Origin of the sequence: Kitasatospora sp. NPDC048365 (genome assembly GCF_043200835.1) — a bacterium.
GTDB lineage: Bacteria > Actinomycetota > Actinomycetes > Streptomycetales > Streptomycetaceae > Kitasatospora > Kitasatospora terrestris.
The window spans coordinates 1-80741 of the sequence record NZ_JBICYJ010000040.1; the positions used below are offsets into that span (position 1 = coordinate 1).

Annotated in this window: 59 protein-coding genes and 1 pseudogene; 27 read left to right on the forward strand and 33 right to left on the reverse strand. The window is 74.2% G+C overall.

Annotated elements, in window-relative coordinates; translation table 11 throughout:
• Positions 1-88: 88 nt before the first annotated feature.
• Positions 89-2020: pseudogene (locus ACGFX4_RS31570) on the forward strand (SpoIIE family protein phosphatase); the annotation flags it as partial.
• Here ACGFX4_RS31570 and ACGFX4_RS31575 read toward each other — a convergent pair.
• Complete coding sequence (locus tag ACGFX4_RS31575; protein ID WP_393081643.1) at positions 1951-3483, reverse strand: hypothetical protein; 1533 nt, start codon at positions 3481-3483, stop codon at positions 1951-1953. The pseudogene ACGFX4_RS31570 and the gene ACGFX4_RS31575 sit on opposite strands and share 70 nt — an antisense overlap.
• Positions 3484-3612: 129 nt before the next feature.
• Between ACGFX4_RS31575 and ACGFX4_RS31580 the strand changes: the two genes are divergently transcribed.
• The gene (locus ACGFX4_RS31580; RefSeq protein ID WP_393081646.1) at positions 3613-4218 is read left to right on the forward strand and encodes a hypothetical protein; all 606 of its coding nucleotides are present in this window, start codon (positions 3613-3615) and stop codon (positions 4216-4218) included.
• A gap of 95 nt (positions 4219-4313) precedes the next feature.
• Here the strand turns inward: ACGFX4_RS31580 and ACGFX4_RS31585 are convergent, their stop codons facing one another.
• Positions 4314-4484 carry an RICIN domain-containing protein gene (locus ACGFX4_RS31585; RefSeq protein WP_393081649.1) on the reverse strand — a complete coding sequence of 57 codons (171 nt, stop codon included), beginning with the start codon at positions 4482-4484 and terminating at the stop codon, positions 4314-4316.
• Positions 4485-4633: 149 nt separating this feature from the next.
• Positions 4634-5212, reverse strand: a complete 579-nt coding sequence (locus tag ACGFX4_RS31590; RefSeq protein WP_393081652.1) for a TetR/AcrR family transcriptional regulator — start codon at positions 5210-5212, stop codon at positions 4634-4636.
• Between the two features lie 120 nt (positions 5213-5332).
• On the opposite strand from ACGFX4_RS31590, the gene ACGFX4_RS31595 reads away from it, so the two are divergent.
• The gene (locus tag ACGFX4_RS31595; RefSeq protein ID WP_393081654.1) at positions 5333-6265 is read left to right on the forward strand and encodes a TIGR03620 family F420-dependent LLM class oxidoreductase; all 933 of its coding nucleotides are present in this window, start codon (positions 5333-5335) and stop codon (positions 6263-6265) included.
• A 70-nt stretch (positions 6266-6335) separates the two neighbouring features.
• Here the strand turns inward: ACGFX4_RS31595 and ACGFX4_RS31600 are convergent, their stop codons facing one another.
• Positions 6336-7289: an SMP-30/gluconolactonase/LRE family protein gene (locus ACGFX4_RS31600; protein ID WP_393081657.1), complete on the reverse strand. Its 954-nt coding sequence runs from the start codon at positions 7287-7289 to the stop codon at positions 6336-6338.
• A 203-nt stretch (positions 7290-7492) separates the two neighbouring features.
• Positions 7493-7972 carry a hypothetical protein gene (locus tag ACGFX4_RS31605; protein WP_393081659.1) on the reverse strand — a complete coding sequence of 160 codons (480 nt, stop codon included), beginning with the start codon at positions 7970-7972 and terminating at the stop codon, positions 7493-7495.
• Positions 7973-8144: 172 nt separating this feature from the next.
• Here ACGFX4_RS31605 and ACGFX4_RS31610 point away from each other — a divergent pair, with 172 nt between their 5' ends.
• Positions 8145-8741, forward strand: coding sequence for a hypothetical protein (locus ACGFX4_RS31610; protein WP_393081662.1), 597 nt, complete (start codon positions 8145-8147; stop codon positions 8739-8741).
• A gap of 131 nt (positions 8742-8872) precedes the next feature.
• Here ACGFX4_RS31610 and icmF read toward each other — a convergent pair whose 3' ends face one another.
• Together icmF and ACGFX4_RS31620 are read right to left on the reverse strand one after the other, a co-directional pair.
• Positions 8873-12103 (reverse strand): fused isobutyryl-CoA mutase/GTPase IcmF, encoded by a 3231-nt coding sequence (icmF, locus tag ACGFX4_RS31615; protein ID WP_393081665.1) that lies wholly within the window; start codon positions 12101-12103, stop codon positions 8873-8875.
• A 128-nt stretch (positions 12104-12231) separates the two neighbouring features.
• Positions 12232-13146, reverse strand: coding sequence for a LysR family transcriptional regulator (locus ACGFX4_RS31620; protein WP_393081668.1), 915 nt, complete (start codon positions 13144-13146; stop codon positions 12232-12234).
• An 80-nt stretch (positions 13147-13226) separates the two neighbouring features.
• Here ACGFX4_RS31620 and ACGFX4_RS31625 point away from each other — a divergent pair, with 80 nt between their 5' ends.
• Positions 13227-14156: a DMT family transporter gene (locus ACGFX4_RS31625; RefSeq protein ID WP_393081671.1), complete on the forward strand. Its 930-nt coding sequence runs from the start codon at positions 13227-13229 to the stop codon at positions 14154-14156.
• A gap of 59 nt (positions 14157-14215) precedes the next feature.
• Here the strand turns inward: ACGFX4_RS31625 and ACGFX4_RS31630 are convergent, their stop codons facing one another.
• Entirely contained in the window at positions 14216-15511 is a 1296-nt protein-coding gene (locus ACGFX4_RS31630) for a VanZ family protein (protein ID WP_393081673.1), read from the reverse strand.
• A 133-nt stretch (positions 15512-15644) separates the two neighbouring features.
• On the opposite strand from ACGFX4_RS31630, the gene ACGFX4_RS31635 reads away from it, so the two are divergent.
• A complete protein-coding gene (locus tag ACGFX4_RS31635) occupies positions 15645-16202 on the forward strand; it encodes an NIPSNAP family protein (RefSeq protein WP_393081675.1) in 558 nt (185 codons plus the stop codon).
• Positions 16203-16221: 19 nt separating this feature from the next.
• Here ACGFX4_RS31635 and ACGFX4_RS31640 read toward each other — a convergent pair whose 3' ends face one another.
• Positions 16222-16545 (reverse strand): hypothetical protein, encoded by a 324-nt coding sequence (locus ACGFX4_RS31640; protein ID WP_393081678.1) that lies wholly within the window; start codon positions 16543-16545, stop codon positions 16222-16224.
• An 11-nt stretch (positions 16546-16556) separates the two neighbouring features.
• The gene (locus tag ACGFX4_RS31645; RefSeq protein WP_393081681.1) at positions 16557-17756 is read right to left on the reverse strand and encodes an FAD-dependent monooxygenase; all 1200 of its coding nucleotides are present in this window, start codon (positions 17754-17756) and stop codon (positions 16557-16559) included.
• Between the two features lie 72 nt (positions 17757-17828).
• Here ACGFX4_RS31645 and ACGFX4_RS31650 point away from each other — a divergent pair, with 72 nt between their 5' ends.
• The 3 genes from ACGFX4_RS31650 to ACGFX4_RS31660 all read left to right on the forward strand — a co-directional run bounded on the left by ACGFX4_RS31650 (position 17829) and on the right by ACGFX4_RS31660 (position 19351).
• Positions 17829-18386: a TetR/AcrR family transcriptional regulator gene (locus tag ACGFX4_RS31650; RefSeq protein WP_393081683.1), complete on the forward strand. Its 558-nt coding sequence runs from the start codon at positions 17829-17831 to the stop codon at positions 18384-18386.
• 195 nt (positions 18387-18581) lie between these two features.
• A complete protein-coding gene (locus tag ACGFX4_RS31655) occupies positions 18582-18875 on the forward strand; it encodes a WhiB family transcriptional regulator (protein ID WP_393081686.1) in 294 nt (97 codons plus the stop codon).
• 257 nt (positions 18876-19132) lie between these two features.
• Positions 19133-19351, forward strand: coding sequence for a hypothetical protein (locus tag ACGFX4_RS31660; protein WP_393081688.1), 219 nt, complete (start codon positions 19133-19135; stop codon positions 19349-19351).
• Between the two features lie 69 nt (positions 19352-19420).
• Here the strand turns inward: ACGFX4_RS31660 and ACGFX4_RS31665 are convergent, their stop codons facing one another.
• The 7 genes from ACGFX4_RS31665 to ACGFX4_RS31695 form a co-directional block, all read right to left on the reverse strand.
• The gene (locus ACGFX4_RS31665) at positions 19421-35731 is read right to left on the reverse strand and encodes a hypothetical protein (protein ID WP_393081690.1); all 16311 of its coding nucleotides are present in this window, start codon (positions 35729-35731) and stop codon (positions 19421-19423) included.
• Positions 35732-35735: 4 nt separating this feature from the next.
• Positions 35736-36740, reverse strand: a complete 1005-nt coding sequence (locus tag ACGFX4_RS31670; RefSeq protein WP_393081692.1) for a hypothetical protein — start codon at positions 36738-36740, stop codon at positions 35736-35738.
• A gap of 59 nt (positions 36741-36799) precedes the next feature.
• The gene (locus ACGFX4_RS31675) at positions 36800-39046 is read right to left on the reverse strand and encodes a hypothetical protein (protein ID WP_393081695.1); all 2247 of its coding nucleotides are present in this window, start codon (positions 39044-39046) and stop codon (positions 36800-36802) included.
• A gap of 209 nt (positions 39047-39255) precedes the next feature.
• A complete protein-coding gene (locus ACGFX4_RS31680; protein ID WP_393081698.1) occupies positions 39256-39903 on the reverse strand; it encodes a hypothetical protein in 648 nt (215 codons plus the stop codon).
• A gap of 255 nt (positions 39904-40158) precedes the next feature.
• On the reverse strand, positions 40159-42951 hold the full coding sequence (locus ACGFX4_RS31685) for a BTAD domain-containing putative transcriptional regulator (protein WP_393081700.1): 2793 nt from the start codon (positions 42949-42951) through the stop codon (positions 40159-40161).
• 60 nt (positions 42952-43011) lie between these two features.
• Complete coding sequence (locus ACGFX4_RS31690) at positions 43012-45156, reverse strand: WD40 repeat domain-containing protein (protein WP_393081703.1); 2145 nt, start codon at positions 45154-45156, stop codon at positions 43012-43014.
• 156 nt (positions 45157-45312) lie between these two features.
• The gene (locus ACGFX4_RS31695) at positions 45313-45876 is read right to left on the reverse strand and encodes a GNAT family N-acetyltransferase (protein ID WP_393081705.1); all 564 of its coding nucleotides are present in this window, start codon (positions 45874-45876) and stop codon (positions 45313-45315) included.
• Positions 45877-46326: 450 nt separating this feature from the next.
• On the opposite strand from ACGFX4_RS31695, the gene ACGFX4_RS31700 reads away from it, so the two are divergent.
• The 4 genes from ACGFX4_RS31700 to ACGFX4_RS31715 all read left to right on the forward strand — a co-directional run bounded on the left by ACGFX4_RS31700 (position 46327) and on the right by ACGFX4_RS31715 (position 53367).
• Positions 46327-46695 (forward strand): hypothetical protein, encoded by a 369-nt coding sequence (locus ACGFX4_RS31700; protein ID WP_393081708.1) that lies wholly within the window; start codon positions 46327-46329, stop codon positions 46693-46695.
• Positions 46689-47627: a hypothetical protein gene (locus ACGFX4_RS31705; protein WP_393081710.1), complete on the forward strand. Its 939-nt coding sequence runs from the start codon at positions 46689-46691 to the stop codon at positions 47625-47627. The genes ACGFX4_RS31700 and ACGFX4_RS31705 overlap by 7 nt, the downstream gene beginning before the upstream one ends.
• A gap of 2 nt (positions 47628-47629) precedes the next feature.
• Entirely contained in the window at positions 47630-52288 is a 4659-nt protein-coding gene (locus ACGFX4_RS31710) for a CHAT domain-containing protein (protein ID WP_393081712.1), read from the forward strand.
• Between the two features lie 62 nt (positions 52289-52350).
• Positions 52351-53367 (forward strand): hypothetical protein, encoded by a 1017-nt coding sequence (locus ACGFX4_RS31715; RefSeq protein WP_393081714.1) that lies wholly within the window; start codon positions 52351-52353, stop codon positions 53365-53367.
• A 75-nt stretch (positions 53368-53442) separates the two neighbouring features.
• On the opposite strand, the gene ACGFX4_RS31720 is transcribed toward ACGFX4_RS31715, so the two are convergent.
• The 4 genes from ACGFX4_RS31720 to ACGFX4_RS31735 form a co-directional block, all read right to left on the reverse strand.
• Complete coding sequence (locus ACGFX4_RS31720) at positions 53443-54087, reverse strand: DUF3558 family protein (RefSeq protein ID WP_393081717.1); 645 nt, start codon at positions 54085-54087, stop codon at positions 53443-53445.
• A gap of 123 nt (positions 54088-54210) precedes the next feature.
• Positions 54211-54945 (reverse strand): ASCH domain-containing protein, encoded by a 735-nt coding sequence (locus ACGFX4_RS31725; protein WP_393081720.1) that lies wholly within the window; start codon positions 54943-54945, stop codon positions 54211-54213.
• A gap of 23 nt (positions 54946-54968) precedes the next feature.
• Entirely contained in the window at positions 54969-55367 is a 399-nt protein-coding gene (locus ACGFX4_RS31730) for a RidA family protein (protein ID WP_393081722.1), read from the reverse strand.
• An 8-nt stretch (positions 55368-55375) separates the two neighbouring features.
• Positions 55376-56629, reverse strand: coding sequence for an MFS transporter (locus ACGFX4_RS31735; protein WP_393081725.1), 1254 nt, complete (start codon positions 56627-56629; stop codon positions 55376-55378).
• Between the two features lie 47 nt (positions 56630-56676).
• Between ACGFX4_RS31735 and ACGFX4_RS31740 the strand changes: the two genes are divergently transcribed.
• The gene (locus tag ACGFX4_RS31740; RefSeq protein WP_393081727.1) at positions 56677-58083 is read left to right on the forward strand and encodes a PLP-dependent aminotransferase family protein; all 1407 of its coding nucleotides are present in this window, start codon (positions 56677-56679) and stop codon (positions 58081-58083) included.
• A gap of 15 nt (positions 58084-58098) precedes the next feature.
• On the opposite strand, the gene ACGFX4_RS31745 is transcribed toward ACGFX4_RS31740, so the two are convergent.
• The 6 genes from ACGFX4_RS31745 to ACGFX4_RS31770 all read right to left on the reverse strand — a co-directional run bounded on the left by ACGFX4_RS31745 (position 58099) and on the right by ACGFX4_RS31770 (position 62622).
• Complete coding sequence (locus tag ACGFX4_RS31745) at positions 58099-58872, reverse strand: cytochrome c biogenesis CcdA family protein (RefSeq protein WP_393081729.1); 774 nt, start codon at positions 58870-58872, stop codon at positions 58099-58101.
• On the reverse strand, positions 58869-59471 hold the full coding sequence (locus tag ACGFX4_RS31750) for a TlpA family protein disulfide reductase (protein ID WP_393081732.1): 603 nt from the start codon (positions 59469-59471) through the stop codon (positions 58869-58871). The genes ACGFX4_RS31745 and ACGFX4_RS31750 overlap by 4 nt, the downstream gene beginning before the upstream one ends.
• Before the next feature lie 6 nt (positions 59472-59477).
• Positions 59478-60071, reverse strand: coding sequence for a hypothetical protein (locus tag ACGFX4_RS31755; protein WP_393081734.1), 594 nt, complete (start codon positions 60069-60071; stop codon positions 59478-59480).
• Positions 60068-60760: a thioredoxin family protein gene (locus ACGFX4_RS31760; RefSeq protein WP_393081736.1), complete on the reverse strand. Its 693-nt coding sequence runs from the start codon at positions 60758-60760 to the stop codon at positions 60068-60070. The genes ACGFX4_RS31755 and ACGFX4_RS31760 overlap by 4 nt, the downstream gene beginning before the upstream one ends.
• Before the next feature lie 65 nt (positions 60761-60825).
• Positions 60826-61659 carry a CAP domain-containing protein gene (locus ACGFX4_RS31765; protein WP_393081739.1) on the reverse strand — a complete coding sequence of 278 codons (834 nt, stop codon included), beginning with the start codon at positions 61657-61659 and terminating at the stop codon, positions 60826-60828.
• 363 nt (positions 61660-62022) lie between these two features.
• On the reverse strand, positions 62023-62622 hold the full coding sequence (locus ACGFX4_RS31770; protein WP_393081742.1) for a hypothetical protein: 600 nt from the start codon (positions 62620-62622) through the stop codon (positions 62023-62025).
• Between the two features lie 36 nt (positions 62623-62658).
• Here ACGFX4_RS31770 and ACGFX4_RS31775 point away from each other — a divergent pair, with 36 nt between their 5' ends.
• The 3 genes from ACGFX4_RS31775 (at position 62659) to ACGFX4_RS31785 (ending at position 65527) form a co-directional block, all read left to right on the forward strand.
• Positions 62659-63372 (forward strand): response regulator transcription factor, encoded by a 714-nt coding sequence (locus ACGFX4_RS31775; protein ID WP_393081745.1) that lies wholly within the window; start codon positions 62659-62661, stop codon positions 63370-63372.
• Entirely contained in the window at positions 63369-64778 is a 1410-nt protein-coding gene (locus tag ACGFX4_RS31780) for an ATP-binding protein (protein WP_393081748.1), read from the forward strand. The genes ACGFX4_RS31775 and ACGFX4_RS31780 overlap by 4 nt, the downstream gene beginning before the upstream one ends.
• Before the next feature lie 80 nt (positions 64779-64858).
• Positions 64859-65527, forward strand: a complete 669-nt coding sequence (locus ACGFX4_RS31785; RefSeq protein ID WP_393081751.1) for a hypothetical protein — start codon at positions 64859-64861, stop codon at positions 65525-65527.
• A 22-nt stretch (positions 65528-65549) separates the two neighbouring features.
• Here ACGFX4_RS31785 and ACGFX4_RS31790 read toward each other — a convergent pair whose 3' ends face one another.
• Positions 65550-66044 carry an HIT family protein gene (locus tag ACGFX4_RS31790; protein ID WP_393081753.1) on the reverse strand — a complete coding sequence of 165 codons (495 nt, stop codon included), beginning with the start codon at positions 66042-66044 and terminating at the stop codon, positions 65550-65552.
• Between the two features lie 169 nt (positions 66045-66213).
• Here ACGFX4_RS31790 and ACGFX4_RS31795 point away from each other — a divergent pair, with 169 nt between their 5' ends.
• Together ACGFX4_RS31795 and ACGFX4_RS31800 are read left to right on the forward strand one after the other, a co-directional pair.
• Positions 66214-67446, forward strand: coding sequence for a serine hydrolase domain-containing protein (locus ACGFX4_RS31795; RefSeq protein ID WP_393081755.1), 1233 nt, complete (start codon positions 66214-66216; stop codon positions 67444-67446).
• A gap of 111 nt (positions 67447-67557) precedes the next feature.
• Positions 67558-68931, forward strand: coding sequence for an FAD-dependent oxidoreductase (locus ACGFX4_RS31800; RefSeq protein WP_393081758.1), 1374 nt, complete (start codon positions 67558-67560; stop codon positions 68929-68931).
• Positions 68932-68955: 24 nt separating this feature from the next.
• On the opposite strand, the gene ACGFX4_RS31805 is transcribed toward ACGFX4_RS31800, so the two are convergent.
• The gene (locus ACGFX4_RS31805) at positions 68956-69498 is read right to left on the reverse strand and encodes a DinB family protein (protein WP_393081761.1); all 543 of its coding nucleotides are present in this window, start codon (positions 69496-69498) and stop codon (positions 68956-68958) included.
• Between the two features lie 149 nt (positions 69499-69647).
• Between ACGFX4_RS31805 and ACGFX4_RS31810 the strand changes: the two genes are divergently transcribed.
• Both ACGFX4_RS31810 and ACGFX4_RS31815 read left to right on the forward strand, forming a co-directional pair.
• Entirely contained in the window at positions 69648-70571 is a 924-nt protein-coding gene (locus tag ACGFX4_RS31810; RefSeq protein WP_393081763.1) for a hypothetical protein, read from the forward strand.
• 64 nt (positions 70572-70635) lie between these two features.
• Positions 70636-71529 carry a S41 family peptidase gene (locus tag ACGFX4_RS31815; protein WP_393081766.1) on the forward strand — a complete coding sequence of 298 codons (894 nt, stop codon included), beginning with the start codon at positions 70636-70638 and terminating at the stop codon, positions 71527-71529.
• A 22-nt stretch (positions 71530-71551) separates the two neighbouring features.
• On the opposite strand, the gene ACGFX4_RS31820 is transcribed toward ACGFX4_RS31815, so the two are convergent.
• Complete coding sequence (locus tag ACGFX4_RS31820) at positions 71552-72697, reverse strand: alpha/beta hydrolase (RefSeq protein ID WP_393081769.1); 1146 nt, start codon at positions 72695-72697, stop codon at positions 71552-71554.
• Between the two features lie 88 nt (positions 72698-72785).
• Between ACGFX4_RS31820 and ACGFX4_RS31825 the strand changes: the two genes are divergently transcribed.
• From ACGFX4_RS31825 to ACGFX4_RS31835, 3 genes are all read left to right on the forward strand, one after another.
• On the forward strand, positions 72786-73376 hold the full coding sequence (locus tag ACGFX4_RS31825) for a TetR/AcrR family transcriptional regulator (protein WP_393081772.1): 591 nt from the start codon (positions 72786-72788) through the stop codon (positions 73374-73376).
• A gap of 101 nt (positions 73377-73477) precedes the next feature.
• Positions 73478-73900, forward strand: a complete 423-nt coding sequence (locus ACGFX4_RS31830; protein WP_393081774.1) for a hypothetical protein — start codon at positions 73478-73480, stop codon at positions 73898-73900.
• Positions 73901-73969: 69 nt separating this feature from the next.
• Positions 73970-74623 (forward strand): VanZ family protein, encoded by a 654-nt coding sequence (locus ACGFX4_RS31835; protein ID WP_393081777.1) that lies wholly within the window; start codon positions 73970-73972, stop codon positions 74621-74623.
• A gap of 12 nt (positions 74624-74635) precedes the next feature.
• On the opposite strand, the gene ACGFX4_RS31840 is transcribed toward ACGFX4_RS31835, so the two are convergent.
• Together ACGFX4_RS31840 and ACGFX4_RS31845 are read right to left on the reverse strand one after the other, a co-directional pair.
• The gene (locus ACGFX4_RS31840) at positions 74636-75559 is read right to left on the reverse strand and encodes a CapA family protein (RefSeq protein WP_393081780.1); all 924 of its coding nucleotides are present in this window, start codon (positions 75557-75559) and stop codon (positions 74636-74638) included.
• Positions 75560-75887: 328 nt separating this feature from the next.
• Positions 75888-76754 carry a polysaccharide deacetylase family protein gene (locus tag ACGFX4_RS31845; protein WP_393081782.1) on the reverse strand — a complete coding sequence of 289 codons (867 nt, stop codon included), beginning with the start codon at positions 76752-76754 and terminating at the stop codon, positions 75888-75890.
• Positions 76755-76971: 217 nt separating this feature from the next.
• On the opposite strand from ACGFX4_RS31845, the gene ACGFX4_RS31850 reads away from it, so the two are divergent.
• Both ACGFX4_RS31850 and ACGFX4_RS31855 read left to right on the forward strand, forming a co-directional pair.
• Positions 76972-77454 (forward strand): hypothetical protein, encoded by a 483-nt coding sequence (locus ACGFX4_RS31850; protein WP_393081785.1) that lies wholly within the window; start codon positions 76972-76974, stop codon positions 77452-77454.
• A 183-nt stretch (positions 77455-77637) separates the two neighbouring features.
• Positions 77638-78150, forward strand: coding sequence for a hypothetical protein (locus ACGFX4_RS31855; protein ID WP_393081788.1), 513 nt, complete (start codon positions 77638-77640; stop codon positions 78148-78150).
• A 59-nt stretch (positions 78151-78209) separates the two neighbouring features.
• Here ACGFX4_RS31855 and ACGFX4_RS31860 read toward each other — a convergent pair whose 3' ends face one another.
• Positions 78210-78842: a class I SAM-dependent methyltransferase gene (locus tag ACGFX4_RS31860; RefSeq protein WP_393081791.1), complete on the reverse strand. Its 633-nt coding sequence runs from the start codon at positions 78840-78842 to the stop codon at positions 78210-78212.
• Between the two features lie 463 nt (positions 78843-79305).
• Here ACGFX4_RS31860 and ACGFX4_RS31865 point away from each other — a divergent pair, with 463 nt between their 5' ends.
• Entirely contained in the window at positions 79306-80613 is a 1308-nt protein-coding gene (locus tag ACGFX4_RS31865; RefSeq protein ID WP_393081793.1) for a ThuA domain-containing protein, read from the forward strand.
• Positions 80614-80741 lie beyond the last annotated feature (128 nt).

An 80741-nucleotide genomic window follows, 5' to 3' on the forward strand; every position in this document is an offset into this window, starting at 1 on the left:
GCCGGGGGGCGGCGCGCCCGCCCGCGCCCCCCCCCCCCCCGGCGCCCCCCCCCCCCCCCCCCCCCCGCCGGCCCCCCCCCCCCCCCCCCCCCCCCCCCCCCCCCCCCCCCGGCTGGCCGACGTGATGCACCCGCAGGACGCCGCGGAGAGCGAGGCCGTCCTGCGCGGCGTGCTGGAGACCGGCGTACCGGTGGCCGCCCGTGAACAGCGGGTCCGCGCGCTCGGCGACCCGGCCGAGGAGTACTCCTTCTCCGTGTCCGCCCTCCGGCTGGAGGACGGACAGGGCCTGCCCGGAGGCGTCGCCGTCCTGCTCACCGACGCCACCGCGCACTTCCGGGCGGCCCGCCGGCTCGAACTGCGCCACCGGATCTCCAGCACCGTCGGCCGCTCACTGGACGTCTCCCGCACCGCCCAGGACCTCGCGGACGCCCTCGCCCCCGCCTTCGGTGACCTGGCCTGGGTCGACCTGGCCGACGCCGTCCTGCGCGGCGACGAACCGCCCAGGACCTTCGGCGGAGGCGACATGCACCTGCGCCGGGCAGCCGTGCACGCGGCCCACGGCGACTGGCCCGCCGAGCTCATCCGGAAGGGCGAGGCCATCCCGCCGTTCCCGGACCGCCGCATGGTCCGCGTCCTCCAGGAGGGACGGGCCGTGGTCGTCGACCGGGCGACCCTCGAACGCGGCCTCGCGGATCCGGACTTCGTCCGCGCCACCGCCCCCGAGAAGGGGCACTCGCTCGCCGTCGCCCCGCTCTTCGCCCGCGGCCTCGTCCTCGGCGTGGCCGCCGTGTGGCGCGCCGAACGCCCGGAGCCCTTCGACCGCCAGGACGCCGACCTGCTGACCGAGATCGCCGCGCACGCCGCCCTCGCCGTCGACAACGCCCGCCGCTACAGCCGCGAGCACCGGGCCGCCGTCGCCCTCCAGCAGCGCCTGCTGCCGCGCGCCACCACCCGCACCAGCACGCTGGAGACCACGGGCCACTACCTGCCCGCCACCGGCGGCGCCGGAATCGGCGGCGACTGGTTCGACGCGATCGCCCTGCCCTCGCTGCGCACGGCCCTGGTCGTCGGGGACGTCACCGGCCACGGGCTCCACGCGACCGCCACCATGGGCAGGCTGCGCACCGCCGTCCAGACCCTCGCGGACCTCGAACTCGCCCCCGACGAACTGCTCACCCACCTCGACGGCCTGGTGACGCGCTCGGCGGCCGAGGCCGACCCCGGGCAGCGCGACACCGTCGGGGCGACCTGCCTGGTGGTGCTCCACGACCCGGTGACCGGGCGGTGCGTGCTGGCCTCCGCGGGCCACCCTCCGCCGCTCCTCGCCACCCCGGACGGCACCGTCGGACCGGTGGCGGTGCGCCCGGGTCCACCGCTCGGGGTGGGCGGCCTGCCTTTCGAGACGGCCACCGTGGACCTCCCTCCCGGCAGCCTCCTCGCGCTCTACACGGACGGCCTGGTCCACCGCTTCGGCGGCGACCTCGACCGCCTGGCCGACCGGCTGGCCGACCTGCGGAGGTCCGGACCCGGCCTGACCGCACTCGGCCGGGCCCTCGTCTCCGAAGGCGCCGACCTGCCGTCGCGCGACGACACCGCCCTCCTGCTCGCCCGCGCCCGGCCGCTGCCCGCGGGCGCCGTCGCGTCCTGGGAGTTCCCGTCCGACCCCTCCGCGGTCGCCACCGCGCGTGCCGTGGTCACCGGGAAGCTCGCCGAGTGGGCGCTCGACGAGCTCGCCTTCACCACCGAACTGATCGTCAGCGAGCTGGTCACCAACGCCATCCGCTACGCGGGCGGGCCCGTCGGCCTGCGCCTGATCCACGACACCACGCTCATCTGCGAAGTCAGCGACCCCAGCAACACCCAGCCGCGGCTGCGCCGCGCCCGCACCACCGACGAGGGCGGCCGCGGCCTGTTCCTGATCGCCCAACTCTCCCGACGGTGGGGCAGCCGCTACGGGCAGCACGGCAAGACCATCTGGTCCGAGCAGGCGCTCCCGCCCGGCGCGCCGGCGCCCGCCTGACGGCAGTGGTCGAGGAGGGCGTGCATGCGGGCGACGGGGAGGGACGGGTTGGCCGCGGCGCCCTCCGCGGTGCGGGGGTCGGCGAGGAGCGCCTCCAGGGCCTCCGGTGTCAGGCTCGGGTTGGCGGCGGCGGCCCGGCACACCGACGGGTCGAGGTCGTCCACCGGGGGTTCGGGCAGGGCGGGATCGGCCGCAGCCAGGGCGCGCACCTCGGGGTCCGGGTGGCCGACGAGGTGGCTGAGGCCGGTGCGGGGGAACGCGGGCAGGGTCAGCAGGTGCGGACGGTGGGCCGGGCGGGTGACGAAGACGTCCAGGAGGAGGTGGGGCGGAGCCAGCGGGTGGTGGCAGGCCAGCCGGATCCGTACTTCCTCGTCGTCGTCCTGTGCGAGTGTGCAGGCGAGTTCCGCGGGCAGGAGCGGCGAGCTCGCCGCGACCCGGCGCAGCTCAGCCTCCTCGGACAGCGCGCAAGCGGCGTACCAGTCGGAGGTCGGCTCGGAGCCCGGCTCGACGATCGGGCAGGTGCAGTCCGGGCCGTGCCCGATGACCTTCTCGATCGCCCAGTACTCGGCCCAGGTGCGGGGCCCGGGGTGGAGGCGTGCGCGCCTGCGTACGGCCTCGTCCGGGTCCTCCCGCAGCTCCGCGACCAGGTCGGGTGCCAGGTCGGGCCGGGCGGCGACCAGTGCGCGGACCTGCGCCTCGGGGTGACGGGCGAGCCGGGCCAGGGCGTCGGCCGGGGTATGGGGGTTCCAGGTCAGGGGGCGCACCTCGCCGTCCGCGAAGCACTGCTCGACGAGCGCGGGGGACAGTGCGCACGAGCCGAACACGGACAGCTTGCCGCGCGCGAATGACGGCAGCGTGGCCTCCACCCGTTCCGGGTCCAGCACCCAGTTCCCGTCCTGCGCGGCTTCCCGTACGGCGGGATCGGGGTCGTCGAGCAGGGCCTCGCGCTGCGCCGGAGCGAGCGACTGCCATCTCAGGGTGGCCCGGAGCCGGAGTGCGGGGTGCTCGTGGTCGGCCATGGAGCGGTAGAACGACAGCGGGATCTGCTGGGACGAGTCGAGCTCCGCGATGATCTCGTTCGCGGCGAGCATGCCGTCGCCGTCCCCTCCCTGGGCGGTCAGGAGGGCGACGAGGATGTCGTCCGGAAGCGGTCGGACCCACCGGGGACGGGGGTGGGGGCCGCCGGAGGCGAGCCACCCGCGCACGAGCGTCGACGGGTCCGTTGCCAAGGGGGCGAGTCGGGCCGGGTCGACGTGCCGGTTGCGGGCGAGCGCGCGGCGAATCTTCCTGTCCGGGTGGCGCAGGGCCGCGTCGATGACGGCGTCGGGCAGGTTCCGGCCTTGGCACATCAGCGGGCCGGCCTCGCCGGCCGCCCGGTCCATCAGGCGTATCAGGACGTCGGAGGGCGCCGCCGGGTTGAGGGCGATGCCGCGCAGCCACGGTTCGTGCAGGGAGTCGGACACCGCGTCATCCTCCCACCTCTCCCGCTCCCGACGGACGGGCCGGCCCAGCGACCGTTCGAGCGTCGGAGGCGGCGGATAGCCTGATGGCCCGTCAGTGGCAGCGACCGACGCTGCCCGCCAGGAGGTCCCATGCCTGCTCGTGTCCGTGTCCTGGCGCCGGTGTTCGCCGTCGCCGCCGCACTCCTGCTCGCCGCCTGTTCCGGCTCCGCCACCACGCCGTCGGCCGAGGGCACCCAGCCGGCCGGTGCCGCGTCGAGCGCCTCCGCCGCGTCCGCCTCCGCCACGCCGTCCACGGCCTCGCCGTCGCCGTCGCCGGCCGCCACGCCGATGGACACCCTGGTGATCCTCTGGTACGGCAACGGAGGGGCGGACAAGCTCGACGATCTGATCAGCTCCGTCGCGAGGGTCGAGGCGCAGCATGCCGAGGGCCGCGCGGTCATCGAGCTGAACAAGGCGTTCGCGGCCGTGCGTGCCGCCCGCTCGTACACCCCCATACCCGACCCGGAGACCCAGGCCGCCTGGGCGGCCGCCATCGAGCACCTCGGTTCCGGGATGAAAACCGTCCTGAGCACCTCGGCCCTCGATCCGGGGCCCAGCATGGCTCCGGAGCAGGCCAAGGAGACGGAGGCCAAGGGCTGGGAGGAGTTCGCGACGGGCATGGCCGGCCTGAGGGACGTCGACAAGCGGCTGCAGGCCTTCGGCTGCCTGCCCCACGGGGATCCCTGGAAGGCGTAGCCGCGACGGGGAGTCCGGCCCTGGGCGGCCCGACTCCCCGTCGTGGTGGATGCTCCGGTCGGCCGCCGGGTCCGGCCGGGGTGTCTGCTCCGGTGTCAGCCGGGCAGGGTCCACTTCTGCCAGGCGTTGGTGTTGCAGTCCCAGATCTGGAGCTGGGTGCCGTCCGCGGTGCTGCCGCCGGGGATGTCGAGGCAGCGGCCGGACTCCGGTGAAACCGATGTCGCGGGCGATGTCGAGGATCCGCCGACGCGTCTCCTCCGAGACACCGGGACGGCCCGTTCAATGCGTAGGAGACGGCCACCCGAGTGACCCCGGCCTGCCGGGCGATGTCGGCCATGGTGGGCTGCCGCGGCACGATCCTCCTCCCGACGGGCGCGCCGCCAGCATACTCGCGCGCCCCGCCGGGCCGCGGGGGTCAGCGCGCGCGGACGCCGTCCATCGCGATCGCGAGCAGGACGTCGGCCTCGGCCGGGCCGTCGGCGTCCTGCTCGGTGGCCAGCGCGATGGCACCGACGAGCTTCAGCACCTGGGCGATCGCGATCCCGGGACGCACCGCGCCGGCCGCTCGGGCCCGCACGAGCAGGGCGTCCCCGGCACTGGTGATCATCTCGTGGCAGCTCTCGCCCAGGGCCGGGTCGGCGTCGCGCATCAGGGAGGCGCCCAGTCCGCGGTTGGCCACGGCGTGCGTGGCGACGGCGCGGAGCCAGCCGGCGAGGGCGTCGCCCGGGTCGGGGTCGGCGAGCAGCTCGCCGGCCTTCGCGCACAGGGCCTGCACCCGCTCCTTGAAGACCGCCTCCAGGAGCGCCTGCCGGGACGGGAAGTGACGGTGCAGGGTGGCCGAGCCGACACCGGCGCGGCGGGCGACCTCCTCCAGGGAGGCGTCCGCGCCGTGCTCGGCGACCAAGGCCCCGGCAGCGACCACGATCCGCTCGACGTTGCGGCGGGCGTCGGCGCGCAGCGGTCGGCGCGGCGGGGTGGCGGCGTCCTCGGGCACGGGCACTCCTGACGGCTTGATAAGTGGGGCGGCCCTCCATATCGTAGCGGAGACGAAACGGAGGGCAACCCCACTTGCGGGCGGTCCCTCTTCCGCACGCAGCCGCGATGGAGGACGGACATGACACCGACGCCGAGCACCGGCGCGACGGTGGGAACGACCGGCCCGGAGGGCGGGGCCGCGTCCCACCGCCTCGGACGGGTCGGGATCTGGGCAGGGGGCTTCGACCACCTCCCCGCCCCCGAGATCCGGAAGGCCGCGGCCGCGGTCGAGAACCTCGGCTACGGCACCCTGTGGTTCCCCGAGACCACCGGGCGGGAGGCCGTGGCGCAGGCCGCGATCCTGCTGTCGGCCACCCGGCAGATCACCGTGGCCGCCGGCATGACCGACATCTACGCCCGCGACCCGGTCACGGCCGCCGCCGCGCAGCGCACCCTGGACGAGGCGTACCCCGGGCGGTTCCTGCTCGGCCTGTGGGACAGCCACCCGAGCATCGCCGAGGACGTCCGCGGCCATCGCTTCGGGCCGCCGGCCGCCACCGTGCGCGCCTACCTCGACGCCCTGGACACCGCCCCGTTCGGGCCGCCCGGCCCGCCCGCACCACCGCAGCGCGTGCTCGCCGCCCTCGGTCCCGACCTGCTCGCCCTCGCCGCCGCACGCACCCGGGGCGCCACGGTGCTGGGCATGCCCAGCGCGTACACCCGCACCGCCAGAACCGTCCTTGGGGACGACGCCCTGCTCGCCGTCACCCAGCTGTGCGTGCTCGGCCACCACCCGGCGGACACCGCCGACCTGGCCCGCAGCACGGCCGCGGCCGCCCTGCCGAACCGTCGCGAACTGCTCCGGGGTCTCGGCCACCGCGATCCGGACGCGCTCGACGAACGGCTGGTCGACGCCCTGGTGGCGCACGGCAGCGCCGAGGACATCGCCCACCGCGTCCAGGACCACTTCGACGCCGGGGCCGACCACGTCAGCCTCCACGTCATGACCCCCGCACCCCACTCCCCGTCCGTACCGCAGTGGGAACAACTCGCCCGCCACCTCCTGGTCTGACCGGGCACGAGCAGGTGGCCCGCGCGGCTGGGCAAGGACGCGCGGGCCACCGTCTCCGAGCCGCCTCCGCCTACTGGTCGAGGCGCGCCAGCAGCAGGTTCGGGTCCTGCGGGGTGGCGAAGAACGAGGCGCTGGTGACGTAGACCCGGTGCTCGTCCACGGCCACGGAGGTGGGGTTGGAGAGCCCGTCCGCCGCGGTCAGCACGATGGACGCGACCCCGTCGGCGGTCACGTACGCGACCCTGCTGGAGGTGTTCAGGGCGGCGAGCAGCGCGTCGTCCTTGAAGCTGGTGAAGCCGAAGTCGTCGATGCCGTCCAGTCCGGTGATCCGGGTCTCGACCGGGCCCGAGGTTCCGTCGGGGCAGATCGGGATGCGCAGGACGGTGCCCTTGTCGGAGTTGGAGACCCAGATCGCGCCGTGGTGCTTCCTGACGCCGTTGGCGCCGACGAAGCCGGCCGGCTCCAGGTCCGCGCCGGAGGCCCAGACGCTCGCCTCGCCGGTGGCGGTGGAGACCCGCCAGACGACGCCGCGCCCCGAGTCGGCGGCGTAGACGGTGCCCTTGTGCTCGTCCAGGGTGAGGCCGTTGATCAGACTGTTCGGGATGCCGGCGAGCTGGGTGAGATCACCGCCCGGGGTCAGCCGCCAGACGCCCGCGAGCTCGTCGCCGGTGGCGTAGCCGATGTACAGGGTGCCGTCCTCGGCGCGGGCCAGACCGGTGGCGGCCGGGAAGTGGACCACGGGGGTGTCGGGATCGGTCGGCGGGGGCAGCGTCGCCCGGACGGTCACGGAGCCGTCCAGGCCGACGCGGGCGACCTGGCGGGCACCGATGAAGGTGACGTCGGCGGAGCCGTCGGGTTCGAGGGCGATGTTCTCGGCGAGCTGCCCGAGGGCCGGGTCGAAGTGGACGAGCACGTGCGGATCGGAGAGCGGCGGCGCGACCGCGGTGGCGGGCGAGGCGGCGAGCAGGGCCAGGGCCAGGGCGGCGCAGCCGGTGGCGACGCCGAGCGGGCGGAGACGGGACACGGGGAATCTTCCTCCGAGGTGCGTGAACGGAGTCTTCAGCTCAGCACGCGGGGAGCCGCTCCACCCGGCGACGGCCGCCGCCCGCGGGCCGGGCCCGGTGCCCCGGCAGGGACACCCGGCCCGGGTTCGCCCGGGCGGGCGGCACCGGATGGGAGCAACGCGGCGCCGCCGCCGGCCCGGGCACGGCCTGGGCCGAGCGGAGGTCAGTGGGCCGTGTACGTCTGCCAGACCACGTATCCCCGCCACCAGATGACGACGTTGCCGTTCTCCAGGACGTTGAGGTTGGCGTCGGTGTAGCCGGCGGTGCCGGACGACCAGACCGCGTAGTTCGACGGGCTGTAGACGACGAGGTTGCCGTCCCTCTGGAAGTAGGCGTGGTCGCCCACGCCCTGGGTGCCCGCCGACCAGCGGATGGTGCCGTACTCGTCGTAGACGACGAGGTTGCCGTCGGAGAGCAGGGTGAGCGTGGCCTTCGCCGTGCTGATCCTGTCCCCCTTGGTGAAGACGGTGCCTCCTCCCATCGAGACGTCCATCGGGGCGGGCGCGCCCTGGGAGCCGGCGTCGCCGGTCACGGCTGCCCGCGCGGGCGCGGCGCCGGCGGCACCGGCACCCAGCGCCCCGACGAAGGTGAGGGCCGCGGCGGCCGTGGCAAGGCCGGCGCGGCGTCGGTACGTGGCAAACATGGTGGCTCCAGGGGACTCGGGATCGGTGGAACACGTCCCAGCGTGGAGTTCCCGACGTCCCGGTCTCCTGAGCCGCCCGTCCCGGCCCGGCCCCGTCCGGCCTGTGTCACGGGTGCGTAGCAGGGCTGCCACGGGACCGACTCCTGTCACCCCCGGCGCCTACCGTGGAGGGATGGCAGCTGAGGGTGGGGGCACCGCGCGGCGGATCGGTCTGTGGTACGTCGCGCTGAACGTGGTGGCGGTCGGGCTCTGGGTGCTCGTGCACTTCGGGTCGCAGACCCTGGCGGGCGCCGGGTTGGTGGGCGATCGCGGCATGCTGAAGGTGACGGAGTGTCAGGATCACTCGTCCTCCACCGAGCACGGTGGCACCGTCTGGACGCACCACTGCTACGGCGACTTCCGGCCCGACGACGGCGGGCCGGTGATCGAGGGCGTGGAGCTGAGGGGCGGTTCGGGTGATGCGTACCTGACGTCGCGCTCGTGCAGGGGCGACCAGGCGGACCAGCCCTGGTGGTGCAAGGGCGAGCACTCGGACTCGGTGCGTGCCCGGTATGTCGACGACGACGTCTGGATCTGGGGCAGCGGAGTGCTCCTCCCGACCGGGGTCGCCGTGATGGGGCTCGCTCTGGTCGGCGGGGGCCTGCTGATCGGCTCCCGCACTCTCAAGGAGCCCCGGCCGCGCTGGCTGGCGAAGGCCCCCGTGGCGCTCTGCGTGTTGGGGTCCGTCGGGTTCGTGGTGACCATGCTGGGCCTGATGACGGAGAGTTAGGAGCCGTCGGCGGGACGGGCCGCAGCGCCCGGTCGGCCCCGGACAGCGCTCTGCCCCGGCGGGCCCGAAGGCCTGCCGGGGCAGAGGGCGCTGCCGGGGCAGAGGGTGCTGCCGAGGGGTGCGGCGCCGCGTCAGACGTTGCGGCGGTACTGGCCGCCGACCTCGAAGAAGGCCTCGGTGACCTGCTGCAGGGAGCAGACCCGGGCGGCGTCCATGAGGACCTCGAAGACGTTCTCGCCGCCGATGGCGGCCGCCTTCAGGCGGGCGATCGCCTGCTCGGCCTCCGCGCCGTGCCCCGCCTGGAAGGCGCGGACGCGCTCCAGCTGGGACTCCTTCTCGGCGCTGGTGGCGCGGGCGAGCTCCACCTGCTGGGGCTCGCCGTCGCCGGCGCCGGGCGCCCGGAAGGTGTTGACGCCGATGATGGGCAGGGTGCCGTCGTGCTTGCGCTGCTCGTACAGCATCGACTCGTCCTGGATGCGGCCGCGCTGGTAGCCGGTCTCCATCGCGCCGAGGACGCCGCCGCGCTCGTTGATGCGGTCGAACTCGGCGAGCACGGCCTGCTCGACCAGGTCGGTGAGCTGGTCGATGACGAACGAGCCCTGCAGGGGGTTCTCGTTCATGGCGAGGCCCCACTCGCGGTTGATGATGAGCTGGATGGCCAGCGCCCGGCGCACCGACTCCTCGGACGGGGTGGTGACGGCCTCGTCGTACGCGTTGGTGTGCAGCGAGTTCGCGTTGTCGTAGATCGCGATGAGCGCCTGCAGGGTGGTGCGGATGTCGTTGAAGTCCATCTCCTGGGCGTGCAGCGAGCGGCCCGAGGTCTGCACGTGGTACTTCAGCTTCTGGGAGCGCTCGTTGCCGCCGTACTTCTGCTTCATCGCGACGGCCCAGATCCGGCGGGCGACCCGGCCGAGCACCGAGTACTCGGGGTCCATGCCGTTGGAGAAGAAGAACGACAGGTTGGGCGCGAAGTCGTCGATGTGCATGCCGCGGGCCAGGTAGGCCTCGACGTAGGTGAAGCCGTTGGCGAGGGTGAAGGCGAGCTGGCTGATCGGGTTCGCGCCGGCTTCGGCGATGTGGTAGCCGGAGATGGAGACGGAGTAGAAGTTGCGGACCTTGTTGGCGATGAACCACTCCTGGATGTCGGCCATCATCCGCAGCGAGAACTCGGTGGAGAACAGGCAGGTGTTCTGGCCCTGGTCCTCCTTGAGGATGTCGGCCTGCACCGTGCCGCGGACGCTCGCCAGCGCGCGGGCGCGCAGTCCGGCGGCCTCCTCCGGCGACGGGTCGCGGCCCTCGGCGGCGCGGAAGGCCTCGGTCTGCTGGTCGATCACCGTGTTCAGGAAGAACGCCAGCACGGTGGGCGCCGGACCGTTGATGGTCATGGACACCGAGGTGCTGGGCGCGACGAGGTCGAAGCCGTCGTAGAGCGCCTTCATGTCCTCCAGCGTCGCGACCGAGACGCCGGAGGTGCCGACCTTGCCGTAGATGTCGGGGCGCTCGCCGGGGTCGCGGCCGTAGAGGGTGACCGAGTCGAAGGCGGTGGAGAGCCGGGTGGCGGGCTGGCCCTCGGAGAGCAGCTTGAACCGGCGGTTGGTGCGGAAGGGGTCGCCCTCGCCCGCGAACATGCGGGCCGGGTCCTCGCCGTCCCGCTTGAAGGGGAACACGCCGGCGGTGAACGGGAAGAGGCCGGGCAGGTTCTCGCGGCGCCAGAAGCCCACCAGTTCGCCGTGGTCGGCGTAGCGGGGCAGCGCGACGCGCGGGATCAGGTTGCCGGAGAGCGACTCGCGGGTCAGCTTGGTGCGGATCTCCTTGTCCCGGACGACCACGACCTGCTCGTCACCGGAGTAGGAGGCGACCACGGCGGGCCAGTTCTCGATCTGCTCGGTGACCTCGTGCGGGAGCTGCTTGCGGGCGGTCGACAGCAGCGACTCGACGTTCGCCGCGTCGCTGCCGGCGTCGGCGAGCTGGCCCCGGACGACGTCCAGACGCTGGACCGACCGGGCCGCCTCGACCAGGCGCTCGGTCTCGGCGTGGTAGCCGCGGACGGTCTCGGTGATCTCGGCGAGGTAGCGGACCCGCTCGGCGGGGACGACCTGGCGGATGCCGGAGGAGTGGCGGACGGACACCGCCGGCAGGGCGCCCTCGGTCACCGGCAGCCCGTGCCCGGCGAGGGCGGTCCGCAGGGTCTGGTAGAGCGCGGTGACGCCGTCGTCGTTGAAGGTGGCCGCGGAGGTGCCGAACACCGGCATGTCCTCGGGCCGGCTGCCGAACGCCTCGCGGTTGCGCACCAGCTGGCGTCCGACGTCGCGCAGCGCGTCCTTGGCGCCGCGGCGCTCGAACTTGTTGATCGCGACGACGTCGGCGAAGTCGAGCATGTCGATCTTCTCGAGCTGGGAGGCGGCGCCGAACTCGGGCGTCATCACGTACAGCGAGGTGTCGACGAAGGGCACGATGGCCGCGTCGCCCTGGCCGATGCCGGGCGTCTCGACGATCACCAGGTCGAAGCCGGCGGCCTTGACGACGTCGATCACGTCGGTGAGGTGCTCGGGCAGTTCGTGGCTGCCGCGGGTGGCGAGGCTGCGGAAGAAGACCTGCCGGCCGTCGAGGGAGTTCATCCGGATCCGGTCACCCAGCAGCGCGCCGCCGCCGCGGCGCCGGGTCGGGTCGACCGCGATGACCGCGATCCGCAGCTTGTCCTGCTGGTCGACGCGGAAGCGGCGGACCAGCTCGTCGGTGAGCGAGGACTTGCCGGAGCCGCCGGTGCCGGTGATGCCGAGGACCGGGGTCACCCGCGCCGCGGCGGCGGCCCGCACCTGGGCCAGGAACTCCTCGGGCAGCTTGCCGAGCTCGGCGCCGGTGATGCTGCGGGCGATCGTGAACCGGTCGCCGGCGAGCAGCGCGTCCACCTCGGCGGCGCGGCCGTCCCACAGGTCGAAGTCGCAGTCCTTGACGACCGAGTTGACCATGCCGGCCAGGCCCATCCGCTGGCCGTCCTCGGGCGAGAAGATGGTCACCCCGCTGTTGCGCAGCCGGACGATCTCCTCGGGCACGATCACGCCGCCCCCGCCGCCGACCACCCGGATGTGCCCGGCGCCCTGCTCACGCAGCCGGTCGACCAGGTACTCGAAGTACTCGACGTGGCCGCCCTGGTACGACGAGACGGCGACGCCGTGCGCGTCCTCCTCCAGCGCCGCGTCGACGACCTCCTGGACCGACCGGTTGTGCCCGAGGTGGATCACCTCGGCCCCCTGCGACTGGAAGATCCGCCGCATGATGTTGATCGACGCGTCGTGCCCGTCGAACAGCGCCGACGCGGTGACCAGCCGGACGGGGTGCACAGGGCGGTGCAGGTCGCTCATGGAAGCCCTCATTCTCGATGCCGGGAGATGACTCCAGGATACTAGGACGTCCTAGTATTTTCACGCGCCAATGTGACGAGGTCCACACGTGTCGCGCCGACGGTCCTGGCCGCCGACGACCGTCCGGCCTAGCGCACGGCGGTGTCCCGGCCCTGGATCTCCGCGGCGGCGCGGCGCAGCTCGGCGAGGACGGTCCGGACGGCGCGGCGGGCGGTGCGTTCGGGCCGGTGGAGGACGTCGATGTGGCGCAGGGCGTGGACGTCGCCGAGCGGCCGCAGGACGAGGTCGGGGTGCGCCCGGGCGGTCCAGCGCGGCATCAGCGCCAGGCCGCCGCCGGCGGCCACGACCTCGGCGGCCACGGTGAACTCGTTGATCCGGTGGACGATGTCGAGGCGGCGGCCCGCGACGCTGGCGACGGCCTCGATGCTGGACAGCAGCGGGAAGCCGTCGTGGACGGTGATCCAGGGCTGGTCGGCCACGTCGCGGGGGAAGAGCACGGCCCGGGAGGCCAGCGGGTGGTCGGCCGGCAGGGCGACGTCGAGCGGCTCCCGCAGCAGCGTCTCCGCGGTGATGGTGCGGGGCCAGGGCAGCGCGTGGTCGAGGCGGTGGGCGAGCACCAGGTCGTGGTCGCGGGTGAGGGCGGGGAAGCGGTCCTGGGCGACGTCCTGGTCGGCGAACGACAGGCGCGGGTTGCCGGGCCCGGCGAGGCCGCGGAGCAGCAGGGGGAAGAAGGTGGAGCCCGCGCTGTGGAAGGCGGCCAGCGAGACGTCTCCGTCGGGCTGCTCGGCGAAGTCGGTGACGGTGTGCCGCGCCCGGGCCAGCGCCGTCTCCACCTCGATGGCCGCGCGGGCCAGGGCCTGCCCGGCCTCGGTCAGCACCACCCGGCGCCCGGCGCGCTCGGTGAGCGGGACGGGGATCGAGCGCTGCAGCAGGCGCAGTTGCTGGGAGATCGCGGACGGCGTCACGTGCAGGGCCTCGGCGACCGCGCTGACGCTGCCCAGTTCTCCCAGTTCCCGCAGGATCCGGAGTTGCCGCTCGTCCATGCGGACATTGTAGGCCTGCTACAGCTTTGCTTTAGAGGTTGGTGATTGTCTTCAACCTGCAGGTGGTCCAGCGTGGGGGCATGCCCGTTGCACGCCGTACCGATGCCGTCCTGTTCCTGATCGCCCTGGTCTGGGGTTCCAGCTACCTGGCGGCCAAGACCGCCACCGTCGCGCTGCCCGTCGCCGCCGTGCTGTTCGCCCGGTACGCGATCTCCGCGCTGGCGTGCGGCGGCCTGGTCGCCTTCCGGCGCAGGGCGTGGACCCGCGCGGAGGTCCGCGCCGGATCGGTGCTGGGCGTCACGCAGGCGGCCGTCCTGGCCCTGGAGACGTACGGAATCGCGCACACCAGCGCGGCCAACGCCGGGCTGATCATCAGTCTGACCATCGTGCTGACGCCGCTGGTGGACCGGACCGCGGGAAGCCGCCGACTGCCCTGGGCGTTCTTCGCGGCCGCCGGCCTGTGCGTGCTGGCCGTCGGCCTGCTCACCTCCAGCACCGGACTGCACGCGCTCCGGCTCGGCGACGCCCTGATGCTGGTCGCCGCGGTCGTCCGGGCCGGGCACGTCGCCCTGGTCGGCCGGCTCACCGCCCGCCACCCCATGGACGCGCTCCACCTGACGACCGTCCAGACCGTCGTCGGCTCGGTGCTCTTCCTCGTACCGGTCCTGACCCACCTGCCCGAGCTGGCCGGCAGCAGCGCCGCCACCTGGTCGCAGCTGCTCTACCTCGCCCTGTTCTGCAGCGTCTTCGCCTTCCTCGCCCAGACCTGGGCCGTCCAGCGCACCTCCGCCAGCCGGGCCAGCCTGCTGCTCGGCACCGAGCCGATCTGGGCCGTCGCGATCGGCATCGGCCTCGGCGGCGAACACCTCACCGTGTGGGCCTCCCTCGGCGCCGTCCTCATGGTCACCGGCACGTACTGGGGCCAGGCCGTCGAACGCGCCCACCGCACCGCCACCGACCCCGCGGACGAGGGCAGGACGCGTCCCGTCCCGACACCCGTGGGCGCCTGACCCAGGGGCGACGGGACGCACGGCCCGCGGACCGGTCCTACGGCCTGTCGGACAGGGCCTCAGCGTCCGGGAACGGGGACGACGGCACCGGTGGCGGCGTCGACGACGACCAGCAGGAGCCGGGACCTCCCCTGGGCCTGCTGAGCCGTCAGCCTGATCACCCAGTGCGGCTGCCAGGCACCGTTGCGGTCGGGCTCGGCGACGAGATCGGCGCTGGTGACGACGGCCCCGGGGTAGGTCGCGACCGCGGTGCTCCGCGCGGTCGCCTCGGCGACGGTCACCCCGGGAAGGACGGGCGTGTCGATGTGCCGGGCGGAGAACGAGCTGACCTGGCCGCTCCCGGTGACGATCACGTCGAGGCCCATCGGCATGAGGACGCCGTCGACCCGGGACCGCCACACGACCTTCCGGGCGCCGGCGGAGTCCGGTCGGACCTCCACGGGGGTCCGACTGTCCGTCAGGGCCCACGGGAAGTAGGCCCGGGCGAACCGGGTGGCGGCGGCGACGGCCGCGTCGTCGGTGAGCTCGCCCGGGGCGTTCTCCGGAAGGGGTCCGACGAGCCCCGTGGCCGGTTCGCCGCCGGGCCAGCCGAGGGTGAGACTCCCGTGTGCGCCCGTGGTGCTGATGGTGCCGGGCTGACCGTTGAAGCCTTGGACGAACTGGACGGACACGGCCTCGGCGGCGGGTCCGAAGAAGTCCCGGTAGGCCTTGGCGGCGGCGGCCCGTTGGGCCGGCCCGGCCTGGGTGTTCTCCGTGGCGTCGGCGGGGAGGACGGTGACGAACGGAACGAGCGCGGTCGCGACCACCGCGACTCCGCCGGCGAGCGCGAGGGCCCCGCGCACGGCCTCGCGCCGGCCGGCGACCAGCGGCCGGAGGCCCACCCGGCGGCTCCACAGGAACGCCAGGCCGCAGCCGAGCGCGGCCCCGAGGGAGTTGTCCCACAGATCGCCGGTGTCGCAGCTGCGCCCGACGCCCGGGGTCACGGCCTGGACCGCCTCGACGGCCGCGGAGAGCAGGGCCAGGGCGACGCCCGTACTGACCGGACGCCGGGTGAGCAGGGCGCCGAAGAAGGCGGCCGGGACGAACAGGGCGATGTTCATCAGGCCCTGCGTGCTCGACATCGCGGCGATCAGGTCGCGCTGGACGGTGCACAGCAGCGGGGCCGGTGCGCCCGGGTGGATCGGGTAGAGGGTGGCGGCGAGGACGAGCGCGGTGGAGGCCGCGGCGCAGGCCGGTAGGAGGACCGGGGCCGAGCGCCTCCTGGCCACGACCGCCGCGAGGACGGCGGAACCGATCAGCGCGGCCACGACGGCCCACAGCAGCCCGGCCTCGTTGGTGAAGATTGCCCGAATCACTTTCCCCCCACAGGTCTTCGTCTGCCCACTAGGGAGGCGGTGGGCGTACGGACGGTTCCACCCCGGGGAAAGAAAAGCGCGGACCCGGTCCACTGACAGGAGGTGTCAGCGGATCGGACCTACCCTGCGGCGCATGGAAGACATGAAGATCGTCGAACTCCGGCAGTACACCCTGCGTCCCGGTGCCCGGGAGACGCTGGTCGAGCTGTTCGAGCGCGAGTTCGTGGTGGGTCAGCAGGACGTCGGCATCACCGTCGGCGGCCGGTTCCGCGACCTGGACGACCCGGACCGGTTCGTCTGGCTGCGGGCGTTCTCCGACATGGCGCACCGCCGGCGCGCCCTGGAGGCGTTCTACACCGGCCCGGTCTGGCAGGAGCACCGGGACGCGGCCAACGCCACCATGATCGACAGTGACGACGTCCTGCTGCTGCGCGGACCGGGCTTCACACCCGCGCCGGGCACGCGGGAGGTGCTCGCCACCGTCTGCCACCCCACCGACGCCGCCGACTTCGCCGGGTACGCGGCCCGCCACCTGGGCCCGGGCCACGCCCTGCACCGCACCGAGCACGCCGAGAACGACTTCCCCCGCCTGCCCGTCCGGACCGGCGAGGACGTCCGCGTCTGGTTCGGCCCGGCCGAGCCGGCGCCCTGGCCGACCCGGCACCTGCGGCTGGAACCCGTGAATCCCTGAAAGCTCCTCAGGGAGTGCGCTACAGCCCGTTGACGATCAGGGCGAGCGTGGGCGCCAGGGTCAGCACGACGCTCCCCGGCCAGTACGCCCGCGCGGCCAGCGCCGTCCGGCGCCACAGGCGGACGTTGACCAGCGACCACACCAGGGCGAACACCGTGACCACCGGCCCCGCGAAGAGCACCCACGGCAGCACGCCGTCGTTCTCCGTGGGCTCCCGCTCGGTCCAACCCATCGCGGCCAGCGGCCAGTTCGAGGCGAAGTACCACAGCAGGAAGAGCGGCACGATCGCGGGAACGCCGAGCAGCAGGTTCACGGCCGCGGCCGTCAGTGATCGTTTCCGCACGGGCCCATTGTTCACGCCGCCCGGCCGGGGTGCGTCGGCGGGGCGGCGTCGGCCCGGCGCAACGGCGGCGGGGTCCAGGCGTGGTGGCGGAGGATCATCCGGGTCGCGACGCGCGAGGGGGTGACCCGCATGACGGTGTTGCGCAGCGCGACGGCCAGCGGGTTCGCGAGCTGGTGTCCCATCCGGCCGGCCTGGCGGGCGGCCCGCGACACGGCCTGGCTGCGAGGACGGCGCTCGGCGTCGTAGTGGGCGAGCGCCGCGTCGACGCCCGGGCGGTCGGCGAGCGCGGCGGCCAGGGTGACCGCGTCCTCCAGGGCCTGGCAGGCGCCCTGCCCGAGGTTGGGGGTCATGGCGTGGGCCGCGTCGCCGAGCAGCGCGATCCGGCCGACCGCGTACGTGGGGAGCGGCGTCCGCAGTTCGCGGACGTCGTGGTGCAGCACGGCGTCCGGCCGGGTCGCGGCGAGCAAGGCGGGGATCGGCTCGTGCCAGCCGGCGAACCGTCGGCGCAGTTCACCCAGCGGGTCGGGAAACCGCGTCCCGGCGGGGAGGGTGAGGACGGCGTGCCACTCGGCCCGCCCGTCGAGGAAGGCGATGTGCCCGAACTCGGCGCCGCGCCCCCAGGTCAGTTCGAAGTCGGCGCGCAGGTCGACCGGCCGGTCGGTGATGCCACGGAGCACGGTCGAGCCGCTGTACGCCGGACCGGGGTGGTCCGGGAAGAGCCGGCCGCGCAGGCGACTGCCGGCGCCGTCGGCCGCCACCACCAGGTCGGCGCCCAGGACCGTGTCCCCGCAGTCGACCCGCACCGCGTCCGGGCCGGCCTGCTCGGCCGAGCGCGCCCGCACGCCGATCCGGACGGCCCCGGCGGGCAGCGCCTCGCGCAGCAGCCGGTGCAGGGTGGCACGCGGCACACCCATGATCGGGGTGCCCACCGCCCGCTCCAGCGCCGCACCGTCCATCCGGGCCAGCCGGCCGCCGCCGGGCGTGCGGGTGCCGCCGCTGTACTGGCCGCGCGAGGCTGCCCGGACGGCCTCGCCGACGCCGAGTTCGTCGAGGGCCCGCAGTCCGTTGGCGGCGAGCGAGATGCCAGCGCCCGCGTCGTCCGGCTCGGTGGCGCGTTCGAGCACGTCCACCGTCCAGCCGGCACGGTGCAGGCCGATCGCGGCGGCCAGCCCGCCGATGCCGCCCCCGACGACCACTGCCCTGGTACCCATGTCGCCCACCTCATCCTTCTACACCTGTAGAAGGATGAGGCTACCGCAGGCACTACAGGTGTAGAAAGGAGCATGGTCTCGGATCGCCGCACCCTGCTCGCCGACGCAGCTCTCGACGTACTCGCCGACGAAGGCGCCCGCGGCCTCACCCACCGCGCGGTCGACCGCCGCGCCCAGCTGCCCCCCGGCACCACCTCCGCGTACTTCCGCACCCGGGCCGCGCTGCTCACCGGACTCGTCGCCCGCCTCGTCCAGCTCGACCAGGCGGAGCTCCAGGCGACGGCCGAACACCTCCCACCGCTGCTCACCGTCGACGAACTGGTCGACGGCATGGTGCTGCTGACCCGGCAGCGCCTTACCGGCGAGGGCCGCCGCCGCTCACTCGCCCGCTACGCCTGCACCGTCGAGAGCGTCCGCGACCCCGAACTGCGCGAGATCCTCGTACCCCGCGAGAACGCCGGCCGCGAGGCCGCCCGCCGGTTCCTCGCCGCCCACGGCGTCCAGGACCTGGAGACCCGCACCCACACCCTGCTGACCTGCATCGACGGCCTGGTCTTCGACCGGCTCGTGAACGGCGGCGAGGTCGCCCGCGAGGCCCTGGAAGGCCTGGTCGTGGCAGCACTCCGCTAGGCCTTCGGCGCCCGACGGCGAACGGCAGGGACACGGGTTCGGACAGCGGCGAATACCCCGCCCGGTCCGGGGCAGGCGGCCGAACGACCGTCCTTCCGCACGGAGGGGCCGCACGCCGCCCGCCACGGGCAGGACGCGGCGGCGCCCCGTGCCGATCGGCCCGACGGAGGCCGACCCTGTCGAAAGGAGCTGTTCGTGACGGTGATATCGCGACTCCCGGATGCCGTCCACCAGGAATGGGACTGGCAACTGCGGGCGGCATGCCGAAGCGAGGACGCACAGCTGTTCTTCCACCCGTCCGGGGAACGCGGGCAGGCGCACGACGACCGCGAGGCGGCGGCCAAACGGATCTGCGCGACCTGCCCGGTGCGCACCCGCTGCCTGGAGCACGCGCTCACGGTGCGCGAGCCCTACGGCGTCTGGGGCGGCCTCACCGAGGACGAGCGCCGCGCCCTCCGCGGCCGCCGGGTCGGACCCCGCCTCCGTTAGACCCCACACGTCGACAGAGCAGGGCCGCCGAACCGTCGCACTGATCGAGGAAGCCGGCTACACCCCCGACCACGACCTCTGGACGCGTCCCGCCCGCGCCCTGGTGGCCGTCGCTGCCAATTGCTCGCACACTCCGGTCCCCGGCAGTTGCGGGACGATCCGCCCCGGGAACTGCGCCACGCACGGCGGCGGAGGCGGGGGCGGGGGTGGCAAGTCCAGCTGGCCTGGCCCCACTGAACGCGGAGAGGGTGGGATGCATGGACGAGAACGAAGCCGAGCGGGTAGCCAGTGAACTCGACCGTCTGGGCCTTCGCGGGGTCGCCTCCCCGGCGGACGCCGAGAACCCGGACGGGGAATGGCGGGTGTTCGACAGCGCTGACCCCGCGACCCGCCGGGACATCACCGAGGAAGCGGAGGCGGCCGTCGCCCGGGCGGTACGACCGACGCGAGGCTTCGTGCTCCCCGCATCCCCTTGATCAGCACTGCGCTGCGGGCCGCGAGTGGACGGGGTGTCGGTCTCGCGGCCCGGCAGGCGGTACGGAGGGTCAGGCGGACTCCCCCGGTGTCGCTGTCCGGCCGGCGGCGAAGGCCGTTGCCGCCGTGACGCTCGCGGCGGCGGCGGTGCGGGTGGGGTCGTCGGGCTGCTGGTCGTCGGCGGGCTTCTGGTGGCGGACCGTCAGTTCGCGGTGGCCTTCGGCGCGGGCGGTGACCCGGAAGTCCCAGGCGTGGCCGGATTCGGGGGCGCCGGCCAGGCGGACGGTGACCTCGCTGGGGCGGGTGCCGGGCTTGAGGTAGGTGGCCTCCTCGATGGTGCGGAGTTGCTCCTCGGGGTCACCGTCGAGCTCGAATTCCCGGCGCAGTGGGAGCTCCGCGCCTTCGCCGGACACGGTGAGGTGGAGCCGCCGGAGTTCCGGCAGCCCGTCCTGGAGCAGCGGGCGGGTGGCGGAGGTGGCTGCGGCCATCGCGCCGGTGACCAGCTCGTTGGCGGGGCCGGGCTCGATCCAGGTCTCGCGGTGGATGTCGTACAACTCCTGGGTGGGCCAGCCGTCGTGGGCGCCGGCGACGAGGTCGTCGAGGGTGACGGGCCCTTCGGCGCTCTTGCGTTCGACGTAGTCGATGACCTTGCGCACCTCCTCGGCCTTCAGCGGAGTGCCGTTCGGCGTGCCGAGGAGGTCCCCGAGCAGGGTGGAGGTGGCGGTCGAGGACCCGCCGGCCAGTTCGACCAGCCGGTGGGTCGCCTGGATGTGGGCGGGGTCGGCGGTGAACTGCCCGCCGAAGGCGGCCTGTCCGACCCGCAGGGTGCCGATCAGTTGCTCGCGCTCGGCGGGCGTCGCGGTGGTGTGGTCGAACGGCGTGCCACCGTCCGTCACCGTCCGGTGGACGTCGTCGAGCAGCCCGGACCCTTCGGCGGAGCGCAGTTCGCCGCCCTTGTGGTCCTCGGTGAAGGCGAGGTAGTGGTCGCCGGGCAGGTCGACCCCGGTGGTCTCGGACAGCGGGATGTCGACGGTGAAGGGCACGACGCCCTTCTCCGTGACCGGGTTGCGCTTCCCGTCGAAGAACGTCACCTCCACCTCGGCGGCGCCGTGGTAGCGGGCCATCGGGGTGGGGATCTTGCCGTTGGCGACGATCTGGCCCGCGTCGCTGTGCGTGCCGCCCTCGCGCCACAGCCGCTGGGCGCCGCCGGTGAGCGCCGGGTTGTGGCTGACGTCCCCGGTGATCCTGGCGCCGACCTGGCCCTGGACGCCCGCGTTCCGCGCCGACAGGTCGGAGTGGACGGTGCCGGAGGAGGTGTTGTTGGACGGGCTCGACTCGACCGCGGTGTCGGTGTCGCGGTGTTCGAGGGAGACGACCTTCACGCCGACCTCGACGCCCTTGCCGCCGCCGAGCGTGATCCGCTTGGTCGGGACGCTCGCCGCGACCTCGGTGCCCTGGGTGGCGGTGCCGAACAGGGCGGAGAGGTGGCTGTGCGAGGTGACGGTGCCGACCATGGGCTCCATCTCCTCCCAGGCCGACCGACCGAAGAACTCCGGGCCGCGCAGCCGCACCAGGTCCTGGACGCCGCCGACGTCGCCGAGCCAGCGCAGCACGTCGGTGTCGCGCAGCCCGGTGTCCCAGACCCGCTCCGGGGGGACGCGGACGTCGACCTGCGCGGGCCTCTCCACCGGGAGGGTCCGCTGCGGGGCCGACGCGTCGTCGGAGCGGTTCGGGGTGACCGGCAGGGTCTCGCCGGACTCGACGATGGTCTCGAAGCCGATCGCCGCGGTGCGCCGCTGGTGGACGGAGGCGCCGACCCACGGCCGCCGGGTGATGGTGAACTGCAGCTCGGCCTCGCCGCGGTAGGCGCTGCCGGGCACCTTGGCCTTGGTGGCGGAGCCGGCCGCGGTGCTGCCGGTCCGGACGTCCGCGTGGTCCTCGCCCCGGCCACCGGTGCCGGTCAGACCGGCCGTCACCGAGACCGGCCCGCCCGGGACGGGCACGGCGGCGGTCGCGCCGAGGGCGCCCTGGTGGCTGTGGCCGGTGCCCCGGGAGTCCGCGAAGGTCCGCTGGACGTCGGTGCCGGTGTTGAACTCGGTGGTGCCCGAGTCCCCCAGGTGCTCCATCCGGTCGCGGAGCACGGCGCCCACCCGGACCGTGGTGCGACCGTGCCGCACGACGATCTCGTCCCCGGCCGTCATGCCCTTGAGCCTGGACTGGAGCCGGTCGGGGGTGAGTTCCGCGTCCAGCTTGCGGCGGATGCCCGACCAGTCGCTCGCGAAGGGGTTGCGTTCCGGCTTGGGCCGGCCGGTCGGCTCGCCGGTCGCGCGTCCGCCCTTCCAGCCCGACTCCACCTGGGAGAGCACCGACTCGCCCAGCGTCCGGCGGGGGCCCGCCGCGCCGCCCGCGTGCTCGGGCAGCGTGTGGACGTCGGTGACGATGGCCGAGGAGTCCAGCCGCCGGCCCTCCACGAAGCCCTTCGGCTGCCGGGTGGTGGTCCGCTCGACCGGCCCGGACACCGGGTCGGCGTCGCGCATCGGGACGGCCACCCGGGCCACGGTGTCGACCTGCTGGGTGTGCGAGCCGTCGCTCACGCCCAGGCGCTTGAACTCGACCTTGACGTCGTACGCGGTGTCCACGTCGAAGAACACGGCCGGTTCGACGTGCTTGCCCCGGTTGGAGGCCGAGCCGACGGTCTCCGCGCCGTGGCCGTAGCTGCGGTCCATCCGGTGGACGTAACCGCCGGTGGCAGTGACGAACGGCGCCCGGATATTGGTCCGGCCACCGGCGTCCAGGCGCTCGCGGTGGTCGCGCAGGTTGCCCTGGCCGCGGGAGCTGCGGGTGCCGGACTCGAACTCGTACTTGTCGGCGGTGGAATGGTAGGTGGCGTCGGCCAGCCTGGCGGTGACGGTGACCTCGGCCTTCCAGGTCGTCCCGGACACCGTCTCGGTGATCTTCCCGCCGCGGGTGAGCTGGGACAGCTGGGTCTTGAGCGCGACCCGGTCGAAGGTCGCGCCGATCTTCTGCCGCACCTCGTCCGACGGCTCGCCGTACTTGGAGCGGACCGCGTCCTCCACGGCGGTGCGGACCTTGTCGGCGCCGCCGAGGCTGTGCACCACGTAGGACGCGTTCAGCTCGTGCTGCTCGCGCATCCGGCGCGGCGCGGTGTGGGTCGCCTCGGGCCGCTGCAGCTCCACGGCGTCGCGGCCGGCCTCGTCGCGGACGGCCGGCGTGCCCTCGGCGGGCTCGGTCGGCCGCTGGAAGGCGACCGTGCCGTCCTCGCTGCGCGGTACCTCGACCTTGACGGTGTCCCGGGCGTCCATGCCCACCTCGACGCGCAGCGGCGCCGAGACGTCGGACCGGCCTGCGGGTGCCTCGCCGGGCCGGCCGAAGTGCACGTCCACGGCCAGCTCGGCGCCGTAGATGACCTGCGGCGCGCTGTACTTGCCGTTGGCGTACACCCGGTCGGCCTGGCGGCCCTGCCCGCCCACGCGGTCCCGCTGCTGACCGGAGACGGTGCCGATCAGGTCGGCGCCGGGCGTGCCCCTGACGACAGCGCCGCCGAGCTGGCCGTCGGCGCCACCGGTGCGGGACAGCAGCCGCCGGTCCACGCTGAACGCGCCGGTCTCGTTCACCGTGTTGAGTTCGGCCTTGCCGTCCTCCCTGCGGTAGGTCATCGACTCGACCCTGGCGGTCGCGGTGACGACCAGGCTCTCCTTGCCGGGGATCTTCACCTCCAGCGCCTCGCCCCGGGTCATCCCGGTCAGCTTGGCGGCCAGGTTCGGCTGGCTGAAGCCGCGCAGGACCTGGTCCCGGACGGCGTCCCAGTCGTCGCCGAACCGCTCCCGCCCCTTGGCATCCACGGCCGCGCGCAGCGCGGCGGTGGACTCCAGATCGCGGACCACGACGGTCTCGCCGAGGCCGCCCCGGTCGTCACCGCCGCGCCAGACCGATTCCGGAGGGCTGGTGACCTCGTGCGTCGCGGGCTCGTGGGTCGGGGGCTCGTGGGTCGGGGGCTCGTGGGTCGCGGTCCCGTCGCCCGCGGGCGGCTTCGGCAGCTCGGACGGGGTCGTGGCGTGGTCGGTGGGCTGCGGCTCGGCGGTCTTCTCGGGGGAGGTGTCCGCGCGGTCCACCAGCAGCCGGACGTCGGCGGTTCCCGCCGGATGCGTGTCGGCCTTGCCGTTGAACGACATCTCGAAGTGGACGTCGCCCTCGTAGCGGACACCGGGCACCTTGGACTTGCTGGTCAGCTGGGCGACGCGGCTGTCACCGGTGATCTCGACCCGGTCGCTGCCGAGCCTCCCGGCGCCGCCGACGCCCATCAGCGCGGCACCCGGACGCATCACGTTCGCCAGCCCGAACTGCCCCGCGTCGCCGCGGCTCGTCGCGCTGCTGTGCACCTGCTGGACGGTGGTGCCGATGTTGAACTCGGTCTCCTTGGTGGTGCCGGTCTGGCGGAGGTCGCCGACCCGCGCGCTGATCTCGACCGTGCCGAGCGTCCGGCCGCGCCGGTCGGTCAACGCGACCGTGACCGGCTCCCCGGCCGTCATGCTCTTCAGGTCCCGCTGGAGCCGGCCGAAGTCCACCTCCGCGAGGACCTTCTCGCGCAGCGCGGGCCAGTCCTTGCCGAACTCCTGCTTGGCCGCCTGCTCGACGTGGTCGAGCAGCGCCTCCACCGGCCGGTGGTCCTCGGACCCGCCGCGCGGCGTCAGGTCCAGCACGATCTCCTGGCCGCCGACCCGCCCGTCCAGCAGGCGCTGCGGGGGAACCCGCAGCTCGCCGACCGACGAGGCGTCCGGACGCACCGGGACGGCAACGGTCAGGCCGAGATCGACCGTCTCGGTGTGCCCGCCGGCTCCGGTGCGCACCGGGGAGTGGTCGTGCCGCAGGTCGCCGAAGTCGAGCTCCAGCCGCATCGTCGAGCTGAACACGTCGGCGGGCTCGGAGGTCTTCGAGCGCGCCACCATGCCGCCGAGGTCCAGGTTGACCTCGCCGTGGCCGCGGTCGTGGAAGTAGGCGGCGAGCTCCGCCGGCTCCGCGCCGCCGCCCGACTGGCGGGCCTGGACGCCGATGTTGTACTGCCACTGGGCGTCCTGGCTCGTCCCGGTCGCCACCGTGCGGTCGGCGCCGTTCTCGAACTCGATCTTCTCGGTACGCAGGTGGGTCGACTCGGTGACCTGCCCGCGCAGCTTGATGCTGCCGCTGAAGCCGTTGCCGTCGAGCGGGGCCGTCCAGACCTCGCCGCGGGAGAGCGCGCTGAGCATCGGGCGCAGCGTCGCCGGGCCGAAGTGGGCGTCCGCGAAGGCCCGGGCCGCCGCCCGGTCTCCGGGCACGATCCGTTCGAGGACCTCGATGACCTTGTCCCGGGCGGCCGCCTCGTTCCCGGTCAGGCCGACCACCAGGTCGCTGCCCGCGATCGGCCGGGGGCCGGAGGGCCCCTGGTGGGACGGCTCCGGCTTGGCCTCGGGCTCCTGCTTGGCCTCAGGCTCAGGCTTGGCCTCAGGCTCAGGCTTGGCCTCAGGCTCGGACTTGGCCTCGGACTTGGCCTCGGGCTCCGGCGAGGCCGGGTCCTTCACCGGCGGCTGCTCGGCGGCCTTCTCGGGCGCGGGATCCTTCGAGCCCCCGCCCGGGCGGGTGTCCGCCGAGGTGGACGCCACCGGCTCGCTGCCGTCGTAGTGGTTGCCCTGGTGGTAGACCGTCACCGACCTGCCGTCCGCAGGGCCGAAGACCGCCAGCGGCGTGCCGTCGTGGCCGACCACCCGCATCCGGAGACCCAGCGCGTGGGCGGCGGCCGCGGGCAGCATCTCCCCCTCGTTGGTCAACCAGCGGGCCTCCCAGTCCCGGACGGTCCGCAGCAGCGCCTCCCGCTCACGGGCCGACGGCGGCGGCGCGTTCTCGGTGAGGTGGTCGCCGACGATCTGCCTCAGGTCGTCGAGCGGGAGCCCCGCGTACCCGTCCCGGAGCTCGGCCGGAAGGTGCTCGAGCAGGTCGCCGGCGCGCACGTCCGGACGTCCGATCAGGTGGTTCCGGTAGTTGGCCACCACCTCGGTCGGCCAGTGCTCCGGGGGCAGCTCGCTGAAGTGGTCCTCGACCACGGCCTGCAGCCGCCGGGCCGTTCCGACGGTGTCGCCCGTCCGCAGGCCGACCAGCTCGGGGGCGCTCACGGCCAGCGAGTGAAGCAGGCAGAGGCCGTCGCCCCTCACCTCGACCCGAGGCCCGGCCGGCGGGAAGTCGGTCTCCGTCCCGGCTCGCCGGGCGGGCGACGGGACGCTCCCGTTCCCCTCGGCAGCCGGCGGGCGGTGAGAGCCTTCGGCACCCGTGTCGGTACGCGGCTCGGGCCCGTTCCCCGTACGGGACTCAGGGCCGTTACCGGCACGGGACTCGGGGCCGTTCCCCGTCCGCGGCTCGGGGCCATTGCCGGAGCGCGGCTCGGGCCCGTTCCCCGTCCGCGGCTCGGAGCCGCTGCCTGCGCGGGCGAGGGTCGGGGTGTGCGAACCGAGCGTGGGCGGTGCCGAGGACGACCGCTGGCGTGGCGCTCCCCCGCCTGCGTGATCACCGCTTCCGGGCGGGCCGCCGATCGGTCCGCCGCCGGGCCTGACCGGTGCCGAGCCGGAGCCGCCGTCCTCCGGGCGGTCGGACCGGTCACGGTCGGGGGTCCGGTCTGTCGGCTCCTGGGCGTTCCGCGTCGACGTGTCGACCTTCGGTGCACCGCCCGAGTGGTCGTCCAGGACCTGGGTGCCCGCCTCCTTGGTGCCGGACCCTTCCTGCGTGCCCTGCGGGTCGCCGGTGGACCGTCCGCCGAAGCCGTCGACGTCCATCGGCTCCGGGGTGTGCTCGGGAGCGGGCCGGGTGAAGGTCGAGTAGGTGTCCATGAAGTTCGGGTCGTGCGGGCCCGAGATGTTGGTCTCGCGCGGGTCGGCGACCGAGGCCCAGACCGTCCAGTCGGAGCGGAAGTTCTCCGGCATCCCCCCGGTCGCGGGGGTGACCTTGCGGTCCGTCAGATCGGCCCACCGCAGCTGACCGTCGCGGTCGTGGACCAGCGCGACCGCGTGGCCCGCGCCTTCCTTGCCGGCGCCGAGCACGGTGGCGAAGCTGCCGGGCCCGCCGGCACGCACCGTCTCCATCAGCTTGCTCACCGCCGCGTCGCCCTCGCCGAACAGCGCCGGGCCGTCGTGCCGCTTCCACAGCGTGTTGCCCGGGATCGGTTCGACGTTTCCGTGGAGCGTCTGACCGGAGACCCGGGGGCGGCCGAAGTGGGTGTCCCGGTAGGCCTCGACGTTCTCCAGGCAGGCGTTCAGGTCGTTGCCGACCCGGAAGCCCTCGGCGGGGTGGACGGGTGCGGCGTGCGGGTTCACCTTGCCGAGCAGCGAGGAGCTCATCGGCGGGTGCACCTTCGGCTCTCCGCCGAGGTAGCGCACCAGGTCCTGCGTCAGCGGGTGCTGCCGGCCGACCGCCTGGTAGCCGCGGCCCTCCATCACGGCGTCGGTGTTCTCGTACGACGGCGTGCGGCGCCGCTTTGCCTCCCGATCGGCGTCGGGCCGCTGGTCGTCGTCGTCCTCCTCGCGCCCGCGCTTGCGGCTGTTCGATCCACCCGTCGCGTCCGGCTCGTGCATCACGGCGTCGCCGTCCGCGTCCCGCTGGTGCGGGGCGGTCGCGGTGGGCTGGTCGAGGTCCATCGGCTCGGACTGCTGTCGTTCGGGCGTGCCGGTGCCGTGTTCGGGGGTGCCGGTGCCGTGGGTGGCGACCGGCGGCGGGGGCGAGGGCAGCGTGCCGAAGCCGTGGGTGCCGGTGCCCTGGTGGGTGGCCGGCGGCGGGGGCGGCGGCGTCGGGACGGTGTCCGTCGCCCGGCGCTTGGACGGCGGCGCGTCGGGCATCAGCATGTCGTCGTCCGGGTCGAGCCGCCGCTTCTCCGGCCGGACGGTCTGCTGCGAGGCCATCGAGTGGTCCTGGCTCTGGCTCTGCGACAGCATCGGCACGTCGTGGCTCTGCGAGGCCATCGGCACGTCGTGGACCTGCGACGCGGTGGGCGTGTCGTGGTCCTGGGTGGCCATCACCACGTCGGTGTCCTGGCTCGCGGGGGGCCGGGGCGTCGCGGGGGGCGGGGTGGTGCCGATCTCGTGGCCCTCGGCGCCCGGGCGGGCGTCGCGGGTGGGGTCGTGCAGCGCCTCGGAGCCGACCACCGGGTTCGCGGACTGCCCGGGTTGGCGGGTGAAGTCGCCGGACGAGGAGACCGGGGTCTCGCCGCCCGCGTGGTTCAGCATGCCGTGCTCGTCGGCGATGTTGACCGCGCTGGCGCTCGGCTTCTGGCCCGGCTGGTGGAGGTCGACCATGTCGGCCTCGGTCTTGGGGGCCATCAGGTCGCGCAGCTCGCGCGGGGCGAGGCCGGTGTCCTCCAGGGTGCGCAGGCCGCGCAGCAGGTCCAGGGTGTGCGGCGCGTACAGCGCCTCGGGCGGCAGGTCGCCCTTGGCGACGGCGGTGAGCACGTCCTGGTCGCGGACCACGTGCGGGTCCAGGAAGTTCTGGATCCACTTGTTGGTGAGTTCGTCGCCGAAGCGCAGGTTGGAGGCGCTGTTGGACAGGCCGGCGGTGATCTCCTCGATCAGCTTCGGCACGTCCTCGACCTTGGCCTGCACGGCCCGGTCGAACAGGCCGGCGGGGTGGTTCTCCCCCGCGCCGGCCCGCGGGAAGCCGCCGCCGTACTGCTGGGCGACGGCGGCGATGTCCGCGTCGGCCTTGGGCAGCAGCTTCTCCGCGGCCTTCTCCTGGGCAGCCGGGGTGCCGCCGGGCTTGAGGGTCTGCGCCGCCTCCTCGCGGCGCCGGTTCACCTCGTCCTGCCGCAGCTGGTCGCGCTCGTTCGGCAGCTTGTCGGCGAACGCCTCCAGCTGATCGGGCCGCACCGCGTTGGGGTCGTTGCGCAGTTGGTCGGCCAGGCTCTTCAGGTCCTTCCGGTCCTGGCCGAGGCGGTCGTAGGAGCCCGCCAGGTCGTCGATCCGGTCGGCGAGGCGCTCGTGCGCCGGGGAGTTGCCGGGGCCGGCGGGCGGCTCGGCGGCGGCCTGCCGGGCGGCCGCGACGGCGTCGTCGAGGCGGTGCGGCCCGGTGATGCCGTGGACCAGGGCGAGGTCCTCCACGGCCTGCTCGCGGACCTTGGTGCGGACGTCCGCGAGGGCGCCCTTCATCTCCGCCAGGTGCTGCGGCGACGGGTCGTCGGAGAACCGCTGCACGGTGTCCGCGTACCGGTCGAACTCGGCCTTGGCCGGGCCTTCCAGTCCGGAGCGGTTGAGCTGGTTGCGCACCTCGTCCCGGGCCGCTCCGGCACTCGCCGGGTCGTCCAGCTTCGCGGGGGCGAAGGCGGACTCCAGCCCGGCGTTGCCGTAGGCCTTGCCCAGGTCCACGTCCTTGGCGGTGTAGCGGAGGTCGCGCCAGGCCAGCGCGGCGTGCTCCTGCTGGTTGGCGCCGAGCCGCTTGACGGCCTGCTTGCCGGCCTTGTCGAGCACGCGGTGCTGGTCGGGCGCCATGGTGTCGGCGAAGTCGGAGAAGGTCCGCGACGCCTCGACCCGGTGCTGCTCGTCGCCGAACGACCGGGCCTTGAACACGGCGGCCGTCACGTACTTGTGCACCATGTAGTCGGCGACCACGTGGTTGCGGTTGACCACCGCGGTGCCGAGCTTGACCTTGCCGTCCTCCATCCGGCGGGCGGTCTTCTCGGCGTGCGGCTCGCCCGCCATGACGCCGTGGTCCGAGTACCCGAACGCGGCCCGGTAGGCGCCGTCCGCGAACAGCTGGTCGGCGCCCTTCTTCGGCTTCGGCGGCGTGGGGCCGTAGCTGCCGGCCAGGGCGTCCTTGCGGGCCTGGAGGTCCTGCGCGAGCTCCCGCTCGCGGAGCTTGAGGTCCTCGACCCGGCTCTCGAACACGTTCCGGGTGGTCTTCGCGGCCTTCTCGGCCGCGCTCTCGTCCTTGCCGCCGGAGGCGACCCGCTTGGTCTTCTCAGCCTGGTAGGCGTTCTCGGCGTCGTGGAGGCGCTGGTCGGCCGAGGTGCGGAGGTCGGCGACGGACTTGCGCTGCTCCTCGATCCGCGTCATCGCGTCCTTGGCGATCCGCGGCTCGGCCTGCGCGCGGGCGTCCTGCAGGGCCTTGAACTCCGCTGTCCCGGACTTGGGTTCGCCCTTGAGGCGGGCCAACTCGTGCTCGTAGACGGCCAGCCGGTCCTGCTGCCCCTCCAGATGGGCCTTCGCGGTCTCCAGGTTGTGCTTCTCACCGGCCAGTTCGGCCTGGCGGTCCGGCGTCTCGTGGGCGATCTCGTCGAGCCGGTGGTTGACCGCGTCCAGCTGCTCGGGGACGTTGCGGCGCAGCACGTCCACGTGCAGCTGCTTCTGCTGCTCGTACGCGTGCATGATCGCGTCGGTGTCGCCGTCGATCAGGGCGGACCGCTCGTACTTCTTCAGGCTGTCCTTGACTTTGTCGAACTCCGCGGAGTCCGGCAGGAAGTCCTTGATCGCGTCGAAGGTCTTCTCGCCGTCGATCTTGTGCGAGTAGCCGTCGTCGGCGGCCGCGGGCTTGCTGCCGAAGCCGGGCGCCTTCGGCGGCGGCGGGGGCAGGTGGGAGGAACTCCCGCCGTGCTGACCGGGGTTGGCCGCCGGCGGGGCGGGCGGCGGCGTGGTCGGCGGCTGGTGGGCCGGAGGGGTGCTCCCATTGCCGTCGACCTGGTCCATGAACTCCCGGAAGCCCTCGTACATGTGGTTCTCGGCCGCGGTGGCGTGCACCGGGTTGGCCGGCCCGCTGTGCACCGCGCCCGGGTCCTTGCCGTACAGCCGCTCCAGCAGCGGCAGCACGGCCGGCTCGTTCTGCCGCACCCAGTCCGCGCCGTTGTTGCGAGGCTGGCCGGTGTACGGGTCGGTGCCGTGGTTGTTGCCCAGGTAGGCGTTGGTGACCTGCGCGAAGTACTCCTGCTCGTCGCGCGAGGAGTAGTTGTCGACCGGCTTCCCGCTGCCGTCGTGGCGCGGGCCGTCCGGCCAGGCGGCGTTCGGGTCGCCCTGCTTCTGCTGGAAGGTGTCGGTGATCAGCTTCTGGTCGTTCGCGTCCAGACCGAAGCGGTGCACGGTGTGGGTGAACTCGTGCGTGGTGGTGGAGTACCCGTCCTCGTAGTGCCCGCCGTGCCCGATCGGGGTGTGCTCGCCGAGCAGGTTCTCCTCGGTGACCGCCGAGTGGCGTCCGCCGGAGCCGCGCATGTCGTCGTAGCCGCGACCGGCGCCCGCCGAGGAGTTGTTGTGCACGCCGCGCAGGTTGTTCAGCTCCGGGACGTCCGGCATCCGCACGTCCTTGGGGACCACCACGACGTCGGCGCCGTTCTTCAGCAGCCGCGCGGTGGTCTCCGGGTCCTGGAGCATCCGGGCGATCTGCTGCTGCGCCTCCTGCCGCGCCGAGGCCGCGCGCTCGGCGCGCGGGTCGACGTGCACCATCAGCTCCGCCGCGGTGCGGGCGAAGTCCTTCGGGGGCAGCCCGTTCTTCAGCGCGTCCACCGTCTGCGGGTCGCGCGCCAGCCATCGCCGGTTCTCCGGCGTCAGGCTCGCCAGCTCCCGGGCCCGCTCCTGCGGGGTCATGCCCGGCAGGTCCTGGCGCAGCCGGTCGGCGCCGACCGGCGGCGTCGCCACCGGCCGCTGCTCGCGGCCGAGTTGGTCCACCGCGTCGCGCACCGGGGTCCGGTTGGACAGCGCCTGCAGCTCCGCGTCCCGCGCCTGCTTCTGCCGGTCGAGGAACTGGTCGTGGCTGCTGGTCGACGGCGTGTTGTGCTGGCCGGTGGCGGGCGCGTTGTGCTGACCCGCGGCGGGCGTGTTGGTGTGGCCGGTCGTCGACGGGGTGGTGTGACCGGTGGTGGACGGCGCGTTGTGGCCGGGGGCAGGTGTCGTGTTCGGTGTCGTCGCGGCCGGAGTCTGGTGGCCGGACTGCGAGGACCCGGCCGAGCTGTGCTGGGTCGGCGTGGCAGGCGGAGGCGGCGGGGTGTCGTCGCCCCCGAGACTCCGGGTCGACTGCGAGGAGCCGCCCTCGCCCTGGTGCGGCATCGGCGGGGCGGGCGGCGCGGGCGGGGCGCCGTTGCCGTGCTGGTTGGCCGCGTTCGCCGGGTCGTGCCCGGTCGTCGCAGGGTCGACGTAGCCGAGCCGCATGTTCCCGGAAGCGGTGCCGGCGGACGCGTCGTGCGGTGCGCTGTTCGGGTTCGGCCGACCGCTGTCGGTCAGCCGTACCCCCGGGACGCCCAGCATCTCGGCCACACCGGGGATCCGGTGGCCGTTGCTGCTCGCGTGCTCCTGGACGTGCGACTTGCCGGTGACCAGCACGTACTTGCCGGACCCGCCGCCCTCCGTAATGGCGTGGTTCATGTAGGAGTTGAGCAGCCGCGCACGCTCCTGCATGGCATGCGGGACACCCTGCGGCGTCCGCGCCGGGTAGCCGTCCACCGCGTGGACCGTCACGCCCTCCTGCTTCGCCCGCACCACGGTGTCGTACAGGCCGTGGCCGGCCGGGGAGTTGTTTTCGCGGTCGTACGCGCGGAGCATCCGCTCCAGGTTCGGCGACATGGTGCCCCCGGGACGCTGGAAGGCGTCCAGGTGCTGCTGGAAGGCGTCGTCGCGGAGCGACTCGACGTAGACCCGGTCGACGCCCGCGGCCTTCAGATCGTGCATGTTCTCGTTGAGGAACCGCCAGCTCGGCGACTGGCCGTGCGACTCACCCAGCACGATGCCGTCGAAGCCGGGGTGGCCGTTGTGGCCCCCCAGCAGCCGGTTCACGCCGTCCATCGCGGACGTGGAACCGTTCAGGTGGTCGTTCACCCGCTGCTCGCCGACCGGGCTCCACGTCTTCTCGGAGTCCTGGCGGGCCAGGCGCTCCAGCACGTTGCGGCGGATCTCCTGCTGCTGGTAGTGCTCCTGCGTACGGAAGTCCGCGTTGCCCCCCGCCTCCAGCACCTTGTTGCCCGAGAACAGGACCGCGCCGTCACCGAGCGCGGTGCGCAGATTCGGGGTGATCGCGCCGGCGACATCCGTGTGCAGAGCCTTGAAGGTCAGCGGGTCGAGGTGCGACTTGAACGACTGCGACCACGAGCTGACCTTGACGTCCGGCCGGCCGCTCGGCGTCGGGACCCCGGAGTCGTGCCGCCCCCACGCATGGTGCGGCAGGGAGTTCGCCGCCAGGTGGAGGTCGTCGGGCAGCGCGAACTTGAACCTGTTGTCGCTCTTGTACTGGGCCAGCGCCGCGGCGTCCGCCATCGGCGGGTGGATCAGCGACGGGCCGCCCGGGTGCTGGTGCAGCTGCGCCAGCTCGTCCGGGGTCGGCCGCTCGTCGATCGGCTTCAGCCGGGAGTTCCCCGAGGACGGCGGCGGGGGCGGCGGCGGCAGGTGCTCGTCGCCGGTGCGGCCGGTACGGGACGTGGACGCGTTCGGGTCGCCGAGGGTCCGCGACGTCCCGCCCGCCTGGTGCTGCGGCGGCGGGGGCGGGGGCGGCACGTGGGTGTCGGACGTGCGGCCCGCGCCGGGGCGGATCGAGCCGCCACCGGGCTGCGCGGTCGGCTCCGCCGGACGCTGCGACCCCACCGGGCCGGTCGGGGTGTGGGCCGACGGCGTACGGCTGCCGCCGCCCGGGGTGTGGGCGGCACCGCCGCCGGCCACCGGGCCGGGCATGAACCCGCCCGACATCGGCGGCGTGCCCGCCGGCTGCTGCACGGTGGACCCGGCGTTGTCGGGCACGACGTGCCCCGGCACCGTCTCCGGCCCGGGCGCCGGCCTGGTCTGGGTCTGACCGCCCGCGATCCGGGTACCGCCGTCGAGGTGCGTGTCGCCGCCGGACCCGGCCAGGTGCGCGGCGCCGCCGAGCATCCCGGACAGGTTGGGCACCGCCGCGCCACCGCGCTGCGGCGGCACGTCGGACGACTCCGGAACACTCCCCCGCACCGGCCCGCTGGCATGCCCGGCTGCCTGGTCGGCCGCCGGCGGCTGCTCGTGCGCCGCCGGGCGCGGGCCGCCCGACGTGCTGGGCTGCTCCTGCCGAGGCGTGTTCTCCGGGCCGTTGTGCACGGTCGCGGGCTCGTGCCGCGGCTGCTCGTGGCGCGGAGCGTTCCCGGCGCCGTTCTGCTCCACAGCGGGCTCGTGCCGCGGTGTGCTCCCCTGGCCGGCGTGCTCCGGGGTCGGCGCGTGCGTGCCCGGCTGCCCGCCGGGCGCGTGCTCCTGCGCCGGCTGCTCGTGCCGGGGCGCGGCCTGCTGGACCTGCTCGTGATCGCCACGCTGCGCCACCGGCTCGTGGGCGGGCTGCTCCTGACGGCCCACCGGCTCGTGCGAGGCCGGCGGGGCCGCGTCCGGGCGCACCGACTGCTCGTGGCGCGGCGCCTGCTCCTGGCGCGCCGACTGCTCGTGGCCGGGCGACTGCTCGTGGCGCGGCGACGCGGACTCGTGGGACGTCGGCGGGGCCGTCTCCGGACGGGCCGTCGGCCCGTGCTGGGACCCCGTGTTCTCCGGACGCGGCGCCGGCTCGTGCGACGCCGGTGGCACCGCCTGCTCGTGGCCCGGCCTGGAGCCCTCCGAACGCGGCGCGGACTCGTGCGAGGCCGGCGGGGCCGTCTCCGGGCGCACCGACTGCTCGTGGCGCGGCGCCTGCTCCTGGCGCGCCGACTGCTCGTGGCCGGGCGACTGCTCGTGGCGCGGCGACGCGGACTCGTGGGACGTCGGCGGGGCCGTCTCCGGACGGGCCGTCGGCCCGTGCTGGGACCCCGTGTTCTCCGGACGCGGCGCCGGCTCGTGCGACGCCGGTGGCACCGCCTGCTCGTGGCCCGGCCTGGAGCCCTCCGAACGCGGCGCGGACTCGTGCGAGGCCGGCGGGGCCGTCTCCGGGCGCACCGACTGCTCGTGGCGCGGCGCCTGCTCCTGGCGCGGCGGGGCGGACTCGTGCGAACCCGTCTCCTGACGCGGCACCGACTCGTGGGCCGCCGGCGGAGCCGCCTGCCCGTGGTTCGATCCGGCACCCTCCGGACGGGGCGCCGGCTCGTGCGCGGTCGGCGTCTCGTGGCCGCCCTGGCGCGGGACGTTCCCGGTGCCCCCGGTCGTCGCCTCGTGGGTCGGCGGTGCGGTGTGGCTGCCACCGGCGGACGCCGGGGCCTCGCTCGACCGTCCCGAGCCGAACGGGCTCAGCCCGTTCACCTTCGAGTCGCCCGCGCTCGCCCCCGTACCGGTGCCCGAGCCCGCGTGCGTACCCGCACCGGAACCGAGGCCCGAACCCGACCCGGAACCCGAACCCGACCCGGCGCTCGCGTGCGAACCGGCGCCCGCCCCTGTGGCCGTCTCGGTCCCGCCGTCGAGCGACCGCGTGCCGGAGCCGGAGCCGCTGCCGCCGGTCGGTCCGTGGTAGCCGGCCTCGCCCGTGGAGGTGCTGGGCTTGTTGAAGGTGGGCGGCCCGTCGTGCGACCCACCGGTGTTCGGCAGATCCAGGTGCGGGACCTCGGCCGGCTTGGGGGCGTTGGCGTGGCCCTTGATCGCAGAGGCGCCGGCGTGCAGACCCGCGCCCGCACCGCCGGAGAGCCCGGAGCCGAGCAGGGACTCGCTGTCGACCTTGCCGGTGGTGATGAGCTGGGTGGAGACGTCTGCGCCGACGCCGACGACCGCGCCGGTGCCCATCTTGCCGGCGGTGGAGCTCAGCGCGCCCTCCATGCCGAGCTTCTTGCCGGCGCCGCCGATGCCCTTGCCGATCAGGTGGCCGGAGGCGCCGCCGACCGCGCCGCCGAGCGCGTTCTGGCCGAGCTCCTTCATGTCGATGCTCTTGCGGTGGCCCTCGGCGAGTTCGATGCCCTGGGCGAGCAGGTTGATCGCGCCCATCTGGGCGGCCTGCTTGGCCGCCATCTGGAGCATTTCCTTGAGCAGGGTCTTCAGGACGGTGGAGACCACGGCCCGGCTGGCCCCGATCATCACCGGCACCTGGAGCAGCGAGGCGCCCGCGGTGAACGGGGCCTCGGCCTCGGCGGTGGCGAGCTCGAAGGCGAGGATGCCGAGCTGCGCGATGATCTGGATCTTCGCGGTCTCGGCGGAGTTGGCCACCTGCTCCAGCATGTCGCCCATGCCGTTGAGCGCGTTGATCGCGCCGGGCAGGTAGCCGGGGTCGTCCTGGGTGCCCTTGCCGGTGGCGAACTTGGCCCAGTACGTGTTCAACGCCTCGGCGGCGACGCCCTGCTGTCCGTCGAGCGCGCGCTTGATGGCGGCGTCGGAGCTCTGCGTGGCGTCCTTCAGGCCCTCGGCGGCCCTGCGGCAGTGTTCGGCCATGTCGCGGAGCTGGTCCTCGTCCGCCTCCGGCCAACGGCAGCCCGCGAGCAGCAGGAGCACCCACTGGAGGGGCTCGGGGAGTTCGACAGCCATGGGGTCAGTGCCTTCCGCTCTGAGTGATCCGCGGAGTCACCGGGATGTGTACGGGGTTGTTCACCGGGGCGCTCGGCAGCGTCGGTGCCTGGGGGATCGGGTTCGCGCCGGTGTCCATGCCGTTGAAGTCGGAGGTGATCGACTCGTCCGCGTTCTCGTAGCTCTCGGCCATCGCCTTGATGCCGTCGGCGATGCCCTTCAGCGCGTCGGGCAGGCCCTTGACGACCTCCAGGGTGTCCTTGCTGTACTTCAGGTAACCCTTCTCACCCTCGGCGAACTTCTTGCCGGACTCGTCGTTGCCCCACGGGTTCTGCGCCTCCAGCGAGGGCAGGAAGGCGCTCAACGAGGTGTAGAGGGAACGGACCTGCTCGGACGCGGCGAGCAGCGGCGACACCGCCGCCCGGTACTGCTCCGGGTCGACCCGGAAGCCCTGCCCGGCACCTCCCCCGCCGTCACCGGACGCGGCCCTGCGCTTGCCCGCCTCCGGCGCGGTCAGGCGCTGCGCGGCCTGGGCCGGAACCGTGCCCGACATCCGGCGCAGCGGCTCCGCGGCGACGGCGTCCACCGCGGTGCGGGCGGTGAGCCCGTCCTGCAGCCGCTCGGTCCCGGACACCGCCTGCAACGGCTCCGCCGCCACTCGCCCGCTCATCGCCTGCAGCGGCTCGGCCGCGACCCGTCCGCTCATCGCCTGCAGAGGCTCCGCCGGCACCGTCCCGGACATCGCCTGCAACGGCTCCGCCGCCACTCGTCCGCTCATCGCCTGCAGCGGCTCGGCCTGCATCTCGGCGGCCCGGAGCGTCGTCGGCTCCGCGGGCATCGCGTCGACCAGCCGGGCCCGCTGCATCGGTTCGGCCTGCACCTCCGCCATGCGCGCCTGGAGCATCGGCTCGGCGGGGACGCTCTCGGCGGCGACCGTGCCGATCCGCATGCCTTCCACCCGGGTCAGGTGGGCGGGTTCGACCCGGGCGGTGGCCTCGGCCTCGTACCAGGCCGGCTCGTCGTTGCTCATGGTGTCGGTGTTCCTTCGTCAGTGCGGGTGCGGCGGGCGGGCGCGGCTCAGTCCGCGGCTCAGTCCGCGGCGGGCGCGGCGAGGCGGGTGAGTGCGGCGCGCAGGAAGGGGCTGGGGACCTGGTAGCCGCCCTCCTCGCGGAGCGGGGCGGGCCGGGCGGGGGCTTCCGCGGCCGGGGCGCCGGGGGCGGCGGCCCCCGGGGTGGCCGGGGCGGCAGCCACGGAGACGGCCGGGGTGGCGGCGGCCGGCGCGTCGGGGTGTCCGCGTCGCGCCGCGGCGGCCCGGGAGCGCTCCAGGTAGCCCTCGTCCTCGTCGCCGGCCGGTTCCACTGCTGTGGCGGCGCGCTCCTGACGGACCGTCGGCTCGACCGGAGCCGCGGCCGTCGCCGCGGTCCCGCTCACGGTGGCCGTCCCGGTCGCGGTAGCGGTAGCGGTCGCCGACTCGGTCGCGGTCGCCGACTCGGTGCCGTCGCCGCCCGCCGGGGTGCCGAGCAGCACTCCGGCGAGCTGGTTGAGGACCGTCTGCTCGCTGGTCGGTCCGGGGGCGGGCGCGGCGGCCGCGGCCACGGGTGCCGCGAAGGTTCCGTCGGCGCGTGCGTCGTCCAGCCAGCCCTGGCGGGCGCGCTGCCAGCGGCGGTCCCGCTGGACGGTGTCGCCGGCCTGGCCGAGGATGCCGGTGTCCGTGGTCGGCAGCTCCTCCTCCTCGCCGCCTTCGGTGCCGAAGCGGGTGGGGCTGAGGAAGCGGTTGCCCTTGCGGCCTCCCCCGCCGCCGCGCCCACCGGCACCGGCGCCGGGCATGTGGCCCATGCCACCGCCCATGCCGCCCGCGGCGCCGCCGGCCCGGGCCCCGCTGCCTGCGGCTCCGGCACCCGCGCCACCGGCCGCACCGGCGCGGCCCATCGCTCCGGCCGCGGCCGCGGCGCCGCCCATGCCGCCGGCCGACGCTGCGCCGAGGCCGCCCGCTCGCGCCGAGGCGACGCCGTCCGCCCCGCCGCCGAAGGCGCCGGCGCCACCGAGCGCACCGCCGAGTGCGCTGCCGAGGCCGCCCGCTCCACCGAACGGGGACAGCCCGCCGGCCCCGGATCCGCCGGCGCCGCCGCCCAGGCCGCCACCGAGTCCGGCGCCCACTCCGAGGCCGGTGCCGAGCGCCGAACCGCCCGCGCCGCCACCGAGGTTGAGGTCGGACATTCCGGCGAGGTTCAGCGAGCCGTGGCTCGGGCTGAGCGGCAGCGGGGTGAAGGTCGGGGTGCCGGCGCCGACGCCGGCGCCGCCGCCGAGGTCCAGCTGGGTGGGGGTCAGCGGGGTGAACGGCTTCAGCCTCGGAGTGTCCGACCCGCTGTCACCGCCGTAGGCGCCACCGCCACCGCCACCGCCACCGCCACCGTAGGCGCCGCCGCCACCGCCGTACGATCCGCCCCCGCCGCCACCGCCGCCCTCACCGCCGGACCCGTCGAATCCGATCGGGTTGGGGGCGGGCATGGCGAAGGGGGCGGTACCGGCGGCGGCGTTCATCGGCAGGCCGGTGGCCGGGTCGATCGCCGTACCCGGCGCCAGCGGCAGGCCCGTCGTGGGGTCGATCGCCGTTCCGGGCGGCAGCGGCAGGCCCGTGACGGGGTCGATCGCGGTGCCGTGCGGGATCGGCAGTCCGGTCCGCGGGTCGATCGCGAGGGCGGGGCGGCCGTCCACGGCGGTGCGGGTGCTCAGCGTCCCGTCGCCACCGGCGCCGCCGCCGGAGCCGCCCGCGCCGTTGAGGGTGCAGGTCTTGCCCATGCCGGTCATGTCGGCGATGTGGCCGGCGCTGGTGCGCAGCATGCCGTCGACGCCGCTGCCGACCTCGCCGATGTACTGGTGGTAGGTGGCGGCGGCCTGCTTGATGCCCTCGGACTGGGCGATGTCGTCGTTCTTTCCGGCCGGGTTCTGCTCGATGTACTCCTTGGCGTACTGGAGTTCGCGGATCATCTCGTTCTTGGTGCCGGTGAGCGCCCGGGTCGCGCCGTGCAGGCTCTGAGCGAGGCCGTGTCCGGCCTGCAGGGTGGTGGCGACGTGCGAGCCGTCGCCGGCGGCGAACTTCTCCAGGTACTGCTGGAAGCTGTCGGCGGCTGGTCCGGACATGCTGGACATCGCGCGCTGCGCGGCCTGGGCGATCGCCTGGACGTGGGTGCCGGCGACCTCGTTCCACTTGTCCCAGGCTTCGGCGAGCCGGGCCAGCAGCTCCTCGTCGCCGTCCGGGAAGGCGATGTCCGCGCCGTTCTCGTTGCTCTGCACGGTCTTGAGTACTTCGGCGAGGTCGGCCGGCAGCTCGATCATGGCGGGAGGCTCTCCGGAAGGTGTCGGTGACGGTTCGGCGGGGCCGGTCACCGGTGTGGTCCGGTGACGGCCCGTCGGGGCTGGGGGTGCCAAGGGCGTGGTGGTGGCCGGCCGGGCGTGCGGTCCTCGGCGTCGGGTGGTTCGACGCAGGGCCGTCGCCGCCCGGGCCGGTCGGCGGGAGGTCGTCGGGACCTCCTCGGGATTCGGGATCAGATCAGCATGCGTCCGCCGCCGCCCCCGTGCGGCCGGTCCACGAACAGCGGGTTCGGGTGGTCGTTGTAGTCCAGGTCCGGCGCGTCGGGGTCGTGGTAGCCGACTCCGGCGTCGGGGACGCTGACCGGGGCGACCGGCGGGGGCGGGGCGACCGGGTCGAGGTCCGGGAGGGTCCTCCCGACGGGCATCGCCAGCGGTGCGGTGGCGACCTCGTCCGGCAGGCTCACGCCGACCCGGGTGGGGAGGGTGGGCACCGTCCCCGACGGCAGGCTCATGGCGACCGGCGAGGCGGGCATCGCCCCGGTGCCGCTGATCCCCGACAGCGCGGACGCCACCTGCTCGTCGTTGGAGGAGTGGCGCGCCGCCATGGTCAGCAGGTTCTCGCCCATCGCGGAGGCGTTGCGCATCAGCACCCTGATGCCCTCCAGCACCTGCTCCTGGTGCTGGGCGAGGCCGCCGACCGAGGAGCCGGATCCCTGCAGCGACTTGCCGAGCAGGTCGGTGCCGTAGACCGAGGCCTGGACCTGCTTGAAGACCGCCTCCAGCTGGTTGGCCGGGCCCTCCAGCTCCTTCAGCAATCCCATGATCGTCTTGGCTGACGCCTGGACCTCGTCGAGGTCGATCCACACCGATTCGCCGGCCATCCCCGGACACCCCTCCCGCTGACTCTGCCCCGTGGTTCGGGCGGCAAGGGACTTCCGGGCCCCCGGGGCGACCGGGTGAGCAGAAGCGGACGCGGTGCCACGGGCGCCACCGGGAAACCCACGGCGGCCGCACCCTCCCAGACTCCCCCACGCCACTTGCGCCCCGCATGCGCATCGCTAACGTCTGGTCAACCGATTTCCGCAGCTCGCCGCCCACGTGCCCGGCCGCACCGGGCCGGCGCCGGTCCGTCCCGCTCATCCCGGGCTGATCTCGTCGGCGCGGCGGCGCCGGCCGGCGGCGGACCGGCCCAGTCCGGCGGCGTCCTCGGCGCCGGCGAGGGCGCGCAGGACCTCGGCGGTGGCCTGGTCGTGCCCGAGCTGCTCGGACTCGGCCAGGGCGGCCAGCAGCCGGACGCGGGCCTCGGAGTGCCGGCCGAGGCCGGTGAGCGCCTCGCCGCAGACGGTGTGCAGCAGCACGCGTCGGACCTCGGGGCCGTCGTCCGCGGTCAGCTCCAGCCCGTGCTGGGCGTGTTCGACGGCCTGCCGGGGGCGGCCGGTGGCCAGCATGTGGCGGGCGAGGTGCTGCAGGGCGAGGGTGACGGTGTGCCGGTGGTCGACGGCGAGGGCGATCTCCAGGCCCTGGGCGAGTCCGGCGCCGGCCGCGGCGGGGTCGCCGAGTTCGGCCTGCACCAGCGCCAGGTTGATCAGGGCGACCGCCCGGCCGACCTGGTTGCCGGCCCGCTGGGCGAGGTCGGCGGCCGGGGCCAGGCAGGTCTGCGCCTCGGGCAGGCGGCGGTTGGAGACCAGGACCCAGCCGAGCAGCGCCCGGGCCTGGCTCTCGCCGTCGGGGTCGCCGGCCTCGGCGGCGGCCTCCAGGGCGTGTTGCAGCAGCGGTACCCAGCCGTCCCGCACCCGGCGCAGGATCAGCGGCCACTGGGTGAGCACCAGCCGCCAGGCCCGGGCGGGGTCGGCGGTGGCGATCAGCGTGGCGAGCGGCTCGCGGTGCGCGCCGAGCCAGGCCAGCGCCTCCTCGGCGGTGGTGAACTCGGCCGTGGCGCGCGGCCGGTGGCTGCCGGGGGCGGGGACGAAGCAGGGCTGGCTGCCGGGTTCGGCGGCCTCGGCGGCGCCGAGTCCGGTGAACAGGTACTGGTCGGCGAGGCGTTCCCGGGCCAGGCGCCGCTCCACCGGGCCGGCCCGGTCGCCCAGCTCCCGGGCGTACAGCCACACCAGGTCGTGCAGGGTGTAGCGGCCGCCGTCGGTCTCGGTGATCAGGTGGGTGGCGGCGAGCTGTTCGAGGGCCTGTGCGGCGGCGCCCGGGTCGAGGTCGCCGAGGGCGGCGGCGGTGTACGCGTCGATCACCGGCCCCGGCAGGTGGCCGAGGGCGCGGAAGAGGCGGGCGGCGGGCTGCGGGAGCTGCTCGTAGGAGAGCCGCAGCGCGGCGGTGACGCTGACCTCCTCGGCGGCGAGGCCGGCGAGTCGGCGCTGCTCGTGGCGGAGTTGGCCGACCAGGGCGGCGATCTGGCGGCGCGGGTCGGCGGAGACCTTGGCGGCGGCGATCCGCAGGGCGAGCGGCAGCCCCGCGCAGAGCCGGGCGAGTTCGCGGGCCGCCGCGGGTTCGGCGGCGATCCGGGTCGGGCCCAGGACGCGGGCGAGCAGCGCGGTGGACTCGTCCTGGCCCAGCACCGACACCGGGACGGGACGGGCGAGTTCGGAGACCAGCAGGCCGAGCATCCGGTGCCGGCTGGTGACCACGGCGACGGCGTCCGTCCCGCCGGGCAGCAGCGAGCGGACCTGGTCGACGTCCCAGGCGTTGTCGATCACCACCAGGACCCGGCGGCCGGTGGTGAGCCGCCGGTAGAGCGCGCTGCGGGCGGCGGCGCCGTCGGGCAGGTCCTCCCGGGCGGCGCCGAGCGCGGCGAGGAGCTCGGCGAGCACCTCGTGGACGTCGCGTTCGGGGCGGTCGCCGGGGCCGCCGAGGTCGGCGAAGAGCAGGCCGTCGGGAAAGCGGGCGGCGTGCCGGTGCGCCCAGTGCAGGGCGAGTGCGGTCTTGCCGACCCCGGCCGGTCCGGTGACCAGGGCGATGGCGCCGTCGGGGGCGCTGCGGGCGGCGTCGCCGAGGGCCGCAAGTTCCGCCTCCCGGCCGTGGAAGCCGCGCGGGGCGCGGGGCAGCAGGTCGACGGCGGGCAGCGGCTCGGGTTCGGGTGCGCGCTGTTCGGGTACCCGGACCGGCACCGGCTCCGGCAGGACGGCGACCGGGGCTTCGCCGGCGGTGGTGGCGCCCTCGCCGCGCAGGATCCGCTCGTAGGCGGCGTTCAGTGCCCGCCCCGGGTCGACGCCGAGGCGGTCGGCGAGCGACTCGCGGGTGCGGTGGTACCAGTCGAGCGCGTCGGACTGCCGCCCGGCGCCGAACAGGGACAGCATCAGGGCGGAGACCAGTGACTCGCGCAGCGGGTGCTCCACCGTCTCCGCGCGTAGAATTTCCGCGGCCCTGGCCGGCTCCCCCAGCAGCCGGTAGTGCTCGGCCAGTGTCTCGACCGCGGCGAGCCGGTTCTCCTCCAGAGTCTGCCGCCAGGCCTCCAGCGGCGGGCTGGCCACCGTCCCGGTCAGTGCCGGGCCGTGCCACAGACCGAGGGCCCGCTCCAGCGCGTCCACCACGTCGGCGGAGTGCCGCTCGGCGCGGGCGGCGGCCACCAGCGCGTCGAAGCGCTCGACGTCCACCAGCCCGTCCGGCAGGTGCAGGGTGTAGGCGTCCCCGGCGGTGGCCAGGTGCACCTCGTCCAGGTCGACCCGCGCCTCGACGAGCAGCGCCCGCAGCCGGGACACGTGGCTCTGCACCACGGTCCGGGCGTTGGCGGGCGGCTCGGCGATCCACAGCGCCTCGGTCAACTGGGCCACCGAGACGGCGCGGTTGCGGCGCAGCAGCAGGAGGGCGAGCAGGCTGCGCCGTTTCTCCGGACCGAGCCGCAGTTCCCCGTCCGCGCCGTCTGCCGATACCGCTCCGAGCAGCCGGAAGTTCACCGCTTCCCCCACCGTGTTCTTGTCATGCATCTGAAAACGGAGGGTACCCCGGCAAGATGGACATCATATTACTAAGCGGTTGTCAGATCCTCAGAGGGAGATGGCGCCCCCGGGGGTGACGATCCTCACCCCCGCCTCGTCGAGCTCGATCGCCAGCGGCGCGCCCTCCAGCGCCGCCTCGTTCAGCAGGCTGCCGCTCGCCAGGTGCCACAGCCGCAGCGTCCCCGCCGTGTCGCCCGCCGCCAGCAGGGCCTCGCCGTCCAACTCCCGGGCCACCAGCGAGCGCACCGCCGCGCCGCCACCGGTCAGCTCCGCGATCCGGCTGCCGTCCTCCACCGACCAGGCCAGCACGGTGCCGTCCGCCGCCCCGGCGATCACCACCGGACGCCCGCCCAGCAGGCCGAAGGCCAGCACCTCGGCGGGCAGCGCCAGCCCCGCGCACACCGGACCGGGCCGGCCGCTGCCGCCGTGCCACAGCCGCACCGTCAGATCGGCGCCGACGGTGGCCAGGATCTGCTGCCCGCCGGCCCGGGTGACCGCCAGCGCGGACGTCCCGGGGTACCCGGTGTCGAAGCGCAGCCGGGGCTCACCGGTGGCCGCGTCACGGACCGCGACCACCCCGTCCCGCCCGGCGGAGACCAGCAGCGGCGGCTCCTCCGCGGTGAACGCCAGCCCGGCGACCGGCCCGGCGTGCGGGGTGGGCAGCGGGTACGGGGTGCCGTCGCGCAGCACGTGGGCGCGCACCGCCCCGGCGGCGGTGCCGCACACCAGCAGCGGACCGTCCGGGCCGTCCGCGGTGACGTCCAGCGAGTTCACCGGGCCGCCGTCGGCCGGCACCTCCACCAGTCGGGTGGCGGTCAGCGCGTCCCAGCACAGCACCGTGCCGTCGCCGAACCCGGCCACCAGCACCGCACGGCCCAGCAGTTCGCCGCGGGACAGCGCGGTGACCGGGGTGCCCGTCCGGCCCAGCGGGGGCGTCTGCAGTGCCGCACCGGTGGCGGCGTCCCACGCGGTGATCCCGCCGTGCTCGTCACCGACCAGCAGCCGGGCGCCGTCGACGGCCAGCGCGGTCAGCCACTCGCCCGCCGGCCAGCCGCGCAGCGGACGGCCGTCGTACACGTCCCAGGTCCGTACGGTGCCGTCCAGCGCGCAGGAGGCCAGCACGGGGCGGCCGTCCAGCTCCAGGAAGGCCAGGCCGGTCACGGTGCCGGTGTGGCCGTCCAGCTCGGCGACCGGCTGGCCGGTGGCGAGGTCCCACAGCCGGATCCGGCGGTCCTGGCCGGCCGAGGCCAGCACCGCCTGGTCGTCGACGGAGAGCACCGCGAGGGCGCGGACCTCGCCCCGGTGGCCGACCAGCAGGTGCAGCTGCTCGCCGTCCGCGGTGTTCCACACCCGGACAGCGCCGTCCGCCCCGGCCGCGGCCAGCAGGTCGAGCCCGGCGCAGTGCGCCGCCCGCAGGACGGTGGCGCCGTTGCCCCCGGTCGGCAGCGCGCCCAGCACCCGGCCGTTGTCCGCGCGCATCGCCCGCAGGTCGCCGGACTGACCCGCCGAGAACGCCACCGGGACGTCCCCGATCACCGCCGCGGCCACCGCCTGGGCGCCCTCGCCGCCCGTGGTGCCGTGCGCGACCTGCCCGGTGACGGCGTCCCAGACCTGCACCGAGCCGTCCGCCCCGCCGACCGCGAACAGCGACCGGCCCGCCGCCGTACCGAGCGCCACCGCCGTCGGCAGCAGCCCCGCGTCCGCGTCCGAGCCGCCCAGCGCCTCGTCGTCGTCCAGCGCGGTCAGACCGAACGAACCGTCCTCGTTCACCAGTGCGTACGCGGCCCGGCCGCCCACCGCACCGACGGCCGCGGCCGTCCGGGCACCGCGGGCCACCGGAGCGGCCAGCGCCAGCGCCCCGCCCAGCGCCACGGGGGCGCCGGGCTCGGCGAACAGCTGGTCGAGCAGCGCGTCCAGCACGGCGGCCGCCGCCGGCACCGGCGCCGCCGTCCCGTCGGTCCACTGCCGGCCGGGGCGGCCGGGCTGCCCGACGACCGTCAACCGCCGCGCCGCCGTGGGGTCCTCGACGGGCGACGGGGCGTCCCCGAGACCGCCCAGCACCCGCCGCACCAGCGCGGCGTCGACCCGCCCGGTGCGCTCCACGCCGTCCGTGCCGATCGCCCGGAACGTGCCGTCGACGGCGATCAGCAGCTCACCGCGGCCGCCGGACTCCAGTCGGATGCCATCTGCCATGCGTCACTCCTCGTGCCCTGCCGGGCAGTTGCCTGCCCGCGCGCTTGCCCGTTTCCTTGTCCGCTTCCTCGTCCGGCGGCCCACCGGGGTGCCTCGCCCGGATTGCTCACCGGTTCGGTCGGAGCCCGTCCCGGTCCTGCTCCGTACGCGCCCCGGTCAGCACAGGTCGTCCGGGACGAGGGTGGCGTGCACCGCGTCGTGCAGCCGCTGCGTGCGGGAACTGCGGAACAGCGCCGGGCGGTAGCCGGCCCGCCGGAACCCGATCGCGGCACCCATCACCTGGCTCGCCATGTTGTCGGCGGCCGCGAAGGCGTCGATCCGGCGCAGGCCCAGCCACTCGAAGCCGAAGCGGCAGACCAGCCGCAGCGCACCGGTGGCGGTCCGCATCCGGCGGTGCTCCGGCAGCAGCCAGACCGCCACCTCCGCACTCTCGTCCGCCGCGTCCAGGTTGACCAACTCGGCCCATCCGACGGGCTCTCCGTCCAGCACCACGGTGAAGTACGCCGCCCTGCCGCCGGTCCACAGCTGCGGCGGCACCTCGGCCAGCCAGCGCTCGGCGGCCGCCAGGTCCAGGTGCGGGATCACCGCCTGCAGGAACTCCCGCACCAGCGGATCCCGTGTCCCGCGGTACACCAGCGGCGCATCCCCGGGCACCGGACGGCGCAGCACCAGCCCGTCCGCTTCCAGCCGCGCGTCCCCCACGGCCGCGAGCGCCCGCATCGCTCCCCCTGACGGCAAACCTCAACGATTCCCCGACATCCCGCACCGCCCCCGGGCGCACCCCAACAGGCCGGACGTCCCGGCCAGTCAACCACACTCCGTCCGCGTTTCCGCACGTCAGCGAGACGTTAACCAAACGTGAGCGCCCCGGCCCGGAGGCCCTGCGCTTCCGGCTGGCGGAAGTCGGCTCGCCCGGCCGGTCCACCGCCTGGAAGTGTTCGGCGCACCGGTCGGCACGTCCTGGGGCGTCCCGGCCGCGGCCGGGAGCCGGTTGGGGGTCCCCCGGCCCGGGTCGGGCCGCAACGGAAGCGGCCCGACCCCTGCTTCTCCCCGCCGGGTTGATGGCATGTGCGCGGCATGTTCAACTCACCTTGCAGGTCTGGAGATCGGGCACCGATCCAGTTTCCGAACTGCCCTCCGGGCGGGCCTGGTTGTGGCAGAGTGCTGCCCGTGGACGATCAGGAGCTGATCAGCGTCGGGCGGTCGATCGCCCGGGACCTCGACGAGATACTCGGCGACGGCGCGGCCGAGTTCCGGCCGCTTCTGGTCAGGTTGCTGGCCCGCGCCGAGGCGGGTGAGCCCGTGCGCGCCGACCTCGTGGCGCTGCTCTCGGAACGCGACGCAGTGCGTCGGGTGATGCGCGGCCGTCTCGCGGGCGATCCGCAGTATCGCGTGTACGACTCGCTGCCCGGTGACCCGGAGCCGATGCTGCCTCCGCGCTACGTGTGCCCGCAGGGCGACCAGGAGTGGTTCCGCTTCGACGCGGGCGAGGCCGTGCCGCGCTGCTCCCAGCACGATGTCCCCCTCGTAGCGTGCTGACCGCCTTCTGGGAAGGGCTGGGCGGCAAGTTCGGAGAGCGGGGCTCGGCCGGTTTCGGCGGTCCGCTGCTGGTCCTGCTCGCCGGCTGGTCCGCATGGACGTACCACCGGCACGGTCTCTCCGGTCTGGAGCCCGGCCAGTGGCGGGAACGTTCGGCGGAGCTGACGCGGCTCGAGGCCTCCGAGCAACTCGCGCTCGTGGTGCTGCTGGTAGTCGTCGTGTACGCGCTCGGCGTCATCGGACGGCAGGTGTCCGTGCCGCTGCTCCGGCTGCTCGAGGGGTACTGGTCCGGTTGGGCCGCGAAACCGCTCGTCCGGCGTCGGATCGCGCGCTGGCAGGCCGATCGCGCAGCCGTCACGGAGCTGTACCGTGCGCACGCGACGACCCCGTTCGACGCCTCCGGGCGGCAGCGGCTGGCACGGCTGGAGAAGCGTCTGGCTTCGGTGCCCCTCCACCGCGATTCGGTGATGCCGACGCGGCTCGGCAACATCCTGCGCGCCGCGGAGGACCGGCCCCGTAACCGGTACGGGATCGATCCCGTCGTCTGCTGGCCGCACGTGTGGCTGCTGCTGGACGACGGCGAGCGGTCCGAACTCACCGCGGCCCGCGCCACCCTGCAGACGGCCACCAGCTCATTCCTCTGGGGGCTCGTACTGCTGCTCTACGTGCCCCTGGCCTGGTGGATGCTCCTGCTCTCACCGATCGTGTGCGCGGTCTCGTACTACGGCGTCGCGCTCTCGGCCGCCCGCACCTACGGGGACCTCGTGGTGGCAGCCACCGACCTGCACCGGTTCGACCTCTTCGCGGCCGTGCACTGGCCGCCGCCCGCGGATCCGGCACAGGACGTGATGGCCGGCCGCCTTCTGACCACGTTCCTGCGGCGAGGCCTGCCGCCCACCGGCCTGAGCTACCTGCACCGATCGTGGAGGTGATCGTGATTCCGACAGCATCGAACGAGTACGAGGCGGCGCTCCACGAGTTCGTCCGTGGCATCTACGAGGCCCCGAGCTGGGTCGAGACACGGCAGCTGATCCTCGACCATCCGCAGCTGGTCACCACCGAGGCGATCGAGCTCATCGCGCTGTACGAGGGTGTCGCCGCCGCACGGGGCGACGAGGACTCACGGGCCCGCTTCGTCAACCACCGGCGGCTGCTGCAGGGCACGATCGACGCGGACGTCGACATCGCGCTCGGCGACGCCACCCCGCTCAAGGACGAGGCCGGATTCGACGCCGACACCGCCTGGTACTGCGACCTCCTGAACGACATGCTCAACCTGCCCCGGTGGATCGACCGGCGCTGGATGATGGAGGCCCGGCCGTACCTGATGCACGGGGTGGTCGCCGGACTCGCCGAGATCCTGGTCGAGGACGAGTCGGACCCGGTGACCGTCCACCGGCTGCGGACCGTCACGCAACTGCTGCGCCGGGCCGCGGAGACCACTCCCGCCCGGGCCGTGCTGGAACAGGTCGCGCGCAGCCTCATCTCCCAGGACTCCGCCCACGACGACCTGGCGGTCGTGTCGGCCGTCTCCGGGTACGTCCCGCTGGTCGAGGAGAGTGCCGACGCGGTGCTCGCCGAACTGGTCGACGAGATCGCGGACCCCGACGAGCGGCGACGGGCCGAGGGCTGGCTGCTCGCACTACGCAGGTTCCGCACCGAGGGCAACTCCGTGCTCGGCCGTGACCGGGTCCTCGTGCTGCGGGCAGTCGACCTGCTCGACGAGCTGCACACCATGCCCGGGGTCGACGACATCGCCGCGCATCTCACCGAACACCCGGTCCTCTTGGAGGACGCGGTGCGCGCGTACGTGCACACCTCCCTGCGGGGTGACACGCCGCATGAGCGGCTCCGCTGGCAGTTCGTGGCACGACTGCTGGACCGGGCCTCGGAGATCAGCCCGGTTCGGGCCGTCCAGGAGATGGCCCTCCGTGATCGGTACGAGGCGATGCTGGCGCTGGACGCATTCGTGCACGCGCGGACGCAGGCGGAGGAGGAGGTTCTGTTCGTGGGCTTCCCCGGTCTCGGCTCCGACGAGGTCCGCGCGGCACTGGCGCAGCAGGTGGCCGACCACCCTCAACCTCAGAAGCAGTGGCGGGCGGACCGGCTCGACGCCTTCCGCGCGGGCCGTCGGATGGCGTACTACCAGATGTGGGAGGGAGGTTCACTCAGCGACCGCGCCTTCCAGCACCTGGCCCGGCACCTGCAGATCGAGGCGCAGCAGTGGTCGCCGGACGACGGTATGCGTCTGGTGGGCCTGCTCGAAGTGGTCCTGCGGCTGGCCCCGGCCGACGCCCCGCCCGGGACGCTCGACGAGATGCGGGCCTTGCTGATCACGGGGTACATGGACGCGTTCGACTCCCCTTACGAGGAGTTCGCACTGGACCGGGCCGTGGAACTGCATCGCGCCCTGGTCGAGAGCGGTCCCGAGGTGGATCTCGGGATGCTGCACCGCAGCCTGGCGACGGTTCTCGACCAGCGGGCCGAACACCGGGAGGGAGACGGCAGCGACCGCGAGGAGGCCGTGGCGGCAATGCGCCGGGCGCTCGAGCTGACCCTCGATCCCGACGTGCGAATCCCGTGGCTGATCGACCTGGTCGACATCGCCACGTCCGGCCAGGCGGCCGGCTACCGGCCCGCCGCGATGCGCGAGGCAGAGGCGGCGCTGGACGAGATCTCGGCGGTCGACCCCGAGGCGGCCGCAACTCTTCGCTGGCGCGTCCTCATCTGCTCCGTGGAGTTCGGCGACCCGGCCCGAGTGGCGGACGCGGTGGCCAGGGCAGAGGCAACGCCGGGTCAGCACGGCCAGTGGCTGTCGATGTTCCACGCGGTCATCGACGCGTACCTCCGGCACCCGACCGAGGACATCTGGTTTTTGGTGCAGCGCGTGTCCGCCGCGTCCGAGGCCGCCGCCGAACAAGGTGACGCCCAGGACGAGCGTCACCTGCGATCGGCCCGCGTGCGGATGCTGCTGAGCCGGGCCGACAAGGCGTCGGACGCGGCGGCGCTCGACCAGGCACTCGCCCTGACGGCGCACACTGGCGCGGACGCGGAGACGGAGCTCCTGGTCAACCGGGCACACGCCCTCATGCTTCACGTGAGCATAAGTGACGGTACCTCGGCCGACCTCGACGAGGCGGTGCGCCTGCTGCGCACCGCCCACCAGGCCGAACCCGGATTCGGCAGCGTGCTGGCGGAGGCCCTCGTGATCCAGCACGAGCGGACCGGAGAGCCCGAGCTGCTCGACGAGGCGATCCGGATCACCGACGAGTCGTCGACACGGGCAGGCCAGCCGCCGCTGGTCGGCCGCAACACCCTCGCCGTCCTCTACCGCCGACGGTTCCAGCACAACGGACAGCTGGCCGATCTGGAGACCGCGATCGCCCTCCTCGAGGAGGTGATCGACACGGACGAAGGAAGCTACTCGCACACCCAGGCGCTCGGCACGCTGGGGAGCGCCCGTCTGAACCGCTTCGAGGTCAGCGGTGACCCCGCCGACCTGGACACTGCGATCCGACTCTTCCGCACCGCCCGTCAGCAGGCCCTCCCGCAGGCGAGCACACTGCCGAGCCTCCTCACCAATCTGAGCACCGCCCTGGCCACCCGTGCCAACGAGCTCGGCCGTGGCGACGAGGATCTCCCGGAGGCTCTCGAGGCGGCCGAACTCGCTGTCGCGCTCACACCTGCGGGGTCGTCGCGACTGGCCCGCAGGCTGGTGAACCTCGCGAACGCGGAGCAGTCGGTGGCGGCCCACCGCCGCGAAGCCGCCCCTGCGGAATCGGCAGGAACCCACATCCGCCGGGCACTCGACCTGATCGGCCCGGACTCGCCGTTCCGCCCCCTGTACCAGGCCGGCCTGGCCCAGAGCCTCCTTCTGGTGTCCGATCTCGCCTGCGACGAGGCGGCCGCCGAGGAGGCGTTCACCCAGGCGCGGGAGGCACTCACGTACCGACCCGGATGGTCACCCCAGGTCGCCGTCCACCTTGCCGGGCAGATCGGCCGGCAGCTGGCCGCCCGCTCACGCTGGGCGGAGACGGCGGAGGTCTTCGCCGTCGGGGCCACCGCGCGCAGGATCCTCGTACAGAGCCAGCCGTTGGGGCGGCAACGGCAGACCTGGCTGAGGAGGGACCGCGACCTGCCCATGCTCGCCGCGTACGCGACCGCCCGCGCCGGTGACCTGGCGGGCGCGGTGGAGCTGGTGGAGACCGCTCGCGCCACCGAGCTGACCAGGGTGCTCGACCTGCGGCCCCGGCAACTGGAGCTGGCCGAGAGCAGTGGCCACGACGAATTGGTCAGACGCTGGAACCGGCTCACGCTGAGGCTGAACCGACTGGGTGCCGAACAGTCCGGCACCCCAGGGGCGTTGCTCAGTTCCGACGGCTGGCAGGTGCCGGCCCTGGTACGTGAGCTCGAGGAGGTCGGCGACCAGCTCGAACGCGCCGGCACCGCCCGCTCGGTGGGCGCCGGCTCTGCCGGGGACGTCATACAGGTGCACCTGATCGCCACCGAGTGGAGCGGTCTCGCGCTGATCGTCCGCGGCACCGACGACGGGCCACGACTCGACCCGGTACCGCTGCCGGACCTGACCCAGGCCTGGGCCGCGGGCGCCGCCACCACCCTGAGCCGCGCGCCCGCCACGACGGTTCGTGCCCTCCTTCCCTCGCTCCTCGCCGATCTGGGCCGCCGGGTCATGGGCCCGGTGACAGACGCGGTGGCCGGTGACGGCCGTCCGGTGGTGTTCCTGGCCGGCGGCCACCTGGGACTGCTGCCACTGCACGCGGCAGGGCTGCCAGGCCGGCCCGGGGTGACAGCACTGGATGTCGTCGACATCCGCCACGCACCCAACGCGCGCGTTCTGGCGGCAGCCACGGCCAAGGCCCACGGACAGACCGCCCAGGAGGGTCTCGCAATCGGCGGCCAAGGTGGAGCGCCGCAACTACGGCATGCGGCCGTCGAGGCGCGGCTCGCTTCCACGGCTCTCGACAGCGGCCGGGTGCTGGACGGCGCCGAGGCCCGCACCGGTGGCGCTCGCGAGGCCCTGCTCGCGGCGCTCGGCCGCACGGCAGTCGTCCACTTCGCCGGCCATGCCCGGTCGGTGCCAGAGGATCCCCTGGCAAGCGCCCTGATCCTGACCGACGGCGACGCCCTCACGATGGCGGAGCTGCTCGGTCGCCGGCTGCGGGCGCGACTCGTCGTGATGTCCGCCTGCCGTTCCGGCGTCGTGGGGAAGGACATGCCGGACGAGGTCATCGGCTTCCCGACCGCGCTGCTCCAGGCGGGTGTGGCCGGGGTGATCGCCACCCTGTGGCCGGTCCCCGACGACGCCTGCCTGATCCTGATGCTCGGGTTCTACGAAGGAATCCGCTCCGACCTCGCCCCGCCCGAAGCACTGCGCCGTGCCCAACAGTGGCTGCGCGACGCCACCACGGCGCAGATCCGGACCCACCTCACCGAGCTGCGCCGGACCGGTGCCGCGTGGCCTCCGGCGGACGTGCTCGACGGCTGCTTCGAGGTCATCGCCTTCCATGAGCCCGACGAACACCCGTTCGCCGGGCCGGAGCACTGGGCCGGCTTCATCTACATCGGGGCCTGAACCCGGCCTTCGACCCACTCGCGCTGGAATCCGAATGCCCGGAAGACCATTGGGGGACAGCAGTGCATCCTAATGAGTTCGAGGTTTGGTACCGGGCCGAGAAGTTCACTCCACCCATCCCGTCACCCGACCGTCTTGTCTTCACCGCCGACGCCCTCGCGCATGCCCTGTTCGTGACCGGCCGCGCACCGGGAGATCGCACCGCCCACGGCCTGTCGTCCGTGTACGAATGGCTCCACCGCGTCGCACTCGTCCCCGCGTACGTGCGGCGGACGCCGACCGGTCGGATCGCCCGCTCCGACCTGGCCCGCGAGCTCGACCGGTCGGAGAAGGGTGCACTGTCCTACGCACTCGGCCAAGCCATGACGGGAATCTTCAGCGAACAGGCGATGGACGTCCGCTTCCTCATGCACGTGGACCGGTATTCGCTCCGCTACAACCTCCAATTCGCCGCTGGCACGAAGCAGAGGGCGGACCTCTTCGGTGAGAAGCAGCACGGGGGGTGGGTCGTCGCAGAGGCGAAAGGACGATCCGGGAACATCAGCAGTGACCTGGCTCTCAAAATGTGGCACCAGAAGCGGACGGTCCGGACCGTCCAAGGGCAACCGCCGGATCCGGCCTACGGCTGCGCCGCATACTTCCCCCGGCAGGCCAAGGGCACCCCGGAACCCCTCGCCCTCTACGTGGTCGACCCGGACGAGGACGAGGTCGAAGCGATCGACCTGCGAGTAGACCCGGACCAGTTTGTCCTCGCGTACTACGAACCTCTCCTCACTGCCATCGAGGCCGGGGAGCGACAGATCGGTGCCAGTGAATTCCGAACTTCATCCTTCGGCCAGTTTCGACTGACCGTGGGCATACTCGAGGTCGTTGCCCAACGAATCGAGCGGGCACGCGACGGGGATGTCCGGAACCTTCATCGAGACGTCTCGGATCTCCTCGAAACGTATGTACCTCGTTCCAGGCCGTCCGATCAGTTCCTGGACGGGACCGTCATGACCACCCAGTGGCAGGAGAATCTGAGCCTCAATGACTGGAGTGGGTACCAGGAAGAAAGCGACCACTACCCGCGCTTCTGAGCACCGGCCGGGCCGCCGCCTCGGTGGCATCGGTGTCCCACCGGGAACGGCGGCCCGGGCGGCATCCGCCCGCGGTCAGCCCTTGATCGACCTGGCGAGCACCTTGGCCAGGGCCTCCTCGATGGCGGCGTCCTTGGCGGCGTCCTTGGCGGCGTTCGCGGCTGCGGATGCCGCCTTGCGGTCCGATTCCACGTCCAGCCGGTAGAAGTGCCCGGCCACGCCGAAGTACAGGGCCGGCTGCCCGCCGGTCGCGCGGCTGTCGATGAAGGCCTCGTCGCCCACGCCGCTGACGGTCGTCGGCTTGGCGTTGCCCTTGGAGTCCGCGAAGGTCTTCGCGTCCAGCTCCTGCAGGCTCACCACCGACTTGGCGGTGCCCCAGGTGCAGCCCCAGACCTTCCCCACGGTACTCGTCAGCCCCAGCGGCGCACCGTTGAACGGACCGCTGGTACCGAGCGCGGCGGCGACCTGATCGGACGTCAGAAGCGTGCAGGCGTCGGCGGGTCGGGCGCCGGCCGGAGCCGGCGCCGCGCTGCTCCGACCGGGCGCGGCGCCGGTAGCCGTCGAGGGCGTCGGCGAGGCCTTGGCGGCGTCCGGTCCCGAAGCACCGGACGACGAGCAGCCGGCCACGGCGACCGACGCGAGCGCCAGCGCGGTGAGCCAACCGTACGTCTTCGACCTGCGCGCATGCTCCCCGCGCTGCTCGGTGAAGCTGAACTGCATCCGTGATCCCCTCCTCGGCGGCCCGCCGGACGGCCGGGCGCGGTTGATCGCACCGGGCTGTCGGAACGTCAAGGTTGTTCGACCGAACTCTAGTTGAGATGCCGTTCGACCACCGGGCCCCCTTCAGGGCACGTGGTGGGGGCCCGGCTCGGGGGTGAGGGCGAAGGTGACGACGTCGATCTCGGCGTCGTCGGGGAGTCCGGGGTAGTGGCCGCGCAGGCCGGCGCGGAGTTGCTCGATCGTCGTGTCGGCCGCGAGGCCGGCCTGTTCGGCGGTGACGGCGTCGAGGCGGTACCGCTCGATCCGGGTGATCTCGCCGTCCAGGGTGCGGTGGTCCTGGTCGTCCTCGAAGACGAACAGGGCACTGCCCACGGCGACCGGGTCGTCGTGGCGGATCGTCGTGGTCTTCGTGCCGTCGGCGACGGCCTCGTAGTAGCGCTTGTTGAAGCGGAGGAGGCGGCGTGCGTGCGCATCCGGGTGGACGTAGGTGTCCGGGAGCAGCTTGCGGATCGGGCGCAGTTGCGGCCCGTTCCCGCCGGGGACGGCGACCATCACGTCGGGGTGCAGGTCGATCAGTACCTGCCGGCACCGCCCGCACGGCGGGATCGGGCCGCGGCCGCCGTCTCCGGCCGCGGCGATCGTCAGCAGCGGGCCGGCCTGCGCGGCGGCCGCGACTCCGAGCACGACGAGCTCGGCGCAGGGGCCGCCGGTGAAGTGGTGGACGTTGACGGCCGTGTGGATCCTCCCCGCCGTGTCCATCGCGGCCGCGGCCACCGTGTGGTTCGGGTCGCTTCCCAGGGACTCGGCCAGTTCCTGCGCCGCCGTGACCACGCGCAGTTCGGATTCGAAGAGGTCCACGCGCCGATTCTGGCACGGCGGACTCAGCCGCCGGAGGGGTCGATCGCCGCGAGGGCGTCCATCTCGATGCGGAAGGACGGGTGGACGAGTCCGGCGACCTGCAGCAGCGAACAGGCCGGCGGGCGGGCGGGGTCCAGGTGTTCGTCGCGGACCCGGCGGAACGCGTCGAGGTCGGCCAGGTCGGTCAGGTAGACGGTCAGCTTGACCACGTCGTGGAGCCCGGCACCGGCTGCCCGGAGGGCGACGGTCAGGTTGGTGAAGACCTGGCGGATCTGGGCGTCGGGGTCCGACTCGCCCACGATCCGGCCGTCCGCGTCCAGCGGTACCTGGCCGGAGACCGCGACCATGGGCCCGGTGAACGCCACCGCGTGGCTGTAGCCGTTCACGGGTGGACTGCCCTGGGGCCGGACGAAGTGCTGCACGTGGTCTCCTACTCCGTTGCGGATCGCGTGTCCAGTGGCCGGTCGCGCACGTCGTCCACTGCTGCGGAGCGTACGCCGACGCGGTCGCGGCGGTCGCGGCGGGCCGGGACGACCGCGGTGAGCATCGCGGCGCCGGTCAGGGCGAACGCCCAGGGGTAGCCCGTCCCGGCCGCGAGCCAGCCGAACGCGACGGCGCCGGCGCCCATGCCGGCGTCGTAGGCGAAGTTCCACAGCGCGCTGACGGCGCCGTAGCCGGCGGTGGGGACGCGCGCGTACATCAGTGTCAGGGTGGCGTTCTGGGCGATGCCGAAGCCGATCCCGAAGAGGCCGGCTCCGGCGACCACGGCGACGGGGCTGCCGGTGAGCACCATGACGAGCGTGCCCGCGGCCGACAGGAGCAGGCCGGGGAGCACCAGGCGGTCGGGGCCGTGCCGGTCGCCGAGCCGGCCGGCGAACCAGCGCGCCGGCGTGGCCGTCGCGGGCTGGACGAACAGCGCCAGGGCGACCACGCCGGTGGCCTTGGCGGGGACGGCGAGCGGGAGGAAGGTGACGACGATCCCGGCAGCGACGGCCGTGGCCGCGAACACCACGGCCGGGCGCCGGAGTTCGGCGGTTCGCAGCCCTTCGGTGACGCCGACCGCCGGCCCGGTGGAGCGGATCCGGTCGGGCAGTCCGGGCACCGAGGCGATCGCGGCGAGCGCGACCACCGCCGCGGCCGTGAAGACCACGCCGTAGCCGGCGTGTGCGGCCGTCCACATGCCCAGCGGCAGGGCCACCAGCGACGGGACCCCGCTGACGATGCCGACCAGGGCCAGCCCCTCGCCGTGCCGTTCGGCCGGGATGAGCGACGCCGTCAGGGCGCCGCCCGCGACCACGGCGAACGCGAAGCCGAGTCCGCGCAGCAGGCAGACCGCGACGATCCACCCCAGGGTGTGGGAGAGCGTCAGCGCCAGGGCGGGCGCGCCCAGCAGGAACAGGCCGACGGCCAGCAGGAGGCGGTACCCGTAGCGGTTCACCAGCGCGGGCGTGGCGAGTTCGCCGACCACCGTCGCCAGCATCAGCGCACCGGTGGCCAGGCCCGCCCGGCCGCCTCCGCCGTCTCCTCCGCCGCTGACCGCGGCGTAGCCGGGGACCACCGACAGCAGCAGGAAGAAGCTGGTCGAGGCGGCCGGGCCGGAGACGAAGCGCAGCAGCAGCGGCCGGGTCAGCAGGGGCGGGCGCTGGGCGGGGGCCGACGGGGGCGAGGAGTGGATTCCGGTCACGGTCCGACGCTAAGCGGGCGACCGGATCGCCGGTAAGCTCCAGTTCCATGCCGCCGGAGTGGTCCAGTTCCCCGCCCGAGCTCCTGCTGGTCGTCGACCGGACCGGCGGCCGGCCGCTGCGCGCGCAGCTGGAGCACGGGCTGCGGGACGCGATCCGTACCGGCCGCCTGCGGGTCGGCGAGCGGCTGCCGTCCTCCCGGGAGCTCGCCCGTACGCTCGGGCTCTCCCGTGGTCTGGTGCAGGACTGCTACGCCCAACTCGTCGCGGAGGGCTACCTGGTGACCCGGCCCGGTTCCGCCACCCGGGTCGGTGCGGGCGCCGCCGCCCCGCCCGGGGCCACCGAGCGGCCCGCGAGGGCCCCGCGCCCGGTGGCGGACTTCCGTTGGGGTGTACCGGACTTGGGTGCGTTCCCGGTCCAGGACTGGCTCCGGGCCACCCGCGAGGCTGCCCGCGGCATGGCGACGGCGGAGCTCGACTACGGTGACCCGCGCGGCAGTTCGGTCCTGCGCGAGGTGCTGGCCGGCTACCTGCGCCGGGTTCGCGCCGCCGCGGCCGATCCGGAGCACATCGTGGTCTGCAACGGCTACGCGCAGGGCCTGGGTCTCGTCCTGCGGGTCCTCGCGGCCCGCGGGGTGCGGTCGGTGGCGTTCGAGGACCCCGGTTCACCCGTTGCCATCGGCGCCGCCGCCACCGCGGCGGGCCTGCGCGCGGTGCCCGTACCGGTCGACGAGCACGGCATCGACGTCCGCGCCCTCGCCGCGACCGGCGCCCGCGCCGTCGTGGTCACTCCGGCCCACCAGTGGCCGACCGGTGTCGGTCTCGCCCCGGAGCGCCGGCTGGCGCTGATCGCCTGGGCCCGGGAGAACGACGCGACGATCGTCGAGGACGACTACGACGCCGAATTCCGGTACGACCGCGAGCCGGTGGGCGCCCTGCAGGGGCTGGCACCGGACCGGGTCGTCTCCCTCGGCACCGTCAGCAAGTCCCTCGCCCCGGCCCTGCGGATCGGCTGGATCGCCTGCCCGCCCGACCTGGCCGAGCCGCTCACCGAGCAGAAGTACCTCAGCGACCGCGGCACGCCCACGCTCGACCAGCTCGCCCTGGCCCGGCTGATCGAGTCCGGCCGCTTCGACCGCCACCTGCGCCGGATGCGCGGCACGTACGGGGCCCGCCGCGCCGCGCTGCTCGGCGCGCTCGCCGAGCACGCCCCCGGCCTGCGGGTCACCGGCCTCGCCGCCGGCTTCCACGCCGTCGTCCACCTGCCCGAGGGCGCCGACGAGCGCTCGATCGTCACCGCCGCCCGCGCACGGTCCGTCGGTCTCTACGGCATGAGCACCTGCCGCGCCTCGCGCGCCGCCTCGCCCGCCCTCCTGGTCCTCGGCTTCGGCGACGTCGGCGAACGCGCGATCCGCGAGGGCGTCGCGGCGGTCGGCGATCTGCTCACCGGCCGCTGAGTCCGGGCGGCCGGCTCAGCCGCCCAGGGCGACGGCCCACTGCTGGAGCGCGCCGACGAGCAGGTCCCACACGCCGGTGACCAGCAGCAGGCCGACCGCGACCAGGAGGCCGCCGCCGATCCGCATCACCAGGGCGTAGTGCCGCTTGACCACGGCGAAGGCGCCGAGGGCGCGCCGGAAGGCCAGGGCGGCGAGGACGAACGGGAGGCCGAGGCCGAGGCAGTAGGCGGTCATCAGCAGGGCGCCGCGGCCGGCGCTGGCCTGGCTCCAGGCGAGCGCCTGGACGGCGCCGAGGGTGGGGCCGATGCAGGGGGTCCAGCCGAGGCCGAAGACGAAGCCGAGCAGGGGTGCGCCGGCCAGGCCGACGGCGGGCCTGCGGTGGGTGCGCAGTTCCCGCTGGGTGAGGCCGGGCAGGACGCCGAGGAAGGCGAGGCCCATGGCGACGGTGAACAGGCCGAGCACGGCGGTGATGGTCTCGCGGTGGTCCTGGAGGGTGTTGCCGAAGTAGCCGAACAGGGCTCCGCCCGAGACGAAGACCGCGCTGAAGCCGAGGACGAACAGCAGCGATCCGGCGAGCATCCGGCCGCGCCGGCGGGCGGTCGCGTCGGCAAGGTCGGCGGCGGAGAAGCCGGTGACGTAGCTGAGGTAGCCGGGTACCAGGGGCAGGACGCAGGGCGAGAAGAAGGAGATCAGGCCGCCGGCGACGGCGACCGGCACGGCGAGCAGCAGGGTGCCGTGGGCGAGGGTGGCGCCGGGGTCCAGGGCAAGCTGGTGGTACGAAGGGGTCATGGGGTGGCGGCCTCCGCGGTGATCGGGTCGAGGACGGCGTGCAGCTGTTCGGGGGTCACCGGGGCGGCGACGGCGGCGGCGATCCGGCCGGCGCGGTCGACGACCAGGGTGGCGGGCAGGGCCTGCACGTTCACGGTCTGCGGCGGGAGGGTGCGGACCAGGGCGCCCTTGGGGTCGTACAGGCTGGGGTAGGTGAGGCCGTGGTCGCGGACGAAGGTGCGGGCGGGGCCGGGCTGCGGGTCCTTGGTGTCGATGCCGAGGAAGCGCACGCCCTGGGTCTCGGTCTCGGTGTGGACGCGCTGGAGGCCGTCGGCCTCGGCGCGGCAGGGGCCGCACCAGGAGCCCCAGATGTTGAGCACCACGACGTGGCCGCGCAGGGCGGCGAGGCTCTGCGGGGTGCCGTCCAGGTCCTCGCCGGCGAGGTCGGGGGCGGGGCGGCGGTCGGCGACCGCGAAGGTGACGGCGGGTGCGCCGGCGGCGGGCGCCGCCGCCGAGCCCTGCTGGAGGGCGTCGGCGGCGGCGCACCCGCCGGCGGGCAGCAGCGCCGCGGCGAGCAGGGCGGCCGCGGCGAGGGCGGCCCGGGGGCGGCGGTCAGGCAACGGGGATCACCTCGGGGTGGCGGTCGGGGAGGAGCCGGACGGCGCCGCGGTGGGCCCGGTCGGCGTGACGGTCAGCGGGACGGGGTGGTCGGCGACCGGTATCAGGCAGCCGTTGGTCTCGCTGCAGGCGGCGTAGCCGATGTGGACGACGGCCGGCCCGGTGCCGGCGGCACGGACCGGGAGGGTGGCGGTGACGGGCCCGTCGGGGTAGACGGGGACCGGTTCGGCGATGCCCTCCAGGGCGAGTCGGCGGACGGGGGCCGCGACGGCGAGCGGGGCGGTGGTGCCGAGGGCGCCGTCGGTACGGGCGGTGGTGGGCCGGCCGACGCCGTCCACGCCGTCCGGGGGGAGGTCGACGGCGTAGAGGTGGAAGCCGGCCTCCTCGGGGGCGAAGGAGAGTTCGAGGGTTCCGGCGCCGTCGTGCCAGTCGCGGAGGGCGACGGTGACGGTGACGCCGCTGTCCTCGAAGCGGCCGAGGAGGGTGGCGGCGGCCGTGGCCTGCTCGGTCCGTTCGGTGCTCCCGCCGGACGAGCAGCCGGCGGCGGGGAGGGCGAGGAGGGCGGCGAGCAGGGCCGCGGCGGGGCGGCGGCGGGGGCTCACGCGGCCCACTTCTTGAGGAAGGAGGTGAAGCCGGTGGTGTTGAGGGAGGGCAGGCCGGCGGTGTTGGTGTCGGTGCGGACGGTGCCGTCGGGGGTGACCACGATCAGCACGGGCATCTTGTAACTGCCCTGGGAGTCGTACTTCTTGAGCAGGTTGAAGTTGGCGGTGCTGTGGCTGCCGATGTCGACCTGGACGAGGTGGTACGAGGCGTTGAGGACGCCCTGCACGCCGCTGTCGCCGAGGGTCTTGTCGAGGGCCTTGCAGTTGCCGCACCAGGTGGCGCCGAAGTCGAGCAGGACGTTCTTGCCGTCCGCCTTGGCCTGCTGGAGGGCGGCGGCCACGGCGGCGGGCGAGTCGGCGGCGGCGTTGTAGCCGATGGCGACCGGGCCGCCCCCGCCGGCGGCGGGCTTGGCAGGGGCGGCGCTGCCGGCCTTGGCGGTGGCCTTCGCGGAGGCCGACGGCTTGGTGCCGGTGGCGCTGGCCGAGGGGCTCGGGGTCGGGGTGGGGGTGGGGGTACCGGTCTCCGGCGGGGCGGTGACGATGTTGACCGGCTCGGGCAGCGCGGCGCTGTCGGAGGCCGTGACGGCGGCGCCCGCGGGGGCGGCGTCGCCGCCGGAGGCGGTCGGGCCGCAGGCGGCGAGGGCGGCCGCGGCGGTGGCGAGGGTGAGAGCAAGGGCGTTACGGCGCACGGGAGTTCCTCAGGTTCGGGAGAGGGTTCGCGAGGGGGTCGGGGTGGACGGTCCGGGGGGCCGGATCAGTCGGAGAAGTCCTGGGTGAGCCAGACCGTGCCGGCGGAGTCGCGGTACACGGCGATGCCGACGTGGGTGAAGCTCCGGCTGAGCAGGTTGCGCCGGTGGCCGTCCTCGGGCGGCTTCTCGTCGAGCATGCTCTGCGTCAGGCGGACGGCCTGCGCGGCGATGTCGGCGGTGCCGGTGGAGACCGGTCCGCCGCGGCCGATGTTCTCGCCGGCGGCGCCCCAGTGGACGCCCTGGGCGCTCTCCCGCCCGCCGACGGCGGGTTCGCCGGGGCACTGGTGGGACAGTCCGCAGCCGCCGCTCATCACGGCGTTGTGTCCGGCGGCGGCCGCGGTGAGCCCGCCCGTCAGGGTGTACGGGGGGAGGCCCTGGCCGGCCCTGGCGCTGTTGATCAGGGCGAGGACCTGCTGGACCTCGTCCCCGCCGCTCGCCGCGCCCGCCGCCGCACCGCCGGGCTTGGCGGCGGGGGCCGCGGCGGCGGGCGCGCCGGTGCGGGTGGCGCTGGGCCTGGCCGCGCTCGGAGAAGCGGGAGGGGAGCTCGCGGCAGCGGTCCCGGCAACGGACGCGGCCGGAGCGCTCGGGTCGGCCGTCGCGGTGCCGCCGGCCTGGGCGGGTACGGCGGGTGGGGCGGTGACGGCCTGCGCGGCGGCGGCCGCGGCGGGTGCGGTGGAGTCGGCCGGGCCGGGCAGTGCGGCGACGGCGGCCACGGCGCCGCCCGCGGCGAGCACCAGCGCACCGGCGACGGCCGCGCGGGGCAGCCGCGGTATCCGTCGGGCGGCGCGGTGGGCCGGGGCGCGGCCCTGGGGCCCGGGCGCAGGGGGGTCGATGGACATGGGGGTACCTCGGGATCGGGTGAGGGTTGCCGTGTCCCGGAGAGAGGTCCGGCCGGGGGGGGCCGGGTCGGGAGACGGTGGGTCGGCGCACCCGGTCCGCGAGTCCGGGGTGCGCGTGGAGCCCTGTCGCCTCACCGGTCCGGCGGGCCGTCAGGAGCTCCTGCGACAGCAACCATAGGGCGCCCGAACGGCCTGTCACGCCGTTGCGGCCGATCTTCAGGAACGCCTAAGGAAGCCCGCAGCCGGCGCTTCGGTAGCAGCCCCCGAAACCCGCCCCGACCTGCGTCCGGACCCGCCCGGCCGGCCTCGGCCGAAAGGCCCGCAGACCCACAGCCCCACAGACCCGCAGGCCCGCGGACCCGCTCAGAGGTCCGTCTCGCGCACCGAGGACTGGGCGCGCGGCTGCACCGTGGAGGTGATCTGGGAGCGGTGCTGCGAGCTGGTGAAGGTGACCTGCAGCGTCTGCGCGGAGCCCTGGGCGGTCTGGGTGGTGAACCCGGGCGCCGGCAGCGCGGAGACCAGGCAGACGGCGCTCGCGCCGTACCGGACGGTGACCTGCCCGCCCTCGGACTTCACGGTGTACACGCCGGGACCGCCGGGGCAGGAGCCGGGCTGGTCGCCGCCCTGCGGCGTGGGCGTGGGCGTGCCGGACGGGGTCGGCACCCGGGTCTTCGTCGGCGACGGGCCGCCCCCGGCGCTCGGCGGGCCGCCCGGGGTCGCGCTCGACGGCGCGGCGGACGGCGGGCCGGACGGGACGGGCGCCGCGGACGGGCTCTGCGCCACCGCCGACGCCGCCGTCCCGATCCCGTCCACCGCCGTCCCGATCCCGTCGGCCCCCGTCCGCACCGTCGGCGGGACCTCGGCCGTGGAGTCCACGACGAAGCCGACCGCGAAGAACACGGCCGTCACGGCGAAGGCCGTACAGCAGATCCAAACCAGCAGGTAGCGAGCGAGACGGTGCACGCGGGCCATCATCCACGATCCGCTACGGTGTCCCCCATGCCGAGCGTCCTTGTCGTCGAAGACGAACCCGAGATACGCGCTTCGCTGATCGAGGTGCTCAGCGCGCACGGGCACCTGGTGCGCAGTGCGGGCGACGGGTTCGGCGCGCTGCGCGAGGTCACCCGGGCGCCGCTGGACGCCGTGGTGCTCGACCTCGGACTGCCGGACCTGGACGGCGCGGACGCCCTGCGCATGATCCGCGGCATCTCCCAGGTGCCGGTCCTGGTCGCCACCGCCCGCGACGACGAGACGGAGATCATCAAGCTGCTGGACGCCGGCGCCGACGACTACCTGGTCAAGCCGTTCTCCGGCGGACAGCTGGTGGCCCGGCTCAACGCGGTGCTGCGGCGCTCCGCGGCCGCCCACCGGCCGCCGGCCGCGGTGGCCGGCCCGGCGACCGGCCCGGACGAGCTGCTGACGGTGGGCGGGCTGGAGATCGACCCGCGCGGCCGCTCGGCCCACCTGGACGGGGTCGAACTGCGACTCACCCGCCGCGAGTTCGACCTGCTCGCCTACCTGGCCCGCCACGTCGACCAGGTGGTGCCCAAGAGCCGGCTGCTCGCCGAGGTCTGGCGCGAACCGTACGTGGACGACCAGACCATCGACGTCCACCTCTCGGCGCTGCGGCGCAAGCTCGGCGAGCGCGGCTCGCTCCCCCGGTACCTGCGGACGGTGCGCGGGGTCGGGATCAAGATGGTGACCCCCCGGTGAGACGGTCGCTGGCCGGGGTGGCCCTGGCCGTCACCTCGATGGTGGCCCTGGCCTTCCTGATCCCCCTCGGCGTGCTGGTGGCCGACCAGGCCCGCAAGCAGAGCACCACCGCCGCCGAGCAGCGCGCCGCCGCCCTGGCGCCCGTGCTGGCGCTCACCACCCGCACCGCCGACCTCCAGCAGGCCGTCTCCGGGCTGGACCCCGGCGAGGGGCTGGGCGTCCACCTGCCCGACGGCCGGCACCTGGGGGCCGGCCACGCCCCCGCCGAGCTGCTGCGCCGGGCCACCGACGAGGGCGAGTCGATCGCCCGGGACGTGCCCGGCGGCTGGATCTACCTCCAGCCCGTGGTGCTCGGCCAGAACGGGACGGCCGTGGTCGAGGAGTTCGTCCCCGACGCGGACCTCACCCGCGGGGTGACCGCCTCCTGGACGGTGCTGTCCCTGCTGGCGGTCGGCCTGATCGCCGGCTCGGTGCTGGTCGCCGACCGGCTCGGCGCCCAGGTGGTGCGTTCCTCCAAGAGCCTGTCCCGGGCCTCGCACGCCCTCGGCGCCGGCGACCTGGAGATCCGGGTGGAGCCCGCGGGCCCCCGGGAACTGCAGGACGCCGGGCAGGCCTTCAACGCCATGGCCGACCGCATGATCGACCTGCTGGCCACCGAACGCGAACTGGTCGCCGACCTCTCGCACCGGCTGCGCACCCCGCTGACCGCCCTCCAGCTGGCCACCGACCGGATGGCCCCGGGCCCCGACGCCCGCCGGATCGGCTCGGCCGTGACGCAGCTGGAGGAGGAACTCAACTCGATCATCGCCGCCGCCCGCACCCCGCTCGCCACCGGGCCGATGGGCCGCGCCCTGACCGCCCCCGAGGACACCCGCACGGCACGCCCCGGCGCCGGGCGGTCCCCGTCGGCGGGCCGCACCGCCGGACCCCGGGCGGAGGCCGCCGAGGTGATCCGCCACCGGGCGGGCTTCTGGGCCACCCTGGCCGGCCACCAGGACCGGGACTGCCGCCTGGAGATCACCACCGAGCCGACGCCCGTCCGGCTCCCCGCGGACGACCTCACGGCCGTGATCGACTCGCTGGTCGGCAACGTCTTCCGGCACACCGCGCCCGGCACCCCGTTCGCCGTCCGGGTGGAGCGCACCGCGCAGAGCGTCGAACTCACCGTCGAGGACGCCGGCCCCGGCATCGACGACCCGGACGGCGCCCTGGCCCGCGGCGCCAGCACCGGCTCCACCGGGCTCGGCCTGGACATCGCCCGCCGCGCCGCCACGGCCACCGCCGGCACCCTGCGGATCGACCGCGGCCCGCTCGGCGGCGCCCGCATCACCCTCTCCCTCTGCCTCGCCGCCGACCCCGCCACCGGCCCCGGCCGCCGCACCCGCCGCCGCGCCCCGTCGCGCTGACCCCGCGCGCCCCCGGCCGACACCGCGCCCGCCCCCGAGCGCTCTTCCCCGGACCGGGCCGGCCGACCTAACGTGGTGTCATGGAGACGGTATGGGTGGACCGTTCGGACCCCGACGCGATCGACCTCGTGCTCACCGGCGACGACCCCTCGCCCCGGTTCGCCGCCGGGGTCTCCCTCGACGTGGGGCGCAGCCTGCCCCTGCTGTTCCTGCTCGGGACGCTCCTCGCCGTACCGGTCTGCGTCGTCATGCGGCTCGCCGGCGCGGGGTGGGGCCCGGTGTGGGCGGCCGCCGGGATCGCCGGTGCGATCGGCGCCGTCGTCCCCGCAACCGTCGTGGTGTACACGGCCTTCTTCCTGCGGGTGCACCGGCTCCGGTTCTCCCCCGCCGCCGCGCCGACCACCGTCGCCCTCGTCCGGGCCGCCCGCGCCGCCCGGCCGAGGCCGCTCACCGAGGTCCGGCAGATCCGGATCGACCGCTCCGTCGAGGAGCCGTACGAGGGTGACCCGCTGCCCGAGACCGTCACCGTCACGTTGACCGTACGGCTGGCCCACGGCTGGGTCGCGCCCAAGCCGCTGCCCGCGGACACCGACGCCGCCGCCCTGTACCGGGAGCTCCACGAGCTCCTCTCCCCCGCCGTCCCGGTGGCCCTGTTCGTCCGGCGCCACCCCCGGCCCGTGCCCCCTCCCCCCTCGAAGATCGACTTCGGCGCGCTGGGCCGCGGCGGCTCGTCCACCGGCGGCTGCTGAGGCCCGGCCGACCGAGGGCCCGTCAGCCCTTCTCGTCCAGGTCCTCCCGTGCCAGTCCGTCCAGTTCGGCCCCGATCGCCGAGCGCAGTCCGTCGTGCCGCGAATCCAGCCTGAACTCCTCGTCCCGCCAGTGCTCGTGCGGGTACAGCCACACCGGCATGCCCACGAGGTCGGCGGGTTCCCACTCGTACCGGGGCCACACGTGCGCGTGCAGGAACCCGTCGGTGTTGCCGAGGATCTCCAGGTTCACCCGCCGGAAGTCTCCGTCCAGCGCCCGGCAGGCGCGCTCGACCGCCTCGCCCAGCCGGTCCATGTCGGCGAGGAACGCCAGCCGCTTGGCCCTGGGGAGGTCCGAGAGCCGCTGCACCCCCGGCTCGTCGGCCAGGAGCAGCGAGTAGCCCGGCAGGAACTGGACGTCCCCGATCACCGCGAACCCCGCTCCGAGCCGCCTCAGCACCGAGGGGTTGGTGCCCCGCAGGGCGCTGCCGATCCGGTCCGTCCGCCAGTCGTCGTTCATGGCCCCGAACCTACACGGCGGTGATCGGCCGCCGACCGGCCGGTGACCCTGATGCCACGTCAGGGAAAGGTTTGGGTACGGTCAGGGTTGATCCCGGATGGCGGTGGAGTGCGGGTCGGACAGACTCGACCACGAACCGAACGAGTCGCCACGATCCTGGAGTGTCAGCGTGAACACCACTGTGCGGAACCGACGTTGGGCCAACCTTGCGGTTGCCGGAGCGATGCTGGTCGCGGTGGTCGCCGGTGCGGGCGGATCGGCCTCGGCCGCACCCCTCCCGGCGGCGTCCGCCGCGTCCGCCGTCGCGCCCGCCGCCCTGCCGCCGCTGGACCGCGAGGCGGTCCGCAAGGCGGTGGCCGGGTTCCCGAACGCCGAGATCAACGGCGCGCTCGTCCGCATCGCGGGCGACGGGCGGCCGTTCGGGGCGTCGGGCGGCATCGGCGACAGGGCCACCGGGGAGGCGCCGGACCCGGAGGGCAGGTTCCGGATCGGCTCGATGTCCAAGGTGTTCACCGCCACCGTCGTGCTCCAACTGGCCGCGGAGCACCGGCTGGACCTGGACGGCACCGTCCAGCAGTACCTGCCGGGCCTGCTGCCCGCCGACTTCCCGCCGGTGCGAATCGGTCAACTCCTCAACCACACCTCGGGTCTGCCGCACGGCAACAGTGGCGCCTGGGGTGACGGCACGGCCGAGTGGTTCGTCGCCCACCGGTTCGACAGCTGGACGCCCGAGCAGATCGTCGCCACCCTCGCCGGCCAGCGGATGGTCTTCGCGCCGGGCACCGGGCAGCAGTACAACGGCTTCAACACCTTCATCGCCGGCCTGCTGATCGAGAAGGTCACCGGCCACGCGTACGCGCACGAGGTGCGGCACCGGATCATCCAGCCGCTGCACCTGCACGACACCACCGTCCCGGACCGTGACGACAGCCGGCTGGCCCGCCCGGCGGCGCACGCGTACCTCACGGTGCGCGACGCGGACGGCACCGGCCACCAGGTGGACGTCACCGAGCAGAGCCCGTGGCCGTGGGCGGAGGGCGGCCTGATCTCCAGCGCGCCCGACCTGGACCGCTTCCTCACCGCACTGTTCCAGGGCCGGCTGCTGCCCGCGGCCCAGCAGGAGCTGCTGTTCACCCTCCCCGACGTGCCCAATGTCGACAACCCGCAGTGCCTGCCCGGCCAGGTGTCGGCCTGCATGAGCATGGGCCTGGTCCGCACGGAGATCAACGGCGTGACCCTCTGGGGGAAGACCGGGTCGCGCCCGGGCTGGACCAGCGGGATGTTCGCCACCCGCGACCTGCAGCGGCGGATGGTCTACTCGTTCAACCCGACCAGCACCCGCGGCGCCGACATGCGGTACGTCCTCCGGCTCGCCAACGCGGTGATCCCGCCCGCCCAGTAGGTCCGCCGGTCCGGGCCGAAGCCGGAGTCGGCGCCGGAGCCGGAGCCGAGGTCGAACCGAAGATCATCAGGCACTAGGCTCGTTCCGCAACACGACGCGAAGGGGAGTTCGATGGCGCGGGTTGCGGTGATCGGTGGGGGCATCAGCGGGCTGGGGACGGCGCTCATGCTCGGGCGGCGGGGCCATCCGGTCACGTTGTTCGAGCAGGACGCCCGGCAGGCCGGGGACGACCCCGACCTCGACTTCTTCGACTGGAAGCGGCCCCGCGTCCCGCAGGCCAACCATCCCCACTCGTTCCTCGCACCCGTCCGCACCGTGCTGCGCGCCGAGGCCCCGGACGTCTACGCGGACCTGCTGGCTCGCGGAGCCCGGGAGTATCACGACTTCGACTGGTTCGGCGAGCATCCGCCGCACCGGGCCGGCGACGAGGAGTTGGTGACCCTGCGCACCCGCCGGATCGTGCTGGAGGCGGCCCTGACCGCGGCCGTGCGGCGGGAGGCGACCGTCGAGGTGCGGCGGGGCAGCCGGGTGGACGCCCTCACCTTCGCGGAGGGCCGCCCCGCCCGGGTCACCGGCGTGCGGGCGGGCACGCGGACGCACCCGGCGGACCTGGTGGTCGACGCGTCGGGGCGCCGCTCGCCGGTCCCGGGCTGGCTGGCCGCGGCAGGCTGCCGCCCGCCGGTGGTGGAGAGCCATCGCGCCGGGATCGCGTACCTGTGCCGCTGGTACCGGCTGCGCGCCGACGGCCCGCGCGACCCCGGGCGGGTGAAGACCGGGTCGTCCGCGTCGTTCGCGCTCGCCGGTGTCTTCCCCTCCGACAACGACACCTTCGCGGTGAGCCTGGTGCTCTCGACGAAGGACCCGACCCGGAGCGCCCTCCTCGACCCCGCCGTGTTCGAAGCCGCCGCCCGCCGCTTCCCCGCCCCCGCCGCCTGGCTCGGACTCGACCCCGAGCCGCAGACACCGGTCCTGGCGATGGCCGGCCTGGACAACCGCTGGACCTCCCTCGTCGACGACGAGGGACCGGTCGTCACGGGCCTGGTCAACGCCGGGGACAGCCTCGTCCACACCAACCCCACCCTGGGCCACGGCGTGGCCCTCGGCCTGCTGGCCGCCCAGCACCTCGCCACCCACGCCGACCGGGTCGCCGCGGACCCCGCCGCCCACCACGCCTGGACGGTCCGGGCCCTGCGCCCCTGGTTCGACGCGCAGGTGACGGCCGACCGCGGCAACGAGCAGCGCCTCGACGGGAGTTCGCCGTCCTCGGACCGACGGGCCGCCGCCCGGGCCGACTGCGCCTTCGACAATCCGGTCGTGATGCGGGCCCGTGCCCGGGTGCGCCACCTCCTGGAGCCGGCGGACGAGGCCTACGGCACCGAGGAGGTGGACCAGGCGGTCACCGACTGGCTGGCCGCCCACCCCGACTTCTCCCCGGCGCACGACGGCCCGACCCGGGACCAGTGGGACGCGCTCGTCCCGGCCTGAGCCCGTCGACCGCGTGACGGGGTGTCAGCCCATGCTCTTGGCGCCGTCCAGGGCCTCGCGGATGATGTCCGCGTGGCCGGCGTGCTGGGCGGTCTCGGCGATGATGTGGAGCAAGACCCGGCGGGCGGACCACTGCGCGTCGCCGTCGAACCAGGGCGCCTTCGGCAGCGGGTGGGCGGCGTCCAGGTCCGGCAGGGTGGCGACCAGCTCGTCCGTACGGCGGGCGGTCTCGGCGTAGTCGGCGAGGACACCGGCCAGGGTCTCGCCGGACAGCAGCTCGAAGCCGTCCCGGCGGCGGGCGAAGTCCTCCTCCGTCATGGCGGTGAAGTCCGGCATCGCCGACGGGCCTTCGAGGATGAACCCGGCCCAGGCCTGCTCGACCCCGGTGACGTGCTTGATCAGCCCGCCCACGCAGAGCTCGCTCACGGTCGAGCGCGTCGCGGCCTGCGCGTCGGTCAGCTCCTTCGCGGTGAAGCGCAGGAAGAACCGCGCCTTGCCGAGCTGCTCCAGCAGGTCGGCGCGCTCGCCGGTGAGGGCCGGGGTGCGGGTGGTGGTGGTCTCGGTCATGGTCTCTCCGCCTTCGTGAGGTGTCGTCCGTCGACATGCGAGACAGTAGGCGCCGTTCAGGTCAGATCCTGACCTGAATCGGCCCGGCCGCGCGGTTCTGAGTACCGCTGCTCATGTGCCGCCGGGCCCCGGCTGACATGCTCCCCGCTGTGAAGAGCAGTAGTGGGAGGATCCTGACGGCCGCTCACCTCCTCCTGGTCTGGGCGACCATGGCGGCCGCGGTGCCGGCGCTCGGCTTCGGCCTGGTGATCGCGGCCTGGGGCGGCGGGGGCGCTGCGGCCGTCCTGGTCCTCGCCCTGGGCGTGGCCGCCGCGGTGGGCCTGCTGGCCGTGGCGCACCTGCCGCTGCGCGGCACGGTCCCGCGGTACGACACCACGACAGGGATCCTCGGCCGGGCGCTGCCGGTCTTCGCCCTCGGCACGTTCGGCGTCCTGACCGGGGTCGCGGCCTGCTCCAGCCACGTGGACCTGGGCAGCGCCGGCACCCGGATCGCGCTGACGGGCGCTCCGTACGCCTTCGCCGCCGCGTTCTTCGTACCGAGCCGCCCGGTCCGCCTGGGAGCGGCGGCCGTGCTGGCGGCCGCCGTGGCGTACGCGGGCCTCGTCCTGTCGCACGTCGAGCAGCGGCGGTTCGAGGCCGAGGTCGCGCGGTACCGGCAGCACCAGGAACTGCTGTACGCGGGCGACGCGCCGCCCGGCATGGAGGTCCTGCGCGCCACGGCCGGCAACGACTTCCGGATCGAGTACCGGCCCGTCGGCGAGTACGACCTCCGACGGCAGGTCAGCCTCACGGTCCGCCATCCGCCCACCCTCACGCTCCGGTGCCCGCCGCCCAGGGACGGCGTGACCTGCGCGGTGGAGCCGAACGGCGACCTGCGCAAGGTCGCCCGCGACCCTTCCGGCAGCGTCCAGGTCACCCTCACCCGCCGCCACCGGGACGTGCAGGTGGACGTCACCACCCGGACACCCGACGACGAACCATGGCTCCGTCGCCTCCTCGACACCCTGCACCCGCTGTCGGACGGGGAACTCAAGGGGCTGATGCGCCAGGAGAAGATCGTCCACACCCTCTGACCGCCTGCGGGCCGAACGGAAAACCACTCGTCAGTCCGCGGGTCGGACCGTAGGATCCGCGCCCGTGACCTCAAACAACGAGATTCTTGACGCAGCCCTGACGAAGATCAACGACCGGTACGTCTTCCCCGAGCTGACCGCCGCCATCGAGGAGGCGCTGCGCGGACGCGCGGCCGACGGCGAGTACGACGGACTGGCCGGGCCCGAGCTGTGCGCGGCGGTGACCGGGCACCTCCAGGAGGTCCGGCCGGACAAGCACCTGCGCCTGCTGTGGAGCGAGGAGGCGGTGCCGGTCGAGGAGGAGGACTCCCCCGAGGAGGAGGCCGCGCGCTGGGCCGAGGTCTACCGCCGGGGGAACTACGGCATTCGCCGGGTCGAGCAGCTGGACGGGAACATCGGCTACCTCGACCTGACGTTCATCCCGGACGCCGGACCGGGCCACCAGGCGATCGGCGCCGCGATGCAGCTGGTCGCGCACACCGACGCCCTCGTGATCGACCTGCGCACCTGCCGGGGCGGTTCGCCGAACGGCGTCGCCCTGTGGTGCAGCTTCTTCTTCCCCGACGACGAGCTGCACCTCAACGACATCTACGACCGGGAGACCGACTCCACCCGGCAGTTCTGGACGTACCCGCACCTGCCCGCACCCCGCTACCTGGACCGCCCGGTGACGGTACTGACCGCCGCCTTCACCTTCTCCGGCGGCGAGGAGCTGGCCTACAACCTGCAGGCCAACAAGCGCGCCACCCTGATCGGCGAGACCACCCGGGGCGGCGCCCACCCCACCGACCGCTTCGCGCTCACCCCGCACATCACCGTCACCGTCCCGACCGCCCGCTCGATCAACCCGATCACCGGGACCAACTGGGAGGGCGTCGGCGTCGTCCCGGACGTCGCGGAGCCGGCCGACCGGGCCCTGGAGACCGCGCTCTCCCGGCTGCGCGCCGACCGGGACTGAGTCCGCCGGGACTGAGTCCGCGTCACCGGCTCCCGGACGGCGCCCCGCTCCGACCCGTCACCCACCCGGCGAAGTCCTCGATCCCGTCGATGAGCGCCTCGAAGCGGAACGAGTGGAAGAGGTCGAACGCGTGGTGGCCGCCGGGGAGTTCGATGTAGACGACCGGAGCGGCGGAGACCGAGCGCAGGGCGCGGACGAGGGCCCGGGGGTTCTCCGTCGCGACCAGTTCGTCCAGGTCCCCGTGGGCGACGAGGAACGGCGGCGCGTCCGCGCGGACGAGGTTCACGGGCGAGGTCGCGGGATCCCCGTCGACGTACGCGCCGAGGTAGCCTCCCAGGGCGACGGCGGCGGTGACGGAGGTGTCCGCGTCCTCGAACCCGGGCTGGTAAGCGGGGTCGTTGGGGGTGAGGGCGGCGAGCGCCGCCAGGTGCGCGCCCGCGGAACTCCCCGCCACGACCACCGCCGCTCCGGGGGCCGCGCCGTACTCGGCGGCGTGCTCGCGGGCCCAGACGATGACCCGCTTCGCGTCGATCAGGTGGTCGGGGTGGGAGGCGGCGGGCCGCAGCCGGTAGTTCGCGCTGATGCAGACCCAGCCGTGGCTCGCGAGCCGGTGGAGCAGCGGCAGCGACTGGGTGTTCTTCCGGCCCCCGTCGTAGTGGCCGCCGTGGAAGTGGATCAGCACGGGTCCGCCCCCGGGGCGCGACCGGTGGTGGTAGACGTCCAGCAGGTTGCGGCGGCCCGCACCGCCGTAGCCGAGGTCGCCCACCCGCCGGACGTCCCGGCGTCGGCGGAGGACGGGCCGGAGCAGGATGCGGGCCAGCGGCGGCCGGCGCCTCCTCGCCGTGCCGGAGCCGAGCGCCTCGTCCAGGGCGAGCATCACCACGGGCGCCGTCCGCATCCCCCGCCGCGCCACCACCGCGAACCCGACGGCCGCGACCCCGGCCAGGGCGACGGCCACCCGGTCGGCACCGGTGGCGATGTCCCCCTCCGCGAAGGCCAGCACCGTCGAGGCGGCCAGCCCGTAGAGGGCGAGGAACGGCAGCTCGTTGAAGACCAGCCCGAGCCGGTAGCCGACGTGGAAGAGCGGCCCCGGCAACCGGACGGGCAGCAGGCAGAGCACCGCGATCGCACCGGCCGACACCACGGTCACCAGGTAGCCCACCGCCATCGGACCCACTCCCCGTTCGACACTCGTCCCGAACCACCACATCCGTGGTACTACATCTGTGGTACCACGGATGGGGTACTTTGGGAACGTGAATCAGGAACGACGGGATCGCCTGCGCGACGCGGCCATCGGCGTACTGGCGGAATCCGGCAGCCGGGGCCTGACCCACCGGGCCGTGGACGCCGCCGCGGACGTACCCCCGGGCACCACCAAGAACTACTTCCCCACCAGGGACGCACTGCTCCGGGCGAGCGCGGAGCGCATCGTCGAGCTGTACGAAGCGGTCCCCCGGCCCGCGCCCGTCGACCGGGCCGGCCTGGCCGCCATGCTGCGCACCCTCCTGGACCACGTCCGGGGACCGGGCCGGGTACGGGTGCTCGCCCTGCTCGAACTGCAGCGCGAGGCCACCCGGACCCCGTGGCTGGCGGCACCCCTCGACGCCTTCGCGGCCGCCGACTTCACGTACTTCGAGGAGGCCCAGCGCAGTGCGGGCCTGCCCGTGACCCCGCAGCGCGCCGCCACCGTCACGATGGCCCTGCACGCCGTCCTCCCCCACCTGGTGGCCGAGAGCCCCGCCACCCGGGCAGCGGCCGGACTCGACGACCTCGACGCCTTCGCCCGCGGCCTCCTGGACACCGTGTACGGGGCGCCGCCACCGGCCCGCCGGCCCGGGGCCTGAGGGGCAGACCGTGAACAGTCGCCGCACCCGCGCCTGCGTGTGACACTGCCCGAAGAGGGTGATGTACGAGCGTGCTCGCACCGGCAAGGAGGGTGACGGACATGACGCAGGAACCCCGCAGCAGGAGCGGTCAAGCCGGAGAGCCACCCGTACGGGCGCTCAGCGGTCCATCGATGTTCGCGGGGATCGCGCTGTCGGTCGGCGGAACCCTGAGCATCCTCATGGGCGCGGCCGGAATCGCCCACGACAGCCTGTTCTCCGCGGCCGGATACGCCTACCGGTTCGACCTGACGTCCTGGGGCTGGATCCACGTGGTGATCGGCGCCGGACTGTCCGCGGCCGGCGTGGCGGTGCTGGCGGGCTGGGGCTGGGGCCGGTGGGCCGGAATCGTGACGGCCGCGATCAGCCTGGTCACCCAGTTCATGTTCATCCCGTACTACCCGCTGTGGTCGATCCCCGCGATGGCCATCGACCTGCTCGTCATCTGGGCGTTGAGCAGGTTCCAGGCCGGCCGGCCCGGGTGACCCGCGGTCACGTCGCGAGTGTGATGCGGACGTTGTGGGGTAGACGTCTGCCGACTCCGGGGAGGAACGATGGGGAGAACGCCGCGGCAGGCCGTCACAGTAGCCACCGACCTGACCGTACGCAGCGCCCGGCGGCGCCCCGCGCCGGGCGGACGGAAGAAGGCCGCGACCGCGACCGCACCCGCGGCAGCGCCGAAGACCGCCACCGGGCGCGCCACGCCCGACCGGCGGCCGATCACCCCGCGCGGCGTGCTCACCGTGGCCGCACGATCGCTCGCGCGGGTCGTCGCACTGCTGGCCTTCGCCCTCTGCGCGGCCGTCGTCATCAGGCTCACGCTCACACCGTCGGCGGCGTCGATGCGGATCGCGCACACCAACCTGTCGCCCGGCAGCAGCATCCGCCTCTACCTGGACCGCCCGTCGGTGCGTGCGGCGCTGTTCCAGGTCGGCGGGAACGCCCTCGTCGGCGCACCCTTCGGAGTTCTCCTCCCCGTGGTCAGCCGCCGCCTGCGCGGGCCGGTGCGAACCACCCTCGCCGCCGCACTGGCCGTCACCCTGCTGGAGACGCTCCAGCACTTCTTCGTCCCGGGGCGCAGCTTCGACGTCGACGACATCATCCTCGCCTCCGCGGGCGCCCTCGTCGCCTATCTCCTCCTCGGGCTCGCGGTGTCACGCCGGATCCATCCGCGACGCCCCCGCAGGAGCGCCGCCACCGAACGATGACGGCGCTGCGGCTCAACGCCCCACCGGGGCGAGGCCGGTGCAGCCGCGCAGGCCGTCGCGGCGCTTGACCGCGGCGGCCGCCTGCGCTCCGGTGTGCGGAACGGGCACGCCCTGCCCGTTGATCTGGGCCGGCGTGAACTCCTCGCCCGTCACCTTGCCGGCGGTGATGGTCAGCGTGGTCACCCCGGTCTCGGTGCCGCCGGCGCTGCTGGAGTTGTACCAGAGGAAGTTGCCGAAGCCGTACGCCACGTACGTGGAGTCCAGCATCCCCGACCCCAGCAGCGTGTGGGCGTGCGTGCCGACCACGGCGGTGACTCCGGCACTCGCCAGCTTCCTGGCGAGGGAGGTCTGGGCGGCGGTCGGGCAGGGATTGGTCTCCTGTCCCCAGTGCAGGTAGACCAGGACCACCGGCGCCTGCGCCTTGGCCCGTGCCACCGCGTCCAGCAGCGCGGCCTCGTCCAGCGCCGAGGCGATCCCCGGCTTTCCGGCCCCGGCCCGCCAGTTCTTGTTGGTCTCCTCGTCCACCTGGCTGGCCGCCAGCACCGCGACCTTCACGCCCTTGACCTCCGCGACGTACGCCGCGTACGCCTCCTCGGCGTCCTTGCCGAGGCCGACGACCGGGATCGGCGAGGAGGCCTTGGCCGCCAGCGAGTCGGTCAGCCCCACCTGGCCGAAGTCCACGGCGTGGTTGTTGGCGAGCGAGACCATGTCCACACCCGAGTCCTGCAGCACCTTGAGCGAACGGGCCGGGGCGCGGAAGGTGAAGGCCTTCGCCTGCGGCGCGCCCCGGTCGGTGATCGCGGTCTCCAGGTTGACCATCGACAGGTCCGCGTCCGCCAGCTGCTTCGAGATCGGGCCGAGCGCCTGCTGCGGCGGCGCCACGTTCAACCGGGCCTTCGTCCGCCCCTCGAAGTGCACGTCCCCCGCGAACGCCACCGTGATCGTGGCCGCCGGAGCCGCGGCCGGGGCGGAAGCCGAAGCCGGGCCCGAGGCCGACGCCGAAGCCGACCCCGAAGCCCTCGGCGTCACCGCATCACCGTGAGCGCCCCCCGCCGGATGCGGGGCCCCGGAACAGCCGGACACCAGGAGCAGCCCGGACACCAGGGCAGCAGCGGACCCAACGCGACGCATATCGAAATCCCCCTCAGATTCGATGAGCGAGCACCAGTGCGAACCTCTCCGGCCCATTGGACACCGGAAGGAGGGATTGGGTTGCAGTCGTGCGCAGAACGTGATGAACGGTGGCGACGATCCGGGCGTCGACTCACGCGGGCGCGGTGAAGCGGTAGCCCTCGTCGATCAGGACCGGCAGGTAGGTCTTCAGTGCGGCGATGGTCTGCGAGCGGTCGCCGCCGCCGTCGTGGTTGAGGACGATCGAGCCGGGCCGGATCGCGTCCAGCACCCTGGTGGTGATCCGGGACGTACCCGGGCGGGCCCAGTCGACCGGGTCCACCGACCATCCCATCGGGCGCATGCCGAGCTCGTTGGAGACCCGCAGCGCGACGTCCGACCAGTCCCCGCCGGGCGCGCGGAACCAGGTCGCGGGCTTGCCCGTGGCCGCGTGCAGCAGGTCCGAGGTGCGCTCGAGCTCGTCCCGGACCTTGGCCTCGGAGAGGCCGCGCAGGTCGGGGTGGCTCCAGGTGTGGTTGGCCAGGTGGTGGCCCTGCCGGGCGATCTCGCGGACCAGCGCCGAACGGTTGACGGCGTTCTCGCCGACCAGGAAGAAGGTCGCCCGGACACCGTAGCGCTGGAGGATCGAGAGCACGGCCGGCGTGTACACCGGGTCCGGGCCGTCGTCGATGGTCAGGGCGACGAGCTTGTCGTCGGAGGCGAGCGAGAAGAGCGGGGCGGCGGCGTTGCGCCGGGCCGCCGCGGCGGGCGGCGCGGTGCCGACGGGTGGCACGGCCGGTTGCGGAGCCCCGGACGACGGGGCGGCCGACGGTGGGGCGGTCGACGGCAGCGGGGCCAGGGCGGGGCTCGGCACGTTGACGGCCTTCGCCGCGGGGCCGTCGCCGGCGGACGGGCCCCGCTCGGACGGGGACGAGCCGCAGGCGGTGGCGGCGGAGAGCAGGGTGACGCCCGCTACGTTCAGCAGCAGCCGTCGACCGATAATCCGATGGTCAGACACCATGCGCAGATGTGTCCCCGCCCGACGCCCTCCCCTCACCGACACGCCCGGGAGAGCTCCCCGAACCACCCCAATGGCTGACGGACCGCCAGTCCTCCGGAAGGACCTGGCCGGTGGCACACCCCGCCCCGCTGACCGAACGTGGGGGAGGTGCGGCCACGAACCCTCCGCCGGCGACAGGTCGGCAGTCGTGCGCCACCCCGGAAGGACACATCCCCCCATGCGTCTCGAACGCCCCCTCCTCGCCGCCGCGGCCGCGGCCGCCGTCCTCGCCCTCGCCGCTCCCGCCGCCCACGCCGACCCCCAGCCCTCCAACCGCACCGCCGTCGACGACCAGCGGGTCTGGCAGGACGCCCCGGCGCTGCCGACCGCCCCCGCACCGGCCGCACCGGTGCAGGAGCAGCTGAAGGAGGAGCCCAAGAAGGAGGAGCCCAAGAAGGAGGACTCCAAGAGCCCCGAGGTCAAGAAGGACGACGGCAAGAAGGAGGAGACCAAGGGCGAGGCCCCGAAGCACGAGCAGGCCAAGGAGGAGTCCGCCAAGGAGGTCCCCTGGCAGGACCAGAAGAAGCCGCACGGCGGTGTCCACACCGGCGGTGGCGGACTCGCCGTCTCCGGCGGCGGCCTCGCCACCGGAGCCGCGCTCCTCGCTGGCGGCCTCGGCATCGGCGCCTACTCCCTCCGCCGCCGCTCCCCCGGAGCCTGAGCCTCCCCGCTGATGGGTGCGGTGCCCGACCGACGCCAGGTCCGGGCACCGCACCCATCCGCATGCGCCGCCGCAGCCGCAGCCACAGCCACAGCCACAGCCACAGGGCCTGCTCAGGCCTGCTGCGGTCACGATTCCGGGTTCCTCCCTCCTCCCCCGGCCCGTCCTGGAATGCTGCCGGGCATGACCGAGGAGCATGCTGTCGCCGACACCCCGCCCGTTGACGCGGTACCGGCACGTCGCCGTCCGGCCTGGAAGGTCCCCCTGGCGATCGTGACCGGTCTGGTCGTGGCCGCCGCCGCGGTCGGACTGGCCCGGGGCCTGTCCGGGGAGGACGCCGAGCCCGCCGCACCGACGTCCGGGTCGCCGGCGGCGGCGCCGAACACGTTCGCCCTGAGCGGCCATCTGACCCTCAAGCAGTCGAGCGTCACCTCCGGCCCCTGCGCCGGGACGGGCGGCTACGAGGACATCCGCGAGGGCGCCTCCGTCACGGTGTACGACGGCGGGGGCAGGGCCGTCGCGACGGGGTCGCTGGCGGCCGGCATGCGCGTCGGCCTGTACTGCCGGTTCAGCGTGTGGGTCACCGGCGTACCGGTGGGGCCGGGCTCCTACCAGGTGGAGGTGTCCCACCGGGGGAAGACCACCCTGTCGGCCAAGGACGCCCAAGCCGGAAAGTACGAGGCCTCACTGGGCTGATGCGGCGACGGCAGGTTCACGCGGCGGCACGGGCGGCGCCTACGGATTCGCCACCGGGGTCATTCCGACCTGCGCGCCAGCAGGTACGCACGCTCGGTGTCCGCTTCACCCGGATACGGCCCTCGCACCAGCGTCGCCTCCACCGCGAATCCGGCAGCAGCGAGCCCCGCGGCCACCTCGTCGGGATGCAGAGCGTAGAAGTCGAGGGAGACCGGTCGGTCGAGCCAGGAGTCCAGGTGCCGGACCTCATGGCCCGCGTGGAAGGCGGCGAGGACGAGACCTCCCGGCCGCACCACCCGGGCGAACTCCTCATAGGCCCGTGTCCGCTCCTCGGCCCGGAGATGGATCAGCGAGTAGAACGCCACGACACCGGCCAGCTCTCCACTGCCCAGCGGAAGGTCGAGCATCGACCCGACCCGCGCATCCAGGCCGGGCCTCCGCGCCCGAGCCACGTCCACCATCGCCGGTGACACGTCGAAGCCCAGGACCGGAACTCCGAGATCGGCCAGGAAACAGGCGACCTGGGCGGGTCCGCAGCCCACGTCGGCGACCCGACCGCCCTTCGGCACCTGCTCGGCGAAGGCCGCCAGCATGGCGCGGTCCAACGGCTTGGACGCCAGATCCGCGGTGAAGCCCTGTGCGTACACGTCCGCGACCGCGTCGTAGGAGTCTCGGATAGAGGTGCTGTCCATCGCACCAGTATTCGACACACCGTCGGCACCGCAGCCGGCCACCCTCGCCCGGCGCCCGGCGCCCGCATCTCGGCAGCTTCGCCTTCGGCCACCGGGAGCGACTGCATCAGTCACTTCTCGAACACGGGGCGACAGTTGCCGCCTCCCCGTCCGCGTCGGCTCGCCGACGAGCACTCCCGGCAGGCCATCCCCGGAACCGGTTCCGGGCGGGCATGGACCGAGTCAACAGCGCTTCCGACCCGGCGTCAAGACTTCGAGACAGAACTCGACGAACAGTCACGGACACAGCAGGTGAAGCGAGTTGAGCTTTCAAGAGGCGAACGCGCAGGGTCTTGACGGCTGTGGTCCAGACCTTTAGGTTCCCGGCTCAGACGGGCGAGGACCCGCCGGGCCACGAGCCCCCTGCGGCGCCCCACCGCCCTCGCCCCGCCGACGAGCCCGCACGCCTGTCGAGAGGACCCCCATGCCCATCCACCCCCACCCGGCCGGCGGACGCCGACCGCTGCGTCCCACCATCGGCGGCCTGGAACGGCTCCTGCCGGCCGTCCTGGCCCTGGTCGCCCTGCTGTTCGGCACCGTGGCGCCCGCCACCCGCGCCGCGGCCGCCACACCGGACTTCCGGGTCATCGCGTTCTACAACGGGACCTGGGACGCCGCCCACATCGACTTCGACAAGGAGGCGAACGACTGGTTCCCGAAGACGGCCGCGGCGAACAACTTCAGCTACACCGCGACCACCAACTGGGACCTGCTCGCCAACGGCGGCGTCGACGCGTACAACGTCGTCCTGTTCCTCGACGACGCCCCGCAGACCGCGGCCCAGCGCGCCGGCTTCGAGCGCTACATGCGCAACGGCGGCGCCTGGCTCGGCTTCCACGTCTCGGCGTTCACCACCAACGCTTCCGAGTGGGACTGGTACTACAACCAGTTCCTCGGCAGCGGGAACTTCCGATCCAACACCTGGGGCCCGACCACCGCCGTGCTGCGCACCGAGAACGGTTCCCACCCCGCCGCGGCCTCGCTGCCCCCGACCTGGACCTCGGCGGTCAGCGAGTGGTACGCGTGGTCGAACAACCTGCGGGCCAACCCGTCGATCAAGGTGCTGGCCTCGGTCGACCCGTCGAGCTTCCCGCTCGGCACCGACCCCAACCAGTCCTGGTACAGCGGTGACTACCCGATCGTGTGGACGAACACCCAGTACCGGATGCTGTACGCCAACTTCGGCCACAACGCGATGAACTACTCCACCAACACCCGCACGTCCTCGACCTTCGCGTCCGCCACCCAGAACCGGATGCTGATCGACGCGCTCAAGTGGCTGGGCCGGGCGCCGGTCGCCACCGACCCTTGGTACAGCCTGACGTCGCAGGCCAACGGGCTGTGCGTGGACGCCCGCGCCGCCGCGACCGCGAACGGCACCGCGATCCAGCAGTACGCCTGCAACGGCACCACCGCCCAGCACTTCCGCCTCACCGCCACCGACGGCGGCTACGTCCGCCTGGCCGCCCGCAACAACCCGGACCAGGTGGTGGACGTCACCGGTGTCTCCACCGCCGACAACGCGCCCCTGCAGCTGTGGACCTACGGCGGCGGTGGCAACCAGCAGTGGCGGCCCGTCGCGGAGGCGAGCGGGGCCCAGCACTTCGTCGCCCGGCACAGCGGCAAGTGCCTCACCGTCGCCACGACCGCGGCGACCAACTCGGTCCAGCTCGTCCAGCGCACCTGCGACAACTCCGCCGCGCAGAGCTTCCGGCTCACCGCGCAGCCCTGATCCGGACACCTCCCGGCGGGGCCCCCCCCGCCGCCCCCCCCCCGGGCGGGGCGGGGGCGGGGGCCCCCGGGCGGGGGCCCCGCCGCCGCACCACCGCCTGGCGCAGGCGGCGCACGACCCGGGGGAGG

What these genes read in the sequence shown, in the direction of transcription:
- ACGFX4_RS31580 (WP_393081646.1), top strand. Translation starts at nt 3,613, where the DNA reads ATGCCTGCTCGTGTCCGTGTCCTGGCGCCGGTGTTCGCCGTCGCCGCC.
- ACGFX4_RS31595 (WP_393081654.1), top strand. Translation starts at nt 5,333, where the DNA reads ATGACACCGACGCCGAGCACCGGCGCGACGGTGGGAACGACCGGCCCG.
- ACGFX4_RS31605 (WP_393081659.1), bottom strand. Translation starts at nt 7,972, where the DNA reads ATGTTTGCCACGTACCGACGCCGCGCCGGCCTTGCCACGGCCGCCGCG.
- ACGFX4_RS31610 (WP_393081662.1), top strand. Translation starts at nt 8,145, where the DNA reads ATGGCAGCTGAGGGTGGGGGCACCGCGCGGCGGATCGGTCTGTGGTAC.
- icmF (WP_393081665.1), bottom strand. Translation starts at nt 12,103, where the DNA reads ATGAGCGACCTGCACCGCCCTGTGCACCCCGTCCGGCTGGTCACCGCG.
- ACGFX4_RS31620 (WP_393081668.1), bottom strand. Translation starts at nt 13,146, where the DNA reads ATGGACGAGCGGCAACTCCGGATCCTGCGGGAACTGGGAGAACTGGGC.
- ACGFX4_RS31625 (WP_393081671.1), top strand. Translation starts at nt 13,227, where the DNA reads ATGCCCGTTGCACGCCGTACCGATGCCGTCCTGTTCCTGATCGCCCTG.
- ACGFX4_RS31635 (WP_393081675.1), top strand. Translation starts at nt 15,645, where the DNA reads ATGGAAGACATGAAGATCGTCGAACTCCGGCAGTACACCCTGCGTCCC.
- ACGFX4_RS31645 (WP_393081681.1), bottom strand. Translation starts at nt 17,756, where the DNA reads ATGGGTACCAGGGCAGTGGTCGTCGGGGGCGGCATCGGCGGGCTGGCC.
- ACGFX4_RS31650 (WP_393081683.1), top strand. Translation starts at nt 17,829, where the DNA reads ATGGTCTCGGATCGCCGCACCCTGCTCGCCGACGCAGCTCTCGACGTA.
- ACGFX4_RS31660 (WP_393081688.1), top strand. Translation starts at nt 19,133, where the DNA reads ATGGACGAGAACGAAGCCGAGCGGGTAGCCAGTGAACTCGACCGTCTG.
- ACGFX4_RS31665 (WP_393081690.1), bottom strand. Translation starts at nt 35,731, where the DNA reads ATGGCTGTCGAACTCCCCGAGCCCCTCCAGTGGGTGCTCCTGCTGCTC.
- ACGFX4_RS31670 (WP_393081692.1), bottom strand. Translation starts at nt 36,740, where the DNA reads ATGAGCAACGACGAGCCGGCCTGGTACGAGGCCGAGGCCACCGCCCGG.
- ACGFX4_RS31675 (WP_393081695.1), bottom strand. Translation starts at nt 39,046, where the DNA reads ATGATCGAGCTGCCGGCCGACCTCGCCGAAGTACTCAAGACCGTGCAG.
- ACGFX4_RS31680 (WP_393081698.1), bottom strand. Translation starts at nt 39,903, where the DNA reads ATGGCCGGCGAATCGGTGTGGATCGACCTCGACGAGGTCCAGGCGTCA.
- ACGFX4_RS31685 (WP_393081700.1), bottom strand. Translation starts at nt 42,951, where the DNA reads ATGCATGACAAGAACACGGTGGGGGAAGCGGTGAACTTCCGGCTGCTC.
- ACGFX4_RS31690 (WP_393081703.1), bottom strand. Translation starts at nt 45,156, where the DNA reads ATGGCAGATGGCATCCGACTGGAGTCCGGCGGCCGCGGTGAGCTGCTG.
- ACGFX4_RS31695 (WP_393081705.1), bottom strand. Translation starts at nt 45,876, where the DNA reads ATGCGGGCGCTCGCGGCCGTGGGGGACGCGCGGCTGGAAGCGGACGGG.
- ACGFX4_RS31720 (WP_393081717.1), bottom strand. Translation starts at nt 54,087, where the DNA reads ATGCAGTTCAGCTTCACCGAGCAGCGCGGGGAGCATGCGCGCAGGTCG.
- ACGFX4_RS31740 (WP_393081727.1), top strand. Translation starts at nt 56,677, where the DNA reads ATGCCGCCGGAGTGGTCCAGTTCCCCGCCCGAGCTCCTGCTGGTCGTC.
- ACGFX4_RS31745 (WP_393081729.1), bottom strand. Translation starts at nt 58,872, where the DNA reads ATGACCCCTTCGTACCACCAGCTTGCCCTGGACCCCGGCGCCACCCTC.
- ACGFX4_RS31765 (WP_393081739.1), bottom strand. Translation starts at nt 61,659, where the DNA reads ATGTCCATCGACCCCCCTGCGCCCGGGCCCCAGGGCCGCGCCCCGGCC.
- ACGFX4_RS31775 (WP_393081745.1), top strand. Translation starts at nt 62,659, where the DNA reads ATGCCGAGCGTCCTTGTCGTCGAAGACGAACCCGAGATACGCGCTTCG.
- ACGFX4_RS31785 (WP_393081751.1), top strand. Translation starts at nt 64,859, where the DNA reads ATGGAGACGGTATGGGTGGACCGTTCGGACCCCGACGCGATCGACCTC.
- ACGFX4_RS31790 (WP_393081753.1), bottom strand. Translation starts at nt 66,044, where the DNA reads ATGAACGACGACTGGCGGACGGACCGGATCGGCAGCGCCCTGCGGGGC.
- ACGFX4_RS31800 (WP_393081758.1), top strand. Translation starts at nt 67,558, where the DNA reads ATGGCGCGGGTTGCGGTGATCGGTGGGGGCATCAGCGGGCTGGGGACG.
- ACGFX4_RS31805 (WP_393081761.1), bottom strand. Translation starts at nt 69,498, where the DNA reads ATGACCGAGACCACCACCACCCGCACCCCGGCCCTCACCGGCGAGCGC.
- ACGFX4_RS31820 (WP_393081769.1), bottom strand. Translation starts at nt 72,697, where the DNA reads ATGGCGGTGGGCTACCTGGTGACCGTGGTGTCGGCCGGTGCGATCGCG.
- ACGFX4_RS31830 (WP_393081774.1), top strand. Translation starts at nt 73,478, where the DNA reads ATGACGCAGGAACCCCGCAGCAGGAGCGGTCAAGCCGGAGAGCCACCC.
- ACGFX4_RS31835 (WP_393081777.1), top strand. Translation starts at nt 73,970, where the DNA reads ATGGGGAGAACGCCGCGGCAGGCCGTCACAGTAGCCACCGACCTGACC.
- ACGFX4_RS31845 (WP_393081782.1), bottom strand. Translation starts at nt 76,754, where the DNA reads ATGGTGTCTGACCATCGGATTATCGGTCGACGGCTGCTGCTGAACGTA.
- ACGFX4_RS31850 (WP_393081785.1), top strand. Translation starts at nt 76,972, where the DNA reads ATGCGTCTCGAACGCCCCCTCCTCGCCGCCGCGGCCGCGGCCGCCGTC.
- ACGFX4_RS31855 (WP_393081788.1), top strand. Translation starts at nt 77,638, where the DNA reads ATGACCGAGGAGCATGCTGTCGCCGACACCCCGCCCGTTGACGCGGTA.
- ACGFX4_RS31860 (WP_393081791.1), bottom strand. Translation starts at nt 78,842, where the DNA reads ATGGACAGCACCTCTATCCGAGACTCCTACGACGCGGTCGCGGACGTG.
- ACGFX4_RS31865 (WP_393081793.1), top strand. Translation starts at nt 79,306, where the DNA reads ATGCCCATCCACCCCCACCCGGCCGGCGGACGCCGACCGCTGCGTCCC.